Here is a 115343-nt window from a genome sequence, read left to right on the forward strand (position 1 = left end):
TGGCGAGCATTGCCGGGTATCGGCGCCGTACGCGCGCATCAGCTTGAGGCGTTTTTCATGGCCAACGAGGTACGAGCCATCGCAGTGCGGTTGAACGAGGCCGGCGTCAACGCATTCCAATTCAGCGACAAAGCCCCCGCGCAATGATTTATTACCAAAATCCATGTAAGGAAAGTCTGAATATCGACCAGAAAAAACCAACAAGGGTTTCTAAATAGGCAAAACCAAGGCAGGATTTCCCCCAACTTTTCTGCCCGCCCCGTTCAGGAGGCTTTTCATGAAACGTATTTCGACTCTTTTCCTGCTCGCAACCCTTGGTCTGGCTGCTGGCGCGGTGCAGGCTGCCCAGCCAGATGCCGGCCTGACCGGTTGCGACGCCAAACGCAGCGCGATCGAGAACCAGCTGAAGATTGCCCGTGAACATGGCAACAGCGACCAGGTCGCTGGGCTCGAGCAGGCATTGGAAGGCGTAAAAAACTGCACCGATAACAGCCTGCGCAAAGAGCGCGAACAAAAAGTGCTCGATGCACGTCATGAAGTCGCACAGCGCGAAAAAGACCTGAAGAAAGCCGAGAAAAAAGGCGACGCCGAAAAGATAAACAAGCGTAAAGACAAGCTCGCAGAGTCCCGGAAGGAACTGCAGGAAGCAGTGGACGAACTGGACCGCTGACAGGCCCTGCTTATGCTGCCTGCCCTGGCTCCATCAGCGGTTTCCCGGTGATGGAGCCAGGGCATTTACCCTCAATGATTGCGAAACTCGGTATGACAGGCCTTGCATGCTGCCTCGACCTTGTCCATCGGCCCTTTCAATTGCGCAGCGTCCAGCGGCTGGCCCCGAGTCGCATCGACCAGCTCGCCAGTCACGCCCTCCAGTTGCCGGGCAAGGTCATGGAAACGCGCCTGACGCTCCCACACCGCTGCTCGTGCACTGCTGTCGCCGCCATCGCGCGCCTGCGGGAAGTGCTGCCACGGCTGCTGCGACAGGGTGTCGAGCTTCACGGCCCCCTCGGCAAACTTCACCCCGTCGAAGGGCAAACGACCGCGCAACATGCCGCCCAGGTCTTCGCTGGCCTTGAGCATGTCCTTGAAGATCACCTTACGCTTGCCCAACGGCGAATTCGGGTCAACACGGTCACAGGCATTCAGGGCCAGGGCTGCGAGCAGAACAACGGTCAATCGCTTGAACATCACGGTCACTACGGCCTACGAAAATGGGCAGCCAGTATCGCTGCCCAGGGGCCAAACACCAATAGCCACATAAAAAACAGGGGCGAATATTCATCTTCGCCCGTGACAGGAAGCCCCACATGAAATCTGCCCTGCGCCACCTGGCCTGGACACTCCCGGCGCTGGCCCTGCTGGCCGGCTGCAACGGCGGCGAAAGCGCCAAGCCAGAGCCCCATGCCATTGCCACCTATGCCAACGCCACCTGGCAGGACCTGCCCAGCGTCAGCGACGCCGACCTGGTTGCCGGCTTCCACGCGTGGCGTAATGGTTGCGAGAAGCTCAAGCGCGACACAGTCTGGGCCGCCACCTGCGAGGCCGCTGCCAGCGTGCCCGACGATGCCCTGCAGATACGCGCCTTCCTGCAGCAGAACCTGCAGGTCTATGGCCTGCGCTCGGCCGAAAACAATGCCAACGGCCTGATCACCGGTTACTACGAGCCGGTCTACCCCGGCAGCCTGAAGCCTACCGAGGCCAACCACGTCGCAGTTTACGGCGTGCCCGACGACATGATCGTGGTCGACTTGGCCAGCGTGTACCCAGAGCTCAAGGGCAAGCGCTTGCGTGGGCGCCTGGACGGTCGCGTGCTCAAGCCTTACGACACCGCCGAGGTGATCAACCGTGAGGGCGTCAAGGCACCGGTGCTGGCCTGGCTGACCGACCCGATGGACCTGCAGTTCCTGCAGATCCAGGGTTCGGGCCGGGTACAACTGGAAGATGGCCGCCAACTGCGCCTGGGCTACGCCGACCAGAACGGCCACCCCTATCGGCCGATAGGCCGCTGGCTGGTGGAGCAGGGCCAATTGAAGAAGGAAGAGGTGAGCATGGGCGCCATTCACGCCTGGGCCCAGGCCAACCCACAGCGAGTACCGGAATTGCTCGCCAGCAACCCCAGCTACGTGTTTTTCAGCACCCGCCCCGACAGCAACGAAGGCCCGCGCGGCTCGCTCAATGTGCCATTGACGGCAGGGTACAGTGTGGCAATCGACCGCAAGGTGATTCCGCTGGGCAGCCTGCTCTGGTTGTCGACCACGCGCCCGGACGGTACGCCGGTGGTGCGGCCGGTAGGCGCTCAGGATACGGGCGGAGCCATTGCTGGCGAAGTGCGTGCGGACCTGTTCTGGGGCACCGGGCCTGAGGCAGGCGAGCTGGCCGGTAACATGAAACAGCAGGGGCAGATCTGGATGTTGTGGCCGAAAGGCAAACCGCTGCCTGAAGTGCCGAAAGTGCTTTGATACGGTGCTGAATGCTTCGCGGGTAAACCCGCCCCCACAGGGATCGCAATGGCCCCTGTGGGAGCGGGTTTACCCGCGAAAAGGGCGACGATTCAGGCCGAAACGACGAAGAACGACACGATCAGCGCCAACCCGGCAAACCACACCAGCGAGCGCAACGCCGCCCAGTCCGCCAGGTAGCAGATGATGTAGAGCAGCCGACTGGTGATGTACATCACGCCCAGCACGTCCTGCGTCACTTGTTCGGCATTGCCGACGATATCGGCCACCAGCACGGCCGCCGCAAATGCCGGAAACGCCTCGTAGCTGTTCTGCTGCGCGGCGTGGGCACGGCGCGGCAGGCCCGATAGCGTATCGAGGAAGGCGCGCGGGTCGTGATTGTCCTTGAGGCCGAAACGGCCACTGCTCACCTTGGCGATCAACGCACAAAGCGGCGGCAGTGCCAGCGCGATCAGGATGCACCACAGGGCAACGGTCATGGACAGGACTCCTTGTTCAATAATCGGGTTAGAGCTTCATTACCAGCATGCCTGCCAGTACCAGCCCGCAAGCTAGGAGTCTTGGCCCGCCAAAAGGTTCTTTGAGGTAGCGCATGCCAAACAGCACCACCAGAATTACGCTCAACTCTCGCAACGCTGCCGCTTCGGCCACCGACCCCAGGTGCATGGCCCACAGCACCAGGGCATAACTGAACAACACGCAAAACCCAACGGCCAACCCCAGCCGCCATTGGGTTCGCCAGAACAGCACGAAGGGTGCCCGCCGCGCCACACTGGCCAGCAGCGGGAAGGGCCAGGCGCTGAGCAAGGTCAGCCATACCAGGTAGTCCCACGGCTTGCCCCACAGCCGCACCGCCTGCCCATCGAACCAGGTGTAGCAACCGATGCACAGGCCAATCAGCGCCACTACCGGCAACATCGACCACGGCAGGCGATCACCCCCTCCCCCCTGCCAGAGCAGGCACGCCATGCCGCAAGGGATGAGCAGGATGCCGATGATCTGCTGCTGGCTCAGTGACTCCCCGGCAAACGCCAGGGTCAGCCCCAGCACCACCAACGGCGACAAGCCACGCATCAGAGGATAGACCAGCCCCAGGTCACCGACCCGATAGGCCTGGATCAGCAGGAAACGGTACAGCTGCTCAGCCAGCGCCGAGGCGATCAGCCAGGGCCAGATTTCAGCGGGGGGCACCTCGACGAAGGCGACGGCGAGCACGGCGAAGGCCAGTGCGACGGTGTCCATGCTGGCGATCACCAACAGGCGCTCGCCGCTGAATTTGATCAGGGTGTTCCAGGTCGCATGCAGCAAGGCGGCGACCAGTACCAGGGAAGTTGCCAACACGCCGTGAGGTCCTTGTGACGTAATTGAGGCCTGAATATATCGCCTTCAGATGGGCGCAGTCTGGCATGTGCAAGACGAAAGTTCTTCAGCGCCTATGAGATCGAGCACCGCCCGCGCGGCGCTCGATCTCATAGGCGCAAAAGCCCTAAAGGCATGCACCTGACAGCCCCAACACGCCCTAAACCCAACACATCCGGAACGATTCCAACAATTCCGGTCAAATCGTGTGTCCCGAACCCCTCGCCAGGTCATCAAAGAACTGCCCGAGCCATTCGGGTACGACTTGGAAGCCACTGTTACAGGATTCGGGATGCTTGAATTAGTTGCCGCGTTTATCTGCCTCACCACCCTCCTCACCTACGTCAACTACCGCTTCATCGGCCTGCCACCCGCCATTGGCGTGATGGTCACCGCGTTATTGTTCTCCCTGATGCTGCAGGGCCTGAGCCTGATCGGCTTCCCTGGCCTGGAAGAACGCGTCGAAGGCCTGATGAACCAGATCGACTTCAACGATTTGCTGATGCACTGGATGCTGGCGTTCCTGCTGTTCGCCGGCGCCTTGCACGTCAACCTCTCGGACCTGCGCAGCTATCGCTGGCCGATCGGCCTGCTGGCCACTATCGGCGTGCTGATCGCAACCGTGGTCATCGGCTACCTGTCGCATTGGGTGTTCGCGATGTTCGGCTGGCAGGTGCCGCTGATCTATTGCCTGCTGTTCGGCGCGCTGATTTCGCCCACCGACCCGATTGCCGTGCTCGGCGCATTGCGTACCGCCAATGCATCCAAGCCCCTGAAAACCACCATCGTCGGCGAATCGCTGTTCAACGATGGCACCGCAGTCGTGGTGTTCACCGTGCTGCTGGGCATCATCCAGCTGGGCGAAACCCCCAGTGCCTACGACACGGCGGTGCTGTTCGCCCGTGAGGCCATTGGCGGCGTGGTATTCGGCGGCCTGATCGGCTACGCCACCTACCGCATGATCAAGAGCATCGAGCAGTACCAAGTCGAGGTCATGCTGACCCTGGCACTGGTCATCGGTGGCTCGGCGATGTGCTACGAGCTGCACGTCTCGGCGCCGATCGCCATGGTGGTGGCCGGCCTGATCATCGGCAACATGGGGCGCAACCTGGCGATGAACGATATGACCCGTCGCTACATGGACGGTTTCTGGGAGTTGATCGATGACATGCTCAACGCCTTGCTGTTCGCGCTGATCGGCCTGGAGCTTCTGCTGCTGCCGTTCAACTGGATGCACCTGGCGGCCGGTAGCGTGCTGGCGTTGGCGGTACTGCTGTCGCGGCTGTTGACCGTGGCCCCGGCAATCGTGCTGCTGCGGCGCTGGCGCCCGGTCCCCAAAGGCACTGTGCGGGTGCTGACCTGGGGTGGTTTGCGCGGTGGGGTTTCGGTGGCCCTGGCGCTGTCGCTGCCGCTGGGCGAAGAGCGTGACCTGCTGCTGTCGATCACCTATATCGTGGTGCTGTCGTCGATCCTGGTGCAGGGGCTGAGCATTGGCCGCGTGGTGCGCAAGGTCAGCGCCCAACCCTGAAAAACCACGGGGCCGCTTTGCGGCCCCCGGGTTTTCACTCCACCGCAGAATCCGGGAACTGGTCCTGCACGTACTTGATCTCGGTCCGCCCATGCGCCGCTGGCTGGCCATCTTCACCCAAGTTGACGAAGACCATCTTGTCGACCGTCAGGATGCTCTTGCGGGTGATCTTGTTACGCACCTCGCACTTGAGGGTGATCGAGGTACGGCCAAACTCGGTTGCGGTAATACCCAGCTCGATGATGTCGCCCTGGCGCGATGCACTGACGAAGTTGATCTCCGACATGTACTTGGTCACCACACGCTGGTTGCCCAGCTGGACGATGGCGTAGATGGCCGCCTCCTCGTCGATCCAGCGCAACAGGCTGCCACCGAACAGGGTGCCATTGGGGTTGAGGTCTTCGGGTTTTACCCATTTGCGAGTGTGAAAGTTCATCTGTACTCCTGACCTGCTTGGCTAACGTGTACTCATGATGGCAGAGCCGCCGTCACCGCTCCATTGAACATCGACTATCGTCTCGATTAATCGACAGAAAACCTTGGGCGAAGGTCCCGGTCACGGCTATAATCTGTGCCGTTTTACATGGCCACCCGCCGCGGGGCCATGCCCGCCACCTGTCCGAGGGGCGCTGCAGCAGGCTAGACCTGTCAGGCTCGGATGGGGCGTTGTCCGCTCCTGCGGACGCTCAACGCACAACGGCGCCCATTCGCACACTACGAATGGAGGCTCTCATGAGCGCTGTAAACACGCCTGCTGGTTTTACCGATTTCAAAGTCGCTGACATCTCCCTGGCCGCCTGGGGCCGTCGCGAAACCATCATCGCCGAATCGGAAATGCCTGCACTGATGGGCCTGCGCCGTAAGTATCTCGCCGAGCAACCGCTCAAAGGCGCGAAGATCCTGGGCTGCATCCACATGACCATTCAGACCGCCGTGCTGATCGAAACCCTGGTTGCCCTGGGTGCCGAGGTGCGCTGGTCGTCCTGCAACATCTTCTCCACCCAGGACCAGGCCGCTGCCTCCATCGCCGCCGCCGGTATCCCTGTGTTCGCTTGGAAAGGTGAAACCGAGGAAGAGTACGAGTGGTGCCTGGAGCAGACCATCCTCAAGGATGGCCAGCCATGGGACGCCAACATGATCCTCGACGACGGCGGCGACCTGACCGAGCTGCTGCACAAGAAATACCCGGCCGTGCTGGACCGCGTCCACGGTGTGACAGAAGAAACCACCACCGGCGTGCACCGCCTGCTGGACATGCTGGCCAAGGGCGAGCTGAAAGTCCCGGCGATCAACGTCAACGACTCGGTAACCAAGAGCAAGAACGACAACAAGTACGGCTGCCGTCACAGCTTGAACGACGCCATCAAGCGCGGCACCGACCACCTGCTGTCGGGCAAGCAAGCCCTGGTGATCGGCTACGGTGACGTGGGCAAGGGCTCGGCCCAGTCCCTGCGTCAGGAAGGCATGATCGTCAAGGTCACCGAAGTCGACCCGATCTGCGCCATGCAGGCGTGCATGGACGGCTTCGAGCTGGTCTCGCCGTTCATCGACGGCATCAACGATGGCAGCGAAGCCAGCATCGACAAGGCCCTGCTGGGCAAGATCGACCTGATCGTCACCACCACCGGTAACGTCAACGTCTGCGACGCCAACATGCTCAAGGCCCTGAAAAAGCGCGCCGTGGTGTGCAACATCGGCCACTTCGACAACGAGATCGACACCGCCTTCATGCGCAAGCACTGGGCCTGGGAAGAGGTCAAGCCGCAGGTACACAAGATCCACCGTACCGGCGCTGGCGATTTCGACCCGCAAAACGACGACTACCTGATCCTGCTGGCCGAAGGCCGCCTGGTGAACCTGGGTAACGCCACCGGTCACCCAAGCCGCATCATGGACGGTTCGTTCGCCAACCAGGTGCTGGCCCAGATCTTCCTGTTCGAGCAGAAGTACGCCGACCTGTCGGCCGAGAAGAAAGCCGAGCGCCTGACCGTTGAAGTGCTGCCCAAGAAACTCGACGAAGAAGTGGCCCTGGAAATGGTCCGCGGCTTCGGCGGCGTCGTCACCAAACTGACCGCGCAGCAAGCCGAGTACATCGGTGTGACTGTCGAAGGCCCGTTCAAGCCGCACGCCTACCGCTACTGATAAGCGGCAAGCTTGAAGCTGCAAGCGGCAAGAAAAGGCGCCCCGTGCCGCTGTCGCTTGTGGTTCATGCACTAACGATCTTGAACGATGCCAAGCCAGATCGGCCATCACCGATCTGGCTTTTACTTGCAGCTTGCCGCTAGCAGCTTGCTGCTTGAGGAAAGAGTGATGTCACAAGAACGCCGCTACAGCTTCGAATTCTTCCCGACCAAGACCGATGCCGGTCACGAAAAGCTGATGGGCGTTGCCCGCCAGCTGGCCACCTACAACCCGGACTTCTTCTCCTGCACCTACGGTGCCGGCGGCTCTACTCGCGACCGCACGCTGAACACCGTGCTGCAGCTGGAAAGTGAAGTGAAGGTACCTGCCGCGCCGCACCTGTCGTGCGTTGGCGATAGCAAAGAAGAGCTGCGCAGCCTGCTGGCCGAATATCAGGCAGCGGGCATCAAGCGTATCGTCGCCCTGCGCGGCGACCTGCCCTCGGGCATGGGCATGGCCAGCGGCGAGCTGCGCTATGCCAGCGACCTGGTCGAGTTCATCCGCCAGGAAACCGGTGATCACTTCCACCTGGAAGTGGCCGCCTACCCCGAGATGCACCCGCAGGCGCGCAACTTCGAGATCGACCTTGCCAACTTCGTGCACAAGGTCAAAGCCGGTGCCGACAGCGCCATCACCCAGTACTTCTTCAACGCCGACAGCTATTTCTACTTTGTCGAGCGTGCGCAGAAACTGGGCGTCGAGATCCCGGTGGTGCCCGGCATCATGCCGATCACCAACTACAGCAAGCTGGCACGCTTCTCCGACGCCTGTGGCGCCGAGATCCCGCGCTGGATCCGCAAGCAACTGGAAGCCTATGCCGACGACACCGCCAGTATCCAGGCATTCGGCGAAGAAGTGATCACCCGCATGTGCGAACAGCTGCTGCAAGGCGGCGCACCGGGCCTGCACTTCTATACGTTGAACCAGGCCGAAGCGAGCCTTGCGATCTGGAACAACCTGAAGCTGCCTCGCTGAAACTTCTTGGCAATATCTGCTTAAGAAATGATTAAGGCTTTGGTCATAGACTAAGGCCTTATTTATTTCGGGTTAAACAGGTCTTGCCTGACATGCAGCATCCCCAGCCATCGCGCCCTCAGCTCGTCTACCTGGCTTTCGGCCCGGCCACCTACCATCAGGAAGCCTGCTTCAGCATCGTCAGTGCCCTTGCCCACTTGGGCCGGTCGGCAGACGAGGCCCTGGACATCCAGGTCTACACCGACAACCCAGCGCCGTATGCCAAGCTGCCGGTCACGGTGCATCTGCTCGACGAAGCCACGCGCACAGCGTGGAATGCGCCCCACGGTTATCACTTTCGCAGCAAGCACGCGCTGCTCCGCCAGGTGCTCGAGCAGCACCCACTGGCCATACTGATCGATACCGACACCTTCTTCCGGCAATCGCCGATGCGCCTGTTCGAGCGCGTCAAGCCCGGCCAACTGCTGTGCAACGCCATCGGTGGCCGCTACGGCGCCAACCAGAAGTGCCCGTTGTACAAGAACCTGATGGCCGTTCTCCAGAGCCGAGGCCTGGCCGATTGCCAGATGCCGCTGATCAACTCTGGCGTGATCGGGCTCAGCGCCGAAGACGCGCCGACCCTGGACCACTCCATCGCCATGATGGACGAGTTCTACCCACTGGCCCGCGAGGCTTACACCCTGGAGGAGTTCTGCCTGGCGGTGGCGGCCTACCGCAGGCTGAAGGTGGCCGAATGCACCGACGTCATTCACCACTACTGGAGCCGCAAAGCCCAGTTTCGCGCCAAGATCCAGGCCTGGCTACGCAAGCACGGCGATGCGCCGCTTGGCGAGGCGGCGCTGGCCGATGTCGCACGGGTCAACGATCAACTGCCACGGCCGCCAACCCTGCACCGTTTGGGCTACAAGGCACTGAGCCTGACCCTGCCCCGAAACGAGCGGCAGTTTGCCCGCGAATTGCTTTACGGCAGCTACCCCTACCCCAATGAATTCGACCGCGCCTGTGCATCGGCCTGGTGGGACAAAGCCTTGGAAAACTTCAATGCGCGCCACGGCCGCATCGAGCCCGAACAGTTGCGCCAGTGTCTGCGCCACCCGGGCTTGCGCCTGTCGCTGGGGGCGCGGCGCAAGGATATCGAAGCGCACCTGTTAAGCTCGGCGCAGGCCTGAACAGCCTCCTCTTACTGGCCTTGAGCAGGCCGAGCGCGTAATCTGCGGGCCATGTCCGCCATCATCCGCCTGTTCTGGATCCTGCTGCTCGCCTGCCTGAGCCCGTTGGCCCTGGCCGAACGCTTGCGCCTGGTGTCCGACGACTGGGCGCCGTATATCTACCAGCAGAAAGGCCAGCCCCGAGGTATCGATTACGAGGTCACCACCCAGGTCTTCAAGCGCTTGGGTGTAGAGGTGGAATGGCAGTTTCTACCCTGGAAGCGCTGCCTGGCGATGATCGAGCAAGGGCTGGCGGACGGTATTGTCGATATCTTTCAGATCGACGCGCGCAGGCCTTTTCTGATCTACCCGTCGGAGCCCATGTCGGATGTCGAGTTCGTGCTGTTTCAGGCCCGCAGCCGTCGGCACGCAGTGACCGGCCTGAATGACCTCGCTGGCCTCAGCGTAGGCACATCGCCCGGCTATACCTACGGCGCGGCCTTCAACGACTCGCCCCGTTTCCGACGCGAAGCAGCCCCCACCCATGAAGCCAACTTCGGCAAGTTGATGCTTGGCCGTATCGATCTGCTGATTACCGACCGCAGGGTTGGCCGCTACCTGATGCGTCAACTGGGCCTGGAACAGCAGGTCGAAGAACTGCCGCTGCTGATCAGCCGACAGACGCAGTACCTGGGGCTGACCCGCAAACCTGGGCGCGAAGCGTTGGCCCAGGCGTTCGCTGAAGAATTGCAGCGCTTCAAGCAAGAACCCGCCTATGCCGCCATCAACAACCGCTACACAGGCGACATCGGAAACATTCTCAACGCCGTTGAGCAGCAGGAAAGCAGCACGCCGCGATAGCTCTGTTATACTCGGGCCTTCCCGCCAGGCTTACGCCCGGACGCTCGGCCTAGCAACAGGCATCCCGATCGGCATCGACGCCCTACCGCGTCAGCCCTCCGCTTCCTGGATGTGCAGTGAAAGCCAAGCTGGACCGGACGCGATCGCATCTCACCGATGCCCGTCGCGCCAGGCAGAACATCCCAACGGGCCCAGCCCACACGAGAACAGGATCGCCCATGTCCTTTGCTTCCCTCGGTCTCTCCGAGGCTCTTGTCCGCGCTATCGAGGCTGCGGGCTATACCCAGCCGACTCCGGTGCAACAGCGGGCTGTTCCCGCCGTGTTGCAAGGCCGCGATCTGATGGTCGCCGCACAGACAGGTACTGGTAAAACCGGCGGTTTTGCCTTGCCGATCCTCGAGCGCCTGTTCCCCGGTGGCCACCCCGACAAGTCGCAGCGCCATGGCCCACGCCAGCCCCGCGTACTGGTCCTGACCCCGACCCGCGAACTGGCGGCCCAGGTGCATGACAGCTTCAAGGTCTATGCCCGTGACCTGCCACTGGTCAGCGCCTGCATCTTCGGCGGCGTCGGCATGAACCCGCAGATCCAGGCCATCGCCAAAGGTGTCGACGTCCTGGTGGCGTGCCCTGGTCGCCTGCTCGACCTGGCCGGTCAAGGCAAGGTTGACCTGTCCCATGTAGAAATTCTGGTCCTCGATGAAGCCGACCGCATGCTCGACATGGGCTTCATCCACGACGTCAAGAAGGTCCTCGCCCGACTGCCGACCAAGCGCCAGAACCTGCTGTTCTCGGCCACCTTCTCCAAAGACATCACCGACCTGGCCGACAAGCTCCTGCACAACCCGGAGCGCATCGAAGTCACGCCGCCCAACACCACGGTCGAACGCATCGAGCAGCGCATCTACCGCCTGCCCGCCAGCCACAAGCGTGCACTGCTGGCACACCTGATCACCCTGGGTGCCTGGGAACAGGTATTGGTGTTCACCCGTACCAAGCACGGCGCCAACCGCCTGGCCGAGTACCTGGAAAAGCACGGCCTGACCGCCGCCGCCATCCACGGCAACAAGAGCCAGAACGCCCGCACCAAAGCCCTGGCCGACTTCAAGGCCAATGCCGTACGGGTGCTGGTTGCCACCGACATCGCCGCCCGCGGCCTGGACATTGATCAGTTGCCCCACGTGGTCAACTTCGAGCTGCCCAATGTCGAAGAAGATTACGTGCACCGTATCGGCCGTACTGGCCGTGCAGGCCGTTCGGGTGAGGCTATTTCCCTGGTCTCGCCAGACGAAGAGAAGCTGCTCAAGAGCATCGAGCGGGTCACCAAGCAGAAGATTGCCGATGGCGACCTGATGGGCTTTGATGCAAGCCAGGTGGAAGCCGAGAAGCCTGAAGTACGCGAACGCCCGCAGAACACCGGCCGTGGCGGTCGCAACCAGCCACGCGGCGAAGGCGGCAAAGACGCCAACGGTGGCCGCAAGGACAAAGGCAAGGATAAAGGCAAGGCCAAGCAGCCCGCTGCCGACAAGCCTGCCGAGAAGGAAAGGTCCGGCGACAAGCCGCAGCAGCGCAAGCCGCGTGACAACAAGCCACGCCAGCAGCAAGCCAGCCAGAACAGCACACCCAAAGCGCCATCTGACCGTGCGCCGGATGAGTTCCTGGATGACGAAGTCGACAACTTCGGCAACCGTGCCGACTACGTCAGCCCGTACCAGGGCAAGAACCAGGGGCGTAACCGTCGTCCTGGTGGTGGTGGCGCTGGTACTGGCGCAGGCCAAAGCCAAGGTGCTGCCCAGCGCAGCAACGGTGGTGGCGGTGGCCAAGCTCGCAATGGCGCCCAGCCACGCAGCACCAGCGGCGAGAAGCGCCCACCGCGCAACAACAACGGTGGCGGTGCACGCCGTGATGGCGGTGGCGGTGGCCGTGGTCGCCCGGCTCGCGATGATGCTGCCCGTCAGGAACCTGCAGTGCGCAGCTCGCGTGAGCCGCAGAACCAGCCGGTGATCATCCGCAAGGAATCCAAGCTCGACCGTTACCCGACGCCTGAGCAACTGGACGATCTGCCAAGCCGCCCACGTGGCGAGCGCCCGGCGCTGCTGACTCGCAACCGCTGATCGTAAAAAGCTGGGGCCGCTGCGCGGCCCTTTCACGGCAAAAGGCCGCTCTGTGTAGGAGCGGCCTCGTGTCGCGAAAGGGCCGCACAGCGGCCCCAGCTTATTCAGCTACAACACATTACTTCTGCTTCACGCCTTCAAGGCTGATATCCAGGTCCACGGTCTGCGAAGTCGCGCCTGGCCCCTTGATGCCAAAGTCATTCAGGTTCAGCGTGGTGGTGGCGTTGAAGCCAGCACGCTCGCCACCCCATGGGTCCTTGCCTTCACCGTTGAAGGTGGCTTTGAAGGTGACCGGCTTGGTCACGCCGTGCAGGGTCAGGTCACCGGTCACGTCAGCGGTCTTGTCACCGGTCGATTTGACGGCAGTGGAAACAAACTTGGCGTCTGCAAACTTGCCCACATCGAGGAAGTCTTTGCTGGCGATGTGCTTGTCACGCTCGGCGTGGTTGGACCACAGGCTGGCAGTCTTCACGTCGACGCTGATCTTGCTCGCTTCAGGCTTGGCGCTGTCCCAAGTGAAGTTGCCGTCGAAGTCCTTGAAAGTACCGTGGATGAAGCTGTAGCCCAGGTGGCTGATCTTCCAGTCGACGAACGCGTGCTGGCCTTCCTTGTCGATCTTGTACTCGGCGGCCATGGCGCCAGCGGAGAACAGTGCAGTACCGAGCGCCAGAGCGGCAAAAGTCTTTTTCAACATCCTTTCTATTCCTTGCAATTGAGGTTGAGAGTCAAGCTTTGCGGCCCAGCATACGGGTCAGGGTCGCGTCACGGTCGATGAAATGGTGTTTCAATGCTGCCAGGCCATGAAGCACGGCAAAAATCACCAGGCCCCAGGCCAGCCAAAGATGAATCACACCAGCCAGGTCCGCCTGATCGGGCAGGTCGCTGACCAGTGCCGGTACTGCGAACAGGCCGAATACCGGAATACCGACGCCGTCGGCGGTGGAGATCAGGTAACCGGCGATCATCACCGCGAACAGCCCCACGTACAGTGCCAGATGGCCCAGTTTGGCGGCCACGCGGGTGAGTGCCCCGTGGTTGGCCGGCGCCGGCGGTGGCGGGCTGATGAAACGCCAGATCAGACGCAGCAGCATCACCCCCAGCAGCATCAGGCCGATGCTTTTGTGCAAGTCCGGGCCGGCTTTGCGCCAAGGGTCGTAGTAGTCCAGACCGACCATCCACAGCCCCAGGCCGAATAGGCCGAAGACTGCCAGCGCTACACCCCAGTGCAGGATGATGCTGACCACGCCGTAGCGAGAAGGTGAATTGCGCAGTTGCATGTTGGCGTGTTTCCCCGTGAAAGCTGTGCACAGACTAACGCGTAACGTATCGAATAAAAGCGGAAAAAATTGCTTTGGATTATCGAGAAATCCGATATGTATTGTGTAAGCTTCCCATTAAGGAAACATTAACGATAGTTGGATTAACGCGGGCCGCCAGTGCCGGCCCTTGAGCCGGCACTGGGAAGAGGTCAGCCTGCCTTGGCCTGGGTATCGGCCACTGGCTTCTTGGCCGGCGCCGATTTTGCCGTGGCCTTTTTAGCCTCGACAGGCTTGTGCGCCTGTTTTGCCGCCGGCTTGTGTGCTGGCGCATGCTTGGCAGGGGTTACCTTGGTTGCGGCGGGCTTGGCGGCAGCAGGCGCCGGTGCCACTTCGTCGGCCTTGGCAAGCGGCTCGGCTTTCACCTCGGGCTTGTCAGCCCCGCCAAACAGGCGCGAGAAGAACCCTGGCTTGTCCTGCTTGGCCTCATCTTTCAGCGGCTCGGCCTTGGCGGGGGCTTTTTCAGACTTGTCGGTCTTGCCGGACCCGCCACCGAACATGTTCGAGAAGAACCCGCCCTTGTCCTTGGCCGCAGCAGCACCTGCTGCGGCTGCGGCCGCAACCGGCACAGCCTTGGCGGGGTCGAATGACTTGCCGGCCAACAGGTCCTGTGCCTGGCTGGCCGCACGTTGGCCGCTGCGCAGAGCGCCTTCCAGGGTGCCAGGGTAGAGGGCGTCGGTATGCTCGCCGGCAAAGGTGATGCGCTGCACCGGGCGCTCCCACAGGCGCCAGTACTTGCTGATCTGCCCAGGGCCATAGGCCAGGTAGGCGCCGCCCATACCGGCGTCGGTGCTGTAGCGCTTGACCTCGTAGCCGGTGAACGAGCCACGGGCCTGTGGATAAAACGCGTGCAGGCGAATCAACACCTGGTCGACCATCTGCTTGTCACCGAACGCCTGCAGCAGGCGGGCGTTGTCGCCGGACAGGTTGATCACCACGTTGGCGCCGCCTTTGAGTGCCGGTTCGATCCACAGCATGCCCAGGCCGGCGTTGCTGAAGATTTCGCCAGACATGCGCGCCCGGCTTTCCCACACCGGCTTCTTGAACTTGAGCATCAGCTGGTCGCGCCAGCCATAGTTGGTGCCCTTGATCGCCGCCAGGTGCTGGTTGTCCAGGCCCGGGGTCATCTGGATCTTGGCCAGGGCGCGCAGGGGCACAGCCATGACCAGGTAATCGGCCTGGTAGCCCACGCTGCCCACCTTGACCGTGACGCCGTCCTTGTCCTGGACGATGGCGGTGACCGGCGAGCTGGTCTTGATAGTCTTCAGCTGTTTGACAAAAGCCTGAGCCAGTACCGGGCTGCCACCGGGCAGGCGCGCGGCGCGCAGGTCACGGTCACTGACACCCCGATACACGCGATTCTGCTGGGCGAAGTACAGCAGCGACAGGCGTGACGGCTCATCGTAGCGGCTACGGATCTGCTGGTTGACCAGCTGACGCGCGGTGGCCGGCAGTTGCAACTTGTCGAGCCAGGTGGAAACGTTGATCTGGTCGAGGGCGAACAATGTGCTGGTCGCCTGGGGGTTCAGCGGGTCGTCGATCGACCGGGCCAGGTCATCGAGGGTTTTCTCATAGCGCTTGAGCGCCTCGGCGGTGGCGGGCTGCTTGGTGGCCAGGTCGGTGGCACTGAAATACTCACCGTCGATCAGGTAACCCGGCGTGCGCACGAACTCCGGCGCAGGCAGTGTTTCAAGCTTGAAACGGTCGAGGTACTGGTTGAGCACCGGCTGCGCCTTGGCATTGCCGATCCACTCGCTGGTCGCCAGCCCCGAGCGGCCGCCCATGCCCGATTTGGCTTCCAGCAGCGTCACCTGCCAGCCCTTGTTCTGCAGCTCGTAGGCTGCGGTAAGGCCCGCCAGGCCGCCACCCACCACGATGGCCGTGGGCGTTTTGTCCTTCGCCAGCGCGGCGCCGCTGGACACACCGATCAATACCAACGCGCACAGGCGCACCCAAGCAGCAGCCATGTTGGCGAACTCCGAGTCAGACGTTTCAGAAAAAAAGGGAGGCAGAAATGCCCCGAGACAGATGCGTTAAGAATACGTCAGGTCTGCCAACCCTGCCACCACAGCGACATCAAGTCCTTTTGGCAACTGACATTTTTGTCAGTAGCCAGCTCGCCCCACGGCAGGCGATGCTGACGCGAATGGCCAAACGCCCGCCAGGAGGGCCTGCAGATGATCTTCGAGGAGTGTTTCACTCACGTCGCACGGCAATTTCTCTGGCACAAACAAACCTTGTGCACGGCATCTGGCCTGAGTATTCGCGCCAACAGCACATCCTGGACGGGCTTTCACGAAGCGTTCAGGGGCGACGATGGCACGGAACTGGTAATTGGCGAAAACAGCGATGTGGATATCACCTTCGCCCAAGAGGTCGAATGCTTGCGACTGGAGTACTACGTGGTCAGCGACTTCCTTTGTGACGACCTGCACATGCTGTTCGATACCGAAGGCCACGATTACGACCTGGCTGCTCCCGCGCCACGCAACTTCTACTGGATCACGATCGAAGGCAGCGGTTTTACGGACCTGATGCCCGGCCCCATCTCCACACAACCCTATCACCAGGTCATCGACGGGCCTTTCCGGCGTCTGACCATTTCCACCTCGCAGGCCGGCACCGTACATATTCGCAAGCTCGAATGGACCGGCACCCAGCGTCATTGATGAGCAGCGGTTGTCCTACCCGGCAGCTTTGCTTAGGCTTACGCGGTCCAAGCCAGCAGTGCAGCCAGGAGAAGTACCCATGGGCCTCAACGATCAGTGGATGCAACGTGACCTTAAGGTCCTGTGGCACCCCTGCACCCAGATGAAAGACCACGAGCAGTTGCCGCTGATCCCGATCAAGCGCGGTGAAGGCGTGTGGCTTGAAGACTTCGAAGGCAAACGCTACCTGGACGCCGTGAGCAGTTGGTGGGTCAACGTGTTTGGCCATGCCAACCCGCGCATCAACCAGCGCATCAAGGACCAGGTCGACCAGCTGGAACACGTGATCCTGGCCGGCTTCAGCCACCAGCCGGTAATCGAGCTGTCCGAACGCCTGGTCGCCATGACCCCGGCGGGGCTGGACCGGGTGTTCTACGCCGACAACGGCTCGTCCTGCATCGAAGTCGCGCTGAAGATGAGCTTCCATTACTGGCAGAACATCGGCAAACCCGAGAAGAAGCGCTTTGTCACCCTCACCAACAGCTACCACGGCGAAACCATTGCCGCGATGTCGGTGGGCGACGTGCCGCTGTTTACCGAAACCTACAAGGCGCTGCTGCTCGATACCATCAAGGTGCCCAGCCCGGATTGCTACCTGCGCCCCGACGGCATGAGCTGGGAAGAACACTCGCGCAACCTGTTCCAGGCCATGGAGCAGACCCTGGCCGAACACCACGCCAGCATCAGCGCGGTCATCATCGAGCCGCTGATCCAAGGCGCGGGCGGCATGCGCATGTACCACCCGATCTACCTCAAGCTGCTGCGCGAAGCCTGTGACCGCTACGGCGTGCACTTGATCCACGACGAAATCGCCGTGGGCTTCGGCCGCACCGGGACGATGTTCGCCTGCGAACAGGCGGGTATCCGTCCAGATTTCCTGTGCCTGTCCAAGGCACTGACCGGGGGTTACCTGCCGCTGGCGGCGTGCCTGACCACCGACACCGTGTACCAGGCCTTCTACGACGACTACCCGACGCTGCGCGCGTTCCTCCACTCGCACAGCTACACCGGCAACCCGCTGGCGTGCGCCGCCGCGCTGGCGACGCTGGATATTTTCGCGCAGGACAACGTGATCGAGGCCAACAAGCCCCTGGCCGCACGCATGGCTACGGCCACCGCGCACCTGGCCGATCACCCGCATGTGGCCGAGATCCGCCAGACCGGCATGGCCCTGGCCATCGAGATGGTCCAGGACAAGACTGGCAAGGTCGCCTACCCCTGGCAGGAACGCCGTGGCTTGAAGGTCTTCGAGCACGCCCTGACCCGTGGCGCCTTGCTGCGCCCGCTGGGCAGCGTGGTGTACTTCCTGCCGCCGTACGTGATCACGCCCGAGCAGATCGACTTCCTTGCCGAGGTGGCCAGTGAAGGCATCGACATCGCCACGCGAGACAGCGTCAGCGTGGCGGTGCCGGCCAACTTCCACCCCGATTTCCGCGACCCGGGCTAACCCAACACCACGCATTCCCTGGTAGGAGCGGCCTTGCGTCGCGAAAGGGGCGCGCAGCGGCCCCGGCGATATGTGTTGCGCCACAGAACCTGGGGCCGCTGCGCGCCCCTTTCGCGACGCAAGGCCGCTCCTACAAGGGTCGATGACTTCTTCACTTTCTGAGCTTAACCATGAGACTGTCCCGCTTCTTCATCGACGCCCCCCTGAGCCTTGGCGAGCATGACTTGCCCGAGGCCCAGGCCCATTACATCGGCCGCGTGCTGCGCATGGCCCCGGGCGATGCCGTGCAACTGTTCGACGGCAGCGGCCAGGAGTTTCGCGGCCAATTGCTCGAAGTCGGCAAGAAAACCGTGCGCGTAGCACTGGACCAGACCCTTGCCGGCCAGGCCGAATCGCCGCTGCACATCCACCTCGGCCAGGGCTTGTCCCGTGGCGAACGGATGGATTGGGCGATCCAGAAAGCCACCGAACTGGGCGCCAATGAAATTACCCCGATCGTCAGCGAACGCTGTGAAGTCCGCCTGAAAGACGAACGCGCCGACAAACGCCTGGCCCACTGGCGCCAGGTGGCCATCAGTGCGTGCGAACAGTGCGGCCGGTCGAGCGTGCCGGTGATTCACTCGCCGGTGACACTGGCCGAATGGGTCAAGCACACCGAGGCCGACCTGAAACTGGTGCTGCACCCGGTGGCCGAACCGCTGACCAGCCACGCCACGCCGTCACGCCTGGCCTTCTTGATTGGCCCCGAAGGTGGCCTGAACGACGCCGAAGTCGACCAGGCCAAGGCCGCCGGCTTCCACGCCGCCCGCCTCGGCCCACGCGTGCTGCGCACCGAAACCGCGCCAGTGGTGGCGTTGTCGGTGGCACAGCAGTTGTGGGGCGACTTTTAACCCAGCGCCTAGCGCACGTAGAACGACACGGCAATGAAGTGCATCACACTGCCGGCGATCACGAACAGGTGCCAGATGCCGTGCCAGTGTCGAAAACGGCTGTCGAAGGCAAAGAAGATGATGCCCACCGTGTAGAACACGCCGCCGGCCGCCAGCCAGGCGAAGCCGGCGGTGCCGAGGCTGCGCAGTAGCGGGTCGACCGCCACCAGGACGATCCAGCCCATTACCGCATAGATGATGATGGACAGCACCCGCGCCTCGGAGCGGGGCTTGATCTCCTGCAGCATGCCGATTACCGCCAGCCCCCACACCACCCCGAACAGGCTCCAGCCCCAAGGCCCACGCAAGCTGACCAGGCAGAATGGCGTATAGCTGCCGGCGATCAGCAGGTAGATCGACAGGTGATCGAGCTTGCGCATGATCACCTTCGCCCGCCCGCGCGTGCTGTGGTAGAGGGTGGAGATGCTGTACAGCAGCAGCAGCGTGCCGCCGTAGATGGAGAAACTGACGATCTTCCAGGGGTCGCCCTGCAGGCCCGCGACGACGATCAGCCAGATGGCACCTATGCAGGCCAGGACGGCACCGACCAGGTGGGTCCAGGCGTTGAAGCGTTCACCGTAATACATGCAAACACAGACCTCCTTTGGCGGGCTGGGTTCCTGAGGTGTTCCGTTCGTCCCTCTTCGCGGGGCAAGCCCGCTCCCTCAGGTTGGACAAAACGCTGTACCTGTGGGCGCGGGCTTGCCCCGCGAAGAGGCCCGATCAAACGCCCTATTATCCAGGCTCAGGTTGCAATTGCGCGTCACGCACCAAGCGCTCCAGCGCCACCAGATCCGGCACCCGCGCCACCTGCTCGCCCACCTGCACCGCTGCCAACTCCAGGCTGCCCAGCGCCACGTCCACGTAGTTGAGCTGGCTGTCGAGCTTGCACGAACGCGGGATGTCCTGCAGCAATACCGCCAGGTAACGCAGCCCGGTATCGCCCAGCGCATTGAGCACCACGATACGTGCCCGCTCACCACACGGGGTATCCCCCCCGCACGCCGCCTCGAAACCGATCAGCGGCAACCGTTGCTGGCGCCAGTCGATCCAGCCCAGGTGCCAGGCAGGCTCGCCACGCTGACACAGCAGGTTGCGCTGGGCGATCAGTTCGGCCACGGCAACATTGGGCAGGACCAAAGTCCGGTCGCCCAAGGGCAGCAACAGGCCGGTCAGGCTGCTGCGCTGGCTGGAGATAAGTTCAAGCATGGGCCTGGCTCCAATGGGCGATGCTCTGCAACAACACAGACTCTTGATAAGGCTTGCCCAGGTACTCGTTGACACCGATGGCCATGGCACGGTCGCGGTGCTTCTGCCCTGTGCGTGAGGTAATCATGATGATCGGCAAGCCCTTCAGGCGCTCGTCACGGCGGATGCGCGTGGCCACCTCGAAACCGTCCATGCGCGGCATCTCGATATCCAGCAGCAACACATCGGGGCGATGCTCGTCCAGCTGCGCCATGGCATCGACCCCGTCCTTGGCCGTCAGTACGTTCATGCCATGACGCTCCAGCAGCCGGCTGGTGACCTTGCGTACCGTCACCGAATCGTCCACCACCATCACCAGCAGTGCCCGTCGCGGCGCCGGGCCGAACAGCTGGCGCTGCGCATCGCCTCCACCCGGCAGGCGCGCCAGGCGCCTTTGCTGACCACGCAACTGGCCAAGCAGGTCGAGAATCAGCACCACCCGGCCGTCACCCAGCAAGGTCGCCCCAGACAACCCGGCAACCGCGGCGAATTGTGGGCCGAGGCTCTTCACCACGATCTCGCGGCTAGGCGACAGGCTGTCGGCCTGGATCGCGAACGACTGTTCCTGGGAATGCACCAGCAGCACTGGCAGCGGCACGCTCTGGCCAAGCAGGCTGGGCCGTGGCAACCCTTGCAGCAGCTCACCCAGGTAGCGCAACGCGTAGGTGTGGCCCGCGTAGACGTACTGCGGGGTATCCAGCTGGTAACAGGCCGCCAGCTCCGCCGGCGGCACGCGGACGATGCCCTCGATGGTATTGAGCGGGATCGCGTATTGGTCCTCGCCCAGGTGCACCATCAGCGCACGGTTGATCGACACGGTGAACGGCAGCCGGATCAAAAAGCGCGCGCCCTTGCCCTGGGCCGACTCGATGGTCATCGAGCCGCCCAACTGTTTGACCTCTTCGTGCACCACGTCCATGCCCAGGCCACGCCCGGAGATCTGGGTGATCTTCTCGGCGGTGGAGAAACCGGGGCGCAGAATGAACTGCAACACCTCGTGGTCGCTCAAGTGCGCCTGCGGGTCCAGCAGGCCACGCTTGATCGCCTTGCGCCGCACCGCCTCCAACGGCACGCCGGCGCCGTCGTCGGTCATCTCGATGACAATGTCGGCGCCTTCGTGCAACAGGTTCAGGTGAATCGTGCCGTGCTCGGGCTTACCCGCCGCCAGGCGCGCTTCGCGGCTTTCCAGGCCATGGTCTACAGCGTTGCGCAGCATGTGCTCCAGGGGCGCCACCATGCGTTCGAGCACGCTGCGGTCCAGCTCGCCCTCGGCATTGCCGACCACCAGCTCGACCTGCTTGCCCAGCTCACTGGCAACCTGGCGCACTACGCGCTGCAAGCGCGGCACCAAGCGTTCGAACGGCACCATCAGGGTGGCGGTCAGGCCTTCTTGCAACTGGCTGTTCACCCGCGCCTGCTGCTGCAACAGGCTATAGGCCTCCTGTGCCCGCTGGGCCAGGGTTTCCTTCAGGTCGAGCAGGTCGGACGCCGACTCGAACAAGGCCCGTGACAGCTGCTGCAACTGCGAGTGGCGGTCCATTTCCAGCGGGTCGAAGTCGTCGTAGGCGTCGCCCTCGAACGCCTGCCGGCTGGAGATTCGCCCCTGGGTCTCGACGTCCAGGCGCAGCAGCTGGTCGCGCATGCGCTCCAGGGTGGTTTCCATTTCGTTGAGGGTGAATTGGGCATCGTTGACCTGCTGCTCGATGCGGCCACGGATGACCGAATGCTCACCGGCCAGGTTGCCCAGGTCGTCGAGCAGTTCGGCATCGACCTTGACCATGTCACCCGCCACCCGCTCCGGTGCCGCCACGGGCGCCTCGAGGGCCGTAGCTTCCTGCGGCCCCTGGCCTGCGGCGCTGTCGGTCAGGGCCGCGCTGCTGAAGTTGCGGATGTAGTCGATCAGCGCCGTGGCCGCGTGCAGCGGCTGCCCCAGGCGCACGGCATCGAGCATGTGCGCCAGGCGGTCATGGCAATTCTGCAACAGGGCAAACAGGGGCGGGCTCGGCGGCAGGCGGCCGGCGGCAAGCAGTTCGTACAGAAATTCCAGTTCGTGGGCCAGGTCGCCAATGGCGGCGATCTCGACCATGCGCGCGCCCCCTTTGAGGGTGTGCAGGTCGCGCAGCAGGTTTTCCACCTCGACGCTGTTGCGCGGGTCAGCCTGCCAGCGCGCCAAGGCCGCCGCAGCGCTCTCGACGATGTCCGAGCTTTCTTCGAGGAAGACGTCCAGCAGCTCCTTGTCGCCTGGGCTGTCGGGCTCCTCGGCAGACACGTCGCCTGCAGCCGGCAGCAACGCAGGGCGCGACAGCCCCAAGCCAAGCTCCATGTCGGGGTGCAGCGGCGTGACCGAATCGATACCTACCAGGCCGGTGGCGTCCGGGGCCAGGGCCTGCGCCAACAGGCTGCGCAAGCTGTCGACCAGTGCTGGCCGGGACGAAATTTCTTGCCCTGCGGCCACTTCGTCGAGCATGTCGAGCAGGGCTTCGTGGCCCGATTGCGCGTGGGCGAAAAAGCGCGGGTCGGCGGCCAGGCTGCCCTCCTCCACGGCGCCATAGACATCGAGCAGGGCCTCGCAGACGTCGTCCATCTGCCACAGGTCGGCCAGGTGCGCCGCATGGCCAAGGCTGGTCAGCTCATCGAGCAGGGTATCCAGGGGCCCGCGTTGGCCCGGCTGCTCCTGCCAACGCGATAGCAACGACTCGGCGTCGAGCAGAATGTCCATGGCCTGGGCCAGGAAGCTGGCGGTCTGCTGCGGGTCGCGCTTGCTGCGTCGCCCAGGCTGGGCATCTTCATGCAGGCTGGCCAGGCGCACATCCACCGCCTGGCCGACCTGCTCGATCAAATCGCCAGCGCCGGGGATGGCCGCCAACGGCGTGCTGTCCAGTTGTGCCAGCCCCAAGTGGAACAGTGAACGCCCCGCTTCCAGCCATTCGAGCTCGGCCACTTGCAGGGGCAACTGGTGGCCCTTGTACTCGCGCGCCAGGCGGTCGAACGCGGTGGCCAGCTCGGCGACCGGCATCACCCCGGCCATCGCAGCGCTGCCCTTGAGCGTATGCAGGGCACGCTGCAGGCTGTCGCTGACCGGCGTGTCCTGGCCCTCGGCGCCCTGCAAAAATGCCTCAAGGCTGTCCAGGTGGCCGTGCGCCTCGTTGCGGAAGATATCCAGCAATTGTGGGTCGAGGCCATCGATGTCGGCGGCGGGTGGCGCATCGTTTTCGGCCAGCGCGTGCAGATGCCCGGCCAGTTGCTCGATTTCGGTCAGTTGCGGCAACTGCCCGGCAGCAAAGTCGGACAACAGGTCCGGCAGGTGCACGAACGCCTGCTGCAAGGCCACCACCCCTTCCGGGGTAAGCACGATACGGCCTTCGAGCATGCGGTTGAGCAAGTGCTCCGCGCCCCAGGCCAGTTCCGCCACCGCCTCGGCATGCACCATTCGGCCGCTGCCCTTGAGCGTATGCAGCGCGCGGCGCACCTCCAGCAAGGCATCGCGCTGCTGGTTGTCGGCCCGCCAGCGCAACCACTGGCGTTCGATTTCCGGCAGCAGCTCACCCGCTTCTTCCAGGAACACTTCGCGCAGCTCGTCATCGATGCCGTCGCCGTTGTCGTCCAGGCCGAGGCCCGTTTCGCTGACCAGGCACGTCACGCCCAGCGCCGCCAGGCTGACACGCGCCATGTCGATGAAGGGCTGGCCATCGGCCAGCGGGTCGGCCACCCGCCATTGCAGATAGCACTCGGCAGCGCTCAGGGCGTCGGCCAGGTGTGCCAGCTCATCGGCCGGTGGCTCGACGTCCAGGTGCTGCAACCAGCGCTGCACGTAGCTCGCGCACCCGGCAAAGACCTCGGCTGGCCCGGGCAGCATCAGCATCGCCAACGCCCCGCGCACCTGCTGCAGCAACCCCGGCAGCGGCTGCAGGCGTTGCCGCGGCCAATCGGACTCCAGGCAATCACCGATCAAGTCCTTGGCCTGCTGCAAGACCGCCAGCGATTCGCTCAGCACCAACTGGCGGATCTCGGCCAGGTCCGAGCCCGGCATGCCGCCCTGGCCGCTTTCTTCCAGCGGGCCGACCATGCCATTGAGCGTCGCCTCCACATACAACAGGGCACCCGCCACATCCATCAATACCGCGTCATCCACCGAGCCCTCGCCCGGTGCCAGGGCCTGCAGCGCCAGCACCTGGTCGATGATCACCCGCCGCGGCTGCTGGAAGCCCAGTACCGCCAGGGTGTCGGCGACATGGCGCAAGGGGGCGAGCAAGGCTTGCGATTGTTCACTGTGCGGCAGGCCGCCACGCACGAACTGGTCCAGGCGCTCCTTGATACGCATCAGGTCGTCGCACAGCGCGCTCACCACCGAGCGCAAGGCATCGCGACCGGGCCCGGCCTGCATCTGCTCCCGCCAGTTGCCCAGCGACAGGTCGAGGTTGGCCAAATCGTCGGAACCGGCAAAGCGCTGCGCCGTGCCGCTGATCAGGCTGGCCTGGGCCAGGGGCTCCACGCCACGGCAGGCGCGCAGTTGGTTGAGCAACGGCAGCATCACCAACGGCAGGTCGTGGCGGGCGCCGCGCAGCCGCTCCAGGTACGACGGCAGTTGCTCCAGGCCTCGGAACAATGCCCCCAGGCAGTCACCCCGAGGGCTGACTTGGCCCTCGGCCAAGGCCCGGGCGAACAGCTCCAGCTCTTCGGCCAGGCGCGTCGCGCCGCGCAGTTCGAGCATGCGCAGGCAACCGTGCACCTGGTGCAGGTTGTCGACCACGAACGCCAGCATGGACAAGTCGCCCGGCTCGCCGGCAAAGCGCTCCAGGGCCTGTCGCGCCTGGCCCAGGCAGTCGAGGATGGCGGCCTTGGTCCAGGCCAGCGCTACCGTTTCGTGGCGCTCGGGGCTTACAGCAGCAGAAGCCATGGGCATTCCTCAGCGCGGCTCGGCGGGTGCCGGCAGGGTAAAACCAGAGACCGACCGGCGCATTTCGCTGGCCATGCGTGCCAGGTGGCGGATGCTGTCGGCCGTGGCGCCGGACCCTGCCGATGTCTGTGCGGTGATCTGCTGGATGACCGCCATGGTGTGGGAAATCTGCCCGGCAGAAGACGTCTGCAACTGGGCCGCGTCGGAAATACTGTGGATCAGTTCGGCCAGGGTCTGTGACACCCCTTCGATTTCCGCCAGCGCCACCCCGGCATCCTGGGCCAGGCGCGCGCCGCGTACCACTTCGGCGGTGGTCTGCTCCATGGAGATCACCGCCTCGTTGGTATCGGCCTGAATGGTCCGTACCAGCGCTTCGATCTGTCGCGTGGCCGACGACGACCGTTCGGCCAGCCGCTGCACCTCGTCGGCAACCACCGCAAACCCGCGCCCGGCTTCACCGGCCAGCGACGCCTGGATCGCCGCGTTGAGGGCGAGGATATTGGTCTGATCGGCAATGTCGTCGATCAGGCTGACGATGTCGCCGATCTCCTGGGACGATTCACCCAGGCGCTTGATCCGTTTGGCGGTGTCCTGGATCTGCTCGCGAATGTTGTCCATACCGTTGATGGTGTTGTGCACCACCTCGTTGCCCTTGTTGGCAATCGCCACCGAGCGCTCGGCCACCTTGGCCGACTCGTACGCATGCGCCGAAACCCGGTCGATCGACTCGACCATGTCGCCCACCGCCTCGGACGCCTCGCTGATCTGCTCGGCCTGGTGTTCGGACGCCTTGGCCAGTTGGCGGGCGGTGTTCTGCGTGTCCTGCACGGCAGCGGCCACCTGTACGGCGCTGTGGTTGATGGTGGCGACCAGGTCGCGTAGCTGGTCGACCGAATAGTTGATCGAGTCGGCGATGGCGCCAGTGAAGTCCTCGGTAACCGACACGGTCACGGTCAGGTCGCCATCGGCCAGCTCTTCGATTTCGTCGAGCAGGCGCATGATCGCCTGCTGGTTGCGTTCGTTCTTTTCCGCCGTCTCGCGCAACTGCCGGTTGGTGGTGCGCACCATGACCAGGCCGATCAGGATGATCGAGGCCAGCGCCAACAGGCCCAGGGCGTAGCCACCGACGGTATCGAGGGTGCGCCCGCCGGCCAGGTTCTCGAAGCTGTTGGCCAGGTGCGAGGCCTCATCGAGCAGGGTCTGCGACAGGCTGAAGATGTTGCCCGCCGCTTCGCGCACGCGGAACAGCTCAGGCGATGTTTCGAGGATTTCGTCAACCGAGCCTGCGACGAACTGGAACAGCTCGGCGATTTCGGCCAGCCGCGCCCGCGCATCGGCGTCCTCGACGCGGGTCACCTGGATGGCCGGGTTGCCGCCGAGCATGCCCTCGAGCACCTGGCCAAAGCGCCCGGCATCGCGGCCGAAGGCGTCGGCGGCCTGGGCCGCGGTGTCATCACCGGCCAGCACGGTATTGACCGAGCCGAGGATGCGTTCGGCCAGCAGCAACTGACGCTGGGCCACCACCACCTGGTTGGCCGGTGCGCCGCTCTGCAGCAGGATCTCGACCACTTTTTCGTATTCGACCTGCAATTGCGGCACGGTCTCGGCAAGGGTCGCGGCCACCTGGTGCAGGGACAACACCGTCTGCTCACTGGCCAGAATGGTATCGGTGTTCTTGCGCAGGTTCTCCCAGTCCTGGCGCACCGCCTCCATCTCATCGCGCACCGTGACTGGCGCCGCCGGCAGGCCGGTGGACTTGTCGCCTTCACGCAGGTAGCTCCAGCGCCGTTCGAAATCGTTGCGTGCATCCGACAGCAGCTTGAACGCCAAGGCCTTGCCGGCCGCCGCCTCGGTGGCGTTCTTGGCAATGCGCTGGGACAACACGCGAAGCTCGCCGGCATGGCCGATGTACTGCTTGTCGTAGTTGGACTGGGTGCTCAGGTAGGCAAAATTGGCGAACAGCAGGATGATCGACAGGATCAGGATCAGAAACAGCACGGTGATCTGCGCGATGCTGCGCGTGCGCGGAGCCATGGGCGTTGCGGTAGCACGGGTGGCGGGGTTGTTCACGTTCGCAGGTCCTATAACGCCACATCGAGAAAGCCCGGCGCCTGGGCCAGGGCGAAGGGGCTGAAGATCGCCCAGTTGCGTTCACGCGGGAAGTGCCCCTGCACGAAGCGGGCAGCCGCGCGGATCAACGGCTGCGGCGGTGACAGTTCCAGGCTGCTCAGGGCAAAGTGCTGCAGGCCCAGCACCTCGTCCACCAGCAGGCCGACGAACAAGTCTTCGTGGTCGAGCACCAGCACCCGCCGCTGCTTGCCGGGCGCCGCCGGGCCGAGCCCGAAGAAACTGCTCAGGTCCATGACCGGCAACAACCGCCCGCGCAGGTTGGCCACCCCGCAGACCCAGGGTTGCACCCCCGGCACACGGCTGCTGCGCGGCTCGCGCAGCACTTCGGCGACTTCGCCCATGGGCGCGACGAACCATTGCCCGGCGATGCGAAAGCCGATCCCGCTCCACTGCTGCAGGCGGGTGTCCTGCGGGGGTTGGTCCGCCACCAGCAGGCGGCAGCGCCGGTCGATGTCCAGCAACAACTCGAAGGCGGTCAGCGACGCGCCCTGCGGGCGGGTGGTCAAGCCCCCAGCACTGCTTTGAGCTTGGCGATCAGCGCGTCCTCTTCGACCGGTTTGGTCAAAAAGTCGCGAGCGCCCTGGCGGGTGGCCCAGATGCGGTCGGTTTCCTGGTCCTTGGTGGTGACCACGATCACCGGGATGGCACTGGTTTCCAAGTCTTTGCTCAACTGGCGGGTGGCCTGGAAGCCGTTCATGCCGGGCATGACGATGTCCATCAGCACCGCGTCGGGCTTTTCCTGACGCGCCAGGGCCACGCCGTCGGCACCGTTGTTGGCCTTGAGCACCTCGTAACCGTGCTTTTCCAGCCATTCGGTCAATCTGTACATCTCTGTCGGCGAGTCGTCGACAATCAGAACTCGGGCCATGCTGTTTCCCCATCAGGAAAGAAAGACCGCGCCATGGCGGACGCGGTCAGGGTGCGTGTTGTTGGTGTTCGGCAAAACCGGGCACATGGGCCCTGATCGCATCGAGCAGTTCTTCCTTGCTGAACGGCTTGGTGAGGAACTGGTCGGACCCCACCACCCGCCCGCGGGCCTTGTCGAACAGGCCGTCGCGCGACGACAGGAGGATCACCGGTATGTCCTTGAAGGCACTGTTGTGCTTGATCACGGCGCAGGTCTGGTAACCGTCCAGGCGCGGCATCAGCACATCGACGAAGATGATCTGTGGCTGGTGGTCGACGATCTTGGACAGGGCATCGAAGCCATCGCTGGCGGTAATCACCTCGCAACCCGCTTCGCCGAGCAACATCTGCGCGGTACGGCGGATCGTGCGTGAGTCGTCGATCACCATCACCTTCAGGGGTTGTTCCATAGACGCCTACCAATAGGAATGAAGCTGCAAGTTGCAAGCGGCAAGCTACAAGAACAGCGGCTCGGCGCATGGATGCTGTTTTCTTGAGGCTTGTAGCTTAAGGCTTGCAGCTGCATTTTTAGCATACTCCGGGTGGCCATTCCATCTGCTGCGCCCCTTGACCATCGGCGCTCCCGGCGCCACCCTGAGCCACTTTTCTTTCGATCCATCGCGGCTGCACGCCGCCAAAGAGGAACCCCCCATGAGCGTTCGCCTCGGCATTGTCATGGACCCCATCGCGTCCATCTCCTACAAGAAGGACAGTTCGCTGGCCATGCTGCTGGCCGCCCAGGCACGCGGCTGGAGCCTGTTCTACATGGAACAGCGCGACCTGTACCAGGGCGAAGGCAAGGCGCGTGCGCGGATGCGCCCACTGAAGGTATTCGCCGACCCGGCTCGCTGGTACGAACTGGGCGAGGAGCAGGACAGCACCCTGGCCGAGCTGGACGTGATCCTGATGCGCAAGGACCCACCGTTCGACATGGAGTTCGTCTACAGCACCTACCTGCTGGAGCAGGCCGAGGCCGACGGCGTGCTGGTGGTCAACCGCCCGCAAAGCCTGCGCGACTGCAACGAAAAGCTGTTCGCTACGCTGTTCCCGCAGTGCACGCCACCGACTTTGGTCAGCCGCCGCCCGGACATCATTCGTGAGTTCGCCGCCCAGCATGGCGATGTAATCCTCAAGCCGCTGGACGGCATGGGCGGTACCTCGATCTTCCGCCACCGGGTCGGCGACCCCAACCTGTCGGTGATCCTCGAAACCCTGACCGCGCTGGGCGCGCAGCAGATCATGGCGCAGGCCTACCTGCCGGCGATCAAGGACGGCGACAAGCGCATCCTGATGATCGACGGCGAGCCGGTGCCCTACTGCCTGGCGCGCATCCCGGCCAGCGGCGAAACCCGTGGCAACCTGGCCGCCGGTGGCCGTGGCGAAGCGCGCCCGCTGAGCGAGCGTGACCGCTGGATCGCAGCCCAGGTCGGCCCGACCTTGCGCGAGAAAGGCCTGCTGTTCGTCGGCCTGGACGTGATTGGCGACTACCTCACCGAAATCAACGTCACCAGCCCGACCTGCATCCGCGAGATCGACAACGCCTTCGGCACCGATATCGGCGGGCAATTGATGGACGCCATTGATCGCCAGCTGAAGGCGCGCTGACCGGCAACGCGCGGCATAAACCCAGAGTGGGGTATGATGCGGGTCCCTTTTACCTGACCCGCTGCCCCGCCCTGCGGTTGCTGGATACCTGATGACGCTGCCCGCTGACATCCCCTCCGACCTGCTGCCACCCCGCGTTCGCCCGGTGGACCGGCTTGGCTTTACCTTGTTTCTGGCTGCCCTGGTGCACCTGGCGCTGATCCTTGGCGTCGGCTTCAGCGTGGTCAAGCCTGCCGAAATCCGTCACACCATGGACATCACCCTGGCCACCTTCAAAAGCGAGAAAGCGCCCGAGAAGGCTGACTACCAGGCCCAGGACAACCAGCAAGGCAGCGGTACCCTGGAGAAGAAGGCGGTGCCCAAGACCACCGAGGTCGCCCCCTTCCAGGACAGCAAGATCAACAAAGTCACGCCGCCGCCTGCAGCCAGGCCCGAAGTGGTGCCGCCGCCCACGCCCGAGAAGTCGGCGGTGGTGACCCAGGCCGCCAAACCTCATAAAGTCGAGCCCAAGCCCAAGGAAAGCAAGGCGCAGCCCAAGCCGGCAACGCCGACGCCCGATTTTGACAGCTCGCAGCTGTCCAGCCAGATCGCCAGCCTTGAAGCGGAGCTGTCCAACGAACAGCAGCTGTACGCCAAGCGCCCGCGCATCCATCGCCTGAATGCCGCATCGACCATGCGCGACAAGGGCGCCTGGTACAAGGAAGAGTGGCGCAAGAAGGTCGAGCGGGTGGGCAACCTGAATTACCCCGACGAAGCGCGGCGCCAGCAGATCTACGGCAACCTGCGCATGATGGTGTCGATCAACCGCGATGGCTCGCTCTACGAGGTGCTGGTGCTGGAGTCGTCCGGGCAAGCGGTGCTGGACCAGGCCGCGCAACGCATCGTCAGGCTGGCGGCGCCGTTTGCGCCCTTTACCGGCGACCTGGCCGAATATGACCGGCTGGAGATCATTCGTACCTGGCGGTTTGCCCGTGGGGACCGGTTGTCCAGTAATTGATTTACGCCTGTGCCGGCCCTTGCGCGGAGCAAGCACAGGCGACACAAACCACCTTGTCAGCCTCGCCACCTGGCGCCACACTATCCCCCATGAAAACCCTCGCCCCGAGCTACCTCAAGCATCAGTTCCTGATCGCCATGCCACACATGGCCGATCCGAACTTTGCCCAGACCCTCACGTACATCGTCGAGCACAACGCCAATGGCGCCATGGGCCTGGTGGTCAACCGACCGCAGGAGCTCAACCTGGGCGACATCCTCGAGCAGTTGCGCCCGGACGACGAACCGCCGGCCAGCACCTTGCACGTGCCGATCTACCAAGGTGGCCCGGTGCAGACCGATCGCGGTTTCGTGCTGCACTCCAGCGAGTGCACCTACCAGGCCACCGTCGAACTGCAGGGCCTGTCGTTGTCCACCTCGCAGGATGTGCTGTTTGCCATCGCCGAAGGCGTCGGGCCGCAAAACAGCCTGATCACCCTGGGTTACGCTGGCTGGGAAGCAGGCCAACTGGAAGCGGAGCTGGCCGACAATGCCTGGCTCAACTGCCCGTTCGACGCCGACATCATCTTCGGCCTTGCCAGTGACCAGCGGCTGAACGCCGCGGCCGCCAGCCTTGGCATCAACCTCAGCCTGCTGACCAGCCAGGCGGGCCACGCCTGATGGCCGAACTACGCCTGCTGCTGGGCTTTGACTACGGCACCAAACAGATCGGCGTGGCCGTTGGCCAGGTCATCACGGGCCAAGCCCGCGAGCTGTGCACCCTGAAGGCGCAAAACGGTGTACCGGACTGGGCCCAGGTGGAAAAACTGGTCGCCGAATGGAAACCCGACGCCATCGTCGTCGGCCTGCCGTTGAACATGGACGGCACGCCGAGTGAAATGAGCGCGCGCGCCGAGAAGTTCGCCCGGCGCCTGAACGGCCGCTTCAACCTGCCCGTGCACACCCACGACGAACGCCTGACTACCTTCGAGGCCAAGGGCGAACGCCTGAGCCGAGGCGGCCAGCGCGGCAGCTACCGCGACAACCCGGTCGACGCCATTGCCGCCGCCCTGCTGCTGCAAGGCTGGCTGGAGGCCAACACCTGATCATCTTTGCCGCCTGGCCAAGCCGGCGGCCCCCGAGGAGCACGCAATGAGCCTACCCAATCCCGCCGATCTGATCCGGCAGATGGCTGTCGACCTTCGCGCCCACCTGGCCCGCCGTGCTATCACCGAGCCGCGCTTCATCGGCATCCGCACGGGCGGCGTCTGGGTCGCCCAGGCGCTGCAGGAAGAAATGGGCGATACCAGCCCCATGGGCACCCTGGATGTGTCGTTCTACCGTGATGACTTCAGCCAGAACGGCCTGCACCCGCAGGTGCGCCCGTCCGACCTGCCATTCGAAATCGAAGGCCAGCACCTGGTGCTGATCGACGACGTGCTGATGAGCGGCCGCACCATTCGCGCCGCGCTCAACGAACTGTTCGATTACGGCCGTCCGGCCAGCGTCACCCTGGTCTGCCTGCTCGACCTTGACGCCGGTGAACTGCCGATTCGTCCCAATGTGCTCGGTGCCACCCTGTCGCTGGCGGCCCATGAACGGGTAAAATTGACCGGACCCGCACCGCTCGCCCTCGAGCGACAGGACCTCGCCTCCGCTTCCGCCCTTTAAGAGTCCCCCGCGATGACGCCAATCGACGCCAAGCGCCCGCTGCAGCTCAATGATCAGGGCCAGCTGCGCCACTTTCTCTCGCTCGACGGTTTGCCCCGCGAACTGCTGACCGAGATCCTCGACACCGCCGACTCCTTCCTGGAAGTCGGTGCCCGGGCCGTGAAAAAAGTCCCGTTGCTGCGCGGCAAGACCGTGTGCAACGTGTTCTTCGAAAACTCGACCCGCACCCGTACCACCTTCGAACTGGCCGCGCAGCGCCTGTCGGCCGACGTGATCAGCCTCAACGTGTCGACCTCCTCGACCAGCAAGGGCGAAACCCTGTTCGACACCCTGCGCAACCTGGAAGCGATGGCCGCCGACATGTTCGTCGTGCGCCATTCCGACTCGGGCGCCGCGCACTTCATCGCCGAGCACGTGTGCCCCGACGTTGCCGTGATCAACGGCGGCGACGGCCGCCATGCGCACCCGACCCAGGGCATGCTCGACATGCTGGCCATCCGTCGGCACAAGGGCAGCTTCGAGAACCTCTCCGTGGCCATCGTCGGCGACATCCTGCATTCGCGCGTGGCCCGCTCCGACATGCTCGCGCTCAAGGCGCTGGGCTGCCCGGACATCCGCGTGATCGGCCCGAAAACCCTGATCCCGATCGGCATCGAGCAATACGGCGTGAAGGTGTACACCGACCTCGCCGAAGGCCTCAAAGACGTCGATGTGGTGATCATGCTGCGCCTGCAGCGTGAGCGCATGGCCGGCGGCCTGCTGCCCAGCGAGGGCGAGTTCTACCGCCTGTTCGGCCTGACCACCGCGCGCCTGGCCGGCGCCAAGCCGGATGCCATCGTCATGCACCCTGGCCCGATCAACCGCGGCGTGGAGATCGAATCGGCGGTGGCCGACGGCAAGCACTCGGTGATCCTCAACCAAGTGACGTACGGCATCGCCGTGCGCATGGCCGTGCTGTCCATGGCCATGAGCGGGCAAAACACGCAACGCCAACTCGACCAGGAGAACGCCCTGTGAGCATCAGCATTCTTGGCGCCCGGGTCATCGACCCCAACAGCGGCCTGGACCAGGTCACCGACCTGCACCTGGATGGCGGCCGCATTGCCGCGATCGGCGCGGCACCGGCCGGTTTCAGCGCCAGCCGCACGATCCAGGCCGAGGGCCTGATCGCAGCACCTGGCCTGGTCGACCTCGACGTGGCCCTGCGCGAGCCGGGCTACAGCCGCAAGGGCAGCATCGCCAGCGAAACCCGCGCCGCCGTGGCCGGTGGCGTGACCAGCCTGTGCTGCCCACCGCAGACCAAACCGGTACTGGACACCTCGGCCGTGGCCGAGCTGATCCTCGACCGCGCCCGCGAAGCCGGCAACAGCAAGGTCTACCCGATCGGCGCCCTGACCAAGGGCCTGGAAGGCGAGCAGCTGGCCGAGCTGGTGGCCCTGCGCGACACCGGTTGCGTGGCCTTCGGCAATGGCCTCAAGGAAATCCCCAACAACCGCACCTTGGCCCGTGCCCTGGAGTACGCCGCCACGTTCGACCTGACCGTGGTGTTCCACTCCCAGGACCGTGACCTGTCCCAAGGCGGCCTGGCCCATGAGGGCGCAATGGCCAGCTTCCTCGGCCTGCCCGGCATCCCCGAGACTGCCGAGACCGTGGCCCTGGCACGCAACCTGCTGCTGGTCGAACAGTCCGGCGTGCGCGCGCACTTCACCCAGATCACCAGTGCCCGCGGCGCGCGGCTGATCGCCCAGGCGCAGGAGCTGGGCCTGCCGGTTACCGCCGACGTGGCGCTGTATCAGCTGATTCTTACCGACCAGTCGCTGCGCGAGTTCTCCAGCCTGTACCACGTGCAGCCACCGCTGCGCACCGCCGTCGACCGTGACGGCCTGCGCGCGGCGGTCAAGTCGGGCGTGATCCAGGCGATTTCCAGCCATCACCAGCCCCATGAGCGCGATGCCAAGCTGGCCCCGTTCGGCGCCACGGAGCCTGGTATCAGCAGCGTCGAAGTGCTACTGCCTCTGGCCATGACCCTGGTCGAGGACGGCCTGCTCGACCTGCCGACCTTGCTCGCGCGCTTGAGCAGCGGCCCGGCTGCCGCCATGCGCCTGCCGGCGGGTGAGCTGAAGGTCGGTGGCGCAGCGGATTTGGTGCTGTTCGACCCGAAAGCCTCGACGGTCGCCGGCGAGCAATGGCTCTCGCGTGGCGAGAACTGCCCGTTCATCGGCCACTGCCTGCCAGGGGCGGTGCGTTATACCTTGGTCGATGGGCACGTCTGCCACGAAGCCTGACCACCAGTTGTAAGCCTCAAGCTGCAAGCCACAAGAAAAAGCAGGCATGGCGCCGACGCGCTTTTTCTTGCAGCTTGCAGCTTGCAGCTGGTCGCTAATGGTTGAAATCCTTCCCCCCACCCCCATATGAGTCTGCATCAGGCACTTTCGCCCCGCTGCGTGGAGACTCTCCCCTTGACCACCATCGTTTCTGTCCGCCGTAACGGCAAAGTCGTCATGGGCGGCGACGGCCAGGTTTCCCTCGGCAACACCGTGATGAAAGGCAACGCCAAAAAGGTCCGTCGCCTGTACCACGGCCAGGTCATTGCCGGGTTCGCCGGCGCCACCGCCGATGCGTTCACCCTGTTCGAGCGCTTTGAAGGGCAACTGGAAAAACACCAGGGCCACCTGGTCCGTGCCGCCGTCGAGCTGGCCAAGGAATGGCGTACCGACCGCTCCCTGAGCCGCCTGGAGGCCATGCTGGCCGTGGCCAACAAGGACGCCTCGCTGATCATCACCGGCAACGGCGATGTGGTCGAACCCGAAGACGGCCTGATCGCCATGGGTTCCGGTGGCGCCTACGCCCAGGCCGCAGCCCGTGCCCTGCTGAACAAGACCGACCTCTCGGCCCGCGAAATCGCCGAGACCGCCCTGAACATCGCCGGTGACATCTGCGTGTTCACCAACCATAACCTGACCATCGAGGAGCAGGACCTGGCCGACTGATCAGTTGTTTTGGCGTCCCGCCCGCGGCGGGACTTTTCCACACTGATTGCTCTGCTCGAGGACCATTTTCATCATGTCCATGACCCCCCGCGAAATCGTTCACGAACTGAACCGCCACATCATCGGCCAGGACGACGCCAAGCGCGCCGTGGCCATCGCCCTGCGCAACCGCTGGCGGCGCATGCAGCTGCCGGCCGAGCTGCGTGCCGAGGTGACCCCGAAGAACATCCTGATGATCGGCCCGACAGGTGTCGGCAAGACCGAAATCGCCCGCCGCCTGGCCAAGCTGGCCAACGCGCCGTTCATCAAGGTCGAAGCGACCAAGTTCACCGAAGTCGGCTATGTGGGCCGTGACGTCGAATCGATCATCCGCGACCTGGCCGATGCCGCGCTGAAGATGCTCCGCGAGCAGGAGATCATCCGCGTGCGCCACCGCGCCGAAGACGCCGCCGAAGACCGCATCCTCGACGCCCTGCTGCCGCAGGCGCGGGTCACCAATTTCAGCGAGGAAGCCGCGCAGACCAGCAGCGATTCAAACACTCGCCAACTGTTCCGCAAGCGCCTGCGCGAAGGCCAGCTGGACGACAAGGAAATCGAGATCGAAGTGGCGGATGCCGTGGGCGTCGAGATTGCCGCGCCGCCTGGCATGGAAGAGATGACCAACCAGTTGCAGAACCTGTTCGCCAACATGGGCAAGGGCAAGCGCAAGGCGCGCAAGCTCAAGGTCAAGGAAGCGCTGAAGATGGTCCGCGAGGAAGAAGCGGGCCGCCTGGTCAACGAAGAAGAGCTCAAGGCCAAGGCCCTGGAAGCGGTTGAACAGCACGGTATCGTGTTCATCGACGAAATCGACAAAGTGGCCAAGCGCGGCAATGTCGGCGGCGCCGATGTGTCCCGCGAGGGCGTTCAGCGTGACCTGCTGCCGCTGATCGAAGGCTGCACCGTCAACACCAAGCTGGGCATGGTCAAGACCGACCATATCCTGTTCATCGCCTCGGGTGCGTTCCACCTGAGCAAACCGAGCGACCTGGTGCCTGAGCTGCAGGGCCGTCTGCCGATCCGTGTCGAACTCAAGGCACTGACCCCGGAAGATTTCGAGCGCATCCTGCAAGAACCGCACGCTTCGCTGACCGAGCAGTACCAGGCGCTGCTCAAGACCGAAGGGCTGAACATCGAGTTCCTCACCGACGGTATCAAGCGCTTGGCCGAAATTGCCTACCAGGTCAACGAGAAGACCGAGAACATCGGTGCCCGCCGCCTGCACACCCTGCTCGAGCGCCTGCTCGAAGAGGTGTCGTTCAGTGCCGGTGACCTGGCCAGCACGCACGACGAAGCGCCGATCCAGATCGATGCCGGGTATGTGAACAGCCACCTGGGTGAGCTGGCGCAGAACGAAGACCTGTCGCGCTACATCCTGTAAGCGGCAAGCCTTGAGCTGCAAGCGACAAGCTGTTCAGTGTCGCTTGCAGCACCGCGAGACATGATTTTTCCGCGATGGCTTGAATATCACTTCTTGTAGCTTGAAGCTTGTAGCTTGTCGCTCAGAAGAGATTCAGCCCATGGCCCGCCTGCCCACCGCCATCAACCTGCACAAAGCCTCCAAGACCTTGAGCCTGACCTACGGCCCAGACGAGGTCTACCACCTGCCCGCCGAATTCCTGCGCGTGCACTCGCCTTCCGCCGAGGTCCAGGGCCACGGCAACCCCATCCTGCAAGTCGGCAAGATCAACGTCGGCCTCGCCGGCCTCGAACCCGCCGGCCAATATGCACTGAAACTGACCTTCGACGACGGCCATGACAGCGGCCTGTTCACCTGGGAGTACCTGGAACAGCTGTGCCTGCGCCAGGCGCAACTGTGGGCCGACTACCTCGACGCGTTGCATCAGGCCGGAAAGTCCCGCGATCCGGCCGAATCCGTTGTGAAACTCATGCTCTAGCTCAAGCCGCCTACGGTTTAGAGCGCATTTTCTAATCTCATCTGCTTGAATGCCCTACAGACAGCTCAGTGACGAGCTGTCTTGCGCATTACATGAAAGTCGGGTAACCAATGGAGCTGGCAAGGTCCCTGCATTGTCTTCAAGGCAACCAGGACCAGGCCGGTATGTAGAGGTCGCGAGCGAAAGCAGGCTGTCTTCACACGCAGAACTCCCCGCAGCTCATCACCCCATGCAACCGGCCCGCAGCACCGCTGTTCCTTATCACTGGTCACCCGAGTAGCAGTACCGGGCTCTGGACTGTGCACCCCGCCACAGGCAACCGGTACTCGTCTCTGGACAACGGAGCGTCGTAGATGAGTAACAAGAACAACGATGAGTTGCAGCGGCAGGCCTCGGAGAACACCCTGGGGCTGAACCCGGTCATCGGCATCCGCCGCAAGGACCTGCTCAGTTCGGCACGCACCGTGCTGCGCCAGGCCGTGCGCCAACCGCTGCACAGCGCCAAGCACGTGGCGCACTTCGGCCTGGAGCTGAAGAACGTGCTGCTGGGCAAGTCCAGCCTGACGCCCGAAAGCGACGACCGTCGCTTCAACGACCCCGCCTGGAGCAACAACCCCCTTTACCGCCGCTACCTGCAAACCTACCTGGCCTGGCGCAAAGAACTGCACGAATGGATCGGCAGCAGCGACCTGTCGCCCCAGGACATCAGCCGTGGCCAGTTCGTCATCAACCTGATGACCGAAGCCATGGCGCCGACCAACACCTTGTCAAACCCGGCGGCGGTCAAGCGCTTCTTCGAAACCGGTGGCAAGAGCCTGCTCGATGGCCTGTCCAACATGGCCAAGGACATGGTCAACAACGGTGGCATGCCCAGTCAGGTCAACATGGACGCCTTCGAGGTGGGCAAGAACCTGGGCACCAGCGACGGCGCCGTGGTGTACCGCAACGACGTGCTCGAACTGATCCAGTACAGCCCCATCACCGAACAGGTGCATGCGCGGCCGCTGCTGGTGGTGCCGCCACAGATCAACAAGTTCTATGTATTCGACCTGAGCCCGGAAAAGAGCCTGGCGCGCTTCTGCCTGCGCGCCCAGCAGCAGACCTTCATCATCAGCTGGCGCAACCCGACCAAGGCCCAGCGTGAATGGGGCCTTTCGACCTACATCGATGCGCTCAAGGAAGCGGTCGACGCGGTGCTGGCGATTACCGGCAGCAAAGACCTGAACATGCTCGGCGCCTGCTCCGGCGGCATCACCTGCACCGCGCTGGTGGGCCATTACGCCGCCGTTGGCGAGAAGAAGGTCAATGCCCTGACCCTGCTGGTGAGCGTGCTGGACACCACGATGGACACCCAGGTCGCGCTGTTTGTCGACGAGCAGACCCTCGAAGCCGCCAAGCGCCACTCCTACCAGGCCGGCGTGCTGGAAGGCAGCGAGATGGCCAAGGTGTTCGCCTGGATGCGCCCCAATGACCTGATTTGGAACTACTGGGTCAACAACTACCTGCTGGGCAACGAGCCACCGGTGTTCGACATCCTGTTCTGGAACAACGACACCACGCGCCTGCCGGCCGCCTTCCATGGCGACCTGATCGAGATGTTCAAAAGTAACCCGCTGACCCGCCCCGGTGCACTGGAAGTGTGCGGCACCCCGATCGACCTGAAGCAGGTCACGTGCGACATCTACAGCCTTGCCGGCACCAACGACCACATCACCCCGTGGCCATCCTGCTACCGCTCGGCGCACCTGTTTGGCGGCAAGATCGAGTTCGTGTTGTCCAACAGCGGCCATATCCAGAGCATCCTCAACCCGCCGGGCAACCCCAAGGCACGCTTCATGACCGGCGCCGATTGCCCGGGCGACGCAGCGGCCTGGCAGGAGAACGCCACCAAGCATGCCGACTCGTGGTGGCTGCACTGGCAGAGCTGGCTGGGCGAGCGTGCCGGCGAGCTGAAAAAAGCGCCGACCCGCCTCGGCAACCGCGCCTATGCCGCAGGCGAGGCATCACCGGGCACCTACGTTCACGAACGTTGAGTTGCAGCGCCGTGGCCACCTGCGGGTGACCACGGTGTTTACTTCACCACAGAGCCACGCGCATGCCGCAACCCTATATCTTCAGGACCGTCGAACTGGACCAGCAGTCCATCCGCACTGCCGTGCGCCCTGGCAAGCCGCATTTGACGCCGCTGCTGATCTTCAACGGCATCGGCGCCAACCTGGAGCTGGTGTTCCCGTTCATCGAAGCACTGGACCCGGACCTGGAAGTCATCGCCTTCGACGTACCGGGCGTGGGCGGCTCGTCCACGCCGCGCCAGCCCTACCGCTTTCCGGGGTTGGCCAAGCTGACGGCACGCATGCTCGACTACCTCGACTATGGCCAGGTCAATGTGATTGGCGTGTCCTGGGGCGGCGCGCTGGCCCAGCAGTTCGCCCACGACTACCCCGAGCGCTGCAAGAAGCTGGTGCTGGCAGCCACGGCTGCGGGCGCGGTAATGGTGCCGGGCAAGCCCAAGGTGCTGTGGATGATGGCCAGCCCCCGGCGCTACATCCAGCCCTCCCATGTGATCCGCATCGCCCCGCTGATCTACGGCGGCGGCTTTCGCCGCGACCCGGACCTGGCCATGCACCACGCATCCAAGGTGCGTTCCGGCGGCAAGCTGGGCTACTACTGGCAACTGTTCGCAGGGCTAGGCTGGACCAGCATTCACTGGCTGCACAAGATCCAACAGCCCACGCTGGTGCTGGCAGGCGATGACGACCCGTTGATCCCGCTGATCAACATGCGCCTGCTGGCCTGGCGGATTCCCAATGCCCAGCTACACATTATCGACGACGGCCATCTGTTTCTGATCACCCGGGCCGAGGCCGTCGCCCCGATCATCATGAAGTTCCTTCAGCAAGAGCGTCAGCGCGCAGTCATGCACCCTCGCCCGGCTTCGGGCGTGTAGGCGCGGGTTTGCCTGCGATGGGCATCAGGCGCAAGGGTCAAGACCAGGGAGTGTTGCCATGAAAGACAAACCGGCCAAAGGAACGCCAACGCTTCCCGCCACCAGCATGAACGTGCAGAACGCCATGCTCGGCCTGCGCGGCCGCGATTTGATATCCACCCTGCGCAGCGTCGGCCGCCACGGGCTGCGTAACCCGCTGCACACCGCCCGCCACCTGCTGGCCCTGAGCGGCCAACTCGGCCGGGTGATGCTCGGCGACACGCCCTACCAGCCAAACCCGCGCGACACGCGCTTCAGCGACCCGACATGGAGCCAGAACCCGCTGTACCGGCGTGGCCTGCAAGCCTACCTGGCCTGGCAGAAACAGACCCGGCTTTGGATCGAGGAAAGCCACCTGGACGCCGATGACCGGGCCCGTGCGCAGTTCCTGTTCACCCTGATCAACGACGCCCTGGCGCCCAGCAACTCGCTGCTCAACCCGCTGGCGGTGAAGGAGCTGCTCAATACCGGCGGCCAGAGCCTGCTGCGTGGCGCCGCGCACCTGCTCGACGATCTGCGCCATAACGACGGCCTGCCTCGCCAGGTCGACGAGCGCGCCTTCGAGGTGGGCGGCAATGTGGCGGCAACCCCAGGCGCCGTGGTGTTTCGCAACGAGTTGCTGGAGCTGATCCAGTACCAGCCGATGAGTGAAAAGCAGCACACCCGCCCCCTGCTGGTGGTGCCGCCGCAAATCAACAAGTTCTACATCTTCGACCTGAGCGCGACCAACAGTTTCGTCCAGTACATGCTCAAGAATGGCCTGCAGGTGTTCATGGTCAGCTGGCGCAACCCCGACCCACGGCACCGCGAGTGGGGCCTGTCCAGCTACGTTCAGGCCCTGGAAGAAGCGCTCAATGCCTGCCGCAGCATCAGCGGCAACCGCGACCCCAACCTGATGGGCGCCTGCGCCGGCGGCCTGACCATGGCGGCGCTGCAAGGCCACCTGCAAGCCAAGCACCAGCTGCGCCGGGTACGCAGCGCCACGTACCTGGTCAGCCTGCTCGACAGCAAGTTCGAAAGCCCTGCCAGCCTGTTCGCCGACGAGCAGACCCTCGAAGCCGCCAAGCGCCGCTCCTACCAGCGCGGCGTGCTGGACGGCGCCGAGGTGGCGCGCATCTTCGCCTGGATGCGGCCCAACGATCTGATCTGGAACTACTGGGTCAACAACTACCTGCTCGGCAAGACCCCGCCAGCCTTCGACATTCTCTACTGGAACGCCGACAGCACGCGCCTGCCCGCCGCACTGCATGGCGACCTGCTCGACTTCTTCAAGCTCAACCCACTGACCCACCCGGCGGGCCTGGAAGTCTGCGGCACGCCCATCGACCTTAAACAGGTCGACCTCGACAGCTTCACCGTGGCCGGCAGCAACGACCACATCACCCCCTGGGACGCCGTGTATCGCTCGGCCCTGTTGCTGGGCGGCGAACGGCGCTTTGTACTGGCCAACAGCGGGCATATCCAGAGCATCATCAACCCACCCGGCAACCCCAAGGCCTATTACCTGGCCAACCCCAAGCTGTCGAGCGACCCGCGTGCGTGGTTCCACGACGCCCAACGCAGCGAGGGCAGTTGGTGGCCCTTGTGGCTGGAGTGGGTCACACCCCGTTCCGGCCCACTGAAGGCACCGCGTACCGAGCTTGGTAATGCAACCTATCCGCCGCTGGGCCCTGCGCCAGGCACCTATGTCCTGACCCGATGAGCACACCGCCTGGATGAAAACCCGCGACCGTATCCTTGAATGCGCCCTGCAGTTGTTCAACCAGCAGGGCGAACCGAACGTCTCGACCCTGGAGATCGCCAACGAGCTGGGCATCAGCCCTGGCAACCTGTACTACCACTTCCATGGCAAGGAGCCTGTGGTGCTGGGCCTGTTCGAGCGCTTCGAAGAGGCGCTGATGCCCCTGCTCGACCCGCCCCTGGAGGTGCGCCTGGATGCCGAGGACTACTGGCTGTTCCTGCACCTGATCGTCGAACGCATGGCCCAGTACCGTTTCCTGTTCCAGGACTTGTCGAACCTGACCGGGCGCCTGCCCAAGCTGGCCCGTGGCATGCGCAGCCTGATCAACGCGCTCAAGCGCACCCTTGCCGCGTTGCTCGCCAGCCTCAAGGGCCAGGGGCAGGTGGTAAGCGAGACCCAGGCACTGGGGCAACTGGTGGAGCAGATCACCCTGACGCTGATGTTCTCGCTGGATTACCAGCGCGTGCTGGGGCGCGAGGGGGATGTGGGGATTGTCGTGTATCAGGTGATGATGCTGGTGGCACCGCACCTGCAGCCCCCGGCACGGGCGGCGGCGGAGCAGTTGGCGGTGAGGTACCTGGAGGGGTAGAGCTGTTCAATCGGCAGTGGCTTCTTCGCGGGCTTGCCCCGCGAAGAAGCCACGCAGTATCAGGCTTCGGTAACTGCGCTCACCGGCGCCGACGGTGTATTGCTGGCCGGTGCCACGCTTGGCGCTGGCGCTGCGGTGGCAGCGGGTGCGGCGCTGGTGGCCGGTGTTGCCGGTTTGGCCGCAGCCGGTTTGGCCGGGGCCTTCTTCACCGCAGGTTTCTTCGCTGCAGCAGGCTTGGCCGCAACAGACTTGGCAGCCGGTTTTGCCGCCGGCTTGGCAGCGGCAACCTTGGCTGCGGGTTTGGCCGCAGCAACCTTGGCCGCAGGCTTGGCAGCAGCGGTTTTAGCAGCCGGTTTGGCAGGCGCCTTGGCCAACGGCTTGGCCGCAGTCTTGCTCGCAGCAGCTTTGCTCGCAGCAACCTTGGAAACCGGCGTGACCGAAGCACCGGTCAGCTTCTCGATCTGCTTGGTCAGGCTGTCTACCTGCTGGTGCAGGGCCTTGATCTCGTTGCGGCTAGGTACGCCCAGGCGCGAGATGGCGCTGTTCAGGCGCTTGTCGAAGGCTTCTTCGAGCTCACTCCACTTGCCCAGCGCACGGTCCTTCACGCCAGACACCCGCGAGGTGGTCGAAGACTTGGCGGTTTCGGCGACATCTTCAGCGGTCTTCCTGGCCTGCTTCTCGGCCTTCTCGCCGTCTTTCACCAGCGTGTCGAACAGCTTCGGGCCGTCCTGGTCGATCTTCGAATAGATACCCAGCCCGGCCAGCCAGATCTTGCGGGAGTACTTCTCGATCCCGCCGACCCAGGAGCTGCTTTCTTTATCGGAATTCTTCTTGCCAGCCATCCTGCTCTCCTTATGGTTTGTGCGCGACGCGCTCAAGCAGCTCGTGCAGCTGTTCAAGCTTGATGGACAACGCCTCAACGTCATGTTTAGACGGAATGCCGAGGCGATTCAAGGCGCGACCAACCCGTGCGTCGAAAGCTTTTTCGATCTTGTCCAGTTGAACTTCGACCTTGCCGCGTACGCGGCTGACTTCCTGGGTCGCTTCGTCGATCTGGGTATTGGCGGCATCGAGCTCTTTGTCGATGCGTTTCTTGCCACGTTTTTCAACGCCTTCGCCGGCCTTGACCAGCTCGCTGAAGTACTCGGAACCTTCCTGGCCGACGCGGGCGTAAGCGCCGATACCTGCCAGCCAGATCTTGCGCGCGTAGCCGCGCACCTCGCCCAGGGTGCCCAGGGCGTCGTCCTTTTTCTTCACATTCACTTTGGCCATGCTCTGTACCTCATGCTCATGAGTGGAGAGGAACCGCCCATGGAGGTTGGGCTTGAGCATAAGGTAGAGCGCGAAATTAGAATTCTCACCCTAAGGTGGCAGGCCTCAGGCCAGGGCTTTATCCAGCGCCCGCTCGATCTCGCCCTTGATGGTGCCGCTCATCATCGACAGCATCATGCCCAGTTTCAGCTCGACGCGGATGCTGTCGTCACCGATGTGCACGCTGCCGTTGGCGCCACTGCGTGCCACGTCGACGCGGTCGCCGTTCCAGGTGGCCTTGAGGTCATATTCGCGGCTCAGCTTGTCCACCAGCGCTTCGGCCTTGGCGCGAGCGGCCTCGCGGCCGAGGGAGTGTTTGCGTTCGACGCTGATCTGGGTCATGCGGGTGTTCCTGGATATGAAGACATAATCGGCATTATGCCCGCCCCTGCCCCCCGGCACACCCCGCCAAGACAAATCCGCCCGTTCGCCCTAGAATGGCGGTAATTTTTTCCGGTGAAGCGATATGAACGACCAGCGCAAAGGCGAACACGCCGAACCCACCACCCATTTTGGCTACCAGGACGTCCCCGAGAGCCAGAAAGCCAAGAAAGTCGCCGAGGTGTTCCACTCGGTGGCGGCCAAGTACGACCTGATGAACGACGTGCTTTCCGGCGGCATGCACCGCCTGTGGAAGCGCTTCACCATCGAGCTGTCGGGCGTGCGCAGCGGCAACCGCGTGCTGGACATTGCCGGCGGTACCGGTGACCTGGCCGCCAAGTTCTCGCGGCTGGTCGGCCCGACCGGGCAGGTAGTGCTGGCCGACATCAACGAGTCGATGCTCAAGGTTGGCCGTGACCGCCTGCTCGACCGTGGCGTGGCGGGCAACATCGAGTTCGTCCAGGCCGACGCCGAGAAGCTGCCGTTCCCGGACAACCACTTCGACTGCGTGACCATCGCCTTCGGCCTGCGCAACGTCACCCACAAGGACGAAGCCATCCGCTCGATGCTGCGCGTGCTCAAGCCGGGCGGGCGCCTGTTGATCCTCGAATTCTCCAAGCCGACCAGCAAGCTGATGTCCAAGGCCTATGACGCGTACTCGTTCGCCTTCATGCCACTGGCCGGCAAGCTGATCACCAACGACTCGGAAAGCTACCGCTACCTGGCCGAATCGATCCGCATGCACCCCGACCAGGAAACCCTCAAGGCCATGATGGTCGACGCCGGCTTCGACCGCGTCACCTACCACAACATGACCAGCGGCATCGTCGCCGTACACCGGGGAATCAAGCCCTGATGCTGCTGGCCGGGCTGCTCGCCAGCGTCGAACATGGCCTGAACCGCGTCCTGCGCATGGACAGCACGGCATTGCCGCGGCTGGCTGCGCTCGAAGGCAAGGTCATCGAGATCGATTGCCGTCAGCCGGCCCTGCAGGTGTTCATCCTGCCCGATGAAGACGGCCTGATGCTGGCCGCGCACTGGGAAGGCGAGGTCGACTGCAGCCTGCGCGCCCCCGCTGGCAGCCTGGCGCAACTGGCCTTGGCCAGGGACAAGACCGCCGTGTTGCACAGCCCGCAGGTCGAACTGCATGGCGACAGCGCCGTGCTGCTCGACCTGTTCGGCGTGTTGCAGGACCTGGAGCTGGACTGGGAGCACGAGCTGCAGCGTTGGCTCGGCCCGGTCGCCACCGCGCTGCTGGCAGGCCACATCCGCCTGCGTGCGCGCTGGACCCGCCAAGGCCTGACGCGCTTCAGCCAGAACCTCTCCGAGTACCTGGCCGAAGAGTCCCGCACCCTGGTCGGCAAACGCGAAGCCGAAGCCGCCTTCAGCGAGCTCGATGCCTTGAAGGTCGATACAGAACGCTTAGAGGCGCGCCTGCTGCGCCTCTCCCGATCCCTTGATACCAGCGATAACGCATGAAGCTGCTCGCCGTCCGCCGTCTCTTTCGCATCCAGCGTGTGGTGATCCGCTACCGCCTCGATGACCTGCTGTTCGACCTGCCCCTGCCCTGGTGGCTGATGAGCCTGCGCCTGCTGATGCCCTGGCGCTGGCTGCCGCGCACGCCCTCCGCGCTCAGCCGTGGCGCGCGCCTGCGCCTGGCGCTGCAGGACCTGGGGCCGATCTTCATCAAGTTCGGCCAGCTGCTGTCCACCCGCCGCGACCTGCTGCCCACCGACATCGCCGACGAACTGATGCTGCTGCAAGACCGCGTGCCGCCGTTCGACCCGAAAAAGGCCGTGGCCTTGATCGAGGAGCAGCTCGGCGCCAAGGTTGGCGAGGTGTTCAGCCGTTTCGACGTCGAGCCGCTGGCCTCGGCCTCGGTGGCCCAGGTACACGCCGCGCGCCTGAAGAGCGGCGAAGAAGTCGTGGTCAAGGTGGTACGCCCGGGCCTCAAACCGATCATTGCCCAGGACCTGGCCTGGCTGTTCCTGATCGCCAAGGGCGCCGAGCGGGTGTCTGCCGACGCTCGCCGCCTGCACCCGGTCGAAGTGGTCAACGATTACGAAAAGACCATCTACGACGAACTCGACCTGCTCCGCGAGGCGGCCAACGCCAGCCAGTTGCGGCGCAACTTCGAGGGCTCCGAGCTGATGTACGTGCCCCAGGTCTACTGGGACCTGTGCCGGCCCAAGGTGCTGGTGATGGAGCGCATCTACGGCGTGCCGGTCACCGACATGGCAACCCTGGCCGACCAGCGTACCGACATGAAGCTGCTGGCCGAGCGCGGTGTGGAGGTGTTCTTCACCCAGGTGTTCCGTGACAGCTTCTTCCATGCCGACATGCACCCCGGCAACATTTTCGTCAGCACGGTAAAGCCGTGGAGCCCGCAGTACATCGCCATCGACTGCGGTATCGTCGGCAGCCTCACCGCAGAGGACCAGGATTACCTGGCGCGCAACCTGATCGCCTTCTTCAAGCGTGATTACCGCCGCGTCGCGCAACTGCACATCGATTCGGGCTGGGTGCCGGCGCACACCAAGGTCAATGAGTTCGAAGCCGCGATCCGTACCGTGTGCGAGCCGATCTTCGAAAAACCGTTGAAAGACATTTCCTTCGGCCAGGTGCTGATGCGCCTGTTCCAGACCGCCCGGCGCTTCAACATGGAGGTCCAGCCGCAACTGGTGTTGCTGCAGAAGACCCTGCTCAACATCGAGGGCCTGGGCCGCCAGTTGTACCCCGACCTGGACCTGTGGAGCACCGCCAAGCCGTTTCTGGAACGCTGGATGCGCGAGCGCTACAGCCCAAAGGCCATGGTCGGCAACCTGTACAGCCAAGCCGAGCAACTGCCGCACCTGGCCGGTATGACCCGCGACCTGCTCGAACGCCTGTCGCAACCGCACCTGCACGACCCGCAACTGCCCCAGCGGCGCCGCCAGGGCGACCGCTGGGCACTGCGCCTGCTCGGCGCCGGCCTGCTCGGCGGTGGCGCGGTACTGGCCGCAGGTGCCGCCGAGGCGGCCAGCCTGGGCGCCCCGGCCGCCTGGCCGGCATGGCTGATGCTGGCCGCTGGCCTTTACCTGATCGTGCGCCAATAGCCAGCCGCGCCTCTGGCTGGCACACTAGCGCAAAGGGCCCGGCACAGGAGCGGGCCCGTTTTGGAGTCGACGATGAAAGACTGGCTGGACGAGATCAAGTGGAACAGCGATGGCCTGGTACCGGCCATCGCCCAGGACCACAAGACCGGACGCGTGCTGATGATGGCCTGGATGAACCGCGAATCCCTGGCCCTGACTGCCGCCGAGCAACGCGCCATCTACTGGTCGCGCTCGCGTGGCAAACTGTGGCGCAAGGGCGAGGAGTCCGGCCACGTACAGAAATTGCACGAAATGCGCCTGGACTGTGATGCCGACGTGATCATCCTGATGGTCGAGCAACTGGGCCATATCGCCTGCCATACCGGCCGCGAAAGCTGCTTCTACCGCGTCTACGAAGACGGCCAATGGCAAACCGTCGACCCGGTCCTGAAGGACCCGGACGCCATCTATAGCGCAGGACACTGACATGAGCGACACCCTCAACCGCCTGGCCGAAGTGCTTGAACAACGCAAGCACGCGGCGCCCGACAGCTCCTACGTGGCAAGCCTGCATCACAAGGGCCTGAACAAGATCCTCGAAAAGCTCGGCGAAGAGTCCATCGAGACGATCATTGCCGCCAAGGATGCTGCGATCAGCAAGGATTACAGCGATGTCATCTATGAAACCGCCGACCTGTGGTTTCATAGCATGGTGATGCTCAGCGCGTTGGGGCAGCATCCACAGGCCGTGCTCGATGAACTGGAGCGCCGTTTCGGGCTTTCCGGGCATGACGAGAAGGCTGCGCGTCAACCTTCCGCCTGACTGAATAGAATTCTAGGAGAGCAACATGGGTATCTTTGACTGGAAACACTGGATTGTACTGCTGGTGGTGGTGGTGCTGGTGTTCGGCACCAAGAAGCTGAAAAACTTCGGCAGCGACCTCGGCGAGTCGATCAAGGGCTTTCGCAAGGCCATGAGCGACGAAGAGAACAAGCCGGCCGAGCAGACGCCGCCGCCTGCACAGCCCGTTCCGCCAGTGCAGAACACTGCCCAGCAAGCCCAGGGCCACACCATTGAGGGCCAGGCCCAGCCGGTCCAAGAGCCACAGCGGAAAGACTGACCCATGTTCGGCATCAGTTTCAGTGAGCTGCTGCTCGTCGGCCTCGTCGCCCTGCTGGTGCTCGGCCCCGAGCGCCTGCCCGGCGCCGCGCGTACGGCCGGGCTGTGGATCGGGCGCCTCAAGCGCAGCTTCAACAGCATCAAGATGGAAGTCGAGCGCGAGATCGGCGCCGACGATATACGTCGGCAGCTGCACAACGAGCACATCCTGCACATGGAAGAGGAAGCCCGGCGCATCCTCAACCCGCAGACGCCAGCGGTGCAGCCACCGGTCACCACGGCCACGGTGCAACCTCCCGCAGGGCTCGAAGCTACGCCAGACGCCACGCCTGCCGCCCCGGCCGCACCCTCTGAACCGCCACAACCGCCGCGAGCCCCATGAGCGAAAATCCGGAACACGACCAGCCCATGCCGCTGGTCTCGCACCTGACCGAACTGCGCACCCGCCTGCTGCGTTGTGTCGCCGTCATCTTCCTGATCTTTGCCGGGTTGTTCTCCTTCGCCCAGCAGATCTACACCCTGGTCTCGGCGCCGTTGCGCGACCACCTGCCGGCCAATGCGACGATGATCGCCACCGACGTGGCCTCGCCGTTCCTCACGCCGTTCAAGTTGACCATGATCGTGTCGTTGTTCCTGGCGATCCCGTTCATTCTTCAACAGATCTGGGGCTTCATTGCACCCGGGCTGTATCGCCATGAAAAACGCATTGCCATTCCGCTGCTGGTGTCGAGCATCTTCCTGTTCTACGCCGGCATGGCCTTCGCCTATTTCCTGGTGTTCCCGCTGATTTTCGGCTTCTTCGCCAGCGCCACCCCGGAGGGCGTGTCGATGATGACCGACATCGCCAGCTACCTCGACTTCGTCATGACCCTGTTCTTCGCCTTTGGCGTTGCCTTCGAGATCCCGGTGGCCGTGGTGTTGCTGGTGTGGATCGGCGTGGTCGACGTGAAGTACCTGAAGAAGGTTCGCCCTTACGTGATCATCGGCTGCTTCGTGGTCGGCATGGTCCTGACCCCACCGGACATCTTCTCCCAGACCTTGCTGGCAGTGCCCATGTGGCTGTTGTTCGAGGTCGGTGTGCTGTGTGGCAGCCTGATCCGCAAGCGCAGCGAGCACGATGAAGCCGCGAACGATCACAACGACCAACCCCCTGCGACGCAACCGTGAACCTGCTGTTACTCGAACAAGCCGATTTCATCGCGGCCGACCGCGTGGTCCTGGCCGACCGGCGTTTCACCCACATGCAGGAGATTCACCGGGTGGCGGTGGGCGATAGCCTGCGCGTCGGGCAGGTCAACGGGTTGATGGGCCGCGCCACCGTGGTGCGCCTGGAAGGCCATGAAGCGGAACTGCAAGTGGGCTTCGACCAGCCGCCACCGGCCAAGCTGCCGCTGACCCTGGTGCTGGCGGTGCCGCGGCCGAAAATGTTGCGCCGGCTGTTCCAGACCGTCGCCACCCTGGGTGTCGAGCGCCTGATCCTGGTAAACAGCTACAAGGTCGAAAAGAGTTTCTGGCAAACGCCTTTCCTTAACCCCGAAAGCATTCGCGAAAACCTCATCCTGGGCCTGGAGCAGGCCCGCGACACGGTGTTGCCCGAGGTGATCATCGAGAAGCGCTTCAAGCCGTTCGTCGAAGACCGCCTGCCGGCCATCGCCGAAGGTACCTTGGGCCTGGTGGGCCACCCCGGCCCCTACCCTGCCTGCCCGCGGGCCGTCGAGCAAGCGGTGACCCTGGCCATCGGCCCGGAGGGTGGCTGGATCCCCTATGAAGTCGAGCTGCTGGGCAAGGCTGGCCTTGCGCCTGTGCAACTGGGTGAGCGCATCCTGCGCGTGGAGACTGCCGTAATCGCGCTGTTATCGCGTATTTTCTGACGCAATCGTCAGGCTTTTCACCCATCAAGTTTCTCTCTCCCGGGCCGATGCCTTGGCAACACAATAATTAACCGTGCTGCCAAGTTACCGGGGAGTCGAACATGTACCGATGGTTAGCCCACGTGCTGGGAAATGTAAGCGTCAATCGCAAGCTGGGGCTGGGCTTCGGCCTGGTACTGCTACTGACCCTGGCCATTACCCTGACCGGCTGGCACGGCCTGGACAGCGTCATCGACCGCGGCGACAAGCTGGGTAATATCTCGGTGATCCAGCAATACACCCAGGAACTGCGCATCGCCCGCCAGCATTACCAGCGCGACCGCAATGACGCTGCTGTGGCCGAGCTGGAAAAGGCCCTGGCCAATCTTGATCGCCAGGTGCAACTGATGCTGGGCCAGATCGAACTCCCCGCCGACCGCCAGCGCCTCGAACAACAGCGCGAGGCCGTGCGCATCTATCAACAAGCGTTCAACGACCTGAAACAAGCCGGCCAGCGCCGCGAGGCCAGCCGTGCCGTGCTTGGCGACAGCGCCGACAAGGCCGTCGAGCTGGTCGGCCGGGTCCAGCGGGGCCTGCTGCAGGGCGGCGATATCAGCCAATACCAGTATGCGGTGGACGTCAGCGCACTGCTGCAACAAGCGCGCTTCCAGGTCCGTGGCTATACCTACAGCGGCGATGCGCAGTACCAGCAGACCGCACTGAAGGCCATCGACCAGGCCCTGGCCCAACTCAAGGCGCTGCCGGCCAAGGTGCCCGCCGAACATGCCGCCAGCCTCGACGATGCCGCCACCGCCCTGGCCGGCTACCGTGACGCGGTCAACCAGTTCGGCAGTGCGCAGGCTGCCAGCGAGCAGGCGCTGCAACACATGGCCGACCAGGGCTCGGTGCTGCTGCAGACCAGCCAGACGATAACCACTTCACAGACGGCAGTGCGCAACGCCGGTGCCAGCCAGGCCAAGACCCTGCTCGCCGCCGCCACCGCCCTGGCCCTGGCGTTAGGGCTGCTGGCGGCCTGGGCCATCACCCGGCAGATCATCATCCCGCTGCGCCAGACCCTGAACGCTGCCGAGCGCGTGGCCAGTGGCGACCTGAGCCAGGACTTGCCGGTACAACGCCGCGACGAACTGGGCCAGTTGCAGGCCAGCATGCAGCGCATGACCCAGGGCCTGCGTGAGTTGATCGGCGGCATCGGCGACGGTGTCACGCAAATCGCCAGCGCCGCCGAGGAACTGTCGGCGGTGACCGAGCAGACCAGCGCCGGGGTCAACAACCAGAAGGTAGAAACCGACCAGGTGGCGACGGCCATGAACCAGATGACCGCCACCGTGCACGAGGTGGCACGCAATGCCGAACAGGCCTCGGAAGCCGCGTTGATGGCCGACCAACAAGCCCGCGAGGGTGATCGGGTGGTGGGTGAGGCGGTGGCCCAGATCGAGCGCCTGGCCTCTGAGGTGGCCAACTCCAGCGAAGCGATGAACCTGCTCAAGGCCGAGAGCGACAAGATCGGCAGCGTGCTCGATGTGATCAAGTCGGTGGCCCAGCAGACCAACCTGCTGGCCCTCAACGCGGCGATCGAGGCAGCACGGGCCGGCGAGGCCGGGCGTGGCTTTGCCGTAGTCGCCGACGAAGTGCGCAGCCTGGCCCAGCGTACGCAGCAGTCGACCGAAGAAATCGAAGAGCTGATTGCCGGCTTGCAAAGCGGCACGCAACGTGTGGCCAGCGTGATGGACAACAGCCGCCAGCTGACCGACAGCAGTGTCGAACTGACCCGCCGCGCCGGGGGCTCTCTGGAGACCATCACCCGTACCGTGTCGTCGATCCAGGCGATGAACCAGCAGATTGCCACGGCGGCGGAAGAACAGAGCGCGGTGGCCGAGGAGATCAACCGCAGCGTGATGAATGTGCGGGATATCTCCGATCAGACCTCGGCGGCCAGTGAAGAGACGGCCAGCTCCAGTGTGGAACTGGCGCGGTTGGGCACGCACCTGCAAGGGCTGGTAGGGCGGTTCAGGCTCTGATCGTGCAAGGCCTGCGGGCGTGGTGTAGGAGCGGCCTTGCGTCGCGATCGGGGCGCGTAGCGCCCCCAGCACTCTCTGCGGCGAAGCTGAAAAACCAGGGGCGCTACGCGCCCCGTTCGCGACGCAAGGCCGCTCCTACACAAGCGTCGCGGCGGGCCTGCAGAAATTCATACAGTCTTTGCTGAATTTTCCTACGAGATTATCAGGTCAAGTCCTACGCCTCCGCGGCCGATGGGCAGGGGTGTCATGCCGGCATTGCGCCGGCATGCCCTCTCTCAAACGGACGGAGACTCATCATGCTCGGCTACCTCAACCGCAGGCTCGGCAACGTCGGTGTCGGCGCCAAGCTTGCCCTCGGCTTCGCCGTGGTCTTGCTGCTTACCCTGGCCACCACCCTCAGCGGCTGGCGCGCGCTGGATGGCGCTATCACCCGCTCGGAACAACTCAGTGAAATCGGCCTGATCAACGACCTGGTCAAGGACCTGCGCGCAGAGCGCATCACCTATCGCGTGCTCGGCGACGACGCCAGCAAGTCGCGCATCATGCGTATCCTCGACCAGCTCGAAGGCATGCTGACCACCCTGCAGCAACGCAGCCATGTCGATGATTCACGCCAGATGCTCACCCAGAAGCTGCAATTGTTGCAGCGCCTGCGCGACGACTTCGCCGAACTGCAGCGCACGGTCGCACAGCGGCACGCGCTGCGCGAGGCCATGCAGGCGCAGGAGCAGAAACTCAACGACGTCATCGACGAACTGCAGACCCAGGCCTTGCTGAAGATGCCTGCCGACAGCCAGCAAAGCGGCGTGCTGGGCCTGATGGATACCCTCAGCCGTCACGTCGACGGCGCCAACCAGCAGAGCCTGGTACCCGCCTATACCTTCTCGCCCGTCGAGGGTTTCGCCAAGGTCGGCGATGGCGCACTTGACGCCGCCGACAGCAGCCTTGGCCAGTTGCTCAAGGGTCTTGCGCCCCTGGGCCTGCCACGCACGCTGACGGAACAGCCCGGTGTCGAGTTGGCCAAGTACCGCACCCGCCTGGACCAGTACCGTAGCGCCGCCGTGCGGGTCGAGCAGTTGCAAGGCAACATGGAAAACATGGGTGATGAGTTAAGCGCCGTCAGCGTGGAGTTGGGCGAGCGCAAGGTCGAGCAACGCGACAGCGAGGCCCTGGCAGCCCGCTCGTTGCTGACCAGCGTGGCCGTGCTGGCGCTGGTGGTGGGGGTCATCGCCGGCTGGCTGATCACCCTGCAGATTACCCAGCCGCTGCGCCAGACACTGGCCGTGGCCGCGCGTATCAGCAAGGGCGACCTGAGCCAGGTCGAGCCGGTGCTGCGCCGTGACGAGATGGGCCAGTTGCAGTCCAGCATGCGCGACATGACCTTGAGCCTGCGCGAGCTGATCGGCGGCATCGACCAAGGTGTCGGCCACCTGTCACAGGCGGCCACGCAACTGGCCGCCAGCAGTGAGGACACCAAGCTGCGTATCAACCAGCAACGTGAGGAAACCGACCAGGTGGCCACCGCCATGAACCAGATGAGCGCGACCGTGCAAGAGGTGGCGCAGAACGCCGAACAAGCATCGCTGGCCGCAACCAATGCCGACCAGCAGGCGCAGGTGGGCGATCAGGTGGTGGCCGAAGCCATCAGCCGCATCGAGCAACTGGCCGGGCAGATGGACGATTGCCTGGCAGCCATGCAGCATCTGGCGGGCGAAAGCCAGCGCATCGGCAGCATCCTCGATGTGATCAAGTCGGTGTCCGAACAAACCAACCTGCTGGCCTTGAACGCAGCGATCGAAGCAGCCCGGGCCGGTGAAGCCGGGCGTGGTTTTGCGGTGGTCGCCGATGAGGTACGCGGGCTGGCGCAACGGACCCAGCAGTCGACCGAGGAGATCGAACAACTGATCGAAAGCCTGCACAGCGGCACAGACGAGGTCACGCACCTGCTCGACAACAGCAAGCGCCTGACCGAGCAGAGTGTCGAGCTGAGCCGCAAGGCAGGGCATGCGCTGGGGCAGATCACCGATACGGTGTCGAGTATCCAGGGCATGAACCAGCAGATTGCCACGGCCAGTGAAGAACAGAGCGTGGTGGCCGAGCAGATCAACCGCAGTGTGCTGAATGTGCGCGATGTGTCTGACCAGACCAGTGCGGCCAGTGAACAGACGGCGGCTTCGAGTGGCGAGCTGGAGCAACTGGGGCGGCAGTTGCGGGGGATGGTCGGGCGATTCAGCCTTTGAGATTGCCGGGGGCGCAATGCGCCCCCAAGCGGTTACAGCACCTGGCGCAAGAACGCCTGCGCCCGCGGGTCCTTCGGCGTATCGAAGAACTGCGCCGGCGAGGCATCTTCCAGCAACTTGCCATGGTCGAAGAACAGCACCCGGTCAGCCACTTCCCGGGCAAAGCCCATCTCGTGGGTAACGCAGACCATGGTCATGCCTTCCTGAGCCAGGGTCTTCATCACATCCAGCACTTCGCCGACCATTTCCGGGTCGAGCGCCGAGGTCGGCTCATCGAACAGCATCACCTTCGGCTCCATGGCCAAGGCACGGGCAATCGCCACGCGCTGCTGCTGGCCGCCGGACAACCGCGACGGGTACTCGTTGGCCTTCTGCGCGATACCGACCTTCTCCAGCAGCGCCCGGGCCTTGGCCTCACGCTCGGCCTTGCCGCGCTTGCGCACCACCTTCTGCGCCAGGCACAGGTTCTCCAGCACGGTCATGTGCGGGAACAGGTTGAAATGCTGGAACACCATGCCGACTTCGCGGCGGTAGGCGTTGATGTCGGTCTTCGGGTCGGCCAGTTGCAGGCCGTCGATGGCCACATGGCCTTCGTCGAAATGCTCCAGGCCGTTGAGGCAGCGCAGGAAGGTCGACTTGCCCGAACCCGACGGGCCAAGCACCACCACCACTTCGGCCTTGGCCACACGCGTGGTGACATTGTCTACCGCGCGAACCACTTGGCCGCGGGTGTCGAAGACTTTTACCAGGTCACGGACTTCAATCACTTTGCGCAAGCCTCCGCTCGAGCCGGCTGGCCAGGTGCGACAGCGGCAGGTTGATCAGCAGGTACAGGCCTGCCACGCAGAACCAGATCTCGAAGGTCGAGAACGAGGTGGTGATGGCCTCGCGGCCGCTCTTGGTCAGTTCGGTAATGGCGATCACCGAGACCAGCGAGGTGTCCTTGACCAGGCTGATGAACTGGCCGGCCAACGGCGGCAGCACGCGTTTGAAGGCCTGAGGCAGGATCACATGGCGCATCGACTGGCTGGCGTTCAAGCCCAGCGAGCGGGCCGCCTCGTTCTGGCCGCGGGCGATCGACTGCACACCGGCGCGGACGATCTCGGCCACATAGGCCCCGGTGAACAGCGCCAGCGCCGCAACCCCGGCGAATTCGCGGGACAGGTTGAGCACGGTGCCAATGAAGAAGTAGAAGATGAAGATCTGTACCAGCAGCGGTGTGCCCCGCACCAGTTCGACGTACACCGTCGACAAGTCACGCAGGGTCGGGTTGTTCGATAACCGGCACAGGCCCGCGAACAGGCCGATCACCAGGCCCAGGGCGCCCGACACCACCGACAACCACAGCGTGGTCCACAGGCCCCACGCCAACGGGCCAGCCGCCCAGTGGCGGGTCACACCGACCTGGTCGCCTTCGGCGACGTCATCGCCACGGCTCAGTTGCAGGCTGTTGCTGTCCACATCGAGCACCTGCTCAGCGCCGTCTTCGCCCTTGAGCGAGACGCGGGCGGTGTCACCGGAGATGACGATGTCCTGCACGGTGCCATTGCTGGCGGCGCGCTGGGCGTCTTCGGCCTGGTAGGCAAAATACTGAGGGACGCGGTTCCAGCGCCACTCATAGGACATCATCGAGGTGGCCAGATACAGACTGACCGCCAGGCCAACCAGCACCAGCGCAGTCAGCGCGTGCCAGGGCCACTGGGCTTTCTTGTGTTTGATCACGGGGTTACTCCAGAAAGCGGAAAGCCGCAAGCTACACGCTGCAAGGAAAACCAGACCGCGTATTGGCCCACCTCCTCTTGCAGCTTGCAGCTTGCGGCTTGCGGCTACTTCTTATTCCATTTCCTTCAGCCAGTCCTTGTTCTTGAACCACTTGTCGTGGATACGATCGTAGGTCCCGTCATGCTTGATCTGGTGCAGGAAGTTGTTGATGAAGTTGATGCTGTCGTAGTCGCCTTTCTTCAGGCCGAATGCCAGCGGCTCGTAGGTGAAGGGTTCTTCGAGGAACAGCAGCTTGCCAGCGCCGGCCTTCTCCACCGCCACCACGTTGTAGGGTGCATCGTAGACGAAGGCGTCGGCCTTGCCGTTGACCACATCCATCACCGCTTCCTGCTCGTTGTCGTAGCCGTGGTACTTGGCTTTGGCGATCAACTTCTTGGAAACCATCTCGCCGGTGGTACCGAGCTTGGAGGTGATGCGGTACTTCTCGTTGTTCAGGTCTTTGTAGGTCTTGATCTCGCCCGCCAGTTCCTTGCGGATCAGCAGGGTCTGGCCGACCACGATGAAGGGTTCGCTGAAGTTCAGGCGCAGGTTGCGTTCCTGGGTCAGGGTCATGCCGCTGCCGATCATGTCGAACTTGTTGGTCAGCAGGGCCGGGATGATGCCGTCATAGGCGGTGGAGACGGTCTCCAGCTTGACGCCCATGGACTTGGCCATGGCCTTGAGGATATCGACCTCGAAGCCGATGATCTCGCCACGCTTGTTGGTCATCTGGAACGGCATGTAGGTTGGGTCCATGCCCACTTTCAGGGTGCCGCGCTTGACCGCGTCTTCGATGGCGCCAGCCTGGGCTGCCGAGACGGCGACCAGGGCGGTAACACCGACCAGCAGTCGCGAAAGGTATTTCTTGATCATCACCAAGTCCCCTAGCAAAAAAAGAAGCAAATCTTATTGTTGGCACGGCCGTACTGGCCGAAGCGTCTATCGGAGACGGATGCTAACGCATGGCGGCTCAGGGACCTAGAGCCGGGGGGGACTTTGTTGGCCAAAATCGATTGCATGGCCGGTCTGAAGCTTCGCGGGGCAAGCCCGCTCCCACAGGGACAGCACAGCATTGAAGCACTGTGAAGTCGCAGTGGGAGCGGGCTTGCCCCGCGAATGCTATGGATCAGGCGCCGACGAGTGCCGGCTGGCCTTCATTCTCAGGATGCAACGGCAACAACGGCGAATGCGGGTCGTTGTTGATCGAAGCACGCCACACATCGATCCAGGCAGCGTTGTGCTCGGCCCAGACCCGATCATGCAGGCGCGCCAAGGCGACCGGGTCGCTCAGCAAGGCCAGGCGGGTATTCAGGTCCAGCCCTTGCGGCCCAACGTCCAGCGCCTTGGCCACACGCTCGGCACGCAGCGCTTCGATCGCAGCAGCCTGGCCGTGGCGAGCCGTCGCCATGGCGCAGGCCAGGGCATTCTGCCGCGGGTCGACCACTGCCCGCACAAAACCGTCGTGCAGGGCATGCCAACGGTTCTCGTGGGTGTACTGGTCAGTTGCCAGCAGCTCCTGCGGCGTTGCGTATTCCTCAGGGATCAGGAACAGCTTCTCGTCCTTGGCCGCCAGGCCCAGGCGGGTACGGCTGGAGATCACCGACACCGGGATCGACAGCACCAGCGAACCCACGATCGGCGCCAACCACCACAGGAAGCTCGGGTTCAGCCAGGCCACCAGCGCTGCCCAGGCAAAGCCCAGCAGGGTCTGCGGGCCATGGCGGCGAACGGCCTCGCTCCACGGCGTGGAGTCGTCGTCACGCTGCGGCGAGTTCCAGGTCGCGGCCCAGCCGAGGAACGCGGCCAGCACGAAGCGGGTGTGGAAGATCATCCGGACCGGCGCCAGCAGCATGGAGAACAGCATCTCCATCAGCATCGACAGGGTGACTTTGACACGCCCGCCAAACTCGGTGGCGCCCTTGGCCCAGATCAGGATGATGCTCAGCAGCTTGGGCAGGAACAGCAGCACGATGGTGGTGGAGAACAGCGCAACGGCTTTTTCCGGGTGCCACTGAGGCCACAGCGGGTAAAGCTGGTACGGTTCGATGAAGTATTGCGGCTCCATCAGCGTGTTGGTCGCCAGCAGCGCGGTCGACAGCACCAGGAAGAAGAACCACAACGGCGCCGACAGGTACGACATCACGCCGGTGAGGAACACCGCACGGTGCACCGGGTGCATGCCCTTGACCAGGAACAGGCGGAAGTTCATCAGGTTGCCGTGGCACCAGCGGCGGTCACGCTTGAGCTCGTCGAGCAGGTTCGGCGGCAACTCTTCGTAACTACCCGGCAGGTCATAGGCGATCCACACGCCCCAGCCGGCACGGCGCATCAGCGCGGCTTCGACGAAGTCGTGGGAGAGGATGGCACCGGCGAAGGCGCCCTTGCCCGGCAACGGCGCCAGGGCGCAGTGCTCGATGAACGGCTTCATGCGGATGATCGCGTTGTGGCCCCAGTAGTGCGACTCGCCCAGCTGCCAGAAGTGCAGGCCGGCGGTGAACAGCGGGCCGTACACACGGGTGGCGAACTGCTGCATGCGCGCATACAGGGTGTCCATGCCCGACGCCTTGGGCGCGGTCTGGATGATGCCGGCGTCCGGGTTGGCCTCCATCAGGCGCACCAGGCTGCTCAGGCACTCGCCGCTCATGACGCTGTCAGCGTCGAGCACGACCATGTACTTGTACTCGCCGCCCCAGCGACGGCAGAAGTCGTCGAGGTTGCCGCTCTTGCGCTTCACCCGACGCCGACGGCGGCGGTAGAAGATGCGGCCGAAGCCCTTGGTTTCGCGGCACACGTCCAGCCAGGCCTGTTGCTCGGCGACGGCAATGTCGGTGTCGTTGGTGTCGCTGAGCACGAAGAAGTCGAAACGGTCGAGGTTGCCGCTGGCGGCTACCGATTCGAACGTTGCCCTCAGGCCTGCGAACACCCGCGGCACATCTTCGTTGCAGATGGGCATGACCAGCGCGGTACGGGCCTCGGGCGCGATCGGCTCACTGCCGGCACTGCTGCCGGAAATGCGGTACTTGTCGCGCCCGGTGAGCAGCTCAAGGAAACCCATCAGCGCCGTCCAGAAGCCCGCCGACACCCAACAGAACAGGATGCCGAAGAGAATCAGGATGGAGGTCTGCAGGGCATACGGCCACACCTGCACGACGGTTTCCCACAGCGACTGGTTGACGATCTCGTCGAGGTCGACGAACGACCAGCCCTGATACGGCAGGATGCCCTTCATGTACCAGCCGGCGACGATGGTCTGGCCGATCATCAGGGTCAGCAGGATATAGCGGCGGATCGAACCAACCGTGCGCCAACGGGCCTTGGGCAGCTCGCGCTGCTCTGGCTGCGGCGCGTTGGTGCGCCCGGTCATGCGCCGCCACATGCGGATCAGCACGTTGGTGCGCCATGGCTCGGGCACCACACGGGTGCGCTTGATCGGCGGTGCGATTTTCAGGCACAGCCGGCCGCTGCCGTCGACGCCGAGCATTTCGGCTTCTTCAAGCTCGGCGGCGCTGCCCACGGTCAGCCGCGGGCCCACCGAAGCCTGCACGGCCTCGGCGGCGTTGGCGGCCGGGTTGGCCGCCAGGCGTTGGTGCAGCTCACCGAACGAGGAGCAGCTGGCGAGTTCCGCACGCTGCTCATCGCTCAGTGGGAGGTGGGCCAGGTATTCGCCAAGCGATTCCGGCCTTGCGCTTGAGTTACTCATCGGCAGGCAACTGATAGCTCCAGGTCTCGGTCAGCACTTGTTCGGTGGTGGCCGGGGTCCCGTTGGTGGACGCCGCGTCGGCGGCAGGTTGTTCGGCCTTGGCGTTTTTCTCGGCCTTGGCGTGCTGGGCAGCGGCCTTGTCCTGCTTGGCGTCCTTGGTAGCAGGCTTGGCGGGTTCGACAGGCACGTCGCGAACCAGCGCAGCGCGCATTTCCGTCGATTTGTTGGCTTCCTTGACCTTCAGCCGCAGGGTCAGGCGCCAGCCCTTGCTCTCTGGGTTATAGCGCAGGTTGTTCTCGACCACCTCGGCATTGTCGCCGACGCTGATCTGGCTGCGTACTGCGGTGTCTTCCGGCAGGGCGGCCAGGTTGGCTCCAGCGAAGTCGACGATGAACGCCACGCTGCCGTCAGGCTGACGAATCAGGTTGGACTGTTTGACGTCACCGGTGGAGCGCAGGGTCTGGGTGACCGAGGCCACGTCCTGGGCCTGGAACTGGGCCTCGTTGATGGTCCAGTGCAGGCGGTAGTCGTACTCGAACGGCTTGCCAGGCTCTGGCAGGGCCTCGGGGCTCCAGAACGCCACGATGTTGTCGTTGGTCTCGTCGGCGGTCGGGATTTCAACCAGGTCGACGGTACCCTTGCCCCAGTCGCCCTTGGGCTCGATCCAGGCGCTTGGACGCTTCTGGTAGTTGTCGTCGAGGTCTTCATAGTCCTTGAAGTCGCGATGACGCTGCATCAGGCCGAAGCCACGCGGGTTCTCGACGCTGAAGTTGCTGACAGCCAGGTGTTTCGGGTTGTTCAGCGGGCGCCACAGCCACTCGCCGTTACCGGCATGGATCGACAGGCCTTCGGAATCGTGCAGGGCCGGGCGGTAGTTCATGACCTTGGACGGCTGGTTAGGGCCGAACAGGTACATGCTGGTGAGCGGTGCGATGCCCAGGCGGCTGACGTGGTCACGCAGGTAGACCCGCGACTTGACGTCGACCACGGTGTCGCTGCCCGGACGCAGGGTCAGTTTGTAGGCACCGGTGGAGCGCGGCGAGTCCAGCAGGGCATAGATCACCAGGTGCTTGTCGGCAGGCTTTGGCTTCTCGACCCAGAACTCGGTGAACCGCGGGAACTCTTCACCCGACGGCAGCGCGGTGTCGATGGCCAGGCCACGGGCCGACAGGCCATATACATGGCCCTTGCCGACCACGCGGAAGTAGCTGGCGCCAAGCAGGGTCATGATCTCGTCCTGCTTGTCGGCCTTGTTGATCGGGTAAAGCACGCGGAAACCGGCATAGCCCAGGTTCTTGGTGGTTTCCGGGTCGTGCGGCACGTCACCGAACTCGAAACGGCTCGGGTCGTACTTGATTTCCTCGACCTTGGAGGCGGTGACTTCGTTGATTTTCACCGGGGTGTCGAAATGCATGCCCTGGTGATAGAAGGACAGCTTGAAGGGGGTCTTGTCCTTGGCCCACTCGGCCTTTTCCTGCAGGAAGTGAATCTTCTGGTAGTCGGCGAACTTCATGTCGCGGAAGACTGCCGGCAGATTGCTCTTCGGTGCTTCGTACTTCTGGCCGGCCAGATCCTTTGCCTTGGCTGCAACATCGTCAAGATTGAATGCCCACAGCTGGCCCGCGCTCATCAGGCCGACCAGTGCCACGCTGGCCATCAGGGCCTTGCGTAGCCGAATGCCGGGGATTCTTGATGCTTTATGGGGACTAACAATCACGAGCAACCCTCGCCGAAAACAGATCATGAAACCAACGGCCAGCTACAAATGCCGGGTTGGCGAGCACTGTTCGGACCCCGTAAGGGCGCAATGATTCCCCAAACGGATCCAGACAATACTCGAGTCAGAGTGAAACGAACCTGCGAACGCAGGTCCATGCAGCGCGCGATTATCCAGCAGGTCGCGTGACAACGCATCAGGCTGGACTAACTATTTATCGTACAAAACCCCTTGTTTTCCGACAAACAAGGGGTTTTTTAGCCTCACATTTGTAACATAAATGTTACGGGGCCATCATTGACCAGTTGCACCTGCATGTCTGCGCCAAATTGCCCACTCGCCACATCGGCGTGCTTGCCCTTCGCCTGCTCTAAAAGATAGTCGAACAGCTCGGCACCGAGGGCCGGTGGCGCCGCCGTCGAGAAGCTCGGCCGCATGCCGTTGCGGGTATCTGCCGCCAGCGTGAACTGGGACACCAGCAACAAACCGCCGCCGACATCCTTGAGCGACAGGTTCATCTTGCCCTGCTCATCGCTGAACACCCGATAGTTAAGCAGCTTGTGCAGCAGCTTATCGGCCGATTCGCGGGAATCTTCAGGCTCGACCGCCACCAGCACCAACAGGCCATGGTCGATGGCACCGACGACCTCCCCGGCAACCTCTACCCGTGCGCCACGCACACGCTGTAGCAGCGCCCTCACGCTTCTTCCAGGGGCAGGTCGAGCAGGCGACGGGCCATCTGCTCGGCAGCGCGCACCAAGGCATCGGTGATGCCCGGCTCAGAGGCCGCGTGGCCAGCATCGCGAATGACCTTCAGCTCGCTGTTGGGCCAGGCCTGGTGCAGCGCCCAGGCGTTGTCCAGCGGGCAGATCACATCGTAGCGGCCATGCACGATCACCGCCGGCAGGTGGGCGATCTTCGGCATGTCGCGGATCAGTTGGTCCGGCTTGAGGAAGGCATTGTTCATGAAATAGTGGCATTCGATGCGGGCAATCGACAGCGCGCGCTGCGGCTCGGAGAAGCGGTCGACCACCAGCGGGTTGGGGCGCAGCGTAGCGGTGCGGCCCTCCCAGGTGGACCAGGCCTTGGCGGCGTGCATCTGGGCGATCTGGTCGTTGCCGGTCAGGCGCTTGTGGAAGGCCTTGACCAGGTCACCGCGCTCTTCAGGCGGGATCGGTGCAATGTAGTCCTGCCAGTAGTCGGGGAACAGGCGGCTGGCGCCTTCCTGGTAGAACCACTCGATCTCCTGCGGGCGGCACAGGAAGATGCCGCGCAGGATCAGGCCATGCACGCGCTCAGGGTGGGTCTGGGCGTAGGCCAGGGCCAGGGTCGACCCCCACGAACCACCAAAAAGCACCCACTTGTCGATGCCCAGGTGCTTGCGGATACGCTCCAGGTCCTCGACCAGGTGCCAGGTGGTGTTGTTCTCCAGGCTCGCGTGCGGCGTGGAGCGGCCACAGCCACGCTGGTCGAAGGTGATGATACGGTACAGGTTGGGGTCGAAGTAGCAGCGGCTCTGGGCATCGCAACCGGCACCCGGGCCACCGTGGATGAACACCACCGGCAGACCTTCAGGCGAGCCGCTTTCATCGACATACAGCACATGCGGCGCTTCCACGGCCAGATCGTGCCGGGCGTAGGGTTTGATCTGCGGGTAGAGGGTCTGCATTGCGCACTCCGTGTGAGGATTAAGTCTGCCGTTTGGCATCATAAACCTGAATTGCGCTTAGAGCATGTGTCTGTGCTCAGATCATGTTATGCACATGCCACAGGCCACGCTGGCTAGCCTCGCTGCTTTACCAAGCGAGGCTAGCCAATGACTCACCTTCCCGACGCCAGCGATGACACTTCCCATCCTCAGGCCCTGATCGAGGGTAAAATCCCAGCCTGGATGGTCAGTACCACGCCTGCCACCCATCAGCACATGCGCACAGCACTGAACACCCCTGCCCCCTGGTTTGCCAAGGCTTGCCAGGAGCAACCGGCTGATGCCCGCAAGCTGGCCAGGGAATATGAGGCCTATAGGCACGCCAGCAGCGACGCAAACGCACTGTTCAAAGCCCTTCCCGACCTGGAGACATTCGCCAGGGAACAGCTGACCTCGGCCATCGACGCGCGCTTCGGCCTGGCGCTGGATGTCACCCGGACCTACCTGTTCAACGCCGGCAAGGCCGAAGCCTATCAGGCAAGCATGGGTGCAGACCCGTTCACCGCTGCCCAGCGGGCGTTCAAGCTGGCCACCCAGAGCCTGCTGCATTGCGCCCTGCAAAATTTTGAAGCGGCCGAAGCCGAGCCTGGCGGTCTCGATGGCCAGACGTTGAAGTCCGTGGTGCTCGACAGCCATCAGTTCCTGGCGCAGCTGCCCACCGGCAAGCCGGTTCAGATAGCCCCGCAGGCTTTTGCCTCCTTAGTCCGCGAGCTGGACATCGGCGGCCAGTATCAGGCGTTGCTCGCTGCCGTCTACCAGCCGGACTCCGGGGGTGATGGCGCAGCGGTAAACGAGACGCTTGGCAAGGCTGAGCAATGCGCCTTTCGTCTCGAACTGCACAGGGCCTACCTGAGCAACATGCTCGACCTGCTACTGTATGAGGCCTTGTTGAAGCTCATCCGGGGCGACGAGGTGCACTACCTGGAAAGCCCCATGCGGTGGGCGTTCCTCAAGCTGTTCGACGTGTCGGTGACCGGCGCGCTGGTGATCGGCGTGGTGCCTTTTCCCGAGTTGTTTCTGAGCTACGACATAACTCGCCTTCCGTACAAGAACGTCCTGGTAACCTATCTGCCGGGCGCGCCAGTGCCGCTGAAAGTGCACAGCACTGTTCTTGAAGTTCAAGTGCACTTGCGCGAGCAACTGTGGGCAATGCAGATCCGCCATCTGCAGCAGGGCGTACCTGCCCGCGACAGCGCCACCTTCATGGAAAAACTACGCGACTGCCTGCAACCGGTTGATTGGAGCCGTGTGCAGCCATCCCCGACGCACCAGGGTGAGCAGACCAACCGCGTACGTGACCCCGAAGCATGGGTAGCGGTGACGCTGCAGCCCTTCAACCGCTCGCTGCTCGACGAACTGGTCAGCCAGAAACGCCAACGGCGCATGGACGATGCCTCGTACCATGCCGTTTCAACGGCCCAGGAAGATCAAAAAACCACCGAAAAGCGCAGGGCCTACTTTGCCCAACTGGCATTGGGCGCTTTGAACCTCGGTGCCTTCGTCGTGCCTGGCCTGGGCCAGTTGATGCTTGGTCTGTCACTGATTCAACTCAGCTACGAGGTTTTCGAGGGCATCGAGAACTGGGCCGACGGCGATCGTGAGCTAGCGCTCGACTACCTGATGGACATCGTCGAGAACGTCGCACTCACCGCAGTGGCTGTGGCAACAGGCGCGGCCGATGGCACCCCGGCCGTCGAGAAGATACCCGTGGACATGCCCTCGTTCATCGAGGAGCTCGAGCCTGTGGTCATGCCCGATGGCGGTAGCCGTCTGTGGTTACCGGACGCCCGGCCGTTCGCCCATGACACCGTGCTGCCGGCTGGCCTGCAGGCGGATGAGTTCGGCCTGTATCACCATGATGGCAAGGCCTGGTTGGCAATCGAAGGCAACACCTACTCAGTCACGCAGGCGCCTGGCAGCACTGAATACCGCCTTGTGCACCCCAGCAAGGCACTCAGCTACGAACCACCGCTGCGCCACAACGGTGCTGGCGCCTGGCTGCTACCCGCGGACCGGCCCGAGCAATGGCCAGAACTGCCCTTGTTCAGGCGCGCTGGCCACCTTGGCGCGCATTTCGACGATGAGACTGCACTGCGTATCCTGCGCGTAAGTGGCACGCAGGAGGATGTGCTGCGCAGGGCGCTGTGCGACAGTCAGCGCTTACCCGCGCAGTTGGAAGACACCCTGTCGCGCTTCAAGCTCTATCAGGTACTTGAGCAACGCCCTGAATTGGCTGAGCCGAACGTGCTCCACAGCGAATTCGAGAGGCACTATCGAGCGCTGCCCACGCCCCGGGTGCCCGGCGCCGAAGTGATCCAATCTCGCTACCCACAGCTTCCAGCGCCCCTCACCGAAGAGTTGTTGCGCCATGCCAGCCCCTCCGAACGGGCTGAGCTGGCCCACGGCAAAGTCCCCACCCGGCTCGCCGAAGAGGTTCGTTGCCTTGCGCAGCAGGTCAGGCTGAACCGCGCCTACGAAGGGCTCTACCTGGAGAGCGTGCGCAACTGGGACAGCGATGTACTGGTCTTGCACACCCTGGAGCAGCTCCCCGGTTGGTCAACCGAGACCCCCATCACCGTTGAGCAGCGTCAGCACTCGCCCGCCCAGGTCGCCAGCATCGGCGCCAGCGAAGTACCCGCGACCACGTTGATCATCAGCGCACGTGCGGGTTACGTGGTCATGGACAGTACCCGGCCCGACGATCTGCTTTCGGTGCACAGCTCATTGCCCGGAGCGCTGTTCGAAGTGTTGACTGCCGAGCAACGTGAGGCGCTGGGTGTTGAGGATGAGCAGGCGCTCAGACGCAGGGTTCAACAGGCGCCTCTGTTACCCCGCGCGGCATTGCGCAAGGTCCTCGGCATGCAGAGCGTGCGCCCGGGCTTTCGCTCGCCAATGCGCCTGGCAGATGGTCGCTTGGGTTACCCGCTGGGTGGCAATCGCCCGCGCGTTGCCAGCATCTCGAGGCAAACATTGCTCAATTCAATACGCCAGATTGGCCAATACGCCCCCATTCCTCGCCCCGCCGAACAGACCCTGGCAGCGCTGGAAAACAGAAACCTGACCCGCGCCCAGATCGATGACATGCTCAGCGTGCTGCTGGAGCAACGCAACCAGCTGCAAAGCCGCCTGGCTGACTGGCGCCAGCTGGCCGCACGGATGCCCCATCAGCCCCCGGATGACTTCGAGCGGTTGATGAACGCCATTACCCAGCACTGGTATGACCGCGCATTCCTGACGGCCAGCGATGCCGTCGGGCCGCTTCGCCTTGAACGCCTGTCCTTGGCGCAGTTTCCGCTCGAACTGCCTGAATTTTTCAGCGCCAGCGTCACGGACCTGCAACTGATAGAAACGTCACCCGAAAACTATGAAGGCTGGAACCAGCACGGCCCGCAACTGCACAGCCTGACGCGACAGTTCGCAAACCTGAGGTCGCTGGAGATCAGCCGGAACTACCGGCCTGAAGGGACGCCTTCCGCCCTGCAGTTCAGCCTGCCGATGATCGCCCAGCGTCTACCGGCGCTCGAATCGCTCAGCCTGACCAACCAGAATATCTCACTGTCCTCGACTGACATCGACAGCCTGGCAGGGCTCACTCAGCTGCGACGCCTGGACCTGAGCGGCAACCGGTTTTCCGAGCATTACCCCCCGCGCTTCAACGAGCTGACACTGGACTACCTGGGCCTGGACAACATGGCACTGGATCATTGGCCAGAGGGGGTGGGGTTCAATACCCTGACCCAGGTGCATCACATTGGCCTGCGCAACAACCACATCAGGATCCTCCCGCACTTTCTGCGGGATAACCACATCAATATTGCCGAGCACGCGCTGGTCTCGATGCAGGGCAATCCGCTCTTCGAGGATGAGGTGAGGCGCGTGATGCTAAGCGAAGATGGCCGCGCCTCTCGCTTCGAAATGGACCAGCCTGAAGACGTCAGAGCGCGCCTGGCCGCCCAATTGGCACAACGCCAACAGCTACGCGACGCCATCGACAACTATGTAAACGCCTCCAGTTCGGCCGCCCCTGTCAGCCAGGCGGTCATGGCGGCCAGGACCCGTATCGCAGCAGCACTGAACGAGTTCTGGCATAACCTGGAGATAGGGCTGACGCGCGCGGCATTGCGCCTGAACGATGTTGACCTGGAGCATTTCCCGAGACGCTTGCCTGCCTTTTTCACCGCGCAGGTACATAACCTGGCGCTTGATCGCGTCAGCGGCTCAACCGCACAGTTCGATGCATTGCTGAGCCGGTTGGCGCGGGTGACGCGCCTGACGATCGACGACTACCAGCACGCCGAGCAAACGTTGCCTTCTGCCCTTCTGCGCTTGCCTGGGTTGACCGACATTGCCCTGCGCCAGTCAGGCCTGCTGATCGACCAGCAGGTGCTCGACACCCTGGGCGGTCTGCCCAACCTCAATTCACTGGACCTCACGGGCAACCGCATGGGGACGATCACACACGCGCCGCAGGCGTTGCAAACGATTCGCCGCCTCGACCTGAACAGCATGGCCCTGGACCAGTGGCCGGCCTGGGTAGACGGCATGCTGCCCCTGGAGATGCTGGACCTGAGTGATAACCAGCTCACCGAACTGCCAGAGCACATCCTGGCCAACCTGGATAACGACTTCCCCATCAGCTCGATTCTGTTGTTCAGTAACCCGCTGACGGACGAAACCGTCATGCGCGCCCGTGCCTCTTCCGACAGCCAGCGCAGCTATACCTTTGCCATCGACCTGTCCGACAGCATGAGCGAGTTATCGGGAGAGGGCGGGATGGGCGGCCACCACCACTTACCCTTCCTGGACCCAATGGCTGATGCACCCAATGTGGAAGACTGGCTGCTCGCGACGGACCTCGAAAACGAAGCACTGCGGGACAGCTGGGAGGCACTCCAGGGTTCAGGTGAAGCCGAGCATCTTCTGGCGCTGGTCGGTCGCCTGCGCAACGCGGCCCCGTACCAGAACGGCAAGACCCGCGTGTCATTCTGCCAACGTGTGCGCAAGGTGCTGGGCAGTGCAGTGGTCAACACGCAAGACCTTGCGTTGTTCAACCTTCAGGCCAGGGAAGCACTGGTGCAGGACAATGGCGACCAGACCTGCCACGACGGCGCGCTGCTGGTATTCCAGAACATCGAACTGTACATCGCCAACCAGCGCCTGCAGATCGATGCGGCAGATACCGAGGGTAACCTTTATCGGGAACTGCGCCGCCTGTATCGCTTGCAGGCCCTGGATGAGGTTGCCCAAAGCGAGGCGGCCAACCGGGATGAAGCGGAGGTTCGCCTCACCTACCGTCGTGAACTGAATGCCCCGCTTGAACTGGGCCTACCCAACGACACCTTGCGCTACGCGATCAATGCCAATATCGATGAGTTGGCATATGCCGAGCTGGAAGTGCAGCGTCGCGAGCTGGCGGAGGATTTCCTGAATTTTGCCGCCGCCAACCCGCGCTGGGTCCAGTACTTGCGCCAAGCCTATGCCGACCGTTTTGCAGACATCGAGCACACATACCAGACCCAGGTATCCGAACTACCGGACCAATACCCTGACAGGCCCCTCTCTTCGTTGGCAGAAGAGTTCCAGGCATTGGAGCGCAACAGGCAAACACGCGAGTTACGCCTGATTCGCGAACTCACATCGTTTGCAGACCCTGATCGCAAGCCCCGTTCATCGACCGAGTAGGCAGCCACTCGCCGGGGCGGCCACTGTGTGCAGGCCGCCCCCTGCGCTCATTTCCCGTAGCGCTGCACGCCCCAGGCCAGCACGCTTTCGAGCAAACGCCGCAGCACGGCCTGGGTCGGTTGCGCCAGGTCTTCGCGATAGGCGAACGGCTCGCTTTCTTCCATGTACGTGCTTTGCGCCAGCTCCAACTGCACCGCATGGATATGGTTGGCAGGGTTGCCATAGTGGCGGGTGATATGGCCGCCCTTGAAACGCCCGTTGAGTACATGGCTGTAAGCCGGCGCTTCGGCGCACACGCCCGCAAGCAACTGTGCCAGCTCAGGATCGCAGCTGGCGCCGTTGAAAGTCCCGAGGTTGAAATCCGGAAGCTTGCCGTCGAACAGGTGCGGGATCAGCGAGCGAATCGAGTGGGCGTCCCACAGCAACGCATAGCCGAACTGCTCACGCAGGCGGGCCAGCTCCTGGCTGATCGTGTCGTGATACGGCCGCCAGATCTGCTCCAGGTAGGTCGCGCGCTCTTCGGCAGAGGGCACCTGCCCGTCTTTGAACAAGGGCTGCCCTTCGAACAGCGTGGCCGGATACAAGCCGGTGGTTGCCCCGACGTACAACGGCTTATCGTCGTCGGGCCGGTTGAGGTCGATGACGAAACGCGAATACTCCGCCGCCACCACGCTGGCGCCCAGTTCACGGGCAAAATCGTAGAGCTGCGGGATGTGCCAGTCGGTGTCAGGCAAGCTGCGCGCCTGGTCGACCAGGCCCTCGCGCACCGCTGGGGTCAGTTGCAGGCCTGCGTGGGGCATGCTGATCAGCAGGGGCAAACGGCCCTGGTGAAAACTCAGTACCTTGTTCATTTCGCCTCGCTCAGTTGAATATCTCGTGGCCCTTGCGCACCACACGCTTGGGCAGGTCGCCACCCAGCCAGTAGGCCAGGTCGGCGGGGCGCTCGATCTGCCAGGCGACAAAGTCCGCCACCTTGCCGGCTTCCAGCGTGCCATGGCTGTCGCCAAGGCCTAGCGCCGTAGCGGCATGGGTGGTCACACCGGCCAGGGCTTCTTCCGGGGTCATGCGGAACAGCGTGCAGCCCATGTTCAGCATCAGGCGCAGCGACAACCCCGGCGAGGTGCCCGGGTTGAGGTCGCTGGCCAGGGCAATCTTCACACCGTGACGGCGCAGGGCGTCCATCGGCGGCAATTGGGTTTCGCGCAGGAAATAGAAGGCGCCCGGCAGCAGCACGGCGACCGTGCCGGCCGCGGCCATGGCAATGGCGTCTTCCTCAGTCATGAATTCCAGGTGGTCGGCCGACAATGCCTGGTAGCGCGCCGCCAGGCTCGAGCCGTGCAGCGACGACAGCTGTTCGGCGTGCAGCTTCACCGGCAGGCCCAGCTCATGCGCCTTGATGAATACCCGCTCGACCTGGGCCGGGGAGAACGCCAGGTGTTCGCAGAACGCATCCACCGCATCCACCAGCCCTTCTGCGGCCAGGGCAGGCAGCATCTCGTCGCAGATGTGCGCAATGAAGTCGTCGGCCCTGCCGGCGTACTCCGGCGGCAGGGCGTGGGCGGCCAGGCAGGTGGCGCGCACGGCAAGCGGCAACTCGTCGGCCAGGCGCCGTGCCACGCGCAGCATCTTGCGCTCGTTGGCCAGGTCCAGGCCATAGCCGGACTTGACCTCGAGGGTGGTCACGCCATCACGCATCAACGCCTGAACCCGCTGGCGGGCGCTGGCGAACAGCTCATCCTCGCTGGCCGCACGGGTGGCCCGCACGGTACTGGCGATGCCGCCGCCTTGTGCGGCGATTTCGGCATAGCTCACGCCCTGCAGGCGCTGCTCGAACTCGCCGCTGCGGTTGCCGCCAAACACCGCGTGAGTGTGGCAGTCGATCAGCCCGGGGGTGACCCAGGCGTTGCCCAGGTTCACCGTGCGCTCCGCTTCGACCGGCCGCAGCGCGCTGCGTGGGCCGATCCATTCGATCAGCCCGGCGCAGGTAACGATCGCCGCGTCCTCGATGATCGAGTAACGGCCGTCGACCATGGTTGCCACATGGCAGTGCTGCCAGAGGGTTCTCATTTGCAATCTCCTGTACTAGCGGTGCAGCTCGGCCTGCGCCTGGGCCGCTTTGCCCTGCCCTGCCCGCGGCTTGCACCACAGCAGGTAGGACGCGACCAGGAACACCACCCAGACCACACCCACCAGCAGGGCTGCCTGAGTGTCCGGGAAGTAACCGAGCACGCCAAAGATGAACACCATGAACGCGATGGCCATGGCTGGGCCATAGGGCCAGAACGGTACCGGGAACTTCAGCTGGGCGGCTTCCTCGCGGCTCATGCTGCGGCGCATGGCCACCTGGGTGAGCAGGATCATCAGCCACACCCACACGGTGGCGAAGGTGGCGATCGAGGCAATCAGCAGGAACACGTTCTCGGGGATCAGGTAGTTGAGCACCACGCCGATCAGCAGCGCCGCGCCCATCACCACCACGGTCATCCAAGGCACACCGTGCCGGGACAGCTTGCTGAACCCGCGTGGCGCGTGGCCTTGCTGGGCCAGGCCGTACATCATGCGGCCCGCGCCGAAAATGTCGCTGTTGATGGCCGAAATGGCAGCGGAAATCACCACGACGTTGAGCACTGCCGCCGCCGAACCAATCCCCAGGTTGCTGAAGATCTGCACGAACGGGCTGCCTTCGCTGCCGATTTGCGGCCACGGGTACAGGCACATCAGCACGAACAGGGTCAGCACGTAGAACAGCAGGATACGCAGCGGCACGGCATTGATGGCCTTGGGAATGACCCGCTGTGGGTCCTTGGCCTCACCGGCAGTGACGCCGATGATTTCGATACCACCGAAGGCGAACATGACCACTGCGAAGGAGGCGATCAGGCCACCGACACCATTAGGCATGAAACCGCCGTGCTCGACCAGGTTGCTCAACCCGACCGCATGCCCGGTGCCGACCTGGCTGAAGCCGAAGGCCATGATGCCGAGGCCGGCAAGGATCATCGCGACGATTGCGCCGACCTTGAGCAGCGACAGCCAGAACTCCATCTCGCCGAACACCTTGACGTTGCACAGGTTCAGGCCGCCGATCAGGAAGACGATGCCCAGCACCCAGACCCAGCGGGCCACTTCAGGGAACCAGAAGCCCATGTAGATACCGAAGGCCGTCACGTCGGCGATGGCGACGATGACCATCTCGAAGGCGTAGGTCCAACCGAGGATGAAGCCGGCCATGGGGCCGAGGTAGGTGGTGGCGTAGTGCCCGAAGGAGCCGGCGACCGGGTTGTGCACGGCCATCTCGCCAAGGGCGCGCATGACCATGAACACGGCGGCGCCGCCGATCAGGTAGGCCAGCAGCACTGCTGGGCCGGCCATCTGGATGGCCGAGGCAGAACCGTAGAAAAGCCCGGTACCGATAGCGGAGCCGAGCGCCATGAAACGGATGTGTCGGGCCGACAGCCCGCGCTTAAGACCTTGAGCTTGTTGCATGTCACGTCCTAATTTTGTTTTTGTGGTCGTGAGATCGAGGGGGCCGCGTTGCAGCCCTTTCACGGGTCAAGCCCGCCCCCACAGGTTCAGATCTGTGTGGGCGCGGGCTTGCCCCGCGAATGGGCCGCAAGGCGGCCCCAGAGGCATCACAGGCTAGGCAGAACCCCAGCTGGCAGCAGCCCGCTCAGGCTGCCTTTAGCCAGCAGCTCGACGGCCTTCTCGATATCCGGCGCAAAGAACCGGTCGCGGTCGTAGTGCGGCACTTCGCTGCGCAGCGCTCGGCGTGCCTGCTCCAGCTTGGCCGAGGTCTTCAGCCCCTTGCGCAGGTCCAGGCCCTGGCAGGCGCCCAGCCATTCGATGGCCAGCACGCCACGGGTGTTCTCGGCCATTTCCCACAAGCGCTTGCCGGCGGCCGGGGCCATCGACACGTGGTCTTCCTGGTTGGCCGAAGTGGGCAGGCTGTCGACGCTGTGAGGGTGCGACAGGGCCTTGTTCTCGCTGGCCAATGCGGCAGCGGTCACCTGGGCAATCATGAAGCCAGAGTTGACCCCACCGTTTTCCACCAGGAACGGCGGCAGCTGGGACATGTGCTTGTCCATCATCAGCGAGATGCGGCGCTCGCTCAGCGAGCCGATTTCGGCGATGGCCAGGGCCAGGTTGTCAGCGGCCATGGCCACCGGTTCGGCGTGGAAGTTGCCGCCTGAGATCACGTCGCCTTCGGCAGCGAACACCAGCGGGTTGTCCGACACCGCGTTGGCCTCGACGCCCAACACTTCGGCAGCCTGGCGCAACTGGGTCAGGCAGGCGCCCATGACCTGCGGCTGGCAGCGCAGCGAGTACGGGTCCTGGACCTTGTCGCAGTTCTTGTGCGACTGCGACACTTCGCTGGACTCGCCCAGCAGGTCGCGGAAGCAGGCGGCGGTGTCGATCTGGCCACGCTGGCCACGCACGGCATGCACCCGTGCATCGAACGGCGAACGCGAGCCCAGCGCCGCTTCCACGGTCAGGCCACCGCAGGCAATGGCGGCGGCGTACAGGTCTTCGGCGTAGAACAGCCCGCGCAAGGCGTAGGCCGAGGAAGCCTGGGTGCCGTTGAGCAGGGCCAGGCCCTCTTTGGCGGCCAGGGTCAGTGGCTCCAGGCCGGCAACGGCCAGCGCTTCAGTGGCCGACAGCCACTGGCCCTGATAACGCGCCTTGCCTTCGCCGAGCAGCACCAGCGACATGTGCGCCAGCGGTGCCAGGTCACCGGACGCACCGACCGAGCCTTTGAGCGGAATGTGTGGGTAGACTTCGGCGTTGACCAGGGCGATCAGCGCATCGATCACCTTGCGGCGAATGCCGGAGAAACCACGGCTGAGGCTGTTGATCTTGAGCACCATGATCAGCCGCACCAGGTCGTCGTCCAGCGGCGCGCCGATGCCGGCGGCGTGGGACAGCACCAACGAACGCTGCAGGTTTTCCAGGTCATGGCTGGCAATGCGGGTCGAAGCCAGCAGGCCGAAACCGGTGTTGATGCCGTAGGCGGTACGGTCTTCGGCAAGAATCTGTTCGACGCAGGCAACGCTGTCGTTGATCGGCTGGTCGGCGCTGGCATCCAGGCGCAGGCGCACGGGTGCGGCATGGATCGCGCGCAGCTGGGCCAGGGTCAGGGTGCCAGGCTTGAGGGTCAGTTCGGTCACTTCGCTACTCCATTCTGTCGGGGCCCGCAGGCCCCTTCTTGTTGTTCAGTATCACTCAAAGTGCAGCGATCAGCCCGTGATCATTGGCAGGTCAAGGCCTTGCTCTTTGGCGCAGTCGACGGCGATGTCGTAGCCGGCGTCGGCGTGGCGCATGACACCGGTGGCCGGGTCGTTGGTCAGCACGCGGGCGATGCGCTCGGCGGCTTCATCGGTGCCGTCACAGACGATGACCATGCCCGAGTGCTGCGAGAAGCCCATGCCTACGCCGCCGCCGTGGTGCAGCGAAACCCAGGTGGCGCCGCTGGCGGTGTTGAGCAGGGCGTTGAGCAGCGGCCAGTCGGAGACAGCGTCGGAGCCGTCACGCATGGCTTCGGTTTCACGGTTGGGGCTCGATACCGAACCGGAGTCCAGGTGGTCGCGGCCGATGACGATCGGCGCCGACAGCTCGCCGCTGCGTACCATTTCGTTGAACGCCAGGCCCAGTTTGGCGCGAAGGCCCAGGCCGACCCAGCAGATACGCGCTGGCAGGCCCTGGAAGCTGATGCGCTCGCGGGCCATGTCCAGCCAGCGGTGCAGGTGGGCGTCGTCGGGGATCAGTTCCTTGACCTTGGCATCGGTCTTGTAGATGTCGTCGGCTTCACCAGACAGCGCGGCCCAGCGGAACGGACCCACGCCGCGGCAGAACAGCGGGCGGATATAGGCCGGCACGAAGCCAGGGAAGTCGAAGGCGTTGGCCACGCCCTCTTCCTTGGCCATCTGGCGAATGTTGTTGCCGTAGTCGAAGGTCGGGATGCCTTGCTTCTGGAAGTCGAGCATGGCTTGCACGTGCACGGCCATGGACTGCTTGGCGGCCTTGACCACGGCAGCCGGTTCGGTCTGCGCACGGTCGCGGTACTGCTCCCAGGTCCAGCCGGCCGGCAGGTAGCCGTTGAGCGGGTCGTGGGCGCTGGTCTGGTCGGTGACCATGTCTGGGCGCACGCCACGTTTGACCAGCTCCGGCAGCACTTCAGCGGCGTTGCCGTGCAGGGCGATGGAGATGGCCTTGCCTTCGGCGGTGTACTTGGCGATGCGCGCCAGGGCGTCGTCGAGGTCGGTAGCCTGCTCGTCGACATAGCGGGTTTCGAGACGGAAATCGATGCGGCTCTGCTGGCATTCGATGTTCAGCGAGCAGGCACCGGCCAGGGTCGCGGCCAGTGGCTGGGCACCGCCCATGCCGCCCAGGCCTGCGGTCAGTACCCACTTGCCTTTGAGGCTGCCACCGTAGTGCTGGCGGCCGGCCTCGACGAAGGTTTCATAGGTGCCCTGGACGATGCCCTGGCTACCGATGTAGATCCAGCTGCCGGCGGTCATCTGGCCGTACATGGCCAGGCCCTTGGCATCCAGTTCGTTGAAGTGTTCCCAGTTGGCCCAGTGCGGCACCAGGTTGGAGTTGGCGATCAGCACGCGCGGGGCGTTGCTGTGGGTCTTGAACACGCCGACCGGCTTGCCCGACTGCACCAGCAGGGTTTCGTCGTCTTCCAGGCGGGTCAGGGTCTCGACGATCTTGTCGTAGCAGGCCCAGTTGCGGGCGGCCCGGCCGATACCACCGTAGACCACCAGCTCCTTGGGGTTTTCCGCGACCTGCGGATCGAGGTTGTTCATCAGCATGCGCAGCGGCGCTTCAGTCAGCCAGCTTTTGGCGGTCAGCTTGTTGCCACGTGGGGCACGGATTTCAACGTCACGGTATTTGTTGTTGTCGGTCACGGGAAGGGTCCTCTGCGGTCGTCCGCGGGCAGGTGTGTCGTGGTCAATATACAAACACACCTTTACTTGTATGTACAAGCATGGACAACCAAAATAATTGGACCTCTGCGTTGGAAACCAGAAAAAGCTGGGGCCGCTGTGCGGCCCCGGCTATCTCAACGTGAAATCAGTTCGATCAGGCAAAACCGCCCCTGAACCTCCAACCCCACCAGCGCGTCGTTACCCTCAAGCCGCAAGCAGTCATGCAACCCCAGCCGCTGCACCTCACCCCCAGCCAACTGCGCCTCGACCTGGTTACTGGCGGCGAACAACAACATCGTCGACGCCGAACTGAACAGCCGGGTGGTGCCATCGAACCACTGCAAGCGCGCGCGATAACGCTGTGGCGCGTAGATCAGGTTGAAATCACGAATCGCCCCACCCAGCAGCTTGCAACTGACCTGGCTCTCGCCTGCGAAGGCAAACGCGTCGTATGGCAACAGCGGCCGGCTGGCCTGCCCGTCGACCAGCAGACGCATGCCATCGCCCTGCAGCACCGTGATGATCCGCTGGTAACCGGCGAACGACGAGAAACCGCCAGACTCTTCGATATCGGCAATCGACAGGCGCCAGCCGAACCCTTCGAGGCCTTCGCCGCTGTCGCGGGTGATTTCCTCGGTGAAACCGCCCCCGTTCTTCCATGGCATGCGCGGGTAGCCCTGCGCACGCAACACCTGCAATTGGCTCATTTGCTGAATCGTCCTTCCAGGCGATGACGGGAACCGGGGTGGATCAACCGCGCGGCTGTGACCGGCTGGCGGCCGGACCAGGTGCGGCGGCGAATCAGCAGGCAAGGCTCGCCCCGTTCGATCTGCAGCAGCTGGCACTCGTGCGGCTCGGCCAGAATCGCCTCGACCACGTGCTCACCCTCGGTCAGCGGCGCGACCTGGGACAGGTAGGCGTAAGGCGTTTGCCGGGTGAAGTCCTGCTTGAGGTAATCGGGCGCGATCGCCGCATTGACGTAGCGGTCCTCGATTTGCACCGGTATGCCATTTTCGTAATGCACGATCAGCGAATGGAACACCCGCTGGCCTTCGCGCATGTCCAGCGCCAGGGCACGCTCGGAGCCGGCGGCCTCCTCGGCGAGGATGACCACCTGGCAGCTATGCTGGTGGCCACGCCCGGCAATCTCGTCGGCGATGTTGTTGACTTCGAACAGCGCCGAACGGCTCTTGGGTTCGGCGACGAAGGTACCGACCCCTTGCATGCGCACCAACAGCCCTTCGGCCGTGAGCTCGCGCAGGGCGCGGTTGATGGTCATGCGGCTGAAGCCCAGTTGGCTGACCAGCTCGCTCTCTGAAGGGACCCGGTGATGAGGCGGCCAGCTGCCGTTGTCGATCTGCTGGATGATCATCTGTTTGACCCGCGCGTACAGCGGCGCCGGGACCTCGCCCATCTGGGCAACCAGCGCGGAGACAGGAGGTGTCGGCACGGCGTTGGATCCTTGTGCGATTGAATGAGCGGTAGCTTGCCGCAGTTTACCCGGCAGGCAAACGCCTGTATATGTATATACAAGCTAACAATAACAGGATTTCACCGATGTCCGCCTACTTCGCCGAACGCGCCCTGCTGCCCAATGGCTGGGCCAGCAATGTCCGAATCGAGGTCGCCAGCGATGGCAACATGACGCGCATCGAGCCCGGCGCTTCGGCCGACGGTGCCGAACGGCTGGCCGGGCCGCTGCTGCCCGGCATGCCCAACCTGCACTCGCATGCCTTCCAACGGGCGATGGCAGGGTTGGCGGAAGTGGCGGGCAACCCCAACGACAGCTTCTGGACCTGGCGCGACCTGATGTATCGCCTGGTTGGCCAGATCACCCCAGAGCAGTTGCAGGTCATCGCCCGCCAGCTGTACATCGAGATGCTCAAGGCCGGCTACACCTCGGTGGCCGAATTCCACTATGTGCACCACGACTCGGCAGGCAAGGCCTACGCCGACCCCGCCGAGCTGTCCCGGCGCATCAGCGCCGCGGCAGCCAGCAGCGGCATCGGCCTGACCTTGCTGCCCGTGCTGTACAGCCACGCAGGCTTCGGCGGCCAGGCGCCCACCGAAGGGCAACGGCGTTTCATCAACTCTACCGAGCAGTACCTGCGCCTGCAGGAACAACTCGCGCCACTGCTGGGCGCGCAACCGGCACAGCAACTGGGCCTGTGCTTCCACTCGCTGCGCGCAGTCACCCCAGGGCAGATCGCCAGCGTGCTGGAAGCCGGCAACCCAAATAGCCCGGTGCATATCCACATTGCCGAACAACAGAAGGAAGTCGACGATTGCCTGGCCTGGAGTGGCCTGCGCCCGTTGCAGTGGCTGTACGAGCATGTCGAGGTGGACGCGCGCTGGTGCCTGGTTCACGCCACCCACGCCGAAGCCGATGAAGTCGCCGCCATGGCCCGCAGCGGCGCGGTGGCAGGGCTGTGCCTGACCACCGAGGCCAACCTGGGCGACGGTATCTTCCCGGCGGTTGACTACCTGGCGCAAGGTGGGCGCATGGGCATTGGCTCGGACAGCCATGTGTCGCTCAGCGTGGTGGAAGAACTGCGCTGGCTTGAGTATGGCCAGCGCTTACGCGATCAGCGGCGCAACCGGCTGTACCGCGGTGACCAGCCGATGGTCGGGCGCACGCTGTATGACGCAGCCTTGAGCGGCGGTGCCCAGGCGCTTGGCCAGGCGATCGGTGAACTGGCGGTGGGCAAGCGGGCCGACTGGCTGGTGCTCGATGGTCAAGACCCGTACATCGCCACGGCAGATGGCGATGCCATTCTCAATCGCTGGTTGTTCGCAGGCGGCGACCGCCAGGTGCGCGATGTGATGGTCAACGGCCAGTGGGTCGTGCGCCAGGGGCGGCATGCCCAGGAAGAGGAAAGCGCACAGGCGTTTGTCGAGGTCTTGCGCCAACTGCTGGGTTGACCGTGTGTGTGTGTGTGTGTAGGAGCGGCCTTGCGTCGCGAAAAGGGGCGCGCAGCGGCCCCAGGCTTTAGCGTCGCCGCTGGTATCGATGGGGCCGCTGCGCGCCCCTTTTCGCGACGCAAGGCCGCTCCTACACACACCACCACCACATGCAAGCGCGTGCGGGGTCAATGGCTTTTGACGATCTGCTGGTCAGCCGTGCGCCAGATCAGCCGGCTGGTGTCATAACCCTGCTGCCGCGCCTTGGACAGCAAACTCTCGCGCTGCCAGGCCGGCAGGCTTGGCGTGCGCGACAAGATCCACAGGTACTTGCGGTCCGGGCTGCCGACGATCGCCGTGTGGTAACGCTCGTCCACGTAGAGAATCCAGTACTCACCCCTGGCCACGCCCGGTACCAGGCGGGTGAACCAGTTGTCGAACTCGACCCACAGCTTGTCGGTATGCCCAGGCTCCTGGATGTTGGCATGCCCTTCTGCGCGCAACCATTCATCACCCAGGGTACGGCAGCGGTTGAGCACGCCGTAGGAGCCGTCTGATTTGAGGTTGTAGTGGGCCTCGGACTGCTCGCAGCCTTGCTGATAGCGCATTGGCAAGCGCGCCAGCTCATACCATTTGCCCTGGTAACGCTTGAGGTCGACGTTGCCGGCGGTCTTCGGTGCCAGCGGGTCATGCGCAGAGCTGGCGCAACCGCCCAGCAGCATCACCAGGCATAACCCCAGCAGCAGGTGCAGACGCCTCATTTAAGGCCCTGCCCTGAGTACATCAGTACCTTGTCAGCCGCGTACTGCACGCTGATGAAGCTCTTCTCGTCCCCCCAGGTACAGCTGCTCATGCCCAGCGCGCCGGAGCACTCGGCAGGCGTGCCGAGCAATTGCTCGACCTCGGCCTTGTTCATGCCGGCCTTGAGCTTGGAATAGTTTTCCTGGTTGATCTTGCTGCACGCGGTCAGAACGACGCACAAGGACAACAGGGCGAGGGAACGCAACGACATGAGGACACTCCTGGACAGGGGATACAGGCGAGTGGCCTGCAGTGACCTTCGACGAGAAAATCCCTCCCTGGTTCCCTGCCCTCCCCCCTTTCCACCTACACCATTGGTCGGGTAGCCAATGGCGGCATAAAAAAACCGCCGCTGCGGGTGCAGTGGCGGTTTTTTGCTACGTCAGGGCTGCGTGGCAGGCCGATGAATCTCAGAACCTGGACCCAGGCTCCAGCAAAAAGTCCATCTCTTCACTGGTACTCGGCCGTTCCAGCATCAGGTTGCGGTGCGGGAAGCGCCCGAACCGAGCAATCACCCGCTGGTGCTGCTCGGCATAGTCGAGGAACCCCTCGAACAAGCGCCGATGAGCCTCGGGCTGCTCGTCCAGCAGTACCTGGTAACGCTCGACGCACAGGTTCTGCCAGTCCAGCACCTCGGCATGCTCCAGCACCAGCAGCACGAACACCCGCTGGATCGGCAGCAGCTGGTAATCCCAGCCTTTCTGCAGGCCCTGCATGGCCACCACCTGGGCACGCCGGTCGCCCTCGAAGGCGCGCGACGTGTCGCGGTGGATCATGCGCGGCAGCTGGTCCAGCAGGATCAGCAGGCCGAGCCAGCCTTGCGGGCTTTGCTGCCACTCGTCGAGCCCACCCGCCAGGGCATGCTCGACCAGGTCGCCAAACAGCGCCTGAGCTTCGGCATCGTGATGCTTGCCGAACCACAGCGTGCTCTTCTCGTCAGCCACGGCCTGGGGGCTGGTGCCCCAACCGAACCACCACTCCAACAACGGCTGCCAAGGTGCGAGCATGACTTACTCCTTGTGATACGCGGTGACGCGCTCGACCTCTTCCTTCGAGCCCAGAATGACCGACACGCGCTCGTGCAGGCTTTGTGGCTGAATGTCGAGGATACGATCGTAACCATTGGTGGATGCGCCGCCAGCCTGTTCGATGATGAACGACATCGGGTTGGCCTCGTACATCAGGCGCAGCTTGCCCGGCTTGCTCGGGTCGCGAGCGTCGCGCGGGTACATGAACAGACCGCCACGGGTCAGGATGCGGTGCACGTCGGCTACCATCGAGGCGATCCAGCGCATGTTGTAGTTCTTTTTCAGCGGGCCAGTCTCACCGGCCAGCAGCTCATCGACGTAGCGCTGCACCGGGGCTTCCCAGTGACGCTGGTTGGACATGTTGATGGCGAACTCGGCGGTGGTTGCCGGTACCTGGATGTTCTCGTGGGTCAGCACGAAGCTGCCCAGCTCACGGTCCAGGGTGAAGCCCTTGACGCCATTGCCCAGGGTCAGGATCAGCATGGTCTGCGGGCCGTAGATGGCATAACCGGCGGCGACCTGCTCGGTGCCTGGCTGCAGGAACGCGTTTTCGTTGAGGGTTTCGTTCTGGCTCAGGTACTCGTTGGGGCAACGCAGTACCGAGAAGATGGTGCCGACCGAGACGTTGACGTCGATGTTCGACGAACCGTCCAGTGGGTCGAAGACCAGCAGGTAGGCGCCTTTAGGGTACTTGCCCGGGATCTGGTAGGCGTTGTCCATTTCTTCGGAAGCCATGCCGGCCAGGTGGCCGCCCCACTCGTTGGCCTCCAGCAGGATATCGTTGGAGATCACGTCGAGCTTCTTCTGCACTTCACCTTGAACGTTCTCGGTGCCCATGCTGCCCAGTACGCCGCCCAGGGCGCCTTTGGACACGTGGTGGCTGATCTCTTTGCACGCGCGCGCCACCACTTCGATCAGGAAGCGCAGATCGGCAGGGGTATTGTTGCTGCGGGTCTGCTCAATCAGATAGCGACTCAGGGTAACGCGGGACATGTATGGCTCCGAAATGGAAAGGGGGAGAAAAACCCCCGCAGTTTACAGGGAGAGTGCGATGCTAGCGAGCAATGAGACTCGCCTGGGCTGTCTGACGGCACAATAGGTCGGTAGTTCAGCCGTGGCCAGGCCGGCTGTCGAGTGGGGCCGCTATGCGGCCCTGGTAAGTCAGTCCAGTGCTTTCCAGATGTCGGTGGCATACTCGCGAATGGTTCGGTCCGACGAGAACCACCCCATCCGCGCCGTGTTCAGCACCGCCATGCGCCACCATTCCTGCGGCGTGTGCCACAGCTCATCGACCCGCCGCTGGGCATCCCAGTAGGCGTCGAAATCGGCGCACACCAGGAAACGGTCATAGGCCACCAACCCGTCGATCAGCCCGGTATAACGCGAAGGGTCATCGGGCGAGAACACCCCGCTGCGAATGGCCTGGAGCACATCGTTCAAGCGATTGGACGCCGCAATCGCCGCACTGGCGCCAAAGTCTCCGGCGCGCCGGCGCGCCTCGACCTGCTGCGCCGTGAGGCCGAAGATGAACATGTTGTCGGCCCCCACCTGCTCGCACATCTCGACGTTGGCGCCGTCCAGGGTGCCGATGGTCAGCGCGCCATTGAGGCCGAACTTCATGTTGCTGGTGCCTGACGCCTCGTAACCTGCCGTGGAGATCTGCTCGGACAAGTCTGCCGCCGGGATGATGCTTTCGGCCAGGCTGACGTTGTAGTTGGGCAGGAATACCACTTTCAGCAGGCCACGCACGGTGGGGTCGTTGTTGACCACACGGGCGATGTCGTTGGCCAGCTTGATGATCAGCTTGGCCTGGTGGTAGCTGGCCGCAGCCTTGCCGGCGAAGATCTTCACCCGTGGTACCCAATTGGTACCGGGGTCGTTGCGAATGGCCTGATACAGCGCCACGGTGTGCAGCAGGTTGAGCAACTGGCGCTTGTACTCGTGGATGCGCTTGACCTGCACATCGAACATCGCCTCGGGGTTCACCGTAACGCCGATACGGTCCTGGATGATGCTGGCCAGGGCGCGCTTGCTGTGCAGGCGCTGGGCGGCGAACTGCTTGCGGAAGCTGCTTTTGTCAGCAAAGGGCACGAGGTTGGCCAGCAGCCCTTCAGGGTCATCCTTGAGCTCGGGCCCAAGCGCCTCGACCAGCATCTCGGTCAGTGGCGGGTTGGACTGGAACAGCCAGCGCCTGAAGGTGATGCCGTTGGTCTTGTTGTTGATCCGCTGCGGGTACAGCTTGTGCAGCTCGGCGAACACCGTGCTCTTCATCAGCTGGCTGTGCAGTGCCGACACACCGTTGACACTGTGCGAGCCGAGAAACGCCAGGTTGCCCATGCGCACCCGGCGGCCGTTGTCTTCTTCGATCAGCGACACGGCCCGCAACACGTCGAAGTCGTGCAGCCCTTTCGCGCGCAGGGCGTCGATATGGTAGGCGTTGATCAGGTAGATGATCTGCATGTGCCGCGGCAGCATGCGCTCCATCAGCGCCACCGGCCAGGTTTCCAGTGCCTCCGGCAGCAAGGTGTGGTTGGTGTAGGCCAGCGTGCCGACGGTCAGCTCCCAGGCGTTATCCCAAGGCACTTCGTGCTGGTCGACCAGCAGCCGCATCAACTCGGCCACGGCGATCGAGGGGTGGGTGTCGTTGAGCTGAATGGCGGCGGCATCGGGCAGGTTGAGCAGGCTGTCATGCATGTTCAGGTGGCGGCGCAGCAAGTCCTGCAGCGAAGCCGAAACGAAGAAGTACTCCTGGCGCAGGCGCAGCTCCTGCCCGGCTTCGGTACTGTCGGCCGGGTACAGCACGCGCGAAATGCTCTCGGCGCGCGCCACTTCGGCGACCGCACCCAGGTGGTCACCGGCGTTGAAGCGCTCCAGGTGCAGCTCCTCGAGCGCCCGCGCCCGCCACAGGCGCAAGGTATTGACGCTGGCGCCACGCCAGCCGACCACCGGCGTGTCATAGGCCACCGCCCGCACCGTCTCGCCGGGCGACCACACCTGCCGTTGCTGGCCTTGGGGGTCCTGCACGGTCTCGACGCTGCCGCCGAAACTGATCGGGTAGATCACCTCGGCGCGCTCGAACTCCCAGGGGTTGCCGAAGTCCAGCCAGTTCTCGGTCTGCTCCTGCTGCCAACCATCGACCACCGCCTGGCGAAACAGGCCGTGCTCGTAACGGATACCGTAGCCATGGGCGGCAATGCCCAGGGTCGACATGCTTTCCATGAAGCAAGCCGCCAGGCGCCCCAGGCCACCATTGCCCAGTGCGGCATCCGGCTCCAGCAGGCGGATGCGCTCCAGGTCGACGTCCAGGCCGTCGAGGGCTTCGCGGGCGATGTCGAGCAAACCCAGGTTGCTCAGGCTGTCATACAGCAGCCGCCCGATGAGAAATTCCAGAGAAAGGTAATAGACCCGTTTCTGACTGCGCCTGTAGGCCTGACGGGTATGGTCCATCCAGTGATCGACCATGTGATCACGCGCCGCCAGGGCAATGGCTTCGAACCAGTCATGGTCGAAGGCATGCTCGGGGTCCTTGCCGACCGCGTAGGTCAGCTTATCCAGCACAGCGGCGCGAAAATCGGCCACCTCGGCGTCACGTGCTTTGGGTTCCTGGGACATGCGGCATCCTCGGGCAAGTAGACGAATACGGAGGGAGATTGATGAGACTAGACCCTTCGACAGGGACTGACAGTACCTGTTCGCAGTTTTCATGCCTGATGAAGGAATCAGGCAAAAGGTTGTTCACAAATTGAACAACTCCGGTATGATCTCGCGCCCCAAGACCGTGATTCACCCCCATAACGATGAAAACGACCCTGATTGCCGCGGCCGAAGTCGACCGCCTGGAAACCTGGCAACGCTATGCCAGCCACATGTGCGGTGGCTGCCACTCGACCTGCTGCACGCTGCCCGTGGAAGTGAAGATCAAGGATCTGATCCGCATCGGCGTGGTCGACGAGTTCGAAAAAGACGAACCACCGAAAAACGTGGCCAAACGCCTGCAGAAGGAAGGCATCATCGAGCGCTTCAACCAGAAGTCGGGCATCTTCACCCTGACCCGGATGAGCAACGATGACTGCATGTATCTGGACCGCAAGAGCCGGCTGTGCACCATTTATGACAAGCGGCCAGATACCTGCCGCAACCACCCCAAGGTCGGGCCACGGCCTGGGTACTGTGCTTACAAACCGAAGGTGGTCGGCCGTTGACGATCCCAGAGAGACTGAATAGAATTTGAGCCGTCTCGATGTACACGGAGCTTCCTTTGGAAGTGTCTAGACGCCGCCACCTGGTTCCGGCCGTGCCGGTTGATGAGAGAAATCTCTAAGGGCATCCGCGATACGACCCCCTTTATTGGGGGTTTCGTATTTCTACAGGCAGCTATCGCCTTACTGGTCGTCGAATCGGCTCACCTCTCAGCTTCTTCACCATCAATAGCCAACCTTTTATTTTTTCATGTCGCTTGAGCCGCATTGGACGACTGGAAGGGTGGCCAGGGTCGCGTATGTAGGCGCTTTCAACGTGTACCCTGAGGCTTCGAGCCGACTCGCGGCGTAGATTGAAATACACCTCGTAATGGCTACCTTCCGGATACCCAAGCTGGTACCCCTCCAATGTCAGCCAATTGCTATGCCCCGTGAACAGGCATTGCCGGTCAGCCAGCGAAGCCATGATGCTCGGCAGTTGGATGGATAGCGTGTACCGCCTAGGGCAGAACGCACGGCAGACACCCCTGTGATCAATCAACAGGTGATCGTGCCCCATCTCGTCAAAATCCAGCTCAACACCCTGCTTCGGACCATAGCTGACACAGTGGCTTGAGTACTCAATAGCAAGCGTTACTGCTTGAACGCCCTGAACGGCAAGCCCTGGAATGACAATTTGATGTGAACTGGAGCGCAGGTGTAACAGGCTCCAGGTGACCCCACCCACATCAAACCGGCCGCGTGCCAAGTGCTCTTTCCATCCCTTGCCCTTCATCATTTGCCCCATGAAATAATTCAAAAGGCAGCGTACTGGGGGGTGTGCTATTGCCAAAAACTCCTTAGTAAGCAATTACTTCCAGTGAAACATGGTGAAAAAGACAAAAAAAACGCCCCCGGCCTTTCGACCGGGGGCGTTTTCATTCAGCCAGAGCTAACTCAGCTATTTTTGGCTTTCTTGGCAGCGCGGGTACGCTCGCTTTCATCCAGGATCTTCTTGCGAAGACGGATGGACTTCGGCGTTACTTCGCACAGCTCGTCTTCCTGGATGTATTCCAGAGCCTGTTCCAGGGTGAAGCGAACAGGTGGAACCAGAGCGATGACTTCGTCTTTACCCGAAGCACGCATGTTGTCGAGCTTCTTGCCCTTGGTAGGGTTGACGCCCAGGTCGTTGTCGCGGCTGTTCTGGCCGACGATCTGACCGTTGTAGATCTCTTGACCGTGCTCGACGAACAGCTTGCCACGCGCCTGCAGGGTTTCCAGCGAGTAGGTCAGCGCCTTGCCGGTTTCGACCGAAACCAGTACGCCGTTCTGACGGCCGGACATGTGGCCGGACTTCACGGTGTCGTAGCGATCAAAGATCGAAGTCAGGATGCCTGCGCCGTTGGTCAGGGTCAGGAACTGGTTACGGAAACCGATCAGACCACGCGCCGGGATGTTGTATTCAAGGCGTACACGGCCTTTGCCATCCGGGACCATGTTGGTCAGGTCGCCTTTACGCAGACCCATTTCTTCCATGACCTTGCCCTGCGATTCTTCAGGGATGTCGATGGTGACGTTCTCGAACGGCTCTTGCTTGACGCCGTCTACTTCGCGAATGATGACTTCCGGGCGGCCCAGGGCCAGTTCGAAGCCTTCGCGACGCATGGTTTCGATCAGTACCGAGAGGTGCAGCTCGCCACGGCCCGAGACCTTGAACTTGTCTGGGGAGTCGGTTTCTTCAACGCGCAGGGCAACGTTGTACAGCAGCTCTTTGTCCAGACGGTCCTTGATGTTACGGCTGGTGACGAACTTGCCTTCCTTGCCGCAGAACGGCGAGTCGTTGACCTGGAAGGTCATCGAAACGGTAGGCTCGTCAACGGTCAGCGGCTTCATCGCCTCAACGGCAGTCGGGTCGCACAGGGTGTCGGAGATGAACAGCTCGTCGAAACCGCTGATGCAGACGATGTCGCCAGCTTGGGCTTCTTCGACGTCGACGCGGTGCAGACCGTGGTGGCCCATCAGCTTGAGGATACGGCCGTTACGCTTCTTGCCGTCGGCGTCGATGGCGACAACCGGGGTGTTAGGCTTGACGCGACCACGGGCGATACGGCCAACACCGATCACACCCAGGAAGCTGTTGTAGTCCAGTGCGGAGATCTGCATCTGGAACGGGCCGTCACGGTCAACAGCTGGCGCTGGAACGTGGTCGACGACAGCCTGGTACAGGGCAGTCATGTCTTCGCCCATTTCGGCGTGGTCCAGACCGGCAATGCCGTTCAGGGCCGAGGCGTAGACCACTTTGAAGTCCAGCTGCTCGTCGGTAGCGCCGAGGTTGTCGAACAGGTCGAAGATCTGGTCCAGAACCCAGTCAGGACGCGCGCCCGGACGGTCGACCTTGTTGATCACGACGATCGGCTTCAGGCCGGCTTCGAAGGCCTTCTTGGTCACGAAGCGGGTTTGCGGCATAGGGCCGTCCTGGGCGTCGACCAGCAGCAGCACGGAGTCGACCATCGACATTACACGCTCAACCTCGCCACCGAAGTCGGCGTGGCCGGGGGTGTCGACGATGTTGATGTGGTAGCCGTTCCAGTTGATGGCGGTGTTTTTCGCCAGAATGGTAATACCGCGCTCTTTTTCCTGGTCGTTGGAGTCCATGACGCGCTCGTCGTTGAGCTCGTTACGCTCCAGAGTGCCGGACTGACGCAGGAGTTTGTCGACCAACGTGGTTTTACCATGGTCAACGTGGGCGATGATGGCGATGTTACGCAGATTTTCGATCACAAGTGTATCTCGATCAGAGGATTCGGTTGCCGCCTAGTCTAGGCGACCAATATGTAAGGTATAAGGCTCAGCAGGGCCGGCGGTCGGGAGGGCGATGGCGGATGCTGCCGCCATACAGCCCTGGCGTCTTATGCCGGACGATAAACACGCACATTGGCATGTCCCTCACTGAGCAGGTGGTGTGCGTGCAGACGGCTCATCACACCCTTGTCGCAATACAGCAGGTACTGGCGAGTTTCATCCAGCTGCTTGAAGCGACTATTGATTGCATAAAACGGCATCACCTGGACTTCGACGCCCTCGATCACCAAGGGTTCGTCTTCCTGAGCATCGGGGTGACGGATGTCGATGACGATCTGGCCAGGCAGCGCTTCGCGAACTTCTTCTACCTCGATGTCTTTGCCCAGCTCGTCGATCACGTGGTCGATCGAGATGAACTTGGCGCGTTCGAGGGCGCGCTCCAGCACGGCCATGTCGAATTGCTTTTCTTCATGCTCCATGCGGTGGCGCTTGGCGTGGGTGGTCGGGTTTACCGAGATCACGCCGCAGTATTCAGGCATGTGCTTGGCGAAATCGGCGGTGCCGATTTCGGTGGCCTGGTCGATGATGTCCTGCTTGTGGCTGGCCAGCAGCGGGCGCAGTACCAGCTTGTCGGTCGCCGAGTCGATGATCGACAGGTTCGGCAAGGTCTGGCTGGAGACCTGGGAAATCGCCTCGCCGGTGACCAGCGCTTCGATCTGCAGGCGGTCGGCCATATGGGCAGCGCCGCGCAACATCATGCGCTTGAGGGTCACACCCATGTAGCTGTTGTCGACCTTGTTGAGAATCTCGCCGACCACTTCTTCAAACGGCACGCTGATGAACAGCACGCGCTGGCTGCTGCCGTACTTCTTCCACAGGTAGTGGGCCACTTCCATCACGCCCAGCTCGTGGGCACGGCCGCCGAGGTTGAAGAAGCAGAAGTGGGTCATCAGGCCACGGCGCATCATCTGGTAGGCCGCCACGGTGGAATCGAAGCCACCCGACATCAGTACCAGGGTTTGCTCCAGGGCGCCCAGCGGGTAGCCGCCGATGCCTTGGTGCTGGTTGTGGATCACGTACAGGCGCTGGTTGCGGATTTCGATGCGCACCAGGACTTCCGGGTTCTTCAGCTCGATGCCGGCGGCGCCGCACTGCTGGCGCAGCTGGCTGCCGACGTAGCGGTCGACGTCCATCGAAGTGAAGTCATGGTGGCCGCCGCGCTTGCAGCGCACGGCAAAGTGCTTGCCCGCGAGCAGATGACCGAAGTGCTGCTTGCACTTCTCGACGATGTCGTCGAAGTCGCCGAGCGGGTATTCCTCTACCTGCAGGAAGTGGGTGATACCCGGGGTGCAGGTGAGGCGCTCGATCATCTCGCGCTGGACCTTTTCGTCCTCGACGCGGGTGACCACTTCGAGATTATCCCAGACACCATCGACCGCGAGCTCAGGATCGAGATCCTTGAGCACGTTGCGGATGTTCTTGCCGAGCTGACGGATGAAGCGCTTGCGCACCGGCCGGCTCTTGATGGTGATTTCTGGGAAGACTTTGACGATAAGTTTCATTGGTTAACAGCGCGCGCAGGGCCTGCCGAAAATGAGGGGCGCGAATTATAGCGGAAATTGCTCAGGATTTGACCAACTTTTGTACAGAAGGTTTGCCGATGTGGCCAGAGTCAGTATTTGCGCCGCCTGCCCCGGGCCTTTCGCGGGTACACCTACCCCCGCAGGGGTGGATTTGGCCTGTGGCAGCGGCTTTACCCGTCAACAGGCCCTCAAACAAAGCACCACCCTCCAGCAGCGCACCAATATAGTGCAGCAAGGTGTTTTCTTGCCTCTAATAGGTGCGTTTTTCAGTCATCAACCCTAAGTTAATGCCCGCAAACGCCCCCTTTTATCTCGCCCTCGCCATTTTCGGGCACTGGCATGCAATTTGCTCCCTTGTGAGGCAGGTAAGCTTGGCCGACTATCCGCGCCCGGCAACACCCCTTTTTCCAGGGCAGCGGCCCACCGCGCTCTAGACCATCCGGAGGACAACATGTCGAAGTCGGTTCAACTCATCAAAGATCATGACGTCAAGTGGATTGATCTGCGTTTCACGGACACCAAAGGCATTCAGCACCACGTGACCATGCCAGCGCGTGACGCTCTGGACGAAGACTTCTTCGAAGTCGGCAAGATGTTCGACGGTTCCTCCATCGCTGGCTGGAAAGGCATCGAAGCTTCCGACATGATCCTGATGCCGGTCGACGACACCGCCGTGCTGGACCCATTCACCGAAGAGCCGACCCTGATCATCACCTGCGACATCGTCGACCCGTCGAGCATGCAGGGCTACGATCGCGACCCGCGCGGCATCGCCAAGCGCGCCGAAGAGTACCTCAAGAGCACCGGCATCGGTGACACCGTGTTCGCAGGCCCGGAGCCTGAGTTCTTCATCTTCGACGAAGTGAAGTTCCACTCGGACATCTCCGGCTCGATGTTCAAGATCTTCTCCGAGCAAGGCTCGTGGATGACTGGCGCTGACGTGGAAGGCGGCAACAAAGGCCACCGTCCAGGCGTGAAAGGCGGCTACTTCCCAGTCCCGCCGTTCGACCACGACCACGAAATCCGTACTGCCATGTGCAACGCACTGGAAGAAATGGGCCAGACCGTTGAAGTTCACCACCACGAAGTGGCGACTGCCGGCCAGAACGAAATCGGCGTCAAGTTCAACACCCTGGTGAAGAAAGCTGACGAAGTACAGGCCCTGAAATACGTCGTGCACAACGTTGCCGACGCTTACGGCCGTACCGCCACCTTCATGCCTAAGCCGCTGTACGGCGACAACGGCTCGGGCATGCACGTACACATGTCGATCTGGAAAGACGGCAAGAACACCTTCTCGGGTGAAGGCTATGCCGGCCTGTCCGACACCGCCCTGTACTTCATCGGCGGTATCATCAAGCACGGTAAGGCCCTGAACGGCTTCACCAACCCGTCGACCAACTCCTACAAGCGTCTGGTCCCAGGTTTCGAAGCCCCGGTCATGCTGGCCTACTCGGCGCGCAACCGTTCCGCCTCGATCCGCATTCCTTATGTCGGCAGCCCGAAGGCCCGTCGTATCGAAGCGCGCTTCCCGGACCCATCGGCCAACCCGTACCTGGCCTTCGCGGCCCTGCTGATGGCTGGCCTGGACGGCATCCAGAACAAGATCCACCCAGGCGATGCTGCCGACAAGAACCTGTACGACCTGCCGCCTGAAGAGGCCAAGGACATCCCGCAGGTTTGTGGCAGCCTGAAAGAAGCCCTGGAAGAGCTGGACAAAGGCCGTGCGTTCCTGACCAAGGGCGGCGTGTTCTCCGACGACTTCATCGATGCCTTCATCGAGCTGAAGAGCGAAGAAGAGATCAAGGTCCGTACCTTCGTACACCCGCTGGAATATGAGCTGTACTACAGCTGCTGATCTGATTGGCGCCTGGCGCCGATGACATCACCAAGACGGCCTCCTTCGGGAGGCCGTTTTTGTTTATCGCTGGCCAAATCAAACACCTCCTACAAGCAGAACCTGACCGACTGCGCACAATCAAGTCTCCATCAATAAGGAGGACACCATGGTTCGCGCTACCGGGCAGCTGTGCCCTAAACGCTGAACACAGCAATGCTCTATATTGGTGCATAACAGCTACGAATGCTCTGTCCTGCGGCCCAAAACGGGTCGTAATGAGCGCTCGAACAGCGCTTTCTGGTCCGAATAAGCGCAAATCCAGGGCTTTCTCAGGTAAATCCGCTTCTTTTCGGAGCCTTGGTTTGTTTCTTGCATTTCTTGAAAGCACAGAGTCTCGCATCAGCGGATCCACAGCGCGCCCAGCTCTGGCCACTTCTGCCAGGCAAGCGCAAAAAGAGGTCAACGACGCCTTATGACCATCAGCGATGCACAGCACCGTCTGCTTCTGGACAACCTGACCACTGCCACGCTCCTGCTCAATGCCGAGCTGCGCCTGGAGTACATGAACCCGGCCGCGGAAATGCTGTTGGCCGTCAGCGGCCAGCGCAGCCACGGGCAGTTCATCAGCGAGTTGTTCACCGAATCGACAGAAGCGCTCAGCTCATTGCGCCAAGCGGTCGAGCAGGCGCACCCGTTCACCAAGCGCGAAGCGCAACTGACCTCGCTGACCGGGCAGACCATCACCGTCGATTACGCCGTCACCCCCATTCTGCACCAGGGCCAGACCCTGCTGCTGCTGGAGGTGCACCCGCGCGACCGGCTGCTGCGCATCACCAAGGAAGAGGCCCAGCTGAGCAAGCAGGAAACCACCAAAATGCTGGTGCGTGGCCTGGCACACGAAATCAAGAACCCACTCGGCGGCATCCGCGGCGCGGCGCAACTGTTGGCCCGCGAGCTGCCCGAAGACGGCCTGCGCGACTACACCAACGTGATCATCGAAGAGGCCGACCGGCTGCGTAACCTGGTCGACCGCATGCTCGGCTCGAACAAGCTGCCCTCGCTGGCCATGACCAACATCCACGAAGTACTGGAGCGGGTCTGCAGCCTGGTGGAGGCCGAAAGCCAGGGGTGCATCACATTGGTGCGCGACTACGACCCGAGCCTGCCGGATGTGCTGATCGACCGCGAGCAGATGATCCAGGCGGTGCTCAACATCGTGCGCAACGCCATGCAGGCGATCAGCTCGCAGAACGAGCTGCGCCTGGGCCGCATCACCTTGCGCAGCCGTGCCCTGCGCCAGTTCACCATCGGCCACGTGCGGCATCGCCTGGTGGCACGGGTCGAGATCATCGACAACGGCCCGGGCATCCCGTCGGAACTGCAAGACACCCTCTTCTATCCCATGGTCAGTGGCCGCCCGGACGGTACCGGGTTGGGCCTGGCCATCACCCAGAACATCATCAGCCAGCACCAGGGCTTGATCGAATGTGAAAGCCATGCAGGCCACACCGCCTTTTCGATCTACCTGCCTCTGGAACAAGGAGCCACCGCCTCATGAGCCGAAGTGAAACCGTATGGATCGTCGACGATGATCGCTCCATCCGCTGGGTCCTGGAAAAAGCCCTGCAACAAGAAGGCATGACCACCCAGAGCTTCGACAGCGCCGATGGCGTCATGGGCCGCCTGGCACGCCAGCAACCGGATGTGATCATTTCCGATATCCGCATGCCCGGTACCAGTGGCCTCGACTTGCTGGCCCAGATTCGCGAGCAGCACCCGCGCCTGCCGGTCATCATCATGACCGCCCATTCCGACCTCGACAGCGCCGTGGCCTCCTACCAGGGCGGTGCCTTCGAATACCTGCCCAAACCGTTCGACGTCGACGAGGCGGTGTCGCTGGTCAAGCGCGCCAATCAGCATGCCCAGGAGCAGCAAGGCCTGGATGTACCGCAGGCCTTGGCCCGCACGCCGGAGATCATCGGCGAAGCGCCGGCGATGCAGGAGGTGTTCCGCGCGATCGGGCGCCTGAGCCACTCCAACATCACGGTACTGATCAACGGCGAGTCCGGCACCGGCAAGGAGCTGGTGGCCCATGCGCTGCACCGGCACAGCCCGCGTGCGGCGTCACCGTTCATTGCCCTGAACATGGCAGCCATCCCCAAGGACCTGATGGAGTCCGAGCTGTTCGGCCACGAGAAGGGTGCCTTCACCGGTGCCGCCAACCTGCGCCGCGGCCGCTTCGAGCAGGCCGATGGCGGCACGCTGTTTCTCGACGAGATCGGCGACATGCCCGCCGATACCCAGACCCGCCTGTTGCGGGTACTGGCCGATGGCGAGTTTTACCGGGTTGGCGGCCACGTGCCGGTCAAGGTCGATGTGCGCATCATTGCCGCCACCCACCAGAACCTGGAATCGCTGGTGCAGGCGGGCAAGTTCCGCGAGGACTTGTTCCACCGCCTCAACGTGATCCGCATTCATATACCGCGCCTGGCCGACCGCCGCGAAGACATCCCCGCCCTCGCCCGCCACTTCCTCGCCCGCGCGGCCCAGGAGCTGGCCGTGGAGCCGAAGCTGCTGAAGCCGGAGACCGAAGAGTTCATCCGCAACCTGCCGTGGCCGGGCAACGTGCGGCAGATGGAAAACACCTGCCGCTGGATCACCGTGATGGCCTCCAGCCGTGAAGTGCTGATTGGTGACCTGCCGCCAGAGCTGCTGAACCTGCCGCAGGACGCGGCCCCCGTGACCAATTGGGAGCAGGCGTTGCGCCAGTGGGCCGACCAGGCCTTGGCCCGGGGCCAGACCAATCTGCTCGACAGTGCGGTGCCCAGCTTTGAACGGATCATGATCGAGACCGCGCTCAAGCATACCGCCGGGCGGCGCAGGGATGCGGCGCTTCTGCTGGGCTGGGGGCGCAATACCTTGACGCGCAAGATCAAGGAGCTGGGGATGAATGTCGCCGGCGGGGATGATGACGACAGCGAAGAGCATTGAGTCATAGGTAGGCCATGACATCCGGGGGCTGCTTTGCAGCCCCCAACATTTTAAGCCCCATGCACCGATCCTGTGCCCCCTGCACCGCCCGAAGGCACAAAACCCCTCAAAACTTGGCAAAAAAGCCCTGAAAGCCAATGTTTCCGGGTTTTGCAAAACTGGCACGCCCCCTGCAATAAGTACTGTATCTCCCAGTTTCGGGGTCCTCGGTACAGGCAGGCCGGGAAAACCCCACTTTTATTTGCAGCAGCGCAAGTTTTGGGGACCCTGGTACAGGCAGGCCGGGACATCCCCTCTTTTATTCGTGCAGCCTCACCTGCACACGCCAACGCCCAGCGTCCTCTGCACCGGCCCACTCACCGTGCAGGGGGCGCGCGGCAACCACCGTCAGCAACAAGCCTTCCTCGCTTTTCTGCACGCGCCAGCCGACCGGTTTGCCCTGCAGGTACAATTGCCCTCGCTGGGCCTTGCCCTGGGCCTCGAACAGCACCGCAACCGTCCCTTCAACGTTTTCGCCGTGCAGCTTGGGTTCTTCGTTGAACCACAGGTCGAGCCCGTCCTGCACCACCACGACCTGCTCCAGCACCCGCTCATCAGGGGTGGTCAGGCGGCCGATCATCAGGCCCACCATCAGGCCGACAATGGCCAGCGAAAGCATTACCCGCGGGAAGGCCTTCGAACGCAGGTCCGGTTCAGGGGTAGAATGCTCGTCATCTTCACGCCTGGAGCCGTGCATGTTTCACGTCATCCTTTTTCAACCAGAAATTCCGCCGAATACCGGCAACATCATTCGCCTGTGCGCCAACAGCGGTTGCGACCTGCACCTGATCGAGCCCATCAGCTTCGAGCTGGATGACAAGCGCCTGCGCAGGGCGGGGCTGGACTACCACGAGTATGCCACGCTCAAGCGCCACGAGAGCCTGGCTGGATGCCTGGAAAGCCTGGGCAACCCTCGGCTGTTCGCCTTCACCACCAAGGGCTCGCACCCCTTCCATGAAGTCACCTACCAGCCGGGCGATGCCTTCCTGTTTGGCCCCGAAAGCCGTGGGCTGCCGGCCGAGGTGCTGGACAGCCTGCCCGCCGAGCAGCGCCTGCGCCTGCCAATGCGGCCGGGGTGCCGCAGCCTGAACCTGTCCAACACCGTGGCGGTTACGGTGTATGAGGCGTGGCGCCAGAATGGGTTTGCCGGGAGCTGATCCATCGCCTGTGCCGGCCTCTTGGCGGATAAAACCGCTCACACAAAAAAGGCGACCTCGAAGGTCGCCTTTTTACAACCGGGCAGCGTTACTGAACGGTCGGAGTTTCGCCAGTTTCCTGCATACGCTGCAGCTCTTGCGCGTACAGGGCGTCGAAGTTGACCGGGGACAGCATCAGTGCCGGGAACGAACCACGGGTCACCAGGCTGTCCAGGGTCTCACGGGCGTAAGGGAACAGGATGTTCGGGCAGAACGCGCCGAGGGTGTGGCTCATCGAAGCCGCGTCGAGGTTGGCGATCAGGAAGATGCCGGCCTGCTGTACTTCGGCGATGAAGGCCACTTCGTCACCGTTCTTGACGGTAACCGACAGGGTCAGCACCACCTCGTGGAAGTCGCCTTCCAGGGCTTTCTGCTTGGTGTTCAGGTCCAGCGCAACGCTCGGCTCCCACTGCTGGCGGAAGATCTGCGGGCTTTTCGGGGCCTCGAACGACAGGTCACGCACGTAGATGCGCTGCAGCGAGAACTGAGGGCTGTTGTCTTCGGCAGCTGCGCCGTTGGTCTGTTGGTCAGTCATGGCAGATCCTTATCCTAATGTTTTTGAATGCAGTGCAAATCAGGCCGCCAGCAGCGCGTCGAGCTTGCCCGCGCGCTCCAGGGCATAGAGGTCATCGCATCCACCGACATGGGTACTGCCGATCCAGATCTGCGGCACCGAAGTACGGCCGGCCTTCTGACTCATCTCGGCACGAACCTGCGGCTTGCCATCGACCTTGATTTCCTCGAACGCAATGCCCTTGCTCTCGAGCAGGTACTTGGCGCGCATGCAGTAGGGGCAGTAGTCGCTGGAATAAACGATGACGGGCTTCATATCACTTCACCAGGGGCAGGTTATCGGCTTTCCAGCTGGAAACGCCACCGCTCAGCTTGGCAGCGGTGAAACCAGCCTTGAGCAGTTCGCGGCAGAGCGTGCCGGACTGCTGGCCCATCGCATCGACGATGATCAGGGTCTTCTCTTTGTGTTTTTCCAGCTCGGCCATGCGGCTGACCAGTTTGTCTTGCGGGATGTTCACCGCACCGACGATGTGGCCCGCGGCATACTCCTTGGAGGTGCGGATGTCGATGACCAAGGCCTTGTCGGCGTTGACCAGGGCAGTCAGCTGGCCATTGCTCAGGCTCTGGCCGCCACGGCGGACTTCATTGATGAGCAACAGGACCAGCAGAACAACGAAGATCGCAACCAGGATGTAGTGATCTGTCGCGAATTGAATCAGGTGAGCAACCATCAGCGGTGTTCCAGGCGATTGAAAATGCCGGCCAGTATACACAGCCCCCCAGTGCCACCAAAGCCCGACCGGCCGGCCGGAAAAGCACCTTGGCCCTGTCAACGTGGCCGCGCCGGTCGGGGGATAGGACGAATATTCGCCGCTGATGGCGCATTTGCCCTAAAATGCGTGTCTTTATCATCTTTGAACAACCGTGAGTTTGATTGATGACGAGTACGCCCAAACCCCTGGTCCTGATCATCCTGGATGGATTCGGCCACAGCGAAAGCCCCGAATACAACGCCATCTTTGCCGCCAACACACCGGTCTATGACCGCCTGCGCGCCACACGGCCGCATGGCCTGATTTCCGGTTCAGGCATGGATGTGGGCCTGCCGGACGGGCAGATGGGCAACTCCGAAGTCGGCCACATGAACCTCGGTGCCGGCCGTGTCGTCTACCAGGACTTCACCCGCGTCACCAAGGCCATTCGTGATGGCGAGTTCTTCAGCAACCCGGTGCTCACCGGCGCGGTGGACAAGGCGGCCGGTGCTGGCAAGGCCGTGCACATCCTCGGCCTGTTGTCCGACGGTGGCGTGCACAGCCACCAGGACCACCTGATTGCCATGGCCGAACTGGCCGCACAGCGTGGTGCCGAAAAAATCTACCTGCACGCCTTCCTCGACGGCCGCGATACGCCGCCACGCAGCGCGCAGTCGTCCATCGAACTGCTCGACACGACCTTCGCCAAGCTCGGCAAGGGCCGCATCGCCAGCCTCATCGGCCGCTACTTCGCGATGGACCGCGACAACCGCTGGGACCGCGTCGCCGCTGCCTACAACCTGATCGTCGACAGCGTTGCCGACTACACGGCAGAAACCGCCCTCGCCGGCCTGGAAGCCGCCTACGCCCGTGAAGAGAACGACGAATTCGTCAAAGCCACGCGCATTGGCGAGGCAGTCAGGGTCGAAGACGGCGACGCGGTGATCTTCATGAACTTCCGTGCTGACCGCGCCCGCGAACTGTCGCGTGCCTTCGTCGAGCCGGACTTCAACGAGTTCCCCCGGGCGCGCCTGCCGAAGATGGCGGCCTATATCGGCCTGACCCAGTACTCGGCGAAAATCCCGGCCCCGGCCGCCTTCGCCCCCTCCAGCCTGAACAACGTACTGGGCGAGTACCTGGCCAAGAACGGCAAGACCCAGCTGCGCATCGCCGAGACCGAGAAGTACGCGCACGTCACGTTCTTCTTCTCCGGTGGCCGCGAAGAGCCGTTCGAAGGCGAAGAGCGCATCCTCATTCCATCGCCGAAGGTCGCCACCTATGACCTGCAGCCGGAGATGAACGCGCCTGTAGTCACCGACCGTATCGTCGAAGCCATCGAGCAGCAGCGTTACGACGTGATCGTGGTCAACTACGCCAACGGCGACATGGTCGGCCACACCGGCGTGTTCGAGGCTGCGGTCAAGGCGGTCGAAGCGCTGGATACCTGTGTCGGGCGTATCGTCGAGGCGCTGGAAAAGGTCGACGGTGAGGCACTGATCACCGCCGACCACGGCAACGTCGAACAGATGGAAGACGAATGCACCGGCCAGGCGCACACCGCCCACACCACCGAGCCGGTACCGTTCATCTATGTTGGCCAGCGCAAGCTCAAGGTTCGCGAAGGCGGCGTGCTGGCCGACGTGGCGCCGACCATGCTGCAACTGCTGGGGCTGGAAAAGCCTGTGGAAATGACCGGCACGTCGATTCTGGTCGATGCCTGATCGGTGTATCGGGGCCGCTTTGCAGCCCCTTTACCGATGAATTCCAGACAAACGCCTCGCCGCATCTGCCGCGAGGCGTTTTTTTTGCAGGCCCGCGCGGGCATACTAGGCCAGTCTCCATCCCTGGTACGCCCAACCCCATGCTTCGCGCCCTGATCCTACTCGCCCTGTCTTGCCTGCTCAGCCCGGCGTTCGCCGATGAGCGTGCGCAGACCCAGCAACAACTGGACGCCACCCGCCAGGACATCGCCGAGCTCAAAAAGATGCTGGGCAAGCTCCAGGAAGAGAAGTCGGGCGTGCAGAAAGACCTCAAGTCCACCGAGACCGACATCGGCGATCTCGAAAAGCAGGTGGAGGCACTGCAACAAGAACTAAAAAAGACCGAGGGCGAGCTGGAGCGCCTTGATACCGAGAAAAAAAAACTCCAGAGCGCCCGCGTTGAACAACAGCGACTGATCGCCATCCAGGCCCGTTCCGCCTACCAGAACGGCCGCGAGGAATACCTCAAGCTGCTGCTCAACCAGCAGAACCCCGAGAAATTCGCCCGCACCCTGACCTATTACGATTACCTGAGCAAGGCGCGCCTGGAACAACTGCGCACCTTCAACGAGACCCTGCGCCAACTGGCCAATGTCGAACAGGACATCGGCCGCCAGCAAGCGCAGTTGCTGGCCCAGCGCGGCGACCTCGACAGCCGCCGCCAGGCGCTCGAAACCGAACGCAGCAAGCGCCAGCAAGTACTGGCCAAGCTCAACAGCGACATGAAAGACCGCGACCAGAAGCTGCAGGCCCGCGAGCAGGACCAGGCCGACCTTGGCAAAGTCCTCAAGACCATCGAGGAAACCCTGGCGCGCCAGGCCCGCGAAGCCGAGGAAGCGCGCAAGAAAGCCCTGCTGGCCCAGCAGGAGGCGGAAAAACGCCGCCAACAGGAAGCCCTGGCTGCCGCCGCCGCACGCAACGATGCCCGCGAAGCCGCAGAGCCACCGAAAAAAGCCCGCACCACCCTTGGCCCGATAGTGTCCAGCGATGGCGCAAACTACGGCGGCGCATTTTCTGCTGCGCGGGGAAAACTTCCGTGGCCCGTCAATGGTCGATTGCTGGCACGCTTCGGCGATGCACGCGGCAGTGACGCCCGCGCCAAATGGGACGGGGTGATGATCAGCGCCAACCCAGGCACTCAAGTACGCGCCGTACACGGCGGCCGTGTGGTGTTTGCCGACTGGTTGCGCGGTGCTGGACTTCTGGTCATTCTCGACCATGGTAATGGTTACCTGAGCCTGTACGGTCACAACCAGAGCCTGCTCAAGAGCGCCGGCGACATCGTCAAGGCCGGCGACGCCATTTCCACCGTGGGTGACAGCGGTGGCCAGGACAGCGCAGGCTTGTACTTCGCCATCCGCCAGCAGGGCCGGCCTACCGACCCTTCACAGTGGTGCAGAGGTTAGGGTTGCAACCCAATTCACCTTTTTACGGCGTAGCCTGAATGCTGCGCCGATGCTCCTCAAGGAGCGCCTACAGGATCAGGAGTTCGTTCGACATGCTGCACTCGCCTCGTCTCACCCAGCTGGCCCTGTCCATCGCCCTGGCGGTCGGTGCGCCCCTGGCCACTGCCGCAGAGCCGGCCAAGCCAGCCGCGGTGCCGGCCACCGAGGTGACGGCCAAGGCGCCGCTGCCGCTGGAGGAGCTGCGCACCTTCGCCGAGGTCATGGACCGCATCAAGGCCGCCTATGTGGAGCCTGTGGACGACAAGACCCTGCTGGAAAACGCCATCAAGGGCATGCTCAGCAACCTGGACCCGCACTCGGCCTACCTTGGCCCCGAAGACTTCCAGGAGCTGCAAGAAAGCACCAGCGGCGAATTCGGTGGCCTGGGCATAGAAGTTGGCCAGGAAGACGGCTTCATCAAGGTGGTCTCGCCCATCGATGACACCCCAGCGTCGCGGGCCGGTGTGCAGGCCGGTGACCTGATCGTCAAGATCAACGGCGCACCGACTCGGGGCCAGACCATGACCGAAGCGGTCGACAAGATGCGCGGCAAGATCGGCGAGAAGATCACCCTGACCCTGGTCCGTGACGGCGGTAACCCGTTCGACGTGACCCTCGCCCGCGCGGTGATCCAGGTCAAGAGCGTGAAGAGCCAACTGCTGGAAAACGACTACGGCTACATCCGTATCACCCAGTTCCAGGTCAAGACCGGTGACGAAGTGGGCAAGGCCCTGGCCAAGCTGCGCAAGGACAACGGCAAGAAATTGCGCGGCGTGGTGCTCGACCTGCGCAACAACCCCGGCGGCGTGCTGCAGTCGGCGGTAGAAGTGGCCGACCACTTCCTGACCAAGGGCCTGATCGTCTACACCAAAGGCCGTATCGCCAACTCCGAATTGCGCTTCTCTGCCGACCCGGCCGATGCCAGCGAAGGCGTACCGCTGGTGGTGCTGATCAACGGCGGCAGTGCTTCGGCTTCGGAAATCGTCGCCGGCGCCCTGCAAGACCAGAAACGTGCGGTGCTGATGGGCACCGACAGCTTTGGCAAAGGCTCGGTGCAAACCGTGCTGCCGCTGGCCAACGATCGCGCCCTGAAGCTCACCACCGCACTGTATTACACCCCTAATGGCCGTTCGATCCAGGCCCAGGGCATCGTGCCCGACATCGAGGTGCGCCCGGCCAAGCTCACCGCCGAGGTCGACACCGACAACTTCAAGGAAGCCGACCTGCAGGGCCACCTGGGCAACGGCAACGGCGGCGCCGACCGCCCGACCGGCAGCAGCAAGCGCAAGGAACGCCCGCAGGATGATGACTTCCAGCTGAGCCAGGCGCTGAGCCTGCTCAAGGGCCTGAACATCACCTCGGGCAAATGATCCAGCCGATGCGCTATCTGCTGTGTCTGCTGTTCTGTGTGTTGGCTGGCGTCGCCCAAGCGGCGCCGACCAACAAGGCCTACATGAGCATCATCATCGACGACCTGGGCCAAAGCAGCGAGCGCGACCACCGCACGCTTGCCCTGCCCGGGCCGGTCACGATGGCGATCATGCCCGACACCCCGCACGCCACCGACTTCGCCCGCCAGGCGCACAAGGCCGGCAAGACGGTGATCCTGCACATGCCCATGGACCCTGCCACCGGCCCATACGCCTGGCACCCCGGCCTGCCGCTGCCCGAACTGGCCAGCCGCCTGGATGCGGCCCTGGCCAAGGTGCCCTACGCCGCCGGCATCAACAACCACATGGGCAGCCGAATGACGGCCCAGCGGGACCCGATGACCTGGCTGATGGGTGAACTGCAACGGCGGCATCTGTTCTTCGTCGATAGCCGTACCAGTGCAGCCACCGTGGCAGCGGCCCAGGCGCAGGCCGTTGGCCTGGCGCACGTTTCGCGTGACGTATTCCTCGATGACGAGCGCTCCGTGGAGGCAATCGACCGCCAGTTGCGCCAGGGGGTTGAGCTTGCACGGCGGCAAGGCTCAGCCGTGTTGATCGGCCACCCCTACCCCCAGACCCTGCAGGTGCTGGAACGCGAACTGCCCCGGCTGAAGGCAGAAGGCATCGTGCTGATCGGCCTTACGCAGATGATCGCCGAGCGTGGCAACCAGGCCATGCCTGCCCACGGCAAGCATGGCCGTTACAGCAACCGCTGAGCCCCTCAGTCGAACGGGATGATGCCGCTCGCCTGCTCCAGGGTCAGCTTGCCGCGGTGTACACGAACGCTCGCGGCAGCTTCTTCGCGTCCACTCATACGGCGCTGGCTCCAGGTTTTCAGGTGGCCCTGGGTAAAGTCCCGGGCAAGCGCATCAGCTGAGCGCATATGAAAATGCGCCACCCACAATGGCCGCCCCGACGTTGCTCCAGGTTGCGCCAGACGCATGATCTTGTACTCATCGAAGGTGCTGCCATTGCTCATGACTTGCCTGGGGCTGACATATTCCACCTTGAGCAAGCGTTGCTCATGCAAGAACCGCAATGCTTCAGCGCTGGGGTAGTGTGTATTGGTGTAAAGCGTGGTCAGCTTGAGGTTCTTCTCCGCTCGAAGCCGGTCCGAGGCCGCTTCCAGGCTTTTTATCAAGGCGGGGTTTGCGCCCTCCTCACCCAGCGATGTCGCCGCGCGGCCGAGCTTGTCTATCTGGTGTTCGAACAACCGCGCCAGCCGAGGGCCCTTGAGGTCGTTGTCGATGTACGCTTGCGCCTTGAGGCTCAGCTCGTCGTTTTCGTCCAGCAGGGTCTGCACGCGCATGGCTGTATCAACGGGCTCTGCCTGCGATTCGAGCGGAACCTGCTCAGCCACACGCTCTCGCCACTGGCCATGCTCCCAGTCGAAAATGGCCAGTACGACGCCGCTGAAAGGGTCACGCACCTCAAGCACTTTTTGCCCGTCGTCATCGCGCTCGGTACCGATGAGTGTTTGCCCCTCGGCGTTTCGCACTACCCGTTGCGGCTCGCTCGAAACAAGGTAGGCCGCCCGCTTCGGCGGCACGTTTGCGCCTTCCTGTTCTTTGATGGCCTCGACCAGGCGGCGACCGGCATCGAGCTTCAGTTTTTCCAGCTGGGTGCGGTACCGGTCGGTCATCGAGACTTCGACCAGCGCCCCACCATCACTGCGAATGCGTGCGCTGTTGACCAACGCCTCGGCATACTCGTCCCACGCTTCCTGAAGGATGACAACCCGGTCTTCCACCGGCAGGTTGGCGAAATCGAGCTCGCCATGAGCGCCGGCCGCATTGCGCAAGGCAGCCCCGGTAAGCTCCTCCCTGAACCGGGCTACTTTGCGCTGGCCGCTGGTGACGTCCAGGTGCAGCGCCAGATTCGCTAGGTTCATCGCCTGATGGAAACGGAACTGCACTGTGCTGAATTTGCGCAGCGCAATGAGTGAGTCAACGGTGCGACTGTGCATTTCAATGGGGCTGCTGATTACCAGATCGCCAGGCGCACCCGGCAACAGCTCGTCCAGGCGCTCGTAGACGGCGAGTATGCGGTCTTGAAGGCCCACTACATATTCGAGTCTACGACGCAATGCTCGATAGGGCTCGAGCACCTGCAGCAGCGGCTGCCCATCTAGCCTGGCTTGCATGCGATCCAGCCCTGGGTAATCCGCCAGGTTCCACAACTCATTGAGGATGAAATCGCTGTTACGGATCTGATTGATCAGAACAGTGCGCCGCTGCTCTGAAATGACCTCTTCCCACCCGCTCCGAGCGCTGGCGAACTTGGGCTCGAACAGGGTTTCAAGAACACTTTGTATGGCTGTGTCACTTTGAACAGCCTCTTCGAGGTACCCGACCGCCTCTTCGCGCTTACTGACGATTTGTGCCTCCCACTCGGCGATACGCACAGCGTACTGACCGATGAGAGCTTGGGACGCTTCCCGCTCACCGTCACTGACAGCGGCGTCCACCCTGGCCTGTGCCCTTGCGCGCAAGGTCTTGAGCTGGCTGAGTTTGTGTTGCAGTGCCGTGATTTCAGTTCCAACCGTTCCAAACTGCGCCGTCGCACTGTTCACCTTGCCATTGAGGTTGTCGGCAAACTCCCTCAGCTTATCAAAGCGTCGGGCCAGTTGCGCCCGCGTGTCGCCCCGCCTCATTCCGCCAACCAGGCGTAACGCAGTATCCACTCGCCAAACACCCAGCGTACAGGCCAGCCATGGCCCATACCCGCCTTTAGAATCGATCACTCGCACACCGTCCGGGCCCACTTCAACGGGGTAAGCATCGCCCCCCATGGCCGCGTAGAGTCTCCCTTGGACTCGATACAAACCTTCAGCATCGCCACTTGCCTGCAAGTTCGATTCATCCAGTGCTATGTCCACCCGCATGGCCCGCAGCGCCTGCCGCTGCGCAGGCGGCAGCCAGTTGAACCCGTGGTTGCCGCGCCAGCTCAAGTCAAGCTGACGCCCAGGCAGCGCTGCCAGCGCGCCAATCGCCGCTTCGGCTTCAGTGGCAGGCGCCACCGACACTTCGGCAAATGCCCCGCGTTGCGCGGCAGGGCCTTCGAACTGGTCTGCGCCGGGGGGCTGCCCGGCCACACCAAGCTGCAGACTGGGTTGCCGCGCATGCAGCAACACCATCCCCAGGTTCAGCAGCAAGTCAGCGATGGCGGCGGAGCGGTCGAATTCCCCACCCTGCTCGAGGGCCAGCAGGTCGTTTTCCAGCGACGTCAGCAGTTGTACCAGCCACGCCACGCTGGCCACCGGGCCGCGCAGCGCCAGGGTGGCCAGGTCAAACAGCAGCCAAGCGCCCTGGCACAGGGTTTGCCAACGGCGCTCTGCATTGGAGGTGGATTGCATGTCAGCCAACTCGACGAGCAGGTCGCGGTTGGCGTTGTAGAGTTTGTCGTCGATATCGCTGCCCCACAGCTGCGGATCGATGACGGGTGGCTCAGGCTTCTCAGGCAGGCTGAAAGGGTCCGGCCCCAGACTCGTGACATGGGGTTCGCGGAACCCACCATGGTCATAGATAGAGCGAACCTGGGGGTCCAGCCAATCCAGAATGCTCACTTGCAACAAGGGGGACTGTTGGATGTGCTCCAGCAACGCCGCCAGGCTTGCGTATTCGCGCAGCGTGTCCTGCCTGTACAAAGGGCGATAGAACAGCACCCGCGACGGCTCGACGCAGAACAGCAAATACATGCCACGCACGTTGTCATGTTGCCCAGAGTGAGGCTGGCGCCTGAATGCCAGCGGCATCAGGACCATGCGCGGGGTTTGCGGGTCGACATGGCCAGCGCAGAAATCAACCACACACTGCAAGCCGGCATCCGTGAGCTTGCCTTCAAGCTTGCTGGTCAGCGCGCTGAACCGCAGGGCGCTGCGCCATTCCCGGCCAAATCGCCTGACGCGCTGTGCACGCTGCAGCGGGTCGTCCAGTTGACGGGCAACGTACGCCGGGTAATTGCCACCGATATCGACCTGGCTCACCAACTGATTGGCTGCGTCGGCATCCAGCCAGGCAGGTACGTCTGCACCGTTGGCGCACCGGATACGCAGCACCGAGGCCCCCCCGAGTGCACCGAGGTTGCCGATGGCGAATTCGGTGAGGGTCTTCTCGCCTTCGAGTACCAACGGCTCGCCGCCCCCTGTGCCCGTTCCGGCGCCACCCGGTACCCCACGGGCCACGAAGAACTGCAACATCAGATCGTCCGGGGATGTGTGATCGCCGTGGGCCAGGCGCATCTGCTCGCTCAGGCGTTGACGGGTGTAGTCGGCCAGGCCCTGGATGCCATCCAAGGCTGGGATACTCTCAGCGTCGAGCTGGTCGAGCGCGAGCTGCAGCAAGCCCGCGTGATAAGCCAGGCTGTCACCACCGTCGCTCAGCGACAAGCCAGGCGGAGGCTCGACCGCCGGGGTATCGTCGGGGTAACGGTCGAACCACTGTGCGGGGTCGCTCATCTGAGCAAACAGCCGCTCAAGTGCCGCGACATCGGCCAACTGCCCATAGCGCACCCTGTCGACCTGAGTGAACAGCGTCTCGAGCAGCAGCCCGACTTGCTGAGCGAATACATTGCCCTCGACCGGGTAGCGTTGCCATGACAGGCCATCGAAGCTGTAGCGCTGTGCAAGCTCGTCACGCAGGGCAAGGGCGAACGCGGCCAAGGATGGAAAACCTCGCACATTGCCAGAAGGGGCGCACCACAACACGACCTGCCGTTCGTCCCATTCGCCGGTGATCAGCAGATGGCACAGCGTCTCATCCCAATGCCCGGAGCCCGTCGTCAGCCGGGTTTGCACGAAGCTCACCGCCGGTTGGTCACGACCGCCCCGTATCAGGTCACGGACGCAGGCTTGCTCTTGCGCATCCAGGCCTTGCAACGGCAGGCCGCGCAGCAGAGCTGTTTTCAACAGCAACTGCAGCCACTCATCACGGCTTGCACCGCTGCTGCCCTGGCTGCGCCAATAGTCGAGCTGCGCCTGGCAAAAGTGCTGCGGCAGTTGTTCGATCAGGTCATTGATAGGGCCCGTCAAGCCACTGAGCTGCCGGGTGTCGAACGCGCTGTCGGAACCGGCGAACCGGTACGGATCGACCAAGCCGAGATTATGGTGGCGCCCATCGACAGGCTCCAGGTCGACCGAGTTGGTCTGGAGCATGGCCTGCAGCACCCTGTCGACCAGCGGCTCAGTGGACCAGTAAGGTGTGGAAGGGTCAGGGCTGTCCAACATCAGCGCGTCGGCAGACGGCAAGGTAGGCTCGACGGCTGCCAGCCACGGCAGCTCACTCAGCAACAGCGTGAGCAGTTGCTCGCTGACGACCTGACGCAGGGTCGGACGGTCGCCGAACTGCAGGGCAGCGGCGCGTTTGAAATCGAATGTCGAAGTGTCGGAACTGGACATGTCCAAGGCCTCCTGGTGGATGGACCAGAAGCCTTGCGCGAACGCCTGCGGTAGCGGTGCTACTTAATACATGCACAAAGGCAACAGGCCCTGCTTATCGGGCAGGGCCTGTTGCAACCGCATCAGCTGTACACACGCCCCAACAACTGGCGGTGGCTTTCGAACTGGTCCAGCACATCACGCACGATCTGTTCCGGGGCAAAGCCCATCAGGTCGTACTCCTGGCTGCCATCATGCAGGTAGACCTCGGCACGGTAGAAGCGCTGGCGCACTTCCGGCTCACCCTCGACCGGGGCCTCGCTCGGCGCGGCCATGTAGCCGTCCAGGCTTACTTCGTAGACGAAGGGGTTGCCCTCTTCCATCATCACCCGCAGGCCCATGGTGTTGCGAGACTGGCCAACCCGGGACTCCACTTCGAAGCCCAAGGTGCGCAACTGCTCGGCCGCTTCCTTCAAGGCCGGGCTGACCTGCTTGTCCATGAAGCGCTGTACCACCGCCTGGGTTGGCTGCAGGTCCAGCTGGGTCAGCCGCTCGCTGAAGCCGCGGCGGCCACGGGCAGCCAATTGGGCTCGCTCCTGCTCGACGGCGACGTCCTGCTTCATGGCCTTGTACAAGCCGAACATGAACAGCACCAACACCACCGAGAACGGCAGGCCGGCCAGCACCACCATGGTCTGCATGGCTTCGAAGTTGCCGGCGAACAGCAGGCCGATGGTGACCAGGGTGATGATCACCGACCAGAACACCACCATCCAGTGCGGGGCGTCTTCATCGACCTTGCCGCCTTTGCACGACAGGTTGGCCATCATCACCGCACCGGAGTCGGCCGGGGTGAGGAACAGCACGAAGCCGACGAATACCGCCACGCCGATCACGATCTTGGCCGCCGGGAAGTATTCCAGCAGTTGGTAGATCGACATCGACGGCTGTTCAAGGGCTGTCTTGCCCAGCTCCACGGCGCCCTGGTTGATCACCAGGTCCAGCGCGGTGTTGCCGAAGATCGACAGCCAGGCCAAGGTGAAGCCCAACGGGATCAGCAACACGCCGCTGACCAGCTGGCGCACAGTGCGGCCCTTGGAGATACGGGCAATGAACATGCCGACGAACGGGCCCCAGGAAATCCACCAGGCCCAGTAGAACACGGTCCACAGGCCCAGCCAGCGCTCGGATTTACCAGCCTCGCCTTCGTAGACGTACAGGTCGAAGGTTTTCAGCACGATGCCGTTGAGGTAGTCGCCGACGTTCTGCACGAAGCCGTTGAGCAGGTGCAGGGTCTCGCCACCCAGCAGCACGAAGATCAGCAGGCCGCTGAACAGCATGATGTTCAGGTTGGACAGACGGCGGATGCCGTTCTCCACGCCCGATACCGCCGCCACGGTGGCAACGCCGGCCATTACCAGGATCACCATCAGCAGGTTGGTCTGGCTGTGCTCCATGCCGAACAGGTACTCCAGGCCCGAAGAGACCTGCATCGAACCGATACCCAGGTTGGTCACCAGGCCCAGCAAGGTGACGAACATGCCGAAGATGTCCACGGCATTGCCGGCAGCGCCCTTGACCCAACGCTCGCCGACCAGCGGGTACAGCGCCGAGCGCAGTGCCAGCGGCTGGTTGTGGCGGTAGGCGAAGTAGCCCACGGCCAGGCCGACCAGGGCGTAGATCGCCCAGCCGTGCAGGCCCCAATGCAGGAAGGTCAGCTGCAGGCCCTGGCGCGCGGCCTCGAGGCTGGCAGGGGTGCCTTCTGGCGGGTTGAAGTAGTGGTCCAGGGGCTCGGAGGCGCCGAAGTACAGCAGCGAAATACCGATACCGGACGAAAACAGCATGCCGGCCCAGGCGCCGTAGCTGAAGTCGGGCTGGTCATCCTTGCCGCCAAGCTTGAGCTTGCCGTAGTCGGAGAACGCCAGGTAGACGACGAACAGCAGGTAACCGCAGATCACCAGCATGTAGTACCAGCCGAAGGTGCGCGTCAGCCATTTCTGGGCCACACCCAGCACTTGGCCTGCGGTTTCGGGTACAGCGATAAGCAAGGCAGTCAACGCAAGGATCAGCAGCGCCGAGGTGTAGAACACCACGCTGTTGACCCGGACCCTCTCGGCGGGGGGTTTGGTAAGGGAGGCAGAACTCATTGCACGAATGCTCCGGGCAGTACGGCTATGGAGGCTAATCAGTGTTTTCCCGAGCAATTGGTGGAATACCCCCACTGCATCAGGTGTTATAAAAGCACCCTGGAAACCGTGATCCCGAATCGAATCGTTGCAAAAAAAACAGACTCAGGCCCGCTCCAAGGGCCCTGCGCGCGGCCTTTGACCGCTCGGCAGAATCTGCATTTCGCATCGCTCATGCCCGTCAACGCCTTGTATTCCGGGGGTTACACGATTTTCCTGGGGTGTCGATTCGTGCTGCCTGGCTGCCCTCAAAGGGTGTCAATGGCACAAATTGTCGCAGAGCTTATTCTTTATTGATTGAACGTTCAATCAAAACAAAATAGACTGGCCTTCGCCGAGTCAGCCGCCCGTCGTCTGCTCGCAGGCCTGAGGAGATAGCAAGATGCCCAAGGTCGGTATGCAACCCATCCGCCGCCAGCAGTTGATCGAAGCCACCTTGTTGGCGGTCGATCAGGTCGGACTGGGGGACGCCAGCATTGCGCTGATTGCCCGGTTGGCCGGGGTGTCGAACGGCATCATCAGTCACTACTTTCGGGACAAGAACGGCCTGATCGCAGCGACGATGGGTTACATCATGAGCATGCTCAACGAAGGCGTTGCAGCGCGGCGCCAGGCACTGACGGACGACAGCCCGCGTGCCCACCTGAAAGTGATCATCGAAGGTAACTTCGATGCCAGCCAGGTGAACGGCCCGGCAATGAAAACCTGGTTGGCCTTCTGGGCTTCCAGCATGCACCAGCCCGACTTGCACAGGTTGCAGCGGATCAACGATCACCGCTTGTATTCCAACCTCTGCTGTCAGTTTCGCCGCGTCCTGCCGCTTTACCATGCGCGCAAGGCAGCCCGCGGGCTGGCGGCCCTGATCGACGGCCTGTGGCTGCGAGGCGCCCTGTCGGGAGATGCTTTCGACACCGACCAGGCGATACGAATCGCTTACGAATACATGGATCTACAACTGGCTAAACAGCAGACTCTGGGCACAATCGACCAGGCCTCTGAACAACCGCGCACGGCGATTGCCAAACAGGCAGGCGCGTGACGCAGTAGCCAACCACACACTGCACTTGCGAGGACACTATGGCCCGTTTCGGAACGCAAAAACTCTACATTGATGGCGGTTATGTCGACGCTGGCAGCGATGCCACCTTCGAAGCCATCAACCCGGCTACCGGCGAAGTCCTCGCCCATGTGCAGCGCGCCACTCAGGCCGACGTCGAAAAAGCCGTCGAAAGCGCCGAACGCGGCCAGAAAGTCTGGGCAGCGATGACCGCCATGCAGCGCTCGCGCATCCTGCGCCGCGCCGTCGACATCCTTCGCGAGCGCAACGATGAGCTGGCCCAGCTGGAAACCCTGGACACCGGCAAGTCGTACTCCGAAACCCGTTACGTCGACATCGTCACCGGCGCCGACGTGCTGGAGTACTACGCAGGCCTGGTTCCGGCCATCGAAGGCGAGCAGATCCCGCTGCGTGAAAGCTCCTTCGTCTATACCCGCCGCGAGCCGCTGGGTGTGACCGTGGGTATCGGCGCCTGGAACTACCCGATCCAGATCGCCCTGTGGAAGTCCGCGCCAGCCCTGGCCGCCGGCAACGCGATGATCTTCAAGCCTTCGGAAGTCACCTCGCTGACCACCCTGAAACTGGCCGAGATCTACACCGCAGCGGGCCTGCCTGACGGCGTGTTCAACGTCCTGACCGGTAGCGGCCGCGAAGTCGGCACCTGGCTGACCGAACACCCGCGCATCGAAAAAGTTTCCTTCACCGGCGGCACCACCACCGGCAAGAAAGTCATGGCCAGCGCCTCGAGCTCGTCGCTCAAGGAAGTCACCATGGAACTGGGCGGCAAGTCGCCACTGATCATCTGCGCCGACGCCGACCTGGACAAGGCCGCCGACATCGCCATGATGGCCAACTTCTACAGCTCCGGTCAGGTGTGCACCAACGGCACCCGCGTGTTCATCCCTGCCCCGATGAAAGCCGCCTTCGAAGCCAAGATCGCCGAGCGCGTTGCCCGCATCCGTGTGGGTAACCCGGAAGACGAAAACACCAACTTCGGCCCGCTGGTCAGCTTCCAGCACATGGAAAGCGTGCTGGGCTACATCGCCAAGGGTAAAGAGCAAGGTGCCCGCGTGCTGTGTGGCGGTGAGCGTCTGACCGAGGGTGATTTCGCCAAGGGCGCCTTCGTCGCCCCGACCGTGTTCACCGACTGCACCGATGACATGACCATCGTCAAGGAAGAAATCTTCGGCCCAGTGATGAGCATCCTCAGCTACGAGACCGAAGAAGAAGTCATCCGCCGCGCCAACGACACCGAATACGGCCTGGCCGCTGGCGTGTGCACCAACGACATCACCCGTGCCCACCGCATCATCCACAAGCTCGAAGCCGGCATCTGCTGGATCAACGCCTGGGGTGAATCGCCGGCCGAAATGCCGGTCGGTGGCTACAAGCAGTCGGGCGTTGGCCGTGAAAACGGCGTCAGCTCGCTGGCTCAATACACTCGCATCAAGTCGGTCCAGGTCGAGCTGGGCGGCTACAACTCGGTTTTCTAAACCCTGTCTAGCCACGCCCGTGCCGCCGTGCACGGGCGTCCCCGCTCCCTGATCACCGCCAAACGAGGGTACTTTCATGTCCCAAGAATTCGATTACATCATCGTCGGCGCAGGTTCGGCCGGTAACACCCTGGCCACGCGCCTGACCGAAGACGCCAGCGTCACCGTGCTGCTGCTCGAAGCCGGTGGCCCCGACTACCGCTTCGACTTCCGCACCCAGATGCCGGCCGCCCTGGCGTTCCCGCTGCAGGGCCGTCGCTACAACTGGGCCTACGAGACCGACCCGGAGCCGCACATGGACGGCCGCCGCATGGAATGTGGCCGCGGCAAGGGCCTGGGTGGCTCCTCGCTGATCAACGGCATGTGCTACATCCGCGGCAACGCCATGGACTTCGACGGCTGGGCTGAACTGCCAGGCCTTGAGGACTGGACGTACCTGGACTGCCTGCCGTACTTCCGCAAGGCAGAAACCCGCGATATCGGCCCTAACGACTACCACGGCGGCGAAGGCCCGGTCAGCGTCGCCACGCCCAAGGCTGGCAACAACCCGCTGTTCCACGCCATGGTCGAGGCCGGCGTGCAGGCCGGTTACCCGCGCACCGAAGACCTCAACGGCTACCAGCAGGAAGGCTTCGGCCCGATGGACCGTTCGGTGACCAAGAACGGCCGCCGTTCCAGCACCGCCCGCGGCTACCTGGACCAGGCCAAGAAGCGCCCGAACCTGACCATCGTCACCCACGCCCTGAGCGACCGCATCCTGTTCGACGGCAAGCGCGCCGTTGGCGTGACCTACCTGGTCGGCGACAGCGAAGAGCGCGTCGAAGCCCGCGCCCGCAAGGAAGTCATCGTCAGCTCCGGCGCCATCGCCTCGCCGCAACTGCTGCAGCGCTCTGGTGTTGGCCCGCGCGCCCTGCTGGAAAGCCTCGACATCCCGGTGGTGCACGACCTGCCGGGCGTCGGCGAAAACCTGCAGGACCACCTTGAGTTGTACCTGCAGTACGCCTGCACCCAACCGGTGTCGCTGTACCCGTCGCTGCTGTGGTGGAACCAGCCGGCCATTGGTGCCGAGTGGCTGTTCAACGGCACCGGCATCGGCGCCAGCAACCAGTTCGAGGCCGGTGGTTTCATCCGTACCCGTCCTGAGTTCAAATGGCCGAACATCCAGTACCACTTCCTGCCGGTAGCGATCAATTACAACGGCTCCAACGGCGTCAAGGAACATGGCTTCCAGGCGCACATGGGTTCGATGCGCTCGCCAAGCCGTGGCCGCATCCAAGCCAAGTCGAAAGACCCACGCCAGCACCCGAGCATCCTGTTCAACTACATGGCCACCGAGCAGGACTGGCAGGAATTCCGTGACGGCATCCGCCTGACCCGCGAAATCATGGCCCAGCCGGCGCTGGACCCATACCGTGGTCGCGAGATCAGCCCGGGCGCACACGTGCAGACGGACGAAGAGCTGGACACGTTCATCCGCGAGCACGCCGAAACCGCCTTCCACCCGTCCTGCTCGTGCAAGATGGGCACCGACGACATGGCGGTGGTCGATGGCGAAGGGCGCGTGCACGGCATGCAGGGCCTGCGTGTGGTCGATGCGTCGATCATGCCGATCATCATCACCGGCAACCTCAACGCCACCACGATCATGATCGCCGAGAAAATCTCGGACAAGATCCGCAACCGCAAGCCATTGGCGCGCAGCACTGCCAAGTACTACGTGGCTAACGGTGCGCCGGTCAAAGGCAAGCCGATGCGTGAAGTGAAGCAGGGCTGACCCGCGAAGAGGCCCACCCTGGCAGTACAAGAAAAGGCACCCACCGCGGTGCCTTTTCTACATCTGCAGAAACGCTTTACATGCTGCCAATTCATCAGGTTAGAATCGATTGGCACGCGACCTGCTAGTCATCAACGCTATCGAGTCTTCTTCCCCGCGTTTCCCGGAGTACTGCCTTTGGATGCCAGCACCATCAACAGCCTGTTTCTGATCGGCGCTTTGCTGGTGGGTGCAAGTATCCTGGTCAGTTCACTGTCGTCACGCCTGGGTATCCCTATTCTGGTCATCATCCTCGCCGTCGGCATGGTCGCAGGCGTGGACGGTGGCGGCATCATCTTCAACAACTACCCGACCGCGTACCTGGTGGGCAACCTGGCCCTGGCGGTGATCCTGCTCGACGGCGGCTTGCGCACGCGTGTGGCCAGTTTCCGCGTGGCGTTGTGGCCGGCCTTGTCGCTGGCCACCGTCGGCGTGATGATCACCACCGCCCTCACCGGCCTGGTCGCGGCCTGGCTGTTCGATCTGAGCCTGATCCAGGGCTTGTTGATCGGCGCCATCGTCGGCTCCACCGACGCCGCAGCAGTGTTCTCGCTGCTGGGTGGCAAAGGGCTGAACGAACGGGTCACGGCCACGCTGGAGATCGAGTCGGGCAGCAACGACCCGATGGCGGTGTTCCTCACCGTTACCCTGATCGAGATGATTGCCAGCGGCCAGACCGGCCTGCACTGGAGCCTGCTGGGCCACCTGCTGCGCGAGTTCGGTATCGGCGGCCTGCTGGGCCTGGGCGGCGGCTGGCTGATGCTGCAGTTGGTCAACCGCATCAACCTGGCCGGCGGCTTGTACCCGATTCTGGTCGTGGCCGGCGGCCTGGTGGTGTTCTCGCTGACCAACGCCCTGCATGGTAGCGGCTTCCTTGCCGTGTACCTGTGCGGCCTGGTGCTGGGCAACAAGCCGATCCGCAGCCGCCATGGCATCCTGCACATGCTCGACGGCATGGCCTGGCTGGCGCAGATCGGCATGTTCCTGGTGCTGGGCCTGCTGGTCACACCCCACGACCTGCTACCCATCGCCTTGCCCGCCTTGGGCCTGGCCCTGTGGATGATCCTGATCGCCCGGCCGCTGTCGGTGGTTGCCGCACTGCTGCCGTTCAAGGCCTTCCACGGTCGCGAAAAGGGCTTCATTTCCTGGGTCGGCCTGCGCGGTGCGGTACCGATCATTCTGGCGGTGTTCCCGCTGATGGCCGGGCTGCCGGATGCACAGCTGTTCTTCAACCTGGCGTTCTTCATCGTGCTGGTGTCACTGCTGGTGCAGGGCACCAGCCTGCCGTGGATGGCCAAGCTGCTGAAGGTCACCGTACCGCCAGACCCTGCGCCCATCTCACGCTCTGCCCTGGAAGTGCACATCACCAGCGAGTGGGAGCTGTTCGTCTACCGCCTGGGGGCGGAAAAATGGTGCATCGGCGCTGCCCTGCGCGAGCTGAAGATGCCTGAGGGCACCCGTATCGCCGCGCTGTTCCGTGGCGAGCAACTGCTGCACCCATCGGGCAGTACCGTGCTGGAAGTCGGCGACATGCTTTGCGTGATCGGCCACGAACATAACTTGCCCGCGCTGGGCAAGCTGTTCAGCCAGGCGCCGCAACGTGGCCTGGACCTGCGCTTCTTCGGCGACTTCGTGCTTGAAGGCGATGCCGAACTCGGCGCCGTGGCGGCGCTTTATGGCCTGAAACTCGACGGCCTGGACGCGAAAATGCCGCTGGCGCAGTTCATCCGACAGAAGGTCGGAGGCGCTCCAGTAGTAGGCGACCAGGTCGAATGGCATGGCACGATCTGGACCGTGGCGACCATGGACGGGAACAATGTGCAGAAAGTGGGCGTCAGATTCCCCGAAGGAACGCGACCCGGACCAGGATTGTTCCTCTAAACTGCGATTCTGCCCCGATCCACAATGTAGTCTGCCTATGTCCCTGCGCGTGTACCTTCGCACAGCCCTACTCG

97 protein-coding genes, 3 pseudogenes and 1 riboswitch (2 of these 101 only partly in view) are annotated in these 115343 nt (G+C 63.2%); of the genes and pseudogenes, 55 read left to right on the forward strand and 45 right to left on the reverse strand.

The genetic code is table 11. The features are described from left to right. Nucleotides 1-147: the 3' end of an NAD-dependent DNA ligase LigB gene (gene ligB / locus LOY26_RS24565; RefSeq protein ID WP_258714200.1), read on the forward strand. It extends 1554 nt beyond the left edge of the window; only the last 147 of its 1701 coding nucleotides appear in the window; the start codon falls outside the window, past its left edge; the stop codon is at nucleotides 145-147. A gap of 130 nt (nucleotides 148-277) precedes the next feature. Continuing rightward, entirely contained in the window at nucleotides 278-670 is a 393-nt protein-coding gene (locus LOY26_RS24570; RefSeq protein WP_186652831.1) for a DUF1090 domain-containing protein, read from the forward strand. A gap of 71 nt (nucleotides 671-741) precedes the next feature. Here the strand turns inward: LOY26_RS24570 and LOY26_RS24575 are convergent, their stop codons facing one another. After that, nucleotides 742-1188, reverse strand: coding sequence for a cytochrome c (locus LOY26_RS24575; protein ID WP_186652833.1), 447 nt, complete (start codon nucleotides 1186-1188; stop codon nucleotides 742-744). Between the two features lie 119 nt (nucleotides 1189-1307). On the opposite strand from LOY26_RS24575, the gene LOY26_RS24580 reads away from it, so the two are divergent. After that, the gene (locus LOY26_RS24580) at nucleotides 1308-2459 is read left to right on the forward strand and encodes a murein transglycosylase A (protein ID WP_033701889.1); all 1152 of its coding nucleotides are present in this window, start codon (nucleotides 1308-1310) and stop codon (nucleotides 2457-2459) included. Nucleotides 2460-2551: 92 nt separating this feature from the next. Here LOY26_RS24580 and LOY26_RS24585 read toward each other — a convergent pair whose 3' ends face one another. Beyond that, a complete protein-coding gene (locus LOY26_RS24585; protein ID WP_033701891.1) occupies nucleotides 2552-2938 on the reverse strand; it encodes an MAPEG family protein in 387 nt (128 codons plus the stop codon). Between the two features lie 28 nt (nucleotides 2939-2966). Beyond that, on the reverse strand, nucleotides 2967-3800 hold the full coding sequence (locus LOY26_RS24590; RefSeq protein WP_033701892.1) for an EamA family transporter: 834 nt from the start codon (nucleotides 3798-3800) through the stop codon (nucleotides 2967-2969). A 310-nt stretch (nucleotides 3801-4110) separates the two neighbouring features. On the opposite strand from LOY26_RS24590, the gene LOY26_RS24595 reads away from it, so the two are divergent. Continuing rightward, the gene (locus LOY26_RS24595; protein ID WP_033701893.1) at nucleotides 4111-5346 is read left to right on the forward strand and encodes a sodium:proton antiporter; all 1236 of its coding nucleotides are present in this window, start codon (nucleotides 4111-4113) and stop codon (nucleotides 5344-5346) included. Between the two features lie 34 nt (nucleotides 5347-5380). Here the strand turns inward: LOY26_RS24595 and LOY26_RS24600 are convergent, their stop codons facing one another. Beyond that, nucleotides 5381-5782: an acyl-CoA thioesterase gene (locus tag LOY26_RS24600; protein WP_012312432.1), complete on the reverse strand. Its 402-nt coding sequence runs from the start codon at nucleotides 5780-5782 to the stop codon at nucleotides 5381-5383. 179 nt (nucleotides 5783-5961) lie between these two features. Next, a riboswitch (S-adenosyl-L-homocysteine riboswitch) is annotated at nucleotides 5962-6058 on the forward strand. Nucleotides 6059-6078: 20 nt separating this feature from the next. On the opposite strand from LOY26_RS24600, the gene ahcY reads away from it, so the two are divergent. From ahcY to LOY26_RS24625, 5 genes are all read left to right on the forward strand, one after another. After that, entirely contained in the window at nucleotides 6079-7488 is a 1410-nt protein-coding gene (gene ahcY / locus LOY26_RS24605) for an adenosylhomocysteinase (RefSeq protein WP_033701894.1), read from the forward strand. Between the two features lie 168 nt (nucleotides 7489-7656). Continuing rightward, on the forward strand, nucleotides 7657-8502 hold the full coding sequence (gene metF / locus LOY26_RS24610; RefSeq protein ID WP_186652837.1) for a methylenetetrahydrofolate reductase [NAD(P)H]: 846 nt from the start codon (nucleotides 7657-7659) through the stop codon (nucleotides 8500-8502). A 92-nt stretch (nucleotides 8503-8594) separates the two neighbouring features. Further along, complete coding sequence (locus LOY26_RS24615; protein ID WP_186663497.1) at nucleotides 8595-9671, forward strand: hypothetical protein; 1077 nt, start codon at nucleotides 8595-8597, stop codon at nucleotides 9669-9671. 51 nt (nucleotides 9672-9722) lie between these two features. Then, entirely contained in the window at nucleotides 9723-10511 is a 789-nt protein-coding gene (locus LOY26_RS24620; RefSeq protein ID WP_258714201.1) for an ABC transporter substrate-binding protein, read from the forward strand. Nucleotides 10512-10729: 218 nt separating this feature from the next. Beyond that, complete coding sequence (locus LOY26_RS24625; protein ID WP_047582245.1) at nucleotides 10730-12622, forward strand: DEAD/DEAH box helicase; 1893 nt, start codon at nucleotides 10730-10732, stop codon at nucleotides 12620-12622. Between the two features lie 118 nt (nucleotides 12623-12740). On the opposite strand, the gene LOY26_RS24630 is transcribed toward LOY26_RS24625, so the two are convergent. The 3 genes from LOY26_RS24630 to LOY26_RS24640 all read right to left on the reverse strand — a co-directional run bounded on the left by LOY26_RS24630 (nucleotide 12741) and on the right by LOY26_RS24640 (nucleotide 15905). Then, a complete protein-coding gene (locus LOY26_RS24630; RefSeq protein ID WP_033701900.1) occupies nucleotides 12741-13316 on the reverse strand; it encodes a YceI family protein in 576 nt (191 codons plus the stop codon). Between the two features lie 31 nt (nucleotides 13317-13347). After that, the gene (locus LOY26_RS24635) at nucleotides 13348-13899 is read right to left on the reverse strand and encodes a cytochrome b (RefSeq protein WP_186652845.1); all 552 of its coding nucleotides are present in this window, start codon (nucleotides 13897-13899) and stop codon (nucleotides 13348-13350) included. A gap of 191 nt (nucleotides 13900-14090) precedes the next feature. Further along, nucleotides 14091-15905, reverse strand: a complete 1815-nt coding sequence (locus tag LOY26_RS24640; RefSeq protein ID WP_258714202.1) for a flavin monoamine oxidase family protein — start codon at nucleotides 15903-15905, stop codon at nucleotides 14091-14093. Nucleotides 15906-16115: 210 nt separating this feature from the next. On the opposite strand from LOY26_RS24640, the gene LOY26_RS24645 reads away from it, so the two are divergent. The 3 genes from LOY26_RS24645 (at nucleotide 16116) to LOY26_RS24655 (ending at nucleotide 18983) form a co-directional block, all read left to right on the forward strand. After that, nucleotides 16116-16607, forward strand: coding sequence for a hypothetical protein (locus LOY26_RS24645; protein WP_186663495.1), 492 nt, complete (start codon nucleotides 16116-16118; stop codon nucleotides 16605-16607). Between the two features lie 79 nt (nucleotides 16608-16686). Beyond that, nucleotides 16687-18093: an adenosylmethionine--8-amino-7-oxononanoate transaminase gene (locus LOY26_RS24650; RefSeq protein WP_258714203.1), complete on the forward strand. Its 1407-nt coding sequence runs from the start codon at nucleotides 16687-16689 to the stop codon at nucleotides 18091-18093. Nucleotides 18094-18263: 170 nt separating this feature from the next. Beyond that, nucleotides 18264-18983 (forward strand): 16S rRNA (uracil(1498)-N(3))-methyltransferase, encoded by a 720-nt coding sequence (locus tag LOY26_RS24655; protein ID WP_033701905.1) that lies wholly within the window; start codon nucleotides 18264-18266, stop codon nucleotides 18981-18983. An 8-nt stretch (nucleotides 18984-18991) separates the two neighbouring features. Here LOY26_RS24655 and LOY26_RS24660 read toward each other — a convergent pair whose 3' ends face one another. The 7 genes from LOY26_RS24660 to LOY26_RS24690 form a co-directional block, all read right to left on the reverse strand. After that, the gene (locus tag LOY26_RS24660) at nucleotides 18992-19609 is read right to left on the reverse strand and encodes a PAQR family membrane homeostasis protein TrhA (protein ID WP_033701906.1); all 618 of its coding nucleotides are present in this window, start codon (nucleotides 19607-19609) and stop codon (nucleotides 18992-18994) included. Between the two features lie 148 nt (nucleotides 19610-19757). Next, nucleotides 19758-20231, reverse strand: coding sequence for a chemotaxis protein CheW (locus tag LOY26_RS24665; protein WP_033701907.1), 474 nt, complete (start codon nucleotides 20229-20231; stop codon nucleotides 19758-19760). Further along, a complete protein-coding gene (locus LOY26_RS24670; RefSeq protein ID WP_258714204.1) occupies nucleotides 20224-25167 on the reverse strand; it encodes an Hpt domain-containing protein in 4944 nt (1647 codons plus the stop codon). The genes LOY26_RS24665 and LOY26_RS24670 overlap by 8 nt, the downstream gene beginning before the upstream one ends. A gap of 9 nt (nucleotides 25168-25176) precedes the next feature. After that, nucleotides 25177-27201, reverse strand: coding sequence for a methyl-accepting chemotaxis protein (locus tag LOY26_RS24675; RefSeq protein ID WP_156310511.1), 2025 nt, complete (start codon nucleotides 27199-27201; stop codon nucleotides 25177-25179). A 47-nt stretch (nucleotides 27202-27248) separates the two neighbouring features. Beyond that, entirely contained in the window at nucleotides 27249-27803 is a 555-nt protein-coding gene (locus LOY26_RS24680; RefSeq protein WP_033701910.1) for a chemotaxis protein CheW, read from the reverse strand. Further along, on the reverse strand, nucleotides 27800-28165 hold the full coding sequence (gene pilH, locus LOY26_RS24685) for a twitching motility response regulator PilH (RefSeq protein ID WP_186652859.1): 366 nt from the start codon (nucleotides 28163-28165) through the stop codon (nucleotides 27800-27802). Before pilH ends, LOY26_RS24680 begins: the two co-directional genes overlap by 4 nt. Nucleotides 28166-28211: 46 nt before the next feature. Beyond that, complete coding sequence (locus LOY26_RS24690) at nucleotides 28212-28613, reverse strand: PleD family two-component system response regulator (protein ID WP_033701912.1); 402 nt, start codon at nucleotides 28611-28613, stop codon at nucleotides 28212-28214. Between the two features lie 241 nt (nucleotides 28614-28854). Between LOY26_RS24690 and gshB the strand changes: the two genes are divergently transcribed. The 14 genes from gshB (at nucleotide 28855) to LOY26_RS24760 (ending at nucleotide 42694) form a co-directional block, all read left to right on the forward strand. Continuing rightward, entirely contained in the window at nucleotides 28855-29808 is a 954-nt protein-coding gene (gene gshB, locus LOY26_RS24695) for a glutathione synthase (protein ID WP_033701913.1), read from the forward strand. A gap of 91 nt (nucleotides 29809-29899) precedes the next feature. Then, nucleotides 29900-30805, forward strand: a complete 906-nt coding sequence (locus tag LOY26_RS24700) for an energy transducer TonB (RefSeq protein ID WP_033701914.1) — start codon at nucleotides 29900-29902, stop codon at nucleotides 30803-30805. Nucleotides 30806-30894: 89 nt separating this feature from the next. Continuing rightward, a complete protein-coding gene (locus LOY26_RS24705; protein WP_033701915.1) occupies nucleotides 30895-31464 on the forward strand; it encodes a YqgE/AlgH family protein in 570 nt (189 codons plus the stop codon). Beyond that, nucleotides 31464-31889, forward strand: a complete 426-nt coding sequence (ruvX, locus tag LOY26_RS24710; protein WP_033701916.1) for a Holliday junction resolvase RuvX — start codon at nucleotides 31464-31466, stop codon at nucleotides 31887-31889. The genes LOY26_RS24705 and ruvX overlap by 1 nt, the downstream gene beginning before the upstream one ends. 46 nt (nucleotides 31890-31935) lie before the next feature. Next, nucleotides 31936-32454, forward strand: coding sequence for a bifunctional pyr operon transcriptional regulator/uracil phosphoribosyltransferase PyrR (pyrR, locus tag LOY26_RS24715; RefSeq protein ID WP_033701917.1), 519 nt, complete (start codon nucleotides 31936-31938; stop codon nucleotides 32452-32454). Nucleotides 32455-32466: 12 nt separating this feature from the next. Continuing rightward, nucleotides 32467-33471: an aspartate carbamoyltransferase catalytic subunit gene (locus LOY26_RS24720; protein ID WP_033701918.1), complete on the forward strand. Its 1005-nt coding sequence runs from the start codon at nucleotides 32467-32469 to the stop codon at nucleotides 33469-33471. Continuing rightward, the gene (locus LOY26_RS24725) at nucleotides 33468-34739 is read left to right on the forward strand and encodes a dihydroorotase (RefSeq protein ID WP_258714205.1); all 1272 of its coding nucleotides are present in this window, start codon (nucleotides 33468-33470) and stop codon (nucleotides 34737-34739) included. Before LOY26_RS24720 ends, LOY26_RS24725 begins: the two co-directional genes overlap by 4 nt. Before the next feature lie 174 nt (nucleotides 34740-34913). Further along, entirely contained in the window at nucleotides 34914-35444 is a 531-nt protein-coding gene (gene hslV / locus LOY26_RS24730; protein ID WP_003249309.1) for an ATP-dependent protease subunit HslV, read from the forward strand. Nucleotides 35445-35517: 73 nt separating this feature from the next. After that, nucleotides 35518-36861: an ATP-dependent protease ATPase subunit HslU gene (gene hslU, locus LOY26_RS24735; protein ID WP_033701920.1), complete on the forward strand. Its 1344-nt coding sequence runs from the start codon at nucleotides 35518-35520 to the stop codon at nucleotides 36859-36861. Nucleotides 36862-37000: 139 nt separating this feature from the next. Then, the gene (locus tag LOY26_RS24740) at nucleotides 37001-37378 is read left to right on the forward strand and encodes a gamma-butyrobetaine hydroxylase-like domain-containing protein (protein WP_186652861.1); all 378 of its coding nucleotides are present in this window, start codon (nucleotides 37001-37003) and stop codon (nucleotides 37376-37378) included. A 353-nt stretch (nucleotides 37379-37731) separates the two neighbouring features. Further along, nucleotides 37732-39411 carry a class II poly(R)-hydroxyalkanoic acid synthase gene (gene phaC / locus LOY26_RS24745; protein WP_258714206.1) on the forward strand — a complete coding sequence of 560 codons (1680 nt, stop codon included), beginning with the start codon at nucleotides 37732-37734 and terminating at the stop codon, nucleotides 39409-39411. Nucleotides 39412-39473: 62 nt separating this feature from the next. Then, the gene (gene phaZ, locus LOY26_RS24750) at nucleotides 39474-40325 is read left to right on the forward strand and encodes a poly(3-hydroxyalkanoate) depolymerase (protein ID WP_033701923.1); all 852 of its coding nucleotides are present in this window, start codon (nucleotides 39474-39476) and stop codon (nucleotides 40323-40325) included. 58 nt (nucleotides 40326-40383) lie between these two features. Further along, complete coding sequence (phaC, locus tag LOY26_RS24755) at nucleotides 40384-42066, forward strand: class II poly(R)-hydroxyalkanoic acid synthase (protein WP_033701924.1); 1683 nt, start codon at nucleotides 40384-40386, stop codon at nucleotides 42064-42066. 13 nt (nucleotides 42067-42079) lie between these two features. Beyond that, complete coding sequence (locus tag LOY26_RS24760; RefSeq protein WP_033701926.1) at nucleotides 42080-42694, forward strand: TetR/AcrR family transcriptional regulator; 615 nt, start codon at nucleotides 42080-42082, stop codon at nucleotides 42692-42694. Between the two features lie 59 nt (nucleotides 42695-42753). On the opposite strand, the gene LOY26_RS24765 is transcribed toward LOY26_RS24760, so the two are convergent. The 3 genes from LOY26_RS24765 to LOY26_RS24775 form a co-directional block, all read right to left on the reverse strand. Further along, on the reverse strand, nucleotides 42754-43536 hold the full coding sequence (locus tag LOY26_RS24765; protein WP_258714207.1) for a phasin family protein: 783 nt from the start codon (nucleotides 43534-43536) through the stop codon (nucleotides 42754-42756). A 10-nt stretch (nucleotides 43537-43546) separates the two neighbouring features. Next, the gene (locus LOY26_RS24770; RefSeq protein WP_033701928.1) at nucleotides 43547-43966 is read right to left on the reverse strand and encodes a phasin family protein; all 420 of its coding nucleotides are present in this window, start codon (nucleotides 43964-43966) and stop codon (nucleotides 43547-43549) included. A gap of 105 nt (nucleotides 43967-44071) precedes the next feature. Continuing rightward, nucleotides 44072-44347, reverse strand: a complete 276-nt coding sequence (locus LOY26_RS24775; RefSeq protein WP_033701930.1) for a polyhydroxyalkanoic acid system family protein — start codon at nucleotides 44345-44347, stop codon at nucleotides 44072-44074. A gap of 124 nt (nucleotides 44348-44471) precedes the next feature. Here LOY26_RS24775 and ubiE point away from each other — a divergent pair, with 124 nt between their 5' ends. The 13 genes and pseudogenes from ubiE to LOY26_RS27165 form a co-directional block, all read left to right on the forward strand. Beyond that, entirely contained in the window at nucleotides 44472-45242 is a 771-nt protein-coding gene (gene ubiE, locus LOY26_RS24780) for a bifunctional demethylmenaquinone methyltransferase/2-methoxy-6-polyprenyl-1,4-benzoquinol methylase UbiE (protein WP_033701931.1), read from the forward strand. Continuing rightward, nucleotides 45242-45865 carry an SCP2 domain-containing protein gene (locus LOY26_RS24785; RefSeq protein WP_033701932.1) on the forward strand — a complete coding sequence of 208 codons (624 nt, stop codon included), beginning with the start codon at nucleotides 45242-45244 and terminating at the stop codon, nucleotides 45863-45865. Before ubiE ends, LOY26_RS24785 begins: the two co-directional genes overlap by 1 nt. After that, nucleotides 45862-47481, forward strand: a complete 1620-nt coding sequence (ubiB, locus tag LOY26_RS24790) for a ubiquinone biosynthesis regulatory protein kinase UbiB (protein WP_258714208.1) — start codon at nucleotides 45862-45864, stop codon at nucleotides 47479-47481. The genes LOY26_RS24785 and ubiB overlap by 4 nt, the downstream gene beginning before the upstream one ends. Nucleotides 47482-47553: 72 nt before the next feature. After that, nucleotides 47554-47946: a phosphoribosyl-AMP cyclohydrolase gene (gene hisI / locus LOY26_RS24795; protein WP_033701934.1), complete on the forward strand. Its 393-nt coding sequence runs from the start codon at nucleotides 47554-47556 to the stop codon at nucleotides 47944-47946. A gap of 1 nt (nucleotide 47947) precedes the next feature. Beyond that, nucleotides 47948-48283 (forward strand): phosphoribosyl-ATP diphosphatase, encoded by a 336-nt coding sequence (locus LOY26_RS24800; protein WP_033701935.1) that lies wholly within the window; start codon nucleotides 47948-47950, stop codon nucleotides 48281-48283. A gap of 25 nt (nucleotides 48284-48308) precedes the next feature. After that, nucleotides 48309-48581, forward strand: a complete 273-nt coding sequence (locus LOY26_RS24805) for a twin-arginine translocase TatA/TatE family subunit (RefSeq protein WP_033701936.1) — start codon at nucleotides 48309-48311, stop codon at nucleotides 48579-48581. 3 nt (nucleotides 48582-48584) lie between these two features. Further along, entirely contained in the window at nucleotides 48585-48962 is a 378-nt protein-coding gene (gene tatB, locus LOY26_RS24810) for a Sec-independent protein translocase protein TatB (RefSeq protein ID WP_186652869.1), read from the forward strand. Continuing rightward, a complete protein-coding gene (gene tatC / locus LOY26_RS24815; protein WP_033701938.1) occupies nucleotides 48959-49747 on the forward strand; it encodes a twin-arginine translocase subunit TatC in 789 nt (262 codons plus the stop codon). Before tatB ends, tatC begins: the two co-directional genes overlap by 4 nt. Continuing rightward, nucleotides 49744-50451, forward strand: a complete 708-nt coding sequence (locus tag LOY26_RS24820; protein WP_033701939.1) for a 16S rRNA (uracil(1498)-N(3))-methyltransferase — start codon at nucleotides 49744-49746, stop codon at nucleotides 50449-50451. The genes tatC and LOY26_RS24820 overlap by 4 nt, the downstream gene beginning before the upstream one ends. A 101-nt stretch (nucleotides 50452-50552) precedes the next feature. Next, a pseudogene (locus tag LOY26_RS27150) lies at nucleotides 50553-51614 on the forward strand (methyl-accepting chemotaxis protein); the annotation flags it as partial. Nucleotides 51615-51755: 141 nt separating this feature from the next. Continuing rightward, nucleotides 51756-52469, forward strand: a complete 714-nt coding sequence (locus LOY26_RS27155; protein WP_408980781.1) for a methyl-accepting chemotaxis protein — start codon at nucleotides 51756-51758, stop codon at nucleotides 52467-52469. 296 nt (nucleotides 52470-52765) lie between these two features. Next, nucleotides 52766-53854, forward strand: a pseudogene (locus LOY26_RS27160) (methyl-accepting chemotaxis protein); the annotation flags it as partial. A 141-nt stretch (nucleotides 53855-53995) separates the two neighbouring features. Then, a pseudogene (locus LOY26_RS27165) lies at nucleotides 53996-54575 on the forward strand (methyl-accepting chemotaxis protein); the annotation flags it as partial. A gap of 166 nt (nucleotides 54576-54741) precedes the next feature. Here the strand turns inward: LOY26_RS27165 and LOY26_RS24835 are convergent. The 7 genes from LOY26_RS24835 to pip all read right to left on the reverse strand — a co-directional run bounded on the left by LOY26_RS24835 (nucleotide 54742) and on the right by pip (nucleotide 63556). Next, nucleotides 54742-55476 (reverse strand): amino acid ABC transporter ATP-binding protein, encoded by a 735-nt coding sequence (locus LOY26_RS24835; protein ID WP_033702582.1) that lies wholly within the window; start codon nucleotides 55474-55476, stop codon nucleotides 54742-54744. Beyond that, complete coding sequence (locus LOY26_RS24840) at nucleotides 55469-56431, reverse strand: amino acid ABC transporter permease (protein WP_186652883.1); 963 nt, start codon at nucleotides 56429-56431, stop codon at nucleotides 55469-55471. Before LOY26_RS24840 ends, LOY26_RS24835 begins: the two co-directional genes overlap by 8 nt. A gap of 111 nt (nucleotides 56432-56542) precedes the next feature. Next, the gene (locus tag LOY26_RS24845; protein ID WP_186652955.1) at nucleotides 56543-57340 is read right to left on the reverse strand and encodes a transporter substrate-binding domain-containing protein; all 798 of its coding nucleotides are present in this window, start codon (nucleotides 57338-57340) and stop codon (nucleotides 56543-56545) included. Nucleotides 57341-57596: 256 nt separating this feature from the next. Further along, nucleotides 57597-60170 (reverse strand): glucans biosynthesis glucosyltransferase MdoH, encoded by a 2574-nt coding sequence (gene mdoH / locus LOY26_RS24850; protein ID WP_186663487.1) that lies wholly within the window; start codon nucleotides 60168-60170, stop codon nucleotides 57597-57599. Further along, nucleotides 60163-61887 carry a glucan biosynthesis protein G gene (locus LOY26_RS24855; RefSeq protein WP_309475604.1) on the reverse strand — a complete coding sequence of 575 codons (1725 nt, stop codon included), beginning with the start codon at nucleotides 61885-61887 and terminating at the stop codon, nucleotides 60163-60165. Before LOY26_RS24855 ends, mdoH begins: the two co-directional genes overlap by 8 nt. A gap of 263 nt (nucleotides 61888-62150) precedes the next feature. Beyond that, entirely contained in the window at nucleotides 62151-62588 is a 438-nt protein-coding gene (dtd, locus tag LOY26_RS24860) for a D-aminoacyl-tRNA deacylase (RefSeq protein WP_186652886.1), read from the reverse strand. Beyond that, nucleotides 62585-63556, reverse strand: a complete 972-nt coding sequence (gene pip, locus LOY26_RS24865; RefSeq protein ID WP_033701946.1) for a prolyl aminopeptidase — start codon at nucleotides 63554-63556, stop codon at nucleotides 62585-62587. Before pip ends, dtd begins: the two co-directional genes overlap by 4 nt. Nucleotides 63557-63703: 147 nt before the next feature. Here pip and LOY26_RS24870 point away from each other — a divergent pair, with 147 nt between their 5' ends. Continuing rightward, on the forward strand, nucleotides 63704-69277 hold the full coding sequence (locus LOY26_RS24870) for a dermonecrotic toxin domain-containing protein (protein WP_258714209.1): 5574 nt from the start codon (nucleotides 63704-63706) through the stop codon (nucleotides 69275-69277). Between the two features lie 47 nt (nucleotides 69278-69324). Here LOY26_RS24870 and hutG read toward each other — a convergent pair whose 3' ends face one another. The 7 genes from hutG to hutC form a co-directional block, all read right to left on the reverse strand. Beyond that, complete coding sequence (hutG, locus tag LOY26_RS24875; protein ID WP_033701947.1) at nucleotides 69325-70128, reverse strand: N-formylglutamate deformylase; 804 nt, start codon at nucleotides 70126-70128, stop codon at nucleotides 69325-69327. A 10-nt stretch (nucleotides 70129-70138) separates the two neighbouring features. Continuing rightward, nucleotides 70139-71344 (reverse strand): imidazolonepropionase, encoded by a 1206-nt coding sequence (hutI, locus tag LOY26_RS24880; protein WP_186652888.1) that lies wholly within the window; start codon nucleotides 71342-71344, stop codon nucleotides 70139-70141. A 15-nt stretch (nucleotides 71345-71359) separates the two neighbouring features. After that, entirely contained in the window at nucleotides 71360-72763 is a 1404-nt protein-coding gene (locus tag LOY26_RS24885) for an amino acid permease (protein ID WP_186652890.1), read from the reverse strand. Nucleotides 72764-72909: 146 nt separating this feature from the next. Beyond that, complete coding sequence (gene hutH / locus LOY26_RS24890) at nucleotides 72910-74442, reverse strand: histidine ammonia-lyase (RefSeq protein ID WP_033701951.1); 1533 nt, start codon at nucleotides 74440-74442, stop codon at nucleotides 72910-72912. Between the two features lie 69 nt (nucleotides 74443-74511). Further along, nucleotides 74512-76185 (reverse strand): urocanate hydratase, encoded by a 1674-nt coding sequence (gene hutU / locus LOY26_RS24895; RefSeq protein ID WP_033701952.1) that lies wholly within the window; start codon nucleotides 76183-76185, stop codon nucleotides 74512-74514. A gap of 155 nt (nucleotides 76186-76340) precedes the next feature. Continuing rightward, a complete protein-coding gene (locus LOY26_RS24900; protein ID WP_258714210.1) occupies nucleotides 76341-76913 on the reverse strand; it encodes a HutD family protein in 573 nt (190 codons plus the stop codon). Beyond that, a complete protein-coding gene (gene hutC, locus LOY26_RS24905; RefSeq protein WP_258714930.1) occupies nucleotides 76910-77620 on the reverse strand; it encodes a histidine utilization repressor in 711 nt (236 codons plus the stop codon). Before hutC ends, LOY26_RS24900 begins: the two co-directional genes overlap by 4 nt. A gap of 143 nt (nucleotides 77621-77763) precedes the next feature. Here hutC and LOY26_RS24910 point away from each other — a divergent pair, with 143 nt between their 5' ends. Next, on the forward strand, nucleotides 77764-79128 hold the full coding sequence (locus LOY26_RS24910) for a formimidoylglutamate deiminase (protein WP_186663485.1): 1365 nt from the start codon (nucleotides 77764-77766) through the stop codon (nucleotides 79126-79128). Nucleotides 79129-79295: 167 nt separating this feature from the next. On the opposite strand, the gene LOY26_RS24915 is transcribed toward LOY26_RS24910, so the two are convergent. The 5 genes from LOY26_RS24915 to LOY26_RS24935 form a co-directional block, all read right to left on the reverse strand. Next, a complete protein-coding gene (locus tag LOY26_RS24915) occupies nucleotides 79296-79868 on the reverse strand; it encodes a lipocalin family protein (RefSeq protein WP_033701956.1) in 573 nt (190 codons plus the stop codon). Continuing rightward, a complete protein-coding gene (gene bamE, locus LOY26_RS24920; protein WP_008094623.1) occupies nucleotides 79865-80119 on the reverse strand; it encodes an outer membrane protein assembly factor BamE in 255 nt (84 codons plus the stop codon). The genes LOY26_RS24915 and bamE overlap by 4 nt, the downstream gene beginning before the upstream one ends. Before the next feature lie 199 nt (nucleotides 80120-80318). Next, the gene (locus tag LOY26_RS24925; RefSeq protein WP_186652894.1) at nucleotides 80319-80915 is read right to left on the reverse strand and encodes a DUF924 family protein; all 597 of its coding nucleotides are present in this window, start codon (nucleotides 80913-80915) and stop codon (nucleotides 80319-80321) included. Between the two features lie 3 nt (nucleotides 80916-80918). After that, nucleotides 80919-81929, reverse strand: coding sequence for a class 1 fructose-bisphosphatase (locus LOY26_RS24930; RefSeq protein WP_033701958.1), 1011 nt, complete (start codon nucleotides 81927-81929; stop codon nucleotides 80919-80921). 168 nt (nucleotides 81930-82097) lie between these two features. Continuing rightward, entirely contained in the window at nucleotides 82098-84548 is a 2451-nt protein-coding gene (locus LOY26_RS24935; RefSeq protein ID WP_258714211.1) for a glycogen/starch/alpha-glucan phosphorylase, read from the reverse strand. Nucleotides 84549-84733: 185 nt separating this feature from the next. Between LOY26_RS24935 and LOY26_RS24940 the strand changes: the two genes are divergently transcribed. After that, nucleotides 84734-85138, forward strand: a complete 405-nt coding sequence (locus LOY26_RS24940; RefSeq protein WP_016712459.1) for a YkgJ family cysteine cluster protein — start codon at nucleotides 84734-84736, stop codon at nucleotides 85136-85138. A gap of 172 nt (nucleotides 85139-85310) precedes the next feature. On the opposite strand, the gene LOY26_RS24945 is transcribed toward LOY26_RS24940, so the two are convergent. The 3 genes from LOY26_RS24945 to thiI form a co-directional block, all read right to left on the reverse strand. Further along, complete coding sequence (locus LOY26_RS24945) at nucleotides 85311-85934, reverse strand: hypothetical protein (RefSeq protein WP_258714212.1); 624 nt, start codon at nucleotides 85932-85934, stop codon at nucleotides 85311-85313. A gap of 137 nt (nucleotides 85935-86071) precedes the next feature. Continuing rightward, nucleotides 86072-87895, reverse strand: a complete 1824-nt coding sequence (gene typA, locus LOY26_RS24950) for a translational GTPase TypA (protein WP_033701960.1) — start codon at nucleotides 87893-87895, stop codon at nucleotides 86072-86074. Nucleotides 87896-88023: 128 nt separating this feature from the next. Next, on the reverse strand, nucleotides 88024-89478 hold the full coding sequence (gene thiI / locus LOY26_RS24955) for a tRNA uracil 4-sulfurtransferase ThiI (protein ID WP_033701961.1): 1455 nt from the start codon (nucleotides 89476-89478) through the stop codon (nucleotides 88024-88026). Between the two features lie 472 nt (nucleotides 89479-89950). On the opposite strand from thiI, the gene glnA reads away from it, so the two are divergent. From glnA to ntrC, 3 genes are all read left to right on the forward strand, one after another. After that, nucleotides 89951-91357 (forward strand): type I glutamate--ammonia ligase, encoded by a 1407-nt coding sequence (glnA, locus tag LOY26_RS24960; protein ID WP_033701962.1) that lies wholly within the window; start codon nucleotides 89951-89953, stop codon nucleotides 91355-91357. Between the two features lie 454 nt (nucleotides 91358-91811). Next, nucleotides 91812-92897 carry a nitrogen regulation protein NR(II) gene (gene glnL / locus LOY26_RS24965; RefSeq protein ID WP_033701964.1) on the forward strand — a complete coding sequence of 362 codons (1086 nt, stop codon included), beginning with the start codon at nucleotides 91812-91814 and terminating at the stop codon, nucleotides 92895-92897. Continuing rightward, nucleotides 92894-94330: a nitrogen regulation protein NR(I) gene (gene ntrC, locus LOY26_RS24970; RefSeq protein WP_033701965.1), complete on the forward strand. Its 1437-nt coding sequence runs from the start codon at nucleotides 92894-92896 to the stop codon at nucleotides 94328-94330. The genes glnL and ntrC overlap by 4 nt, the downstream gene beginning before the upstream one ends. A gap of 298 nt (nucleotides 94331-94628) precedes the next feature. Here the strand turns inward: ntrC and LOY26_RS24975 are convergent, their stop codons facing one another. Beyond that, entirely contained in the window at nucleotides 94629-95066 is a 438-nt protein-coding gene (locus LOY26_RS24975; protein ID WP_047582213.1) for a hypothetical protein, read from the reverse strand. On the opposite strand from LOY26_RS24975, the gene trmL reads away from it, so the two are divergent. Beyond that, complete coding sequence (gene trmL / locus LOY26_RS24980; protein ID WP_033701968.1) at nucleotides 95065-95526, forward strand: tRNA (uridine(34)/cytosine(34)/5-carboxymethylaminomethyluridine(34)-2'-O)-methyltransferase TrmL; 462 nt, start codon at nucleotides 95065-95067, stop codon at nucleotides 95524-95526. The genes LOY26_RS24975 and trmL overlap by 2 nt on opposite strands. Nucleotides 95527-95614: 88 nt before the next feature. Here trmL and secB read toward each other — a convergent pair whose 3' ends face one another. From secB to LOY26_RS24995, 3 genes are read right to left on the reverse strand one after another with little or no spacing between them, the layout of a single operon-like run. Continuing rightward, nucleotides 95615-96100 carry a protein-export chaperone SecB gene (gene secB, locus LOY26_RS24985; RefSeq protein WP_033701969.1) on the reverse strand — a complete coding sequence of 162 codons (486 nt, stop codon included), beginning with the start codon at nucleotides 96098-96100 and terminating at the stop codon, nucleotides 95615-95617. A 39-nt stretch (nucleotides 96101-96139) separates the two neighbouring features. Continuing rightward, complete coding sequence (gene grxC / locus LOY26_RS24990; protein ID WP_033701970.1) at nucleotides 96140-96394, reverse strand: glutaredoxin 3; 255 nt, start codon at nucleotides 96392-96394, stop codon at nucleotides 96140-96142. 1 nt (nucleotide 96395) lies between these two features. Continuing rightward, nucleotides 96396-96809, reverse strand: a complete 414-nt coding sequence (locus LOY26_RS24995; RefSeq protein WP_033701972.1) for a rhodanese-like domain-containing protein — start codon at nucleotides 96807-96809, stop codon at nucleotides 96396-96398. Nucleotides 96810-97015: 206 nt separating this feature from the next. Here LOY26_RS24995 and gpmI point away from each other — a divergent pair, with 206 nt between their 5' ends. From gpmI to LOY26_RS25015, 4 genes are all read left to right on the forward strand, one after another. Further along, the gene (gene gpmI / locus LOY26_RS25000; RefSeq protein ID WP_186652897.1) at nucleotides 97016-98551 is read left to right on the forward strand and encodes a 2,3-bisphosphoglycerate-independent phosphoglycerate mutase; all 1536 of its coding nucleotides are present in this window, start codon (nucleotides 97016-97018) and stop codon (nucleotides 98549-98551) included. Nucleotides 98552-98691: 140 nt separating this feature from the next. Next, complete coding sequence (locus tag LOY26_RS25005; protein WP_033701975.1) at nucleotides 98692-99996, forward strand: murein hydrolase activator EnvC; 1305 nt, start codon at nucleotides 98692-98694, stop codon at nucleotides 99994-99996. Nucleotides 99997-100088: 92 nt separating this feature from the next. After that, nucleotides 100089-101405 (forward strand): S41 family peptidase, encoded by a 1317-nt coding sequence (locus LOY26_RS25010; RefSeq protein ID WP_033701976.1) that lies wholly within the window; start codon nucleotides 100089-100091, stop codon nucleotides 101403-101405. Nucleotides 101406-101413: 8 nt separating this feature from the next. Then, nucleotides 101414-102181, forward strand: coding sequence for a divergent polysaccharide deacetylase family protein (locus LOY26_RS25015; protein ID WP_156310487.1), 768 nt, complete (start codon nucleotides 101414-101416; stop codon nucleotides 102179-102181). Between the two features lie 5 nt (nucleotides 102182-102186). Here LOY26_RS25015 and LOY26_RS25020 read toward each other — a convergent pair whose 3' ends face one another. Together LOY26_RS25020 and LOY26_RS25025 are read right to left on the reverse strand one after the other, a co-directional pair. Continuing rightward, the gene (locus LOY26_RS25020; protein ID WP_258714213.1) at nucleotides 102187-106860 is read right to left on the reverse strand and encodes a dermonecrotic toxin domain-containing protein; all 4674 of its coding nucleotides are present in this window, start codon (nucleotides 106858-106860) and stop codon (nucleotides 102187-102189) included. 122 nt (nucleotides 106861-106982) lie between these two features. Then, nucleotides 106983-108986: a BCCT family transporter gene (locus LOY26_RS25025; protein WP_186663479.1), complete on the reverse strand. Its 2004-nt coding sequence runs from the start codon at nucleotides 108984-108986 to the stop codon at nucleotides 106983-106985. 421 nt (nucleotides 108987-109407) lie between these two features. Between LOY26_RS25025 and betI the strand changes: the two genes are divergently transcribed. The 5 genes from betI to mscK all read left to right on the forward strand — a co-directional run. Beyond that, a complete protein-coding gene (gene betI / locus LOY26_RS25030) occupies nucleotides 109408-110064 on the forward strand; it encodes a transcriptional regulator BetI (RefSeq protein WP_033701981.1) in 657 nt (218 codons plus the stop codon). A 38-nt stretch (nucleotides 110065-110102) separates the two neighbouring features. After that, a complete protein-coding gene (betB, locus tag LOY26_RS25035; RefSeq protein ID WP_033701984.1) occupies nucleotides 110103-111575 on the forward strand; it encodes a betaine-aldehyde dehydrogenase in 1473 nt (490 codons plus the stop codon). Between the two features lie 76 nt (nucleotides 111576-111651). Next, nucleotides 111652-113349: a choline dehydrogenase gene (gene betA / locus LOY26_RS25040; protein WP_033701985.1), complete on the forward strand. Its 1698-nt coding sequence runs from the start codon at nucleotides 111652-111654 to the stop codon at nucleotides 113347-113349. 177 nt (nucleotides 113350-113526) lie between these two features. Next, the gene (locus tag LOY26_RS25045) at nucleotides 113527-115269 is read left to right on the forward strand and encodes a potassium/proton antiporter (RefSeq protein ID WP_033701986.1); all 1743 of its coding nucleotides are present in this window, start codon (nucleotides 113527-113529) and stop codon (nucleotides 115267-115269) included. A 37-nt stretch (nucleotides 115270-115306) separates the two neighbouring features. After that, on the forward strand, nucleotides 115307-115343 hold the 5' portion of the coding sequence (gene mscK, locus LOY26_RS25050; protein WP_258714214.1) for a mechanosensitive channel MscK. The gene runs 3281 nt beyond the window's last position; only the first 37 of its 3318 coding nucleotides appear in the window; the start codon lies at nucleotides 115307-115309; its stop codon lies beyond the right edge, outside the window.

Source organism: Pseudomonas sp. B21-047 (assembly GCF_024748775.1).
Taxonomy (GTDB): Bacteria; Pseudomonadota; Gammaproteobacteria; order Pseudomonadales; family Pseudomonadaceae; genus Aquipseudomonas; species Aquipseudomonas capeferrum.

Coding starts and splice junctions, on each gene's coding strand:
- LOY26_RS24570 (WP_186652831.1), top strand. CDS start 278: ATGAAACGTATTTCGACTCTTTTCCTGCTCGCAACCCTTGGTCTGGCT.
- LOY26_RS24575 (WP_186652833.1), bottom strand. CDS start 1,188: ATGTTCAAGCGATTGACCGTTGTTCTGCTCGCAGCCCTGGCCCTGAAT.
- LOY26_RS24580 (WP_033701889.1), top strand. CDS start 1,308: ATGAAATCTGCCCTGCGCCACCTGGCCTGGACACTCCCGGCGCTGGCC.
- LOY26_RS24585 (WP_033701891.1), bottom strand. CDS start 2,938: ATGACCGTTGCCCTGTGGTGCATCCTGATCGCGCTGGCACTGCCGCCG.
- LOY26_RS24595 (WP_033701893.1), top strand. CDS start 4,111: ATGCTTGAATTAGTTGCCGCGTTTATCTGCCTCACCACCCTCCTCACC.
- LOY26_RS24600 (WP_012312432.1), bottom strand. CDS start 5,782: ATGAACTTTCACACTCGCAAATGGGTAAAACCCGAAGACCTCAACCCC.
- ahcY (WP_033701894.1), top strand. CDS start 6,079: ATGAGCGCTGTAAACACGCCTGCTGGTTTTACCGATTTCAAAGTCGCT.
- metF (WP_186652837.1), top strand. CDS start 7,657: ATGTCACAAGAACGCCGCTACAGCTTCGAATTCTTCCCGACCAAGACC.
- LOY26_RS24615 (WP_186663497.1), top strand. CDS start 8,595: ATGCAGCATCCCCAGCCATCGCGCCCTCAGCTCGTCTACCTGGCTTTC.
- LOY26_RS24620 (WP_258714201.1), top strand. CDS start 9,723: ATGTCCGCCATCATCCGCCTGTTCTGGATCCTGCTGCTCGCCTGCCTG.
- LOY26_RS24625 (WP_047582245.1), top strand. CDS start 10,730: ATGTCCTTTGCTTCCCTCGGTCTCTCCGAGGCTCTTGTCCGCGCTATC.
- LOY26_RS24630 (WP_033701900.1), bottom strand. CDS start 13,316: ATGTTGAAAAAGACTTTTGCCGCTCTGGCGCTCGGTACTGCACTGTTC.
- LOY26_RS24635 (WP_186652845.1), bottom strand. CDS start 13,899: ATGCAACTGCGCAATTCACCTTCTCGCTACGGCGTGGTCAGCATCATC.
- LOY26_RS24640 (WP_258714202.1), bottom strand. CDS start 15,905: ATGGCTGCTGCTTGGGTGCGCCTGTGCGCGTTGGTATTGATCGGTGTG.
- LOY26_RS24645 (WP_186663495.1), top strand. CDS start 16,116: ATGATCTTCGAGGAGTGTTTCACTCACGTCGCACGGCAATTTCTCTGG.
- LOY26_RS24650 (WP_258714203.1), top strand. CDS start 16,687: ATGGGCCTCAACGATCAGTGGATGCAACGTGACCTTAAGGTCCTGTGG.
- LOY26_RS24655 (WP_033701905.1), top strand. CDS start 18,264: ATGAGACTGTCCCGCTTCTTCATCGACGCCCCCCTGAGCCTTGGCGAG.
- LOY26_RS24660 (WP_033701906.1), bottom strand. CDS start 19,609: ATGTATTACGGTGAACGCTTCAACGCCTGGACCCACCTGGTCGGTGCC.
- LOY26_RS24665 (WP_033701907.1), bottom strand. CDS start 20,231: ATGCTTGAACTTATCTCCAGCCAGCGCAGCAGCCTGACCGGCCTGTTG.
- LOY26_RS24670 (WP_258714204.1), bottom strand. CDS start 25,167: ATGGCTTCTGCTGCTGTAAGCCCCGAGCGCCACGAAACGGTAGCGCTG.
- LOY26_RS24675 (WP_156310511.1), bottom strand. CDS start 27,201: ATGGCTCCGCGCACGCGCAGCATCGCGCAGATCACCGTGCTGTTTCTG.
- pilH (WP_186652859.1), bottom strand. CDS start 28,165: ATGGCCCGAGTTCTGATTGTCGACGACTCGCCGACAGAGATGTACAGA.
- LOY26_RS24690 (WP_033701912.1), bottom strand. CDS start 28,613: ATGGAACAACCCCTGAAGGTGATGGTGATCGACGACTCACGCACGATC.
- gshB (WP_033701913.1), top strand. CDS start 28,855: ATGAGCGTTCGCCTCGGCATTGTCATGGACCCCATCGCGTCCATCTCC.
- LOY26_RS24700 (WP_033701914.1), top strand. CDS start 29,900: ATGACGCTGCCCGCTGACATCCCCTCCGACCTGCTGCCACCCCGCGTT.
- LOY26_RS24705 (WP_033701915.1), top strand. CDS start 30,895: ATGAAAACCCTCGCCCCGAGCTACCTCAAGCATCAGTTCCTGATCGCC.
- ruvX (WP_033701916.1), top strand. CDS start 31,464: ATGGCCGAACTACGCCTGCTGCTGGGCTTTGACTACGGCACCAAACAG.
- pyrR (WP_033701917.1), top strand. CDS start 31,936: ATGAGCCTACCCAATCCCGCCGATCTGATCCGGCAGATGGCTGTCGAC.
- LOY26_RS24720 (WP_033701918.1), top strand. CDS start 32,467: ATGACGCCAATCGACGCCAAGCGCCCGCTGCAGCTCAATGATCAGGGC.
- hslU (WP_033701920.1), top strand. CDS start 35,518: ATGTCCATGACCCCCCGCGAAATCGTTCACGAACTGAACCGCCACATC.
- LOY26_RS24740 (WP_186652861.1), top strand. CDS start 37,001: ATGGCCCGCCTGCCCACCGCCATCAACCTGCACAAAGCCTCCAAGACC.
- phaC (WP_258714206.1), top strand. CDS start 37,732: ATGAGTAACAAGAACAACGATGAGTTGCAGCGGCAGGCCTCGGAGAAC.
- phaZ (WP_033701923.1), top strand. CDS start 39,474: ATGCCGCAACCCTATATCTTCAGGACCGTCGAACTGGACCAGCAGTCC.
- phaC (WP_033701924.1), top strand. CDS start 40,384: ATGAAAGACAAACCGGCCAAAGGAACGCCAACGCTTCCCGCCACCAGC.
- LOY26_RS24760 (WP_033701926.1), top strand. CDS start 42,080: ATGAAAACCCGCGACCGTATCCTTGAATGCGCCCTGCAGTTGTTCAAC.
- LOY26_RS24765 (WP_258714207.1), bottom strand. CDS start 43,536: ATGGCTGGCAAGAAGAATTCCGATAAAGAAAGCAGCTCCTGGGTCGGC.
- LOY26_RS24770 (WP_033701928.1), bottom strand. CDS start 43,966: ATGGCCAAAGTGAATGTGAAGAAAAAGGACGACGCCCTGGGCACCCTG.
- LOY26_RS24775 (WP_033701930.1), bottom strand. CDS start 44,347: ATGACCCAGATCAGCGTCGAACGCAAACACTCCCTCGGCCGCGAGGCC.
- ubiE (WP_033701931.1), top strand. CDS start 44,472: ATGAACGACCAGCGCAAAGGCGAACACGCCGAACCCACCACCCATTTT.
- LOY26_RS24785 (WP_033701932.1), top strand. CDS start 45,242: ATGCTGCTGGCCGGGCTGCTCGCCAGCGTCGAACATGGCCTGAACCGC.
- ubiB (WP_258714208.1), top strand. CDS start 45,862: ATGAAGCTGCTCGCCGTCCGCCGTCTCTTTCGCATCCAGCGTGTGGTG.
- hisI (WP_033701934.1), top strand. CDS start 47,554: ATGAAAGACTGGCTGGACGAGATCAAGTGGAACAGCGATGGCCTGGTA.
- LOY26_RS24800 (WP_033701935.1), top strand. CDS start 47,948: ATGAGCGACACCCTCAACCGCCTGGCCGAAGTGCTTGAACAACGCAAG.
- LOY26_RS24805 (WP_033701936.1), top strand. CDS start 48,309: ATGGGTATCTTTGACTGGAAACACTGGATTGTACTGCTGGTGGTGGTG.
- tatB (WP_186652869.1), top strand. CDS start 48,585: ATGTTCGGCATCAGTTTCAGTGAGCTGCTGCTCGTCGGCCTCGTCGCC.
- tatC (WP_033701938.1), top strand. CDS start 48,959: ATGAGCGAAAATCCGGAACACGACCAGCCCATGCCGCTGGTCTCGCAC.
- LOY26_RS27155 (WP_408980781.1), top strand. CDS start 51,756: ATGAACCAGATGACCGCCACCGTGCACGAGGTGGCACGCAATGCCGAA.
- mdoH (WP_186663487.1), bottom strand. CDS start 60,170: ATGAGTAACTCAAGCGCAAGGCCGGAATCGCTTGGCGAATACCTGGCC.
- pip (WP_033701946.1), bottom strand. CDS start 63,556: ATGCAGACCCTCTACCCGCAGATCAAACCCTACGCCCGGCACGATCTG.
- LOY26_RS24870 (WP_258714209.1), top strand. CDS start 63,704: ATGACTCACCTTCCCGACGCCAGCGATGACACTTCCCATCCTCAGGCC.
- hutG (WP_033701947.1), bottom strand. CDS start 70,128: ATGAACAAGGTACTGAGTTTTCACCAGGGCCGTTTGCCCCTGCTGATC.
- hutI (WP_186652888.1), bottom strand. CDS start 71,344: ATGAGAACCCTCTGGCAGCACTGCCATGTGGCAACCATGGTCGACGGC.
- LOY26_RS24885 (WP_186652890.1), bottom strand. CDS start 72,763: ATGCAACAAGCTCAAGGTCTTAAGCGCGGGCTGTCGGCCCGACACATC.
- LOY26_RS24900 (WP_258714210.1), bottom strand. CDS start 76,913: ATGAGCCAATTGCAGGTGTTGCGTGCGCAGGGCTACCCGCGCATGCCA.
- hutC (WP_258714930.1), bottom strand. CDS start 77,620: ATGGGCGAGGTCCCGGCGCCGCTGTACGCGCGGGTCAAACAGATGATC.
- LOY26_RS24910 (WP_186663485.1), top strand. CDS start 77,764: ATGTCCGCCTACTTCGCCGAACGCGCCCTGCTGCCCAATGGCTGGGCC.
- LOY26_RS24915 (WP_033701956.1), bottom strand. CDS start 79,868: ATGAGGCGTCTGCACCTGCTGCTGGGGTTATGCCTGGTGATGCTGCTG.
- bamE (WP_008094623.1), bottom strand. CDS start 80,119: ATGTCGTTGCGTTCCCTCGCCCTGTTGTCCTTGTGCGTCGTTCTGACC.
- LOY26_RS24925 (WP_186652894.1), bottom strand. CDS start 80,915: ATGCTCGCACCTTGGCAGCCGTTGTTGGAGTGGTGGTTCGGTTGGGGC.
- LOY26_RS24930 (WP_033701958.1), bottom strand. CDS start 81,929: ATGTCCCGCGTTACCCTGAGTCGCTATCTGATTGAGCAGACCCGCAGC.
- LOY26_RS24935 (WP_258714211.1), bottom strand. CDS start 84,548: ATGTCCCAGGAACCCAAAGCACGTGACGCCGAGGTGGCCGATTTTCGC.
- LOY26_RS24940 (WP_016712459.1), top strand. CDS start 84,734: ATGAAAACGACCCTGATTGCCGCGGCCGAAGTCGACCGCCTGGAAACC.
- thiI (WP_033701961.1), bottom strand. CDS start 89,478: ATGAAACTTATCGTCAAAGTCTTCCCAGAAATCACCATCAAGAGCCGG.
- glnA (WP_033701962.1), top strand. CDS start 89,951: ATGTCGAAGTCGGTTCAACTCATCAAAGATCATGACGTCAAGTGGATT.
- glnL (WP_033701964.1), top strand. CDS start 91,812: ATGACCATCAGCGATGCACAGCACCGTCTGCTTCTGGACAACCTGACC.
- ntrC (WP_033701965.1), top strand. CDS start 92,894: ATGAGCCGAAGTGAAACCGTATGGATCGTCGACGATGATCGCTCCATC.
- trmL (WP_033701968.1), top strand. CDS start 95,065: ATGTTTCACGTCATCCTTTTTCAACCAGAAATTCCGCCGAATACCGGC.
- LOY26_RS24975 (WP_047582213.1), bottom strand. CDS start 95,066: ATGCACGGCTCCAGGCGTGAAGATGACGAGCATTCTACCCCTGAACCG.
- secB (WP_033701969.1), bottom strand. CDS start 96,100: ATGACTGACCAACAGACCAACGGCGCAGCTGCCGAAGACAACAGCCCT.
- grxC (WP_033701970.1), bottom strand. CDS start 96,394: ATGAAGCCCGTCATCGTTTATTCCAGCGACTACTGCCCCTACTGCATG.
- LOY26_RS24995 (WP_033701972.1), bottom strand. CDS start 96,809: ATGGTTGCTCACCTGATTCAATTCGCGACAGATCACTACATCCTGGTT.
- gpmI (WP_186652897.1), top strand. CDS start 97,016: ATGACGAGTACGCCCAAACCCCTGGTCCTGATCATCCTGGATGGATTC.
- LOY26_RS25005 (WP_033701975.1), top strand. CDS start 98,692: ATGCTTCGCGCCCTGATCCTACTCGCCCTGTCTTGCCTGCTCAGCCCG.
- LOY26_RS25010 (WP_033701976.1), top strand. CDS start 100,089: ATGCTGCACTCGCCTCGTCTCACCCAGCTGGCCCTGTCCATCGCCCTG.
- LOY26_RS25015 (WP_156310487.1), top strand. CDS start 101,414: ATGCGCTATCTGCTGTGTCTGCTGTTCTGTGTGTTGGCTGGCGTCGCC.
- LOY26_RS25020 (WP_258714213.1), bottom strand. CDS start 106,860: ATGTCCAGTTCCGACACTTCGACATTCGATTTCAAACGCGCCGCTGCC.
- LOY26_RS25025 (WP_186663479.1), bottom strand. CDS start 108,986: ATGAGTTCTGCCTCCCTTACCAAACCCCCCGCCGAGAGGGTCCGGGTC.
- betI (WP_033701981.1), top strand. CDS start 109,408: ATGCCCAAGGTCGGTATGCAACCCATCCGCCGCCAGCAGTTGATCGAA.
- betB (WP_033701984.1), top strand. CDS start 110,103: ATGGCCCGTTTCGGAACGCAAAAACTCTACATTGATGGCGGTTATGTC.
- betA (WP_033701985.1), top strand. CDS start 111,652: ATGTCCCAAGAATTCGATTACATCATCGTCGGCGCAGGTTCGGCCGGT.